The organism is Streptomyces sp. KL116D (assembly GCF_030766975.1).
Taxonomy (GTDB): Bacteria; Actinomycetota; Actinomycetes; order Streptomycetales; family Streptomycetaceae; genus Streptomyces; species Streptomyces longispororuber_A.
In genome coordinates this window covers 1-112656 of sequence record NZ_JASERH010000095.1, presented here as the reverse complement: position 1 = coordinate 112656, position 112656 = coordinate 1, and the positions used below count along the sequence as shown (strand labels likewise).

General features: G+C 73.5%; 103 protein-coding genes (1 of these 103 only partly in view). 59 read left to right on the top strand and 44 right to left on the bottom strand.

The features are described from left to right. The 4 genes from mdlC to RBJ77_RS38045 all read left to right on the top strand — a co-directional run. Positions 1–18 carry the final stretch of a benzoylformate decarboxylase gene (mdlC, locus tag RBJ77_RS38060; protein WP_372349124.1) on the top strand. The gene continues 1563 nt to the left of window position 1, outside the view, so only the last 18 of its 1581 coding nucleotides appear in the window; its start codon lies off the left edge, out of view; its stop codon occupies positions 16–18. Positions 19–20: 2 nt separating this feature from the next. Further along, the gene (locus tag RBJ77_RS38055) at positions 21–1478 is read left to right on the top strand and encodes an aldehyde dehydrogenase family protein (protein WP_372349123.1); all 1458 of its coding nucleotides are present in this window, start codon (positions 21–23) and stop codon (positions 1476–1478) included. 143 nt (positions 1479–1621) lie between these two features. Then, a complete protein-coding gene (locus tag RBJ77_RS38050) occupies positions 1622–2848 on the top strand; it encodes an MFS transporter (RefSeq protein WP_372349122.1) in 1227 nt (408 codons plus the stop codon). 112 nt (positions 2849–2960) lie between these two features. Continuing rightward, entirely contained in the window at positions 2961–4499 is a 1539-nt protein-coding gene (locus tag RBJ77_RS38045; protein WP_372349121.1) for an MFS transporter, read from the top strand. Here the strand turns inward: RBJ77_RS38045 and RBJ77_RS38040 are convergent. The 5 genes from RBJ77_RS38040 to RBJ77_RS38020 all read right to left on the bottom strand — a co-directional run bounded on the left by RBJ77_RS38040 (position 4483) and on the right by RBJ77_RS38020 (position 8251). Beyond that, entirely contained in the window at positions 4483–5394 is a 912-nt protein-coding gene (locus RBJ77_RS38040; RefSeq protein ID WP_372349120.1) for a 2Fe-2S iron-sulfur cluster-binding protein, read from the bottom strand. The genes RBJ77_RS38045 and RBJ77_RS38040 overlap by 17 nt on opposite strands. Beyond that, positions 5391–5558: a hypothetical protein gene (locus RBJ77_RS38035; RefSeq protein WP_372349119.1), complete on the bottom strand. Its 168-nt coding sequence runs from the start codon at positions 5556–5558 to the stop codon at positions 5391–5393. Before RBJ77_RS38035 ends, RBJ77_RS38040 begins: the two co-directional genes overlap by 4 nt. Further along, on the bottom strand, positions 5555–6568 hold the full coding sequence (locus RBJ77_RS38030; RefSeq protein ID WP_372349118.1) for a Rieske 2Fe-2S domain-containing protein: 1014 nt from the start codon (positions 6566–6568) through the stop codon (positions 5555–5557). The genes RBJ77_RS38035 and RBJ77_RS38030 overlap by 4 nt, the downstream gene beginning before the upstream one ends. Before the next feature lie 92 nt (positions 6569–6660). Continuing rightward, on the bottom strand, positions 6661–7428 hold the full coding sequence (locus RBJ77_RS38025) for an IclR family transcriptional regulator (RefSeq protein ID WP_372349117.1): 768 nt from the start codon (positions 7426–7428) through the stop codon (positions 6661–6663). Between the two features lie 10 nt (positions 7429–7438). After that, entirely contained in the window at positions 7439–8251 is an 813-nt protein-coding gene (locus RBJ77_RS38020) for an alpha/beta fold hydrolase (protein ID WP_372349116.1), read from the bottom strand. A 146-nt stretch (positions 8252–8397) separates the two neighbouring features. Between RBJ77_RS38020 and RBJ77_RS38015 the strand changes: the two genes are divergently transcribed. Continuing rightward, positions 8398–8793 (top strand): VOC family protein, encoded by a 396-nt coding sequence (locus tag RBJ77_RS38015; RefSeq protein WP_372349115.1) that lies wholly within the window; start codon positions 8398–8400, stop codon positions 8791–8793. A gap of 22 nt (positions 8794–8815) precedes the next feature. On the opposite strand, the gene RBJ77_RS38010 is transcribed toward RBJ77_RS38015, so the two are convergent. Further along, on the bottom strand, positions 8816–10111 hold the full coding sequence (locus RBJ77_RS38010; RefSeq protein ID WP_372349114.1) for a DUF1479 domain-containing protein: 1296 nt from the start codon (positions 10109–10111) through the stop codon (positions 8816–8818). Between the two features lie 89 nt (positions 10112–10200). Here RBJ77_RS38010 and RBJ77_RS38005 point away from each other — a divergent pair, with 89 nt between their 5' ends. Further along, a complete protein-coding gene (locus RBJ77_RS38005) occupies positions 10201–11337 on the top strand; it encodes an ROK family transcriptional regulator (protein ID WP_372349113.1) in 1137 nt (378 codons plus the stop codon). A gap of 26 nt (positions 11338–11363) precedes the next feature. Then, the gene (locus RBJ77_RS38000; protein ID WP_372349112.1) at positions 11364–12218 is read left to right on the top strand and encodes a Cof-type HAD-IIB family hydrolase; all 855 of its coding nucleotides are present in this window, start codon (positions 11364–11366) and stop codon (positions 12216–12218) included. Between the two features lie 19 nt (positions 12219–12237). Here the strand turns inward: RBJ77_RS38000 and RBJ77_RS37995 are convergent, their stop codons facing one another. Next, complete coding sequence (locus tag RBJ77_RS37995) at positions 12238–12759, bottom strand: hypothetical protein (RefSeq protein ID WP_372349111.1); 522 nt, start codon at positions 12757–12759, stop codon at positions 12238–12240. Positions 12760–12841: 82 nt separating this feature from the next. Here RBJ77_RS37995 and RBJ77_RS37990 point away from each other — a divergent pair, with 82 nt between their 5' ends. Then, entirely contained in the window at positions 12842–13318 is a 477-nt protein-coding gene (locus RBJ77_RS37990; protein WP_372349110.1) for an HIT family protein, read from the top strand. A gap of 2 nt (positions 13319–13320) precedes the next feature. On the opposite strand, the gene RBJ77_RS37985 is transcribed toward RBJ77_RS37990, so the two are convergent. Then, positions 13321–14340 (bottom strand): aldo/keto reductase, encoded by a 1020-nt coding sequence (locus RBJ77_RS37985; protein WP_372349109.1) that lies wholly within the window; start codon positions 14338–14340, stop codon positions 13321–13323. Between the two features lie 265 nt (positions 14341–14605). Here RBJ77_RS37985 and RBJ77_RS37980 point away from each other — a divergent pair, with 265 nt between their 5' ends. The 7 genes from RBJ77_RS37980 to RBJ77_RS37950 all read left to right on the top strand — a co-directional run bounded on the left by RBJ77_RS37980 (position 14606) and on the right by RBJ77_RS37950 (position 21474). Then, a complete protein-coding gene (locus RBJ77_RS37980) occupies positions 14606–15751 on the top strand; it encodes a S1 family peptidase (protein ID WP_372349108.1) in 1146 nt (381 codons plus the stop codon). A 214-nt stretch (positions 15752–15965) separates the two neighbouring features. Further along, entirely contained in the window at positions 15966–16397 is a 432-nt protein-coding gene (locus RBJ77_RS37975) for a hypothetical protein (protein ID WP_372349107.1), read from the top strand. 229 nt (positions 16398–16626) lie between these two features. After that, a complete protein-coding gene (locus tag RBJ77_RS37970; RefSeq protein ID WP_305128647.1) occupies positions 16627–17361 on the top strand; it encodes an NPP1 family protein in 735 nt (244 codons plus the stop codon). Between the two features lie 198 nt (positions 17362–17559). Then, a complete protein-coding gene (locus RBJ77_RS37965) occupies positions 17560–18921 on the top strand; it encodes a lipase family protein (protein WP_372349106.1) in 1362 nt (453 codons plus the stop codon). A 90-nt stretch (positions 18922–19011) separates the two neighbouring features. Next, complete coding sequence (locus tag RBJ77_RS37960) at positions 19012–19422, top strand: RidA family protein (RefSeq protein WP_372349105.1); 411 nt, start codon at positions 19012–19014, stop codon at positions 19420–19422. Between the two features lie 79 nt (positions 19423–19501). Then, entirely contained in the window at positions 19502–20578 is a 1077-nt protein-coding gene (locus RBJ77_RS37955) for an SPFH domain-containing protein (RefSeq protein ID WP_372349104.1), read from the top strand. Then, positions 20575–21474, top strand: a complete 900-nt coding sequence (locus RBJ77_RS37950; RefSeq protein WP_372349103.1) for a hypothetical protein — start codon at positions 20575–20577, stop codon at positions 21472–21474. Before RBJ77_RS37955 ends, RBJ77_RS37950 begins: the two co-directional genes overlap by 4 nt. A gap of 102 nt (positions 21475–21576) precedes the next feature. On the opposite strand, the gene RBJ77_RS37945 is transcribed toward RBJ77_RS37950, so the two are convergent. The 3 genes from RBJ77_RS37945 to RBJ77_RS37935 form a co-directional block, all read right to left on the bottom strand. Further along, positions 21577–23031: a SulP family inorganic anion transporter gene (locus RBJ77_RS37945; protein WP_372349102.1), complete on the bottom strand. Its 1455-nt coding sequence runs from the start codon at positions 23029–23031 to the stop codon at positions 21577–21579. An 8-nt stretch (positions 23032–23039) separates the two neighbouring features. Then, positions 23040–23621, bottom strand: a complete 582-nt coding sequence (locus RBJ77_RS37940; protein WP_372349101.1) for a carbonic anhydrase — start codon at positions 23619–23621, stop codon at positions 23040–23042. Between the two features lie 74 nt (positions 23622–23695). Beyond that, entirely contained in the window at positions 23696–24070 is a 375-nt protein-coding gene (locus tag RBJ77_RS37935; protein WP_372349100.1) for a hypothetical protein, read from the bottom strand. A gap of 247 nt (positions 24071–24317) precedes the next feature. On the opposite strand from RBJ77_RS37935, the gene RBJ77_RS37930 reads away from it, so the two are divergent. Further along, positions 24318–25064 (top strand): nitroreductase family protein, encoded by a 747-nt coding sequence (locus tag RBJ77_RS37930; RefSeq protein WP_372349099.1) that lies wholly within the window; start codon positions 24318–24320, stop codon positions 25062–25064. Positions 25065–25073: 9 nt separating this feature from the next. Here RBJ77_RS37930 and RBJ77_RS37925 read toward each other — a convergent pair whose 3' ends face one another. The 5 genes from RBJ77_RS37925 to RBJ77_RS37905 form a co-directional block, all read right to left on the bottom strand. Next, positions 25074–26717, bottom strand: coding sequence for an ABC-F family ATP-binding cassette domain-containing protein (locus RBJ77_RS37925; RefSeq protein WP_372349098.1), 1644 nt, complete (start codon positions 26715–26717; stop codon positions 25074–25076). Then, positions 26710–28344 (bottom strand): ABC-F family ATP-binding cassette domain-containing protein, encoded by a 1635-nt coding sequence (locus tag RBJ77_RS37920; protein WP_372349097.1) that lies wholly within the window; start codon positions 28342–28344, stop codon positions 26710–26712. Before RBJ77_RS37920 ends, RBJ77_RS37925 begins: the two co-directional genes overlap by 8 nt. Positions 28345–28582: 238 nt before the next feature. Next, positions 28583–29074, bottom strand: a complete 492-nt coding sequence (locus RBJ77_RS37915) for an HPP family protein (protein ID WP_372349096.1) — start codon at positions 29072–29074, stop codon at positions 28583–28585. Positions 29075–29227: 153 nt separating this feature from the next. Then, on the bottom strand, positions 29228–30949 hold the full coding sequence (locus tag RBJ77_RS37910; protein WP_372349095.1) for an MFS transporter: 1722 nt from the start codon (positions 30947–30949) through the stop codon (positions 29228–29230). Between the two features lie 141 nt (positions 30950–31090). Next, entirely contained in the window at positions 31091–31504 is a 414-nt protein-coding gene (locus RBJ77_RS37905; protein ID WP_372349094.1) for a hypothetical protein, read from the bottom strand. A 249-nt stretch (positions 31505–31753) separates the two neighbouring features. Here RBJ77_RS37905 and RBJ77_RS37900 point away from each other — a divergent pair, with 249 nt between their 5' ends. From RBJ77_RS37900 to RBJ77_RS37890, 3 genes are read left to right on the top strand one after another with little or no spacing between them, the layout of a single operon-like run. Then, positions 31754–32560, top strand: a complete 807-nt coding sequence (locus RBJ77_RS37900) for an ABC transporter ATP-binding protein (protein ID WP_372349276.1) — start codon at positions 31754–31756, stop codon at positions 32558–32560. Further along, positions 32557–33534: an ABC transporter substrate-binding protein gene (locus RBJ77_RS37895; protein ID WP_372349093.1), complete on the top strand. Its 978-nt coding sequence runs from the start codon at positions 32557–32559 to the stop codon at positions 33532–33534. Before RBJ77_RS37900 ends, RBJ77_RS37895 begins: the two co-directional genes overlap by 4 nt. A gap of 5 nt (positions 33535–33539) precedes the next feature. Then, a complete protein-coding gene (locus RBJ77_RS37890) occupies positions 33540–35606 on the top strand; it encodes an iron ABC transporter permease (protein WP_372349092.1) in 2067 nt (688 codons plus the stop codon). A gap of 27 nt (positions 35607–35633) precedes the next feature. On the opposite strand, the gene RBJ77_RS37885 is transcribed toward RBJ77_RS37890, so the two are convergent. Next, positions 35634–36107, bottom strand: coding sequence for a peroxiredoxin (locus RBJ77_RS37885; RefSeq protein ID WP_372349091.1), 474 nt, complete (start codon positions 36105–36107; stop codon positions 35634–35636). 288 nt (positions 36108–36395) lie between these two features. On the opposite strand from RBJ77_RS37885, the gene RBJ77_RS37880 reads away from it, so the two are divergent. The 4 genes from RBJ77_RS37880 to RBJ77_RS37865 all read left to right on the top strand — a co-directional run bounded on the left by RBJ77_RS37880 (position 36396) and on the right by RBJ77_RS37865 (position 40686). Continuing rightward, positions 36396–37223, top strand: coding sequence for an isocitrate lyase/phosphoenolpyruvate mutase family protein (locus RBJ77_RS37880; RefSeq protein ID WP_372349090.1), 828 nt, complete (start codon positions 36396–36398; stop codon positions 37221–37223). A 178-nt stretch (positions 37224–37401) separates the two neighbouring features. After that, positions 37402–37812: a hypothetical protein gene (locus tag RBJ77_RS37875; RefSeq protein ID WP_255976553.1), complete on the top strand. Its 411-nt coding sequence runs from the start codon at positions 37402–37404 to the stop codon at positions 37810–37812. A gap of 106 nt (positions 37813–37918) precedes the next feature. Then, the gene (locus tag RBJ77_RS37870; RefSeq protein ID WP_372349275.1) at positions 37919–38368 is read left to right on the top strand and encodes a MarR family winged helix-turn-helix transcriptional regulator; all 450 of its coding nucleotides are present in this window, start codon (positions 37919–37921) and stop codon (positions 38366–38368) included. A 233-nt stretch (positions 38369–38601) separates the two neighbouring features. Next, the gene (locus RBJ77_RS37865; RefSeq protein ID WP_372349089.1) at positions 38602–40686 is read left to right on the top strand and encodes an MMPL family transporter; all 2085 of its coding nucleotides are present in this window, start codon (positions 38602–38604) and stop codon (positions 40684–40686) included. On the opposite strand, the gene RBJ77_RS37860 is transcribed toward RBJ77_RS37865, so the two are convergent. The 5 genes from RBJ77_RS37860 to xylB all read right to left on the bottom strand — a co-directional run bounded on the left by RBJ77_RS37860 (position 40687) and on the right by xylB (position 47164). Beyond that, the gene (locus RBJ77_RS37860; protein WP_372349088.1) at positions 40687–41589 is read right to left on the bottom strand and encodes a hypothetical protein; all 903 of its coding nucleotides are present in this window, start codon (positions 41587–41589) and stop codon (positions 40687–40689) included. It abuts the gene before it with no gap. Positions 41590–41760: 171 nt separating this feature from the next. After that, positions 41761–42351, bottom strand: coding sequence for an isochorismatase family cysteine hydrolase (locus RBJ77_RS37855; RefSeq protein ID WP_372349087.1), 591 nt, complete (start codon positions 42349–42351; stop codon positions 41761–41763). Beyond that, entirely contained in the window at positions 42348–43319 is a 972-nt protein-coding gene (locus tag RBJ77_RS37850) for an LLM class F420-dependent oxidoreductase (protein ID WP_372349274.1), read from the bottom strand. Before RBJ77_RS37850 ends, RBJ77_RS37855 begins: the two co-directional genes overlap by 4 nt. A gap of 114 nt (positions 43320–43433) precedes the next feature. After that, on the bottom strand, positions 43434–45656 hold the full coding sequence (yicI, locus tag RBJ77_RS37845) for an alpha-xylosidase (RefSeq protein WP_372349086.1): 2223 nt from the start codon (positions 45654–45656) through the stop codon (positions 43434–43436). A gap of 26 nt (positions 45657–45682) precedes the next feature. Further along, positions 45683–47164: a xylulokinase gene (gene xylB / locus RBJ77_RS37840; protein WP_372349085.1), complete on the bottom strand. Its 1482-nt coding sequence runs from the start codon at positions 47162–47164 to the stop codon at positions 45683–45685. A gap of 273 nt (positions 47165–47437) precedes the next feature. Here xylB and xylA point away from each other — a divergent pair, with 273 nt between their 5' ends. The 5 genes from xylA to RBJ77_RS37815 all read left to right on the top strand — a co-directional run bounded on the left by xylA (position 47438) and on the right by RBJ77_RS37815 (position 53217). Further along, positions 47438–48607, top strand: coding sequence for a xylose isomerase (gene xylA, locus RBJ77_RS37835; RefSeq protein WP_372349084.1), 1170 nt, complete (start codon positions 47438–47440; stop codon positions 48605–48607). Positions 48608–48732: 125 nt separating this feature from the next. Beyond that, positions 48733–49998, top strand: a complete 1266-nt coding sequence (locus tag RBJ77_RS37830; RefSeq protein ID WP_372349083.1) for a sugar ABC transporter substrate-binding protein — start codon at positions 48733–48735, stop codon at positions 49996–49998. 14 nt (positions 49999–50012) lie between these two features. Then, the gene (locus tag RBJ77_RS37825; protein ID WP_372349082.1) at positions 50013–50960 is read left to right on the top strand and encodes a carbohydrate ABC transporter permease; all 948 of its coding nucleotides are present in this window, start codon (positions 50013–50015) and stop codon (positions 50958–50960) included. Positions 50961–50965: 5 nt separating this feature from the next. Continuing rightward, on the top strand, positions 50966–51805 hold the full coding sequence (locus tag RBJ77_RS37820) for a carbohydrate ABC transporter permease (protein WP_372349081.1): 840 nt from the start codon (positions 50966–50968) through the stop codon (positions 51803–51805). An 8-nt stretch (positions 51806–51813) separates the two neighbouring features. Continuing rightward, positions 51814–53217, top strand: a complete 1404-nt coding sequence (locus RBJ77_RS37815; protein ID WP_372349080.1) for a GH1 family beta-glucosidase — start codon at positions 51814–51816, stop codon at positions 53215–53217. 20 nt (positions 53218–53237) lie between these two features. On the opposite strand, the gene RBJ77_RS37810 is transcribed toward RBJ77_RS37815, so the two are convergent. Together RBJ77_RS37810 and RBJ77_RS37805 are read right to left on the bottom strand one after the other, a co-directional pair. Then, positions 53238–54488 carry an ROK family protein gene (locus RBJ77_RS37810; RefSeq protein ID WP_372349079.1) on the bottom strand — a complete coding sequence of 417 codons (1251 nt, stop codon included), beginning with the start codon at positions 54486–54488 and terminating at the stop codon, positions 53238–53240. Positions 54489–54551: 63 nt separating this feature from the next. Then, complete coding sequence (locus RBJ77_RS37805; RefSeq protein WP_372349078.1) at positions 54552–55298, bottom strand: IclR family transcriptional regulator; 747 nt, start codon at positions 55296–55298, stop codon at positions 54552–54554. Between the two features lie 176 nt (positions 55299–55474). On the opposite strand from RBJ77_RS37805, the gene RBJ77_RS37800 reads away from it, so the two are divergent. From RBJ77_RS37800 to RBJ77_RS37760, 9 genes are read left to right on the top strand one after another with little or no spacing between them, the layout of a single operon-like run. Next, positions 55475–56623, top strand: a complete 1149-nt coding sequence (locus RBJ77_RS37800) for an amidohydrolase/deacetylase family metallohydrolase (protein ID WP_372349077.1) — start codon at positions 55475–55477, stop codon at positions 56621–56623. A gap of 46 nt (positions 56624–56669) precedes the next feature. Further along, positions 56670–57065, top strand: coding sequence for a hypothetical protein (locus tag RBJ77_RS37795; RefSeq protein WP_372349076.1), 396 nt, complete (start codon positions 56670–56672; stop codon positions 57063–57065). 23 nt (positions 57066–57088) lie between these two features. Then, positions 57089–57457 carry a glycine-rich SFCGS family protein gene (locus RBJ77_RS37790; protein WP_255976525.1) on the top strand — a complete coding sequence of 123 codons (369 nt, stop codon included), beginning with the start codon at positions 57089–57091 and terminating at the stop codon, positions 57455–57457. Further along, a complete protein-coding gene (locus RBJ77_RS37785) occupies positions 57454–57789 on the top strand; it encodes a DUF4312 family protein (RefSeq protein WP_255976523.1) in 336 nt (111 codons plus the stop codon). Before RBJ77_RS37790 ends, RBJ77_RS37785 begins: the two co-directional genes overlap by 4 nt. Positions 57790–57793: 4 nt before the next feature. After that, positions 57794–58582, top strand: a complete 789-nt coding sequence (locus RBJ77_RS37780) for a DUF4311 domain-containing protein (protein ID WP_372349075.1) — start codon at positions 57794–57796, stop codon at positions 58580–58582. 13 nt (positions 58583–58595) lie between these two features. Then, a complete protein-coding gene (locus RBJ77_RS37775) occupies positions 58596–59339 on the top strand; it encodes a DUF4310 family protein (protein ID WP_372349074.1) in 744 nt (247 codons plus the stop codon). Positions 59340–59373: 34 nt separating this feature from the next. Further along, positions 59374–60474, top strand: a complete 1101-nt coding sequence (locus tag RBJ77_RS37770; protein WP_372349073.1) for a DgaE family pyridoxal phosphate-dependent ammonia lyase — start codon at positions 59374–59376, stop codon at positions 60472–60474. Then, a complete protein-coding gene (locus tag RBJ77_RS37765) occupies positions 60471–60734 on the top strand; it encodes an HPr family phosphocarrier protein (RefSeq protein ID WP_372349072.1) in 264 nt (87 codons plus the stop codon). The genes RBJ77_RS37770 and RBJ77_RS37765 overlap by 4 nt, the downstream gene beginning before the upstream one ends. Next, positions 60731–61342: a bifunctional 4-hydroxy-2-oxoglutarate aldolase/2-dehydro-3-deoxy-phosphogluconate aldolase gene (locus tag RBJ77_RS37760; RefSeq protein ID WP_372349071.1), complete on the top strand. Its 612-nt coding sequence runs from the start codon at positions 60731–60733 to the stop codon at positions 61340–61342. Before RBJ77_RS37765 ends, RBJ77_RS37760 begins: the two co-directional genes overlap by 4 nt. A gap of 80 nt (positions 61343–61422) precedes the next feature. On the opposite strand, the gene RBJ77_RS37755 is transcribed toward RBJ77_RS37760, so the two are convergent. Continuing rightward, a complete protein-coding gene (locus tag RBJ77_RS37755) occupies positions 61423–62787 on the bottom strand; it encodes an FAD-dependent oxidoreductase (protein ID WP_372349070.1) in 1365 nt (454 codons plus the stop codon). A gap of 239 nt (positions 62788–63026) precedes the next feature. Here RBJ77_RS37755 and RBJ77_RS37750 point away from each other — a divergent pair, with 239 nt between their 5' ends. Next, positions 63027–64793, top strand: coding sequence for an ABC transporter ATP-binding protein (locus RBJ77_RS37750; RefSeq protein WP_372349069.1), 1767 nt, complete (start codon positions 63027–63029; stop codon positions 64791–64793). A 16-nt stretch (positions 64794–64809) separates the two neighbouring features. Here RBJ77_RS37750 and RBJ77_RS37745 read toward each other — a convergent pair whose 3' ends face one another. Beyond that, positions 64810–65064, bottom strand: a complete 255-nt coding sequence (locus RBJ77_RS37745) for a DUF3040 domain-containing protein (RefSeq protein ID WP_372349068.1) — start codon at positions 65062–65064, stop codon at positions 64810–64812. Positions 65065–65324: 260 nt separating this feature from the next. Between RBJ77_RS37745 and RBJ77_RS37740 the strand changes: the two genes are divergently transcribed. Both RBJ77_RS37740 and RBJ77_RS37735 read left to right on the top strand, forming a co-directional pair. Next, a complete protein-coding gene (locus RBJ77_RS37740; protein WP_372349067.1) occupies positions 65325–66284 on the top strand; it encodes a sensor histidine kinase in 960 nt (319 codons plus the stop codon). Further along, a complete protein-coding gene (locus tag RBJ77_RS37735; protein WP_372349066.1) occupies positions 66281–66943 on the top strand; it encodes a response regulator in 663 nt (220 codons plus the stop codon). The genes RBJ77_RS37740 and RBJ77_RS37735 overlap by 4 nt, the downstream gene beginning before the upstream one ends. Here the strand turns inward: RBJ77_RS37735 and RBJ77_RS37730 are convergent. Both RBJ77_RS37730 and RBJ77_RS37725 read right to left on the bottom strand, forming a co-directional pair. Continuing rightward, positions 66910–68118 carry an amidohydrolase gene (locus RBJ77_RS37730; protein ID WP_372349065.1) on the bottom strand — a complete coding sequence of 403 codons (1209 nt, stop codon included), beginning with the start codon at positions 68116–68118 and terminating at the stop codon, positions 66910–66912. The genes RBJ77_RS37735 and RBJ77_RS37730 overlap by 34 nt on opposite strands. Continuing rightward, complete coding sequence (locus tag RBJ77_RS37725) at positions 68115–69539, bottom strand: MFS transporter (protein WP_372349064.1); 1425 nt, start codon at positions 69537–69539, stop codon at positions 68115–68117. The genes RBJ77_RS37730 and RBJ77_RS37725 overlap by 4 nt, the downstream gene beginning before the upstream one ends. Before the next feature lie 125 nt (positions 69540–69664). On the opposite strand from RBJ77_RS37725, the gene RBJ77_RS37720 reads away from it, so the two are divergent. Beyond that, a complete protein-coding gene (locus RBJ77_RS37720; RefSeq protein WP_372349063.1) occupies positions 69665–70684 on the top strand; it encodes an Lrp/AsnC family transcriptional regulator in 1020 nt (339 codons plus the stop codon). A 17-nt stretch (positions 70685–70701) separates the two neighbouring features. On the opposite strand, the gene RBJ77_RS37715 is transcribed toward RBJ77_RS37720, so the two are convergent. Further along, the gene (locus RBJ77_RS37715; protein WP_372349062.1) at positions 70702–71955 is read right to left on the bottom strand and encodes an amidohydrolase; all 1254 of its coding nucleotides are present in this window, start codon (positions 71953–71955) and stop codon (positions 70702–70704) included. Between the two features lie 324 nt (positions 71956–72279). Between RBJ77_RS37715 and RBJ77_RS37710 the strand changes: the two genes are divergently transcribed. The 3 genes from RBJ77_RS37710 to RBJ77_RS37700 all read left to right on the top strand — a co-directional run bounded on the left by RBJ77_RS37710 (position 72280) and on the right by RBJ77_RS37700 (position 75777). Next, positions 72280–72816: a heme-binding protein gene (locus RBJ77_RS37710; protein WP_372349061.1), complete on the top strand. Its 537-nt coding sequence runs from the start codon at positions 72280–72282 to the stop codon at positions 72814–72816. A gap of 187 nt (positions 72817–73003) precedes the next feature. After that, positions 73004–74329, top strand: coding sequence for a cytosine permease (locus tag RBJ77_RS37705; RefSeq protein WP_372349060.1), 1326 nt, complete (start codon positions 73004–73006; stop codon positions 74327–74329). Beyond that, on the top strand, positions 74326–75777 hold the full coding sequence (locus RBJ77_RS37700; protein WP_372349059.1) for an amidase: 1452 nt from the start codon (positions 74326–74328) through the stop codon (positions 75775–75777). The genes RBJ77_RS37705 and RBJ77_RS37700 overlap by 4 nt, the downstream gene beginning before the upstream one ends. Before the next feature lie 21 nt (positions 75778–75798). Here RBJ77_RS37700 and RBJ77_RS37695 read toward each other — a convergent pair whose 3' ends face one another. The 4 genes from RBJ77_RS37695 to RBJ77_RS37680 form a co-directional block, all read right to left on the bottom strand. Continuing rightward, entirely contained in the window at positions 75799–76359 is a 561-nt protein-coding gene (locus RBJ77_RS37695; protein WP_372349058.1) for a DUF1097 domain-containing protein, read from the bottom strand. 183 nt (positions 76360–76542) lie between these two features. Beyond that, a complete protein-coding gene (locus RBJ77_RS37690; protein ID WP_372349057.1) occupies positions 76543–77793 on the bottom strand; it encodes an amidohydrolase family protein in 1251 nt (416 codons plus the stop codon). 5 nt (positions 77794–77798) lie between these two features. Next, on the bottom strand, positions 77799–78863 hold the full coding sequence (locus tag RBJ77_RS37685) for an acetamidase/formamidase family protein (protein ID WP_372349056.1): 1065 nt from the start codon (positions 78861–78863) through the stop codon (positions 77799–77801). Positions 78864–78874: 11 nt separating this feature from the next. Then, positions 78875–79906 (bottom strand): carbamate kinase, encoded by a 1032-nt coding sequence (locus tag RBJ77_RS37680; RefSeq protein ID WP_372349055.1) that lies wholly within the window; start codon positions 79904–79906, stop codon positions 78875–78877. Between the two features lie 169 nt (positions 79907–80075). On the opposite strand from RBJ77_RS37680, the gene RBJ77_RS37675 reads away from it, so the two are divergent. The 4 genes from RBJ77_RS37675 (at position 80076) to RBJ77_RS37660 (ending at position 85520) form a co-directional block, all read left to right on the top strand. Continuing rightward, positions 80076–81665: a PucR family transcriptional regulator gene (locus RBJ77_RS37675; protein ID WP_372349054.1), complete on the top strand. Its 1590-nt coding sequence runs from the start codon at positions 80076–80078 to the stop codon at positions 81663–81665. 116 nt (positions 81666–81781) lie between these two features. Beyond that, entirely contained in the window at positions 81782–83308 is a 1527-nt protein-coding gene (gene fdrA / locus RBJ77_RS37670) for an acyl-CoA synthetase FdrA (RefSeq protein WP_372349053.1), read from the top strand. Then, entirely contained in the window at positions 83305–84714 is a 1410-nt protein-coding gene (locus tag RBJ77_RS37665; protein WP_372349052.1) for a DUF1116 domain-containing protein, read from the top strand. Before fdrA ends, RBJ77_RS37665 begins: the two co-directional genes overlap by 4 nt. Before the next feature lie 8 nt (positions 84715–84722). Then, complete coding sequence (locus RBJ77_RS37660) at positions 84723–85520, top strand: DUF2877 domain-containing protein (RefSeq protein WP_372349051.1); 798 nt, start codon at positions 84723–84725, stop codon at positions 85518–85520. A gap of 44 nt (positions 85521–85564) precedes the next feature. Here the strand turns inward: RBJ77_RS37660 and RBJ77_RS37655 are convergent, their stop codons facing one another. Then, on the bottom strand, positions 85565–86746 hold the full coding sequence (locus RBJ77_RS37655) for an alanine--tRNA ligase-related protein (protein WP_372349050.1): 1182 nt from the start codon (positions 86744–86746) through the stop codon (positions 85565–85567). Between the two features lie 325 nt (positions 86747–87071). On the opposite strand from RBJ77_RS37655, the gene RBJ77_RS37650 reads away from it, so the two are divergent. From RBJ77_RS37650 to RBJ77_RS37640, 3 genes are read left to right on the top strand one after another with little or no spacing between them, the layout of a single operon-like run. Then, the gene (locus tag RBJ77_RS37650; protein ID WP_372349049.1) at positions 87072–87824 is read left to right on the top strand and encodes a nuclear transport factor 2 family protein; all 753 of its coding nucleotides are present in this window, start codon (positions 87072–87074) and stop codon (positions 87822–87824) included. After that, a complete protein-coding gene (locus RBJ77_RS37645) occupies positions 87821–88108 on the top strand; it encodes a YciI family protein (protein WP_372349048.1) in 288 nt (95 codons plus the stop codon). The genes RBJ77_RS37650 and RBJ77_RS37645 overlap by 4 nt, the downstream gene beginning before the upstream one ends. Further along, positions 88105–89397 carry an RNA polymerase sigma factor gene (locus RBJ77_RS37640; protein WP_372349047.1) on the top strand — a complete coding sequence of 431 codons (1293 nt, stop codon included), beginning with the start codon at positions 88105–88107 and terminating at the stop codon, positions 89395–89397. The genes RBJ77_RS37645 and RBJ77_RS37640 overlap by 4 nt, the downstream gene beginning before the upstream one ends. Here RBJ77_RS37640 and RBJ77_RS37635 read toward each other — a convergent pair. Further along, the gene (locus tag RBJ77_RS37635) at positions 89385–90584 is read right to left on the bottom strand and encodes an FAD-dependent oxidoreductase (RefSeq protein ID WP_372349273.1); all 1200 of its coding nucleotides are present in this window, start codon (positions 90582–90584) and stop codon (positions 89385–89387) included. The genes RBJ77_RS37640 and RBJ77_RS37635 overlap by 13 nt on opposite strands. Before the next feature lie 87 nt (positions 90585–90671). Further along, entirely contained in the window at positions 90672–91352 is a 681-nt protein-coding gene (locus RBJ77_RS37630; protein WP_372349046.1) for a TetR/AcrR family transcriptional regulator, read from the bottom strand. A gap of 90 nt (positions 91353–91442) precedes the next feature. Between RBJ77_RS37630 and RBJ77_RS37625 the strand changes: the two genes are divergently transcribed. Further along, positions 91443–92078, top strand: a complete 636-nt coding sequence (locus RBJ77_RS37625) for a DUF1345 domain-containing protein (protein ID WP_372349045.1) — start codon at positions 91443–91445, stop codon at positions 92076–92078. Here RBJ77_RS37625 and RBJ77_RS37620 read toward each other — a convergent pair. Both RBJ77_RS37620 and RBJ77_RS37615 read right to left on the bottom strand, forming a co-directional pair. Beyond that, positions 92068–92898, bottom strand: coding sequence for a SigB/SigF/SigG family RNA polymerase sigma factor (locus RBJ77_RS37620; RefSeq protein ID WP_372349044.1), 831 nt, complete (start codon positions 92896–92898; stop codon positions 92068–92070). The two genes, RBJ77_RS37625 and RBJ77_RS37620, sit on opposite strands and share 11 nt — an antisense overlap. A 223-nt stretch (positions 92899–93121) precedes the next feature. Then, a complete protein-coding gene (locus RBJ77_RS37615) occupies positions 93122–94507 on the bottom strand; it encodes a DEAD/DEAH box helicase (RefSeq protein ID WP_372349043.1) in 1386 nt (461 codons plus the stop codon). A 433-nt stretch (positions 94508–94940) separates the two neighbouring features. On the opposite strand from RBJ77_RS37615, the gene RBJ77_RS37610 reads away from it, so the two are divergent. The 4 genes from RBJ77_RS37610 to RBJ77_RS37595 are packed head-to-tail and all read left to right on the top strand — an operon-like array spanning position 94941 to position 97812. Continuing rightward, positions 94941–95630, top strand: coding sequence for a HemK2/MTQ2 family protein methyltransferase (locus tag RBJ77_RS37610; protein ID WP_372349272.1), 690 nt, complete (start codon positions 94941–94943; stop codon positions 95628–95630). Then, positions 95614–95853, top strand: coding sequence for a CDGSH iron-sulfur domain-containing protein (locus tag RBJ77_RS37605; RefSeq protein WP_372349042.1), 240 nt, complete (start codon positions 95614–95616; stop codon positions 95851–95853). Before RBJ77_RS37610 ends, RBJ77_RS37605 begins: the two co-directional genes overlap by 17 nt. Next, a complete protein-coding gene (locus RBJ77_RS37600; protein ID WP_372349041.1) occupies positions 95850–96887 on the top strand; it encodes an iron-containing redox enzyme family protein in 1038 nt (345 codons plus the stop codon). The genes RBJ77_RS37605 and RBJ77_RS37600 overlap by 4 nt, the downstream gene beginning before the upstream one ends. Before the next feature lie 37 nt (positions 96888–96924). After that, positions 96925–97812, top strand: coding sequence for an SDR family oxidoreductase (locus tag RBJ77_RS37595; RefSeq protein WP_372349040.1), 888 nt, complete (start codon positions 96925–96927; stop codon positions 97810–97812). 108 nt (positions 97813–97920) lie between these two features. On the opposite strand, the gene nrfD is transcribed toward RBJ77_RS37595, so the two are convergent. The 3 genes from nrfD to fdh are packed head-to-tail and all read right to left on the bottom strand — an operon-like array spanning position 97921 to position 103054. After that, positions 97921–98859, bottom strand: a complete 939-nt coding sequence (gene nrfD, locus RBJ77_RS37590; RefSeq protein ID WP_372349039.1) for an NrfD/PsrC family molybdoenzyme membrane anchor subunit — start codon at positions 98857–98859, stop codon at positions 97921–97923. Beyond that, the gene (locus tag RBJ77_RS37585) at positions 98856–99785 is read right to left on the bottom strand and encodes a 4Fe-4S dicluster domain-containing protein (RefSeq protein ID WP_372349038.1); all 930 of its coding nucleotides are present in this window, start codon (positions 99783–99785) and stop codon (positions 98856–98858) included. Before RBJ77_RS37585 ends, nrfD begins: the two co-directional genes overlap by 4 nt. After that, on the bottom strand, positions 99782–103054 hold the full coding sequence (gene fdh, locus RBJ77_RS37580; RefSeq protein ID WP_372349037.1) for a formate dehydrogenase: 3273 nt from the start codon (positions 103052–103054) through the stop codon (positions 99782–99784). The genes RBJ77_RS37585 and fdh overlap by 4 nt, the downstream gene beginning before the upstream one ends. A gap of 193 nt (positions 103055–103247) precedes the next feature. Here fdh and RBJ77_RS37575 point away from each other — a divergent pair, with 193 nt between their 5' ends. Together RBJ77_RS37575 and RBJ77_RS37570 are read left to right on the top strand one after the other, a co-directional pair. Then, entirely contained in the window at positions 103248–104294 is a 1047-nt protein-coding gene (locus RBJ77_RS37575) for an enoyl-CoA hydratase/isomerase family protein (RefSeq protein ID WP_372349036.1), read from the top strand. Between the two features lie 44 nt (positions 104295–104338). Further along, a complete protein-coding gene (locus RBJ77_RS37570; protein WP_372349035.1) occupies positions 104339–105508 on the top strand; it encodes an epoxide hydrolase family protein in 1170 nt (389 codons plus the stop codon). Positions 105509–105559: 51 nt separating this feature from the next. Here the strand turns inward: RBJ77_RS37570 and RBJ77_RS37565 are convergent, their stop codons facing one another. Together RBJ77_RS37565 and RBJ77_RS37560 are read right to left on the bottom strand one after the other, a co-directional pair. Next, positions 105560–108568 carry a family 16 glycoside hydrolase gene (locus tag RBJ77_RS37565; RefSeq protein ID WP_372349034.1) on the bottom strand — a complete coding sequence of 1003 codons (3009 nt, stop codon included), beginning with the start codon at positions 108566–108568 and terminating at the stop codon, positions 105560–105562. 159 nt (positions 108569–108727) lie between these two features. Further along, a complete protein-coding gene (locus RBJ77_RS37560) occupies positions 108728–109306 on the bottom strand; it encodes an ankyrin repeat domain-containing protein (protein ID WP_372349271.1) in 579 nt (192 codons plus the stop codon). A 626-nt stretch (positions 109307–109932) separates the two neighbouring features. On the opposite strand from RBJ77_RS37560, the gene RBJ77_RS37555 reads away from it, so the two are divergent. Then, on the top strand, positions 109933–111609 hold the full coding sequence (locus RBJ77_RS37555; RefSeq protein ID WP_372349033.1) for a PP2C family protein-serine/threonine phosphatase: 1677 nt from the start codon (positions 109933–109935) through the stop codon (positions 111607–111609). Here RBJ77_RS37555 and RBJ77_RS37550 read toward each other — a convergent pair. Beyond that, entirely contained in the window at positions 111598–112608 is a 1011-nt protein-coding gene (locus RBJ77_RS37550) for an ArsR family transcriptional regulator (RefSeq protein ID WP_372349032.1), read from the bottom strand. The genes RBJ77_RS37555 and RBJ77_RS37550 overlap by 12 nt on opposite strands. Between the last annotated feature and the right edge of the window lie 48 nt (positions 112609–112656).

The following is a 112656-nucleotide window of genomic DNA, read 5'->3' as shown; positions in this document are numbered from 1 at the left end:
CTCACCACACCGGAGTGACCATGACCCTCCTCACGGACCCCCGCTGGCACGACCGCATCCACCTGGGCGGCTGGACGGCCGGCTCCGGCGGCACCTCCCCGGTCGTCGAACCCGCCACCGGCGACCGGCTCGCCTCGATCGGCAGCGCCACCGCCGACGACGTCGCCCGCGCCGCCGCACGGGCCGCCGAGGCCCAGCGGGACTGGGCCCGTACCGCCCCCGCCGAACGCGCCGCCGTGCTGCGCAGAGCCGGTGACCTGTTCGCGGAGCACGCCGCCGAACTCCAGGACTGGCTGATACGCGAGGCGGGGTCCACCCGCGCCAAGGCCGCCGTCGAGACCGGCTTCGCCGCCGCCGAGTGCCACGAGGACGCCGCGCTGCCCGCGCACCCCCTCGGCGAGGTCCTCAGCACCGAGGCGCCGCGCTGGTCGTTCGCCCGCCGGGTGCCCGCCGGGGTCGTCTCGGTCATCGCCCCCTTCAACTTCCCGCTGATCCTGGCGATCCGCTCCGTCGCCCCCGCGCTCGCCCTCGGCAACGCCGTCCTCCTCAAGCCCGACCCGCGCACCGCGGTCTGCGGCGGCGTGAGCATCGTCCGGATCTTCGAGGAGGCGGGGCTCCCCGAGGGGCTGCTGCACCTGCTGCCCGGCGACGCGAGCGTCGGCGCCGCGGTCGTCGAGGCGCCCGAGGTCTCCGTCGTCTCCTTCACCGGGTCGACCGCCGCCGGACGCAAGGTCGGTGAGGCCGCGGCCCGCCACCTCAAGAGCGTCCACCTCGAACTCGGCGGCAACAACGCGCTCGTCGTGCTGCCCGGCGCCGACCTGGCCGCCGCCGCGTCGGCCGGCGCGTTCGGCTCCTACCTCCACCAGGGCCAGATCTGCATGGCCACCGGCCGCCACCTCGTCCACGAGTCCCAGGCCGACGAGTACGTCGCCCTGCTCGCCGAGAAGGCCGCCCGCCTCCCCGTCGGCGACCCGGCCACCGCCGACGTCGCGCTCGGCCCGATCATCGACGGCCGCCAACTCGCCCACATCGACCGGGTGGTGACCGAGAGCGTCGCCGCCGGCGCCCGGATCGTCACGGGCGGCAAGCCCGCCGCCCCGTACTACCCGGCGACCGTCCTCACCGGCCTCGACGACACCACCCCCGCCTGGCGCGAGGAGATCTTCGGACCCGTCGCCCCCGTCCGCACCTACCGCGACCTCGACGAGGCCGCCCAAATCGTGGACGACTCCCCGTACGGGCTCTCGGTCTCGCTGCTCGGTGACGTCGGCACCGCGATGACCCTCGCCGACCGCATCAGCTCCGGCAAGATCCACATCAACGAGCAGACGGTCCTCGACGAGCCCGCCGCCCCCTTCGGCGGCACCGGCGACTCCGGCAACGGATCCCGGTTCGGCGGCGCCCGCGCCAACATCGACGCCTTCACCGAGACCCAGTGGGTCACGCTGCGCCCGCACATCGCGCCGTACCCCTTCTAATCCGCGCGCCGCCCCAGCCTGCTCCCCACTCCGCTCCCCACCCCGCTCCCCCCGCGCACCCCCGTCCCCGCATCTCCCCATCTCCCCATCTCCCGCATGTTTCCCGTATGTCCCCATCCGCTCGACCCGCAAGGAGTACGGCAATGACGACGTCTCCCACTCGGGGAGTCACCACAGCGGTGCTGTGCTGGCTGACCGTCCTGCTCGAGGGGTACGACCTGGTGGCGCTCGGCGCCACCATCCCCACCCTGCTCTCCACCCACCACCTCGGCTTCACCGCCGCCGACGCCACCGGCGTCGCCACCGTCTCCCTCGTCGGTGTCGCCGTCGGCGCCGCCGGACTCGGCCCGCTCACCGACCGGTTCGGCCGGCGCGGCATGCTCATCGGGTCCGTCCTGCTCTTCTCGGTGTTCACCCTGCTGACCCCGCTCGCACCGAACGTGACGGCCTTCGGCGCCCTGCGCTTCCTCGCCGGACTCGGACTCGGCGCGTGCATGCCCGTCGCGCTCACCGTGATGGCCGAGAACCTCCCCGAACGGCGCCGCGCCAGCGCCAGCACGTTCACCATGACCGGCTACCACGTAGGCGCCGTCCTCACCTCCGTCCTCGCACTGGCCGTCGGCAACGACTGGCACTGGCTGTTCTACGGCGGCGGCGTCGCGGGCCTGCTCGTCGTCCCGCTGATGTGGTGGCGGCTGCCCGAGTCCGCCGCCTACCTGGCCGCGAAGGCGGAGCCGGAGGGCGAACGCATCGGCATGCGCGACCTGCTGGGCCCGCGACTGCGCCGCACCACCCTCGCGATCTGGGGCGGCTCCTTCATGGGACTGCTCCTCGTGTACGGGCTGAACACCTGGCTGCCGCAGCTCATGCGCAGCGCGGGCTACCCCATCTCGCGCTCCATCGCCCTGCTGCTCGTCCTCAACATCGGCGCGGTCATCGGGCTCGTCGTCGCCGGGATCGTCGCCGACCGGTACGGGATCCGGCGCATCGCCCGCATCTGGTTCGCCACCGGCGCCGTCCTCCTCGCGGTGCTGAGCCTGCGCATCGACAACAGCGTCCTGCTCAACGCGCTCGTCCTGCTCACCGGCGTCTTCGTGTTCTCCGCGCAGGTCCTCATCTACGGCTACGTCGCCCAGGTCTTCCCGGCCCGCACCCGCGGCACCGCGCTCGGCCTGGCCTCCGCGGTGGGGCGGCTCGGCTCGATCACCGGACCGTTCGTCACGGGCGCCCTGGTGACGGCGGGCATCGCCCACCCCTGGGGCTTCTGGTTCTTCGCCGGCGTCGCGGCCCTCGGGCTCGGCGCGATGATGCTGCTCTCGAAACCCGTGGCCGAGCCCGTGGCGGTGCCCCGGGTGGCGCTCAACAACTGACGCCGCCGGACCCCGCGAAGGGGGCCCGTGGGCAGCACCGCCCCGCTGGGTTAGGGTTACCTAACCAGCGGGGCGGTGTCCGTCCTGCGCGCCTTCCCCCCAAGGAGTCCGCATGACGGCGACGCCCGCCGCCGAGCAGCCGACTGCCCCCGCGTCCGCCGGGCCGGCCCGGGATCCGCGCCGCTGGCTGATCCTCGGCGTGATCTGCCTCGCCCAGCTCGTCGTCATCCTCGACAACACGATCCTGAACGTCGCCGTCCCCACCCTCACCGCCGAGCTCGGCGCCACCACCGCCGACGTCCAGTGGATCATCAACGCGTACGTCCTGGTCCAGGCCGGCCTGCTGCTCACGGCCGGCGCGGCCGCCGACCGCTACGGCCGCAGGCGCCTCCTGCTGACCGGCCTCGCCCTGTTCGGCCTCGGCTCCCTCGCGGCCGGACTCGCCCAGGACACCGGGCAGTTGATCGCCGCGAGGGCCGGGATGGGCGTGGGCGGCGCGCTGCTGCTGACCACCACCCTCGCCGTCGCCGTGCAGGTCTTCGACGACGAGGAGCGGGTCCGCGCCATCGGCATCTGGGCCGCGGTGAACGCCCTCGGATTCGCGGCGGGGCCGCTGGCCGGAGGCGTCCTCCTCGATCACTTCTGGTGGGGGTCGCTCTTCCTGGTCAACCTGCCCGTCGTCGCCCTCGGTCTGGTCGCCGTCACCGTCCTCGTCCCGGAGAGCCGGGCCGAGCGCAGCCAACGCCCCGACCTGCTGGGCGCGTTGCTGTCCACGGTCGCCATGACGTCGCTGGTGTACGCGGTGGTCTCCGGACCCGACCACGGCTGGACCTCGCCGTACGTCCTCGCGGGCGCGGGCCTGGGCGCGTGCGCGCTCACCGGGTTCGTCCTGTGGGAGCGGCGCGTCACCGACCCCATGCTCGACATGGGCTTCTTCCGCGACCGGACCTTCACCGGCGCGGTGTTCGGCGCCGTCCTCATCACCTTCGGCAGCGGCGGCGCCCTGTACCTGCTGACCCAGCAGCTCCAGTTCGTCCTCGGGTACGGGCCGTTGGAGGCGGGCCTGCGCACCGCGCCGTTCGCGCTGACCGTCGTCCTGCTCAACTTCACCGGCCTGTCGGCCCGGTTGAGCACCCGCCTCGGCATCCCCGGCGCCGTCGCGCTCGGCATGACGCTGCTCGCCTGCGGGCTGGCGGCCGTCGCCCTCGCGGGGCGGGTCGTGGACGGATACGGCGGGCTGCTCGTCGGCCTCGTCCTGATGGGCGTGGGCTGCGCGTTCGCCAACCCGGCGATGGCCGTCGCGGTGCTGGGCGCGATACCGCGCGAGAAGGCGGGCGCGGGTGCGGGCATCGAGGGCACGGTCACCGAGTTCGGCAGCGGTCTGGGCGTCGCCGTGCTCGGCGCCGTCCTCAGTGCCCGGTTCTCCGCGCTCGTGCCGGCCACCGCCGCGTCGCTGCCCGCCGCCCTCGCCGCCGCCGACTCCGCGACCGAGCGCCACACGGTGACCCGGGCGTTCGGCTCGGCCCTGGAGACCGGTCAACTCGTGGGCGCGGCGGCCGTGCTGACGGGTGGTCTGGTCGCCTCGACGCTGCTGCGCCGGGCGGCCCGCACGGCCGCGCCCACGCCCGTTCCGGTCACAGATCCAGCGTGAGGCGTCCCCTCTTGGCCCGCGACACGCACACCATCATCGTGTCGTTGCGGTCCCGCTCCTGCGCGGTGAGCACGCTGTCGCGGTGGTCGACCTCGCCCGCGAGCACCTCCGTCTCACAGGTGCCGCAGGTGCCCTCGGTGCAGGAGTGGAGCACGTCGACCCCGGCGTCCTGCAGCGCGGCGAGGACCGACCGGTCGGCGGGCACCGTCAACGCCCGTCCTGACCGGGCCAGTTCGACCTCGAACGCCTCGTCCCCGCCCGGGTCGGCGGCCGTCGTCGGCGAGAAGCTTTCGGTGCGCAGCGCCGCCGCCGGCACCAGCTCCTCCACGGCGGTGAGCAGAGACTCGGGCCCGCAGGCGTAGACGAGTTCGCCCGGCCGCAGACCGGCGAGCTGCGCCGCCAGGTCCAGCGGCCCCTCGCACAGGTGGACACGGTCGGCCGGATGGCGGGCGGTCACCTCGTCGGTGAACGCCATCGACGAGCGGGACCGGCCCCCGTAGAACAGCGACCACTCCCCGGCGGCCGCCAGCATCGGCAGGATCGGCGTGATGCCGATGCCGCCCGCCACGAACCGGTAGGCGGGCGCCGGTTCGAGGCGGAAGTGGTTGCGCGGCCCGCGAGCCCGCACCCGGCTGCCGGGCGCCAACTCCCGGTGCACACGGGCCGATCCGCCCCTGCCGGCCGCCTCCCGCAGCACGGCGATCCGCCACGAGCGGTCGTCGCCGCCGCACAGCGAGTACTGCCGCTCAAGACCTTCGCCGACGATCAGGTCGATGTGGGCGCCCGGTTCCCACTCGGGCAGGGGCGCGCCGTCGGGGCGGCGCAGGATCAGGGAGACGACGTCGTCGGCCTCGGTGCGGCGTTCGGCGACGACGAGTTCGAGCGGCTCGCTCACGGGGTGTGCTCCTCCTCGGAGACGGTCGGGTGGTCGGGGTGGGCCAGCATCCACTCCCACATCGCGACGGGGTCCTCGGCCTCGTGCCGCGCCCCGCAGTGGCAGCGGCCGCTGAGCAGATCGGTGCCGGGCAGCCAGTCGACGCGGTAGACGACGCCGCTCATCCCGCGGCCAGCTTCGCGAGGATGCGGCGGGCCGCCAGTCCACCGGTGTCGATGTTGATGCTGAGCTCCTGGTAGCCGTCGGCCTCGGTGTCCAGGGAGCGCTGCAGCAGGTTCAGCGCGTCGACGTCCTGCATGACCACCGTGTGGTTGAAGTCCCGCAGGAACGTGGTCACTTCGGCGTCGTCGACGGCGAAGTTCCGGGACACCGCCCAGAAGTCGTAGACCTTGCCGGGTGCCGACGGCGTGATCGCGTACGTGATCTCGGTGAGGAACGCGGGGGAGTCCTGTCCTGTGGGGCTGATCCGGCTGTGCAGCAGGTACAGGCACGGCGCGTGGTACTCGATGTCCTGCAACCGCTGGATCCGGCCCTCGATCCCGGTGGAACGGGCGTAGAACGGCGGGCACTCGGCGTCCGTCATGTGCCGCGAGACCCGCACCACGCCCGCGCCCTCGTCGACCTCCGTGGTGATCGGCGTCTCGGCGACCTCGGGGGTGCCGATGTAGCCGCCGTGCAGATACGTCTCGTGGGACAGGTCGAGGAGGTTGTCGACGAGGAGGCCGTAGTCGGCGTCGATCGGCTCCATGCCCTGCACGGTCACCCAGCCGTCGGCCACGAGGTGCGGGGCGCGCGGGATCGTGTCGGGGTCGGCGAGCTCCGGGTCGCCGATCCACACCCACACCATGCCGTCGAGCTCGGCGACCGGGTACGAACTCACCCGCGCCGTCCGGGGAACGCGTTTCTGCCCCGGCACGAACACACAGGTGCCGGTCGTGTCGTAGGTGAACCCGTGGTAGCCGCAGACGACCCGGTCCCCGTCGAGGCCGCTCGCCGAGAGCGGGTAGCGGCGGTGCACGCAGCGGTCGGCGAGGACGACCGGGTCGCCGGCCTCGGTGCGGTAGAGGGCCAGAGGTTCGCCGAGGACGGTACGGCCGAGCAGTTCGCGGCCTACCTCGGCGGACCAGGCGGCGACGTACCACTGATCACGGGCGAAAGCCGAGTGTGCGGGCATGACGGGCGTCCCTCCGGTCAGCGCGCGGCGCCGTCGCCGCGCGTGGGGACCAGAGTGGTGAGCGGGGCCACGCGCTCACAACGGGCCTTCCGTCAGGCGGAAGCCGGCGGCCGGGACGAGACGGGTTGCCAGCCGAGGGCCCGGGAGATGCCACGTCCGGCCAGTTGGACCGCCGGAATCAGTGCGGGTGTCCGCGCGTCCGCCACCGGCACCACGACCGAGACGGCCGCGACGACGTCGCCGTGCGGTCCGCGCACCGGCGCCGCCACCGACAGCGCGTCGTCGGTGATCTGACGGTCGCTCACCGCGACGCCGCCGCGCCGCACCTCGGCCAGCATCCGGCGCAGCAGGTCGTGATCGGTCACGGTGTACGGCGTGAACGCGGCGAGCCCCTCGGCGCCGTACCGGTCCTGGACGCCGGGGCCCGCGTGGGCGAGCAGCACCAGGCCCACACCCGTGGCGTGCAGCGGCCAGCGCGCGCCCACCCGCGAGTGCACCCCCACCGCCGAACGCCCCGACAGGCGCTCGATGTAGACGACGTCGGACCCGTCGCGCACGGCGAGGTGGACGTTCTCGTGGGTCGCCTCGTAGAGGTCCTCCAGGAACGGCAGCGCCGCCTGCCGCAGTCCCAGGCCCCGCGGGGCGAGCGCGGCCAGCTCCCACAGCCGCAGGCCCACGTGGTAGCGGCCCGCGTCGTCCCGCTCCAGCGCGCCCCACCCGGTCAGCGCCGCGACGAGCCGGTGGGCGGTGGCCAGCGGGAGGTCGGCGCGGTGGGCGAGCTGGGTGAGGGTGAGGGCCGGGTGGTCCTGGTCGTAGGCGCCCAGGACGTCGAGGAGGCGGTCGGCGGCGGACCGGTGCACCGGGGCCGTCCTACGGGGTCGGGCAGTGGTCGCGGAGGAAGCCGAGGAGCGCGGCGTTGAACCGCTCGGGCTGCTCGGCGCCCGGCAGGTGACCGGCTCCGTCGACGACCACGAGCGTGGCGTCGGGGACGAGGGAGGCGATCGACTCGGCGGCGGCGACCGGGGTGTAGACGTCGTCCGCGCCGACCACGACGAGCGCGGGCACCCGGGCCGCGGCCAGGGACTCCCGGTAGTCGGGGCGCTCGGCCCGGCCGCGCAGCGCCGCCGCGGCGCCCCGCGGATCGGTCGCCCGCATCATGGCGAGCACCCGGTCGGCGACGTCGGGCAGCGCCGTCACGTTGTAGGCCGCGAGCATCTTGTCGATGACCTCGTCGGCGTACCCGCCCATGCCCTCGGCGAGCAGCCGGTCGGCGAGGGCGTTGCGCAGCGACTTGCCCTCGTCGGTCTCGGCGGGCGCCGAGGTGTCGCTGAGGACGAGCGCCCGCGTGCGGTCCGGGTGGCGCAGGTGGAACTCCATGGCGATCTGGCCGCCCATGGACACCCCGCCCACCACGGCCCGGCCGGCACCGACGTGGTCGAGGAGCGCGGCGACGTCGTCCGCGAACCGCGCCAGGAGCACGGAGCCTTCGGTGACCTCGCTCTCGCCGTACCCCCGCAGGTCGGGGGTGAGGACGCGGTGTCCGGCCGCGGCGAGCGCCTGCGCCTGCGGCCGCCACAGGGTCCGGTTGAAAGGGTGCCCGTGCACGAGCACCACCACGGCACCGTCCGCGGGACCGAGGTCGTCGTAGTGCAGGACGGCGCCGTCCACCGTGAATCGACCCATCGGACACTCCTGACCTGGACTGCGGAACCGGTGGCGGCACGGTACGGCCCGGCCGCGCCCGTGATCAAGAGGATTGCGGCGCCGCAGCCCGGCGGGGTGCGGCACATCCGGTACGGCGCAAGCCCGTCGGCGCCGATGATGAGGACATGGCGCGACTCCACGACATCGTCATCGACTGTGCCCGCCCCGCGGCGCTCGCCCGGTTCTGGGCCGCCGCGCTGGACGGATACGCCGTGGCCCCGTACGACGAGGCGGAACTGGCCCGCCTGCGCGCCCGTGGCATCGCGGGACCCGAGGACGATCCGACCGTGCTGGTCGAGCCCCGCGACGGCGGCCCCCGGGTGTGGTGTCAGCTCGTGCCCGAGACCGGGCGGGGCAAGAACCGGGTGCACCTCGACCTGACCTGTCCGGACACCGGATCCGCCGCCGAACTGGCCCGCCTCACCGGCCTCGGCGCGACCCGCCTGGCCGACCACGACGACCACTGGGTCCTCGCCGATCCCGAGGGGAACGAGTTCTGTCTGTTCCCCGTCGGGGCCTGAGGGCGTCCGGCGGCGTCGGCCGTCAGTCGAGGGCCAGACCGCTGCGCCCCGTCGCGTTCAGCCGGTCCGGCGTGAACCGGCCCTCCCAGGTGCGCTCGTAGTGCTCGGCGGGGAAGTCGCTCGGACTGGAGCCGGAGACGAAGGCGTCCCGGACCTCGGCGGCGTAGCGTTCGTTGCGGGCGCACCACGGGGCCGCCGGGATGTACATGACGTTCCCCCAGCCCTGCTGCCCGGTCACCGGGGCCACGCTGTGGATCATGTCGCAGTGCCACCAGACCGAGTCGCCCGCGCGGACGTCCGGGATCGGGGTGAGCGCCCGGTACAGCATCGGGTGCCAGCGCTTCGTCACCGGGAAGACCTGGTTGACGGTGACCCCGCACATCGAGTCCTCGGGGACGTCCGGCAGCAGCGGGCGCAGCAGCAGGTACGCCATGACCTCCGGGACCGGCACCGTGTGCAGCACGCCCTGGTCGGCGGCCATGTCGGACAGCGCCGTCCAGCCCTGGAAGGTGCGGAACGCGGAGCACATGGTGGAGCCCGGGTACTGCGGACCGGTCGTCCGGTGCGCCGGGTCCCACGGGTCGTACTCCTCGACGCTGCCGTCGAAGACGTGCCGGAACGCCTCCTGGTACTCCCGCGTCATCCACAGGTCGAGCGTGCCCGGATCGCAGTGGGTGCCGAGGCCGGCCGAGTCGGTGCCCGGCGGCCGGCGCCGGATGCGGTCCGGGTAGAGGGCGTCGCGGTCCGGGTCGAACCAGCGGGTGCCGTCGGCCGAGGTGTGCCGCCACTGGGAGTTGAGGAACGACTGGACCGTGGCCATGCGCTCCGACTGGCGCGCCTGCATCTGCGCCTGCGACCAGTAGACGGGGTAGATCTCGGGCTTCGACCCGACGCTGCCGAAGAAGTCGTCGCCCGGTCCCCGGTACGTCTCGAAGAACCGGTTGCGCTTCACGTAGTCGACGATGTCCGCGTCCCAGTCGAGGGCCTGCTCGCGCGGGAAGTGCCCGCGCACGACGAGACAGCCGCGGCGGCGCAGCTTGGCGACGTCGTCCGGGGCGACCGCGCCGGCCCGGATCGCGTCGTACTCCAGGACCGGCCACACCTGGTCGCCGCGCTCGCGGTCGGCCTCGATCTCGGCGATCCGTGCCTCGACGCGGCGCTCGGCCGCCGCGAAGACCTCCGCGACGGTGCGGCCCGACGCCTCGATCCGGGACCGGAGCGCGGCCTTGATCTCCCGGACGGCGGCGCCGAGGTCCTGCGGGGTCTCGTCCCAGTGGGGGAGGGCGGGGGACGGGTGGGCTGCTGCGGCGAGCGGCATCGCTCGGCTCCTTTGGTCAGGACTCCTTACTAGAAGCAAAGTAGGGGCGCCCCGCCGTTTAGGCAAGAGTCCTTACTAGACTGGTGCGCATGGCCCCACCGAAACCGTCCCTCGAACTGCTGCGCGCGCTCACCGACGAGAACGTGCTGCGTGCCCTCATGTCCGAGGCCCGGCTGACCCGCGCGGAGATCGCCGCCCGCACCGGCATCTCCAAGCCGACGATCTCCGACAGCGTCCAGCGCCTGAGCGAGGCGGGCCTCGTCGTCGACACCGGTGAGCGCACCACGGGCCGCGGCCGCGTCGGCTCCTATTACGCGCTCGGCCCGGACCTCGGCGCCGCGCTCGTCGCCGGTGTCACCCAGCACCGGGTCACGGCCGAGGCCGTCGACGCACTCGACCGCGTCCGCGCACGCGAGGAGCTCGCGCTCGGCCCCGGCGCCGGACCGCAGGCGGCGGCCGACGCCCTCGCCACCGTCGCGAGCCGCCTCGCCGGCCGCGTCCGCGGCGGTCTGCGCACGGCCGTGATCAGCGCCGCCGACCCGGTGGACCGCACGAGCGGACGCCTCGTACGGCTGCCCGACGCCCCCTTCCTCATCGGCGACCTCGACCCGCCGGCCGCACTCGCCGCGCACGTCGCCGGTCCCGTGCACGTCGACAACGACGTCAACTGGGCGGCCCGCGCCGAGCACACCGACGGCCGCGCCCGCGACGCCGACGACTTCGTCTACCTCCACCTCGGTGAGGGCCTCGGCGGCGCCGTCGTCAGCGACGGCGCCGTGCGCCGCGGCCACCACGGCTTCGTCGGCGAGATCGCCCATCTGTGGACCCCGGGCCCGGACGGGACGGCCATGCCGCTGACCGAGGTGTTCGAAGCGCTCGGCCTGCGCAGGCCCGGCTCCACCGCGATCGACGTCGACGCGCTGCGGACCCGGATCGCACCGGGCGCCGCGCACGCCGACGAGACCCGCACCGCGCTCGCCCGGGCCGTCGGCGCGGTGCTGGAGGCCGCCGTCTCCCTGGTCGACCCCCGGCTGATCGTCATCGGCGGCGAATGGGGCCCCGACCTGGTCGACACCGTCGCCGACCACTTCGCCCGCAGCCCCCGCCCCGTTCCCGTACTCCCCGCGACGCTGACCGAACCCGAGCTGACCGGCGCCCGCCTGCGGGCCGTCGAGGAACTCCGCGCGCTGATCCTGAGCCCCACGCGCCCCACTTCTTCCCCGTGACCCGACTACCGCACCCAGGAACCCCGTTGACCACGCAGCCCCACGAGAACCCGACCGCGCCCGACGTCCGTCTCGTCGTCACCGACATGGACGGCACCCTGCTGGACGCCGACGGCCGCGCCCACGCCTCCCTCTGGCCGCTCCTGGCGGAGCTGAACCGGCGCGGCATCGTCTTCTGCCCCGCCAGCGGCCGCCAGTACGCCACGCTCGCCGACCAGTTCGCCGCCGTCGACGACGGCGGCATGGTCTACATCGCGGAGAACGGCACCTACGTCGTGCGCGGCGGCGCCGAGATCAGCTCCGACCCGCTCGACCCGGCCGTCGCCGCCTGGATCGTCAAGGAGGTGCGGGCGCTCACCGGCGACGGGGTCGACGTCGGCGCCGTCGTCTGCGGCAAGAAGTCCGCGTACGTGGAGCGTTCCGACGAGGCGTTCATGACGGAGGTGCGCAAGTACTACCACCGCCACCAGATCGTCGACGACGCGACGGCCGTCGACGACGACATCCTCAAGGTCGCCCTCTTCGACTTCGGCCGGGCCGACCGCACCACCGCCCCCGCCCTCGAACCCCTGACCCGGACCCACAAGGTCGTCGTCTCCAGCGAGCACTGGGTCGACGTCATGAACCCGACGGCGAACAAGGGGGTCGCGGTCCGCGGACTCCAGCGCGCCCTGGGCGTCACCGCGGCCCAGACCATGGTCTTCGGCGACTACCTCAACGACCTGGAGATGCTGGACACCGCCGACCTGTCCTACGCGATGGCCAACGCCCACCCGGACGTCCTGAGCCGGGCCCGCCACCGCGCCCCGGCGAACACGGACAACGGCGTCGTCCGCACGATCCGCCAGGTCCTCGGCCTGCCGGAGCCCGACGCACACTGAGACGGCGGGCCATCCCGGTTCAGTGCCCGGCGAGGAGCTTCACGGAGACCACGCCCACACCGATCACAGCGTTCAGGGCGGCGGAGATCAGGGAGCCGAGCAGACCGGCTCCCACCCGCCGCCCGCCCGTGAACCCCCACGCCGCCAGCGCCGCGACCTCGCTGCCCACCGAGATCCACAGCGCCGTGGTGAGCTTCATGACGCCCAGCGCGGACAGCCCGGTCAGCAGCAGCGGTCCGATCGCGGAGGTCAGCAGGGGGCTGGTGGTGAACAGCGTGTGGCGGATCTCCGGCAGCCGCGGGAACCGGCCGTGCACCACCGGATGGGCCTGCAGATCCGCGACCAGCGTGGCCAGCCACAGACCGAGCGCCGTGACCGTGACCGAGGCCGCGGCCCCCACATGGCTGGGATGCCCGCCCTGTGCGAGCCCCACCAGGACGGCGAGCAGCGTCAACGACGCGTAGATGCGCTCCTTGAGCCGCTCGCGCAGCAGATCCGCCCGCTCCTGTGCCGCCACGTCCGGCGCCATGCCCTCACTCATGCGCGCACCCTAAGCGGACCGGCCCCCTCCATCCGCGCGACAGGCCCTGGGCGGACCGCGGTACGTGTCCGATCCTGAACCCATGACGCACCCCGACTGTCACGTCTGCGCGAACGAAGCCAGGTTCGAGGACCTTCCGCCCCGGGAGCGCATCGCCCACGACGCGTACTGGCGGGTGGCCCACGCGTTCGACTCCGCGCTGCCTGGCTGGCTGGTGCTGCTGCCCCGGCGGCACGTGACGGCCGTGCACGACCTCACCGACGCGGAAGCCGACGTCCTCGGCCGCTGGCAGGTGCGGCTCTCCCGGGCGCTGCGCGACGAGACCGGCTGCGTGAAGACGTACGTCATGCAGTTCGCGGAGGCCGCGGGCTTCGGGCACGTGCACTTCCACGTCGTGCCGCGCTCCGAGGACCTGCCCGACGACCAGCGGGGCCCCGCCGTCTTCGCGTTGCTCGGTGCCCGGGAGGGGGAGCGGGTGACGGAGGAGCGGGCGGACCGGCTGGCGCTCGTCCTGCGTGAGCGGCTCGGGCGGGCCGACGCCGCGGCGACGCCTGAGTAGGGTCAGCGGCGCCGCAGCGACGGGTCGAGCAGCGCGGGTGGCGTGTCGAACTTCTCGTCGGGCGCCAGATCGGTGCCGGGCGGCACGATCGTGTCGATCGCGTCGAGCACGTCGGGCGTCAACACGGTGTCCGCGGCGTCGAGTTGGGCGCGCAGGTGCTCCGGGGTGCGGGGGCCGACGAGGGCGGCGGTCACGCCGGGGTGCGCGGTCACGAATCCGAGGGCGAGCTGAATCAGCGTCAGGCCCGCCTCGTCGGCGACCTTCGCCAGCCGCTCCACCGCGTCGAGCCTGGCCCGGTTGGCGGGGACGGCCGGGTCGAAGCGCTGCGGCATCAGCGTCGCGCGGCTGTTGGTGAGGGCCCGGCCCTCGCGGACCGCGCCGGACAGCCAGCCCGACGCGAGCGGGCTCCACGCCAGCACGCCGAGCCCGTACTCCTGGGTCACCGGCAGCACGTGGGCCTCGATGCCGCGCTGCAGGACCGAGTAGCTGGGCTGCTCGGTGACGTAGCGGCTCAGCCGGTGCTCGCGGGCGGCCCACTGGGCCTGCACGATCCGGTGGGCCGGGAAGGTCGAGGAGCCGAAGTGGCGGATCTTTCCGGCACGTTGGAGATCGGTGAGCGCCGACAGCGTCTCCTCGTCGCCGGTGCTCGGGTCCCACCGGTGGATCTGGTACAGGTCGACGTGATCGACGCCGAGGCGGCGCAGGCTGTCGTCCAGCGCGGTGACCAGCCAGCGGCGCGAACCGCCGCGCCGGTTGCGCTCCTCGCCCATCGGCATGCCCGCCTTGGTGGCCAGCACGATGTCGTCGCGGCGCCCGGCGATGGCCCTGCCGACCATCTCCTCCGACTCGCCCTGCCCGTACATGTCGGCGGTGTCGATGAGATTGACGCCGCCGTCGAGCGCGGCGTCGACGAGGGCGGTCGCCTCGTCCTGGTCGGTGCGCCCGATGGCGCCGAAGTTCATCGCGCCCAGCGCCAGGGAGCTGACCTGCACGCCGGTGCGGCCCAAAGTGCGGTACTGCATGACCGTTCTCCTCCGTCGTTCTGCGGCCGTCAGTGAAGCGGAACCATGTTCCGTATTGATGACGATACGGAGCGGCGTTCCGTTTTGGCAAGGGAGGTGGCCGAGGAGTGAGGGTGGCCGGTGTCCGGGATTGGCATGGACCTGTCCATGATCACTCGCTAGGCTCCACCTCGGCATGTGCCGGGAGCGCTCCCAGAACCTTGCTGTTCCATCCCCACATCTCTGGAACAACGAAGGGCCGATCCACATGAGACGTACGAGACGTATGCGACGCACGAGCCGTTCGAGCACGCGATCCCTGCGTGCGGTCCTCACCGCCTTCCTTGTCGCCGGTGCCTGCGCGAGCGCCGGATTCGTCCCGGCGGCATCGGCCGACGCCCCGGCGTCGGACGGCGTACTCGCCGCGATGCAGCGGGACTTCGGGCTCACCCGGAGCCAGGCCGAATCGCGCCTCGCCGCGGAGCGGCAGGCCACGGGCATCGAGAAGAAGGCCAGGTCCGTGGCCGGATCGGGCTACGCGGGCTCCTGGCTCGACGCCGAAGGGCGGCGCCTGACCGTCGCCGTCAGCGACCGGGACAAGGCGGCCGCCGTCCGCTCCACGGGCGCGCGCGTCGAGGTCGTCGCCCACAGCGCCCGCGCGCTCGACGCGACGAAGAACCGCCTGGACGCGCTCAAGGCCCCGGCGGGCGTGAGCAGTTGGCGCGTCGACTGGCAGGTCAACCGGGTCGTCGTGGAGGTCCGCGCCGACCAGCAGCGCGACAACGATGTCAAGGCCTTCCTGGCGAAGGCGCGCACGGCAGGCCCCGTCACCGTCCGGACGACGGAGCACGCACCGTCGACGCTCGCCGCGGGCACCGTCGGCGGCGACCCGTACTACACCGGCAACGTCCGCTGCTCCATCGGCTTCTCGGTGCAGGGCGGCTTCGTCACCGCCGGCCACTGCGGCGGCGCGGGCCAGGGCGTCAACGGCTGGGACGGCAGCTACGTCGGCAACTTCCAGGGGTCGTCGTTCCCCGACAACGACTACGCCTGGGTCAACGTCGGCAGCGGCTGGTGGACCGTCCCCGTCGTCCTCGGCTGGGGCACGGTCTCCGACCAACTGGTCCGCGGCTCCGCCGAGGCGCCGGTCGGCGCCTCCATCTGCCGGTCGGGCTCCACCTCGCACTGGCACTGCGGCACCGTCCTCGCCAAGAACGAGACCGTCAACTACAGCCAGGGCGCCGTCCATCAGATGACCAAGACGAGCGTGTGCGCCGAACCCGGCGACTCGGGCGGCTCGTTCATCAGCGGCGACCAGGCCCAGGGCGTCACCTCCGGCGGCTGGGGCAACTGCTCCAGCGGCGGTGAGACCTGGTACCAGCCCATCAACGAGATCCTCAATCGCTACGGGCTGACCCTGCACACGGCCTGAGCGACCCGGGGCGTCCCGGGCACCGCCGAGCGGGCGGTGTCCGGGGCGGCCGGGTTCCGTGTGCGCCGCCCCGTGCCTCAACCTCCCTCCGGCGCGCCGCCCGCTCTCCCTCTGCGCGTGCGGTGCGCCCCCTCGACGGGGTTCGCGCCGGGTGAGAGCCGGTGATAACGCTGAAGGCACAGGCTCACCGGACGGGGTGATGAAAGGACTCGGCATGGCACACCAGGCGTACTTGGAGGCGGGGCGGCTCTCCGCCATAGCGAAGATCCTCGATCGGGCCCAGGGACATCTCGACGCCGCCGTGCACGACGGGGCGGTGGTCGAACGGCATGCGGACGACGGGGCCGTCCGCGGCATCCAGTCGCTCCTGGAGGTCTCCCGCAGCGCCTCCTACGACGTGACCTGCGCCGTGCGCCACGCGTGCAGCGGCGACCTGGGCCGGGCCCACGCCCACCTGGAGGCCGCGCGCGCGGCGGCCGACCAGCACGCCGTCCCCACGGCGTCCATGCCGCGGCCGCTGCCCGCCGGGGTGCGCACGGCGCTCCAACTCCTGCGCGGCATCTCGGGGTTCTTCAGCGCGGAGACGGAGGACGCCTTCGTGCGGGCGCTGAGCATCGAGGTCCGGCCGGGCCGCGCGACGGGCTGACCGCGGGGGCCCTCGCGGCCCCAACCACCGTGGTGGCGGCCGGAGTCGGTGACTGTGGCCGCCGCTTCACGGGCGCGTCACCCGACACGGGCCGACACGTCACATGCGTCTCCTATCACTGACGGGGGCATGACATTCATGCCGCACCCCCCACAGCGATCAGGAGAGCATCGTGAAGCCGAAGCCGACCCGCACGACGAAGCCGCTCCGCACGCTCCGCAGAGCGTCCCTGGCCACCGGCGGCGCCGTCGCCCTGGTCATCGCGTTCGCGGGCACCGCGCTCGCCGCCCCGCCGGCCGCGCTGCCCGCGAACGCCGACGGCACGGAGCAGACCTTCCAGCCGGCGTACGACTACGACACCGACGGCTGCTACCCGACGCCCGCCATCGGCCCGGACGGCACCGTCAACGGCGGTCTCGCGCCGAGCGGCGCCCTGAACGGGCAGTGCCGGGACGCCTCGGACCTCGCCAACACCAACGGCTACGCGCGCAGCAAGTGCAACAACGGCTGGTGCGCCGTCATCTACGGCCTCTACTTCGAGAAGGACCAGGCCGTGGCGGGCAGCGGCCTCGGCGGTCACCGCAACGACTGGGAGCACGTCGTGGTCTGGGTGAAGGACGGCCAGGCCCAGTACGTCTCCACCTCCGCCCACGGGGACTTCAACATCTACTCCCGGGACCAGATCCGCTGGGACGGCACCCACCCCAAGATCGTGTACCACAAGGACGGCATCAGCACCCACTGCTTCCGGCCGGCCAACGCCAACGACGAGCCGCCGGAGAACCACCGCGGCACCTGGCAGTTCCCCGCGCTCGTCGGCTGGAACGGCTATCCGGCGGGCCTGCGCGACAAGCTGAGCGCCTACGACTTCGGCAGTGCCACGTTCGGGCTCAAGGACTCGACGTTCGCGAGCCACCTCGCCGCCGCGCTGCCGTCCGGCGTGCCGTTCGACGTCAACGCCTGAACGGTCCGGCGGATCCCGTAAGTTACTGAACCGTAACCTCCTGAGTGCTACCCGCGGTAACGGCAAGGTCGGTAGCGTCCCCGCGACGCGTGGGGGCGGTGGGACGACCGTCCGCGCGCCTCGTCGGCCTGCCCGCTTCCTGGCCGTCTGCCGCCCGGCACGGACCCCGGTCCGCCGCCCGCACTCAGGAGGTCCGCCATGCCCGCCCCCACCCGTCTGCTGGCCGCCGCCGTCACCGTCGCGGCCTGTCTCGGCGCCCAGGCCCTGCCCGCCGCCGCGGCGACCGGCGCCGCGCACACCGATGCCGCGGACGCCACGGACGTCTCGGCGAACGAGGTCTCGCGCGGTGTCACGATCCCGGCGTTCTACGACCCGCCCGCCGAACTGCCCGCCACCGAGGGCGCCCTCATCCGCAGCGAACCGCTGCCGCTCGCGCTGAGCCTGCCCACCCTGCACGGCCCGCTGCCCGGCACCGCGACCCGCGTGATGTACCGGACGACGGACTCCACCGGCGCCCCGGCCGCCGCCACCGGCGCGTACATCGAACCGTCCGCGACGTGGCGCGGCACGGGTCCCCGGCCGCTCGTCGCGCTGGCCCCCGGCACCCAGGGCCAGGGCGACCAGTGCGCCGCCTCGCTCGGCCTGGAGCACCCGATCCGGCTCAACGGGCAGACGGTGTCCGTCGGTTACGAGGACCTGGCGATCTACCGGCTCCTCGCCAAGGGGGTCGCGGTCGTGGTCACCGACTACATCGGCCTCGGCGCCACCGACCGGCTGCACACCTACGTCAACCGCCTCGACGAGGCGCACGCGGTCCTCGACGCCGTGCGCGCGACCCGCTCCCTGCGCGGCGCGAGCGTGACCACGGAATCGCCGGTCGGCCTCTTCGGCTACAGCCAGGGCGGCGGCGCCACCGCCGCGGCCGCCGAACTCCAGCCGACGTACGCCCCCGACGTCCGGCTCTCCGGCACGTACGCGGGCGCGCCCCCGGCCGACCTCACGGCGACGACCAAGGCGATCGACGGCACGGACCTGGTGGGCGCGCTCGGCTGGTCCCTCAACGGGTTCCTCCAGTCCGACCCCGAACTGCGGCCGATCGCCGACGCCCACCTCAATGACAAGGGGCGGGCCGCGCTCAAGGACCTGTCCACCATGTGCGTCGGCGACGCGATCATCGCGTACACGTCGCGCAAGAGCTCGTCCTGGACCACGGACGGCAAGAGCCTGGAGCAGATCATCCAGGCCGAGCCGAAGCTCCAGGAGTTCCTGGCCCAGCAGCGGATCGGGAAGCTGAAGCCGGCCGGCCCGGTCCGGGTCGCCACCGGCGTCGCGGACAACCTGGTGCCGCACGGGCAGGCGCGTCAGTTGGCCGTCGACTGGTGCGGCCTCGGCGGCCAGGTCTCGTACAAGCCGGTGGTCCTGCCCGACGTGGGGCGCGCCCTGATCAACCACTTCGGGCCGCTCCTGACCGACCAGGGTGACGCGGTGAACTGGCTCACCGACCGGCTGGCCGGCAAACCGGCGACGAACAACTGCGCGTCCCTGCCCGTCCTGCGGTGAGCGGAAAATGAGCGGAGGCGGGCGCGGTCCCTGTGGCAGCATGACCGGGCTTCACGCCCCTGGTCAGCCGCCCGAAGGGAACCTCGAACAGTGGCCCGTGCCATCACCCTGATCCGCTCCGACGCCCTGTCCGACGTGGCCGAGTACGCGTACGCGGCCACGGCCCCCGCCGACGCCCGGCTCGTCTTCCTCGCGGGTTCCTGCCCGTTGGAGGAGGACGGGTCGACCGCCGCCGTCGGGGACTACGCGGGCCAGGCGGCCAAGTGCGTGGCCAACATGCGGGTGGCGCTCGCCGCGGCCGGCGCGACGCTCGAGGACGTCGTGAGCACCCGCGTCCTGGTCGCCTCGACCCGGCAGCAGGATCTCGTCACGGCCTGGCAGGTGGTCAGGGACGCCTTCGGCGACCACGACGTGCCGAGCACCCTGATGGGCGTCACGGTGCTCGGGTACCACGACCAGCTCGTTGAGGTGGAGGGCGTCGCGGCCGTCGTCGACGACTGACCCGACCTTTTATCGTCCGCTTGACGACAATCACCCCTCGGCTTTAGAGTCATGTTGACTCTAACGAGGGGATCTCGTCATGGCCGACATCACCCGGCGCCTCGGCTGGCGCCATCTGCGGGCCACGCCCACGGCGCACGTCCGGCACCACCGCTCCGGCCGGCTCGCGCACGACGGTCCGGGACTCAGCTTCTGGTTCCGGCCGCTCGTCGCCTCGCTCTCCGAAGTCCCGGTGGACGACCGGGAGTTGGCCATGACGTTCCACGCCCGCACCGCCGACTTCCAGGACGTGTCGGTGCAGGCGACCCTCACGTACCGGATCGGGGACCCCGCCGTCGCCGCCGAGCACCTCGACTTCTCCGTGGACCCCGACACCGGCGTCTGGCGCGGCTCCCCGCTGGAGCAACTGGCCACGCTCCTCACGGAATCCGCCCAGCAGCACGCCCTCGACGTGCTCGCGCGGACCACGCTCGCCGAGGCCCTCGTCGACGGCGTGCCCGCCGTGCGGGAGCGGGTCGCGGCGGGACTCGGCGCCGAACCCCGGCTGCCCGCCACCGGCATCGAGGTGGTGGCCGTCCGCGTGATGGCGCTGCGCCCGGAGCCCGAGGTGGAGCGGGCCCTGCGCACCCCGGCCCGGGAGCGCATCCAGCAGGAGGCGGACCGGGCGACCTACGAGCGCCGCGCGGTCGCCGTCGAACGCGAACGGACCATCGCCGAGAACGAGTTGGCCAGCCAGATCGAACTCGCCCGCCGGGAGGAGCAACTGGTCGAGCAGCGCGGCGCCAACAGCCGCCGCGAGGCCGAGGAGAAGGCGGCCGCCGACGCCGTGCGCGCCCGCGCCGAGGCCGACCGCACCGTCCGCATCGCCGACGCCGAGGCGCAGCGCACCGAACGTCTCGCCCAGGCCGAGGCCGACCGCGCCGTGCGGCTGGCCCGCGCCGAGGCCGAAGTCGCCCAGGAGCTCGGCCGGGCCCGCGCCGAGGCGCAGGCGGCCTGGCTGCGCGTGCACGACGACGTCGACGTGGCCACGCTGCGCGCCCTGACCGGAACCCGGCTCGCCGAGAACCTGCCGCGCATCGACAGCGTGACCGTCACGCCCGACGTGCTCACCGGCCTCCTCGCGAAGCTGGGCGGCACCGAAGGGCGCCCGGAGTGAGCCTGGCGCCGCGCGCCGTCCTGGTGCACCGGACCACGGAGTACGAGGAGTTGGTCGCCCGGCACGGCACGCACGGCCAGGCCGCGTTCTTCCTCGCCTCGCACGGCCGGGCGATCGACGAGGTCGCCGAGCGCCATCACCGGGCCCGCCAGGCCCTGGCCGAGGTGTCCGCGGCGGTCCCGCTGGCGTGGCGCCGGGCCCAGGTCGAGCGGGCCGACCTGGACCGGTTCCTCTTCGCGGAGCAGGACGTGGTCGTCGTGGTCGGGCAGGACGGGCTCGTCGCCAACGTGGCCCAGTACGTGGGCGAGCAGCCGGTGGTCGGCATCGACACCGACCCCGGGCGCAACCCGGGCGTCCTCGTCCGGCACCGCCCCGGCGACGCGGCCCGGCTGCTGCCCGCCACGCTCGCCCCGGGCGCCGGGGTGGACGAACTCACCATGGTCGAGGCCGTCACCGACGACGCGCAGTGCCTCGTCGCCCTGAACGAGATCTACCTCGGCGCCGCCGGTCACCGGACCGCCCGCTACCGCCTGGGCCTCGACGACGACGGGGGTGCCGTCGAGGCCCAGGCGTCCTCCGGCGTGCTCGTCGGCACAGGCACGGGCGCGACCGGCTGGATCCGGTCCGTGTGGCAGGAGCGTGGCGGGGCGGGACGGCTGCCCGGGCCGACCGACGACCGGCTGCTCTGGTTCGTCCGCGAGGCCTGGCCGTCACCGGTCACCGGGACCTCGCTCAGCGGAGGCGAACTCGCGGCGGGGGAGCGGCTGAGCCTGACCGTCGAGTCGGAGAGCCTGGTCGCCTTCGGGGACGGCATGGAGAGCGACGCCCTGGAGCTGACGTGGGGGCAGACCGTAAGGGTGGGCCGCTGCGCCAGGCACCTGCGCCTCGTGTCGTGAGTGTCGTGAGTGGGGTGAGTCGGGTGAGTGTGTGACCTGCGGGTCCGGACGTGCCGGAGCCCGACCGCCCTGGAGGCGCAGGGCGGTCGGGCCGGAACACGATCAGGCCGACGTGACCTTCACCGGTTCCGTCTCGGCGGAGCTGTGCCGCTGCGCCCAGCTCTCCAGCGCCGTACGGCACGCGTGATCGAGGTGGTGCAGACCCGACAGGTCCAGTTCGACCGGACGGTCGTGGGGCAGGGCCTCCAGGCTGTCGAGGATCTTCGGCAGTCGCAGGAACGTCGCGTTGCCCGACAGGTACGCCTGCACCGGTCCCGCGCCCTTGTCTATGACCTCCAGCTTCACGTGCGAGGCGTCCCACGCCGTCTTGGCGACGGACAGGGCCACGCCGATCAGCACGCCCTCGAACATGCTGACCGCGACGATCGACACCGCGGTCACCACGAGGACCAGCGCCTCGCCCCGGTGCTCGCGCCACAGCTGGACGAGTGCCCGTACCGGGATCAACTTGCCGCCGGCGTGCACCAGTACGCCCGCCAGCGCCGGTATCGGGATGAAGGCGAGCGCGCCGGGCAGCAGCGCCGCGAACAGCAGCAGCCAGACGCCGTGCAGCACCCGCGACGCCTTCGTGCGGGCGCCCGCCTGGACGTTGGCCGCGCTGCGCACGATCACCGCGGTCATCGGCAGCGCGCCGAGCACTCCGCACACCGCGTTGCCCGCGCCCTGCGCGACGAGCTCCTTGTCGTACGCGGTCCGCGGCCCGTCGTGCATCCGGTCCACGGCCGCCGCGCTGAACAGCGACTCGGCGGACGCGATCAGCGTGAACGCCACGATCGTGCCGATGAGGCCCACGCTGGCGAGTTCGCCGAAGGCGTCCAGGGACGGCGGCTGGACGGACCCGAGCAGACCGCTCACCTCGACGGTGGCGACCGGCGCGTCGCACACGACGGCGACGAGCGTGGCCAGGCCGACCGCGGCCAGCGGCCCCGGCACGACCCGGACCCGCCGCGGCAGGTGCTTCCACAGCACGAGGACGGCGACGGTGCCGGCCGCGAGCGCCAGCGAGACGAGCGAGCGCGTGCTGCCCAGCGAGTCGATCAGCGCCCCGGGCAGCCCGGCCAGCTTGCCGAGCCCCGACTCCGGGGCCCGCGCGCCGAGGGCCGCGTACAACTGGCCCGCGATGAGCACCAGGCCGATGCCGGCCAGCATGCCCTCGACGACCGAGACCGAGATGGCCCGGAAGTAGCGGCCCAGTTTCAGCGCGCCCATGCCGATCTGCAGCAGGCCGGTGGCGAGCACCACGACACCGAGCACCGGCAGACCGAACTCCTGGACCGCCTCGTAGACCAGGACGGTGAGACCGGCGGCCGGCCCCGAGACCTGGAGGCTGCTGCCGCGCATCAGGCCGGTGACGATGCCGCCCACGATGCCGGTGACGAGCCCGAGTTCGGCGGGCACGCCGGAGGCCACGGCGACGCCCACGCACAAGGGCAGCGCGACCAGGAAGACGACGAGTGAAGCGGTGAAGTCCTGCTTGAGATGAGGGTGTTTGGTCATGGCGGCGCTCACAGGGCCTCGAACGCGTCGGTGGCGACGCGGTGTTCACGCACGCCGCCGGTGTGCACCTCGTAGTACCAGCCGCGCAGCCTGACCCGGCCGTCGGCGAGCCGGCGCTCCACGCACGGGTAGGAGCGCAGCCGCAGGAGCTGGGCGAGCACGTGCTGCTGCACCGCTGCGGCGACCGTCGGATCGGTCGTGTCGTCGGCCGCGGTCTCGCCCGCGGCGTGGGCGAGCCAGTCCCGCACGGCGGGCACGGCGTCGAGGTCGTCGCCGCGCACCAGCGCGCCGATCGCCCCGCAGTGCGAGTGGCCGCACACGACGATGTCCTGGACTTCGAGCACCTCCACGGCGTATTCGATGGTGGCGGCCTCCCCGCTGGGGCGGCCGGTCGGGTAGGCGGGCACGATGTTGCCCGCGGTGCGGAGCTCGAAGAGCTCTCCGGGGCGGGCGCCCGTGATCAGGGCGGGCACGACGCGGGAGTCGGAGCAGGTGATGAAGAGAACCTGCGGGGACTGGCCGTCGGCGAGCCCGGCGAACTCCTCAGGGCGTTGTCCGAACGTACGGGCGTTGTCGATGAGGGGCTGCATGGCGTGGTGATTCCTCCTGGCGCGCAGTGGGGGCGCGTCGGGCGTGCAGGACAGGTGCGACTGCTCTGGCGCTGTCAGCAGCGGAAGACCTGGAGGGCCGCCGCTGTGAGACCGGGAAGCGATCTGGCAGGACGGGCGTGCTCAACTCCCGCGCTCACGGCGGGCGGGAGGGCGGCGGACTGCCGAACTCCCGGAGCGAGGGCGGGGATCGGGGCGTGCGCGGCACTGCCGGCGGTCCGCTGCCGGTCCCGGGTGCGGAGCGCGTCGACCGGCTCCGCGGGTGGCGTGCGCTCGCCGGGGCAGAGCCGCTCGGCACCGACCGCCGCGACACCGATGCGATCGGACGTGTGTGCGGGAGTGAACGAGTCCGCGGTGACGAAGAGGGGCAGGGCCAGAAGGAGGGTGACCATCAGGGCCACCGCCGCGCGACGCGTCTCACCTCGAAACATGCGCGCCCCTCCTCGTCGCCGATCTGCCAAGAGAATTCCAACGGTTGGTCAACCGAAGGTCAAGGAGCAGATTAACTGTGCAAAGGTGATCGGTGGGTTAACTCGGCGTTGCGGATCGAAGGATGCGTGAAAAGTGCGGTCGGTTGGCGCGAATCGGCACCGTCGGACACGCGGCGCGCCCACGGGCCAAGTGCCGTGGAACGGAAGGGACTTCCCCAAGGTCCACCCGCTTCCTACACTCGCGATCATGACTGAAGCGATCACCGACAGCGAGTCCGCCGAGCTCTCCGCCGAGCTCTCCGCCGAGCCGGCGCTCTTCTCGACGATGGCCACCATGCGGGCGATGCGCCGCCTGAGCCCCGAACCGCTGTCCGACGAGCTGATCGACCAGCTCGTCCAGGCGGCCGTGTGGGGCCCCAGCGGCGGCAACATGCAGTGTTACGAGTACGTCGTCGTCACCGACCCCGCCGTCATGGCCGAGCTCGCCCCGCTGTGGCGGCGCTGCGTCGACGCCTACCTCGCCACCACCGGCAAGTACGCGCCGGACGGCATGGACGAGGCGGCGTACGGCCGGATGGTCGCCACCATCGAGTACCAGCGCGACCACTTCGCGCAGACCCCGGCGCTGATCATCCCCTGCTACCGGTTCCCCGCGCCGCGCCTGGAGGAGGAGGGCCTGCGGGCGTCGGCCGAGGCGCTCGGCCCCGTCGCGACGGCCGCCCTGGCCGGCGGCCAGGAACGGTTCGCCGCGCTCGCCGAGGGGTCCTGCGTCTACCCCGGAGTGCAGAACCTCCTGCTCGCGGCACGCGGCCTCGGGCTGGCCGCCAACATCACCATCTGGCACCTGATGCTGGAGGACGAGTGGAAGGCCGCCCTCGGCATCCCCGACGACATGCGGACGTTCGCCGCGATCCCGGTCGGCCGGCCGCTCGGCCGGTTCGGCCCGGTGCGGCGCCGGCCCGTCGCCGAGGTCGTGCACCGCAACCGCTGGTAGCCCACGCCGTCACCGGACGGGCGCGCCGGCCGTGAGCCGCACCTCCCGGCCCTGCCAGCGCTCGCGCATCCGCCGGTCGTGCCCGGCCACCACGATCGCACCGGGACCCGCCCCCATCGCGTCCTCCAACTCGTCGCACAGCAGCGGCGACAGGTGGTTGGTCGGCTCGTCGAGCAGCAGCAGCTCCGGCGGGTCGGCCAGCAGCAGCGCGAGCGCGAGACGGCGCCGCTGACCCACCGACAACTGCCCGACCGGTCGGCCCAGTTCGGCGTCGGACAGCAGACCGAGGGAGGCCAGCGGCACCGCCTCGGCCCGCTCGAAGCCGAGCGCCCGCGTGTACGTGGACCGGACGGTGCGCTCCGGGTGCGGGAAATCGGAGTCCTGCGCGAGCAGCCCCACGGTGACGCCGGGCCGTCGCCGCACCTCGCCGGACGGCGCGATCCGCCCGGCGAGAACGGCCAACAGGGTCGACTTCCCACTGCCGTTGGGGCCCGTGACGAGCAGCCGGTCCGTGGCCGTCACGTCCAGCAGGTCGACCGTCAGGCGCCCCGGCACGCGCACCTCGCGCAGCGCCAGGAGGGGGCCGTCCCGGTCGGCGCCGGGCTCGGGCGCCGTCACGAGCCGGTCCCGGCGGAACCGCAGCGGCCGGGGCGGCGCGGCGACCTGGCCGCGCTCCAGCTCGTCGAGCCGCCGGTTGGCGTTGCGCACCCGGCGCGCGATCTGGCTCTGCACCCGGTTGGCGCGGACGCCGTAGCCCATCTTCTCGCTGTCGCGCGGCCCCCGGTCGGGCGCGACGAGCCGGGCGGTCACTCCCGCCGACTGCCGCAGCGCCGCCAGCTCCTCCTGCTCCTCGGCGTACCGCCGCTCCCACCGCTCCCGCGCCGCCCGCCGCTCGGCCTGGTAGGCGCTGTAGTTGCCGCCGTACCGTACGGGGCCGTCCACCGCGGGATCGAGGTCGAGGACGTCCGTGCACACCGCGTCGAGGAAGGCGCGGTCGTGACTGGCGACCACGACGGCGCCGGGCAGGGCCCGCATCTCCTCCTCCACGAACCGGGCCGCCTCGTCGTCGAGGTGGTTCGTGGGCTCGTCGAGGAGCATGGCCGAGGGGCGGCGGACCAGCAGCGCGGCCAGCGCCAGACGTCCGCGCTGTCCGCCGGACAGCGAACCCAGCGGCCGGTCGTGCGGCACCGCGCCCAGGCCGAGCCCGGCGAGCACGAGCGCGGCCCGCCGGTCGGCGTCCCACACCTCGTGCTCCTGCGCCCGGTCGAGGCGCTGCCCGTAGCTGTCGAGCAACTCGCCGTACCCGTCGGCCTCCTGCGGGGTGCGGGACAGGAGGTCGCCGAGCCGCTCCAGCTCGGCGAGCTCGGCGCGGGGCTCGCGCAGCGCGTCGGCCAGCACGTCCGCGACCGTCTGCGTGGCCTCGTACGGCATCTCCTGGTGCAGGAAACCGAGGTCCGCGGGGCGGACGACGCTGCCGGAGTCAGGGGCGTCCACGCCCGCGAGCAGGCGCAGCAGTGTCGACTTGCCGACACCGTTCTCGCCGATCAGGCCGATGCGGCGGCCCGGGGACGCGGTGAGCGACACCCCGTCGAGGACCCGCCGGTCGCCGAGGACGCGGACCAGGTCGTGGGCGAGCAGGGCGGGCTCAGGCATCGTGGTCCTCCTCCGGCGCGGCCGCGTCGGTGAGCCGGCCGTCGGCGAGCCGCAGCCACCGGTCGACGCCGATCCGCTGCAGGAAACGCTCATCGTGGCTGACGACCAGGAACGCGCCCATGTAGGAGGCGAGCGCGCTCTCCAGCTGGCCGACGCTGACCAGGTCCAGGTTGTTCGTCGGCTCGTCGAGGAGCAGCAGGTGCGGTGCTGGTTCGGCGCACAGCACGCAGGCGAGCGTGGCCCGCAGCAGCTCGCCGCCGGACAGCACCCCCACGGGCAGATGGGCCCGCGCGCCCCGGAACAGGAACCGGGCCAGCAGGTTCATCCGCTCCGACTCCGGCCGGTGCGGGGCGAACGCGGCGAAGTTCTCGGCGACGCTGAGCGCGGGGTCGAGGAGGTCGAGGCGCTGCGAGAGATAGGCGACGCGGCCGTCGGCCCGCCTGATCTCGCCGGCGTCGGCGGGCAGGTCACCGTGGACCAGGCGCAGCAGGGTCGTCTTCCCCGCGCCGTTGGGGCCGGTGAGCGCGATGCGCTCGGGGCCGCGTACGGACAGGTCGACGCCCTCGTCGGCGAACAGGCCGCGCACCCGCAGGTGTTCGCCGAGGAAGAGGGTGCGGCCCGCCGGGACCTTGGTGTCCGGCAGGTCGAGGGTGAGGCGCTGCTCGTCGCGAAGCGCCCGGCCGGCCTCGTCCAGGCGGGCCCTGGCGTCGTCGACGCGCGCCGCGTGCATCTGGCCGGACCGGCCGGCGGACTCCTGGGCGCCGCGCTTCATGTTGCCCGCGAAGATCCGGGGCAGACCGGCGCTCTTGAGGTTGCGGGCGGCGTTGCTCGCGCGGCGCTCGGCGCGCTCCCTGGCCTGCTGCAGCTCCCGCTTCTCGCGCTTGACCTCCTGCTCGGCGTTGCGCACGTTCTTCTCGGCGACCTCCTGCTCCGCCCGGACCGCTTCCTCGTAGGCCGTGAAGTCGCCTCCGAAGAACCGCAGTTCACCGGCGCCGAGCTCGGCGATGCGGTCCATGCGGTCGAGCAGGGCCCGGTCGTGGCTGACGAGCAGCAGACAGCCGTTCCAGTGCTCCAGCACGTCGTAGAGCTTGTGCCGGGCGTCCAGGTCGAGGTTGTTGGTCGGCTCGTCGAGCAGCAGCACGTCGGGTCGCTTGAGCAGCTGGGCGGCGAGGCCGAGCGAGACGATCTGGCCACCGCTGAGGGTGTCGAGACCGCGGTCGAGTTCGAGCCCGTCCAGGCCGAGTCCGTCGAGCTGGGCGCGGGTGCGCTCCTCGATGTCCCAGTCGTCGCCGATCACGGTGAAGTGCTCCTCGGCGACGTCTCCGGACTCGACGGCGTCGATGGCCCGGACGACGTCGGCGACGCCGAGCACTTCGGCCACGGTGAGGCCGCTGGTGAGGGGGAGGCTCTGCGGGAGGTGGGCGAGCGTGCCGAGCACGGTGACCGAGCCGCCGGTGGGCTGGAGCTCGCCCGCGATCAGCTTGAGCAGGGTGCTCTTGCCGGACCCGTTGGGTGCGACCAGCCCCGTGCGGCCGGCGGGCACGGTGAAGGAGAGGCCGTCGAAGACCGGGGTGTCGTCGGGCCAGGAGAAGGACAGGTTCGAGCAGATGACGGAAGCGTCGGACACGAGAAGAACCTCGGGTGAGAACCGGGCGGGCGCAGGCCACGGCCCGGACGGGACGAACAGGAAGAGGGGACGACGACGGGACCGCTCCGGCGATGCTCACAAGCATCGGCCGTCGGCCTGTCAGAACCGGGTCTCACCCGGAGATGTCGTCGTCACCCGCCATGTTCGGCTCCTCGATTCACGCGGAAGGTCCAAGAACGTTATCAACCCGACGGCGGTCGGCGCATCCGCAAGGGGGTCACCAGGACAGCGGGTAGCGGACCGGATGGCCGCCGATCCGGCCCGGCAGCAGTCCCATCGCGACCAGCAGCGTGGTCGCCAGCGCCAGCAGCGGCAGGAACGGGACCGGGTGCGGGGCCTGCAGCACCACGATCGCCGCCGTGGCCGCGGCGGGGGAGTGCGAGAGGTGGGTGAGCATCATCGCGCCCAGGGAGAGCCCGGCCGCGACGGCCGCGCCCCATCCGTTGCTCCCGGTGACCGCCAGCGTGCCGAAGCCGATGGCGGCGGACAGCAGCTGACCGCCGACCAGGTTGCGGGGCTGGGAGATCGGCAGCCCGGGCGCGCCGTGCACCAGGGCGGCGCTGGCGGCCAGCGGGGGGATCAGCAGGGGCTGGTGCAGCAGGACGCCGACCGCCACCAGCAGCGACAGGGCACCGATCGCGAAGACGGTGGCCCGCAGGGCGTGCAGGGGATGCGGTCGGGGGGTGGCGGCGGAAGGGGGCGTGGTCATGCGGGCTCCGGGCAGGACGTGGCAGGGCCCGACGATCATAAACAGAATGTTGAAGTCTCAGGTGAATGCGTTGCCTGAGAGGCAAAAGAGCAGGTGGCAGGGTGTGCGGGGTCACACCTGCTCAGGGTGCTGACCGCGCCCGCACCGGCGCCGTCACGCGGCCCCGGCGCGCAGCTCGGCGAGGGCCGCCTCGCTGAGTCGACGGGGCGCCCGCTCGGTGTCGACCAGGACGACCGTGCAGCCGGCGGCGCGGGTGAGGGCCGTGGTGAAGCTGCCGTCGGCGAACTGGGCGAGCGGGCCGCGCGGCGAGTGCCCGACGGCCACGGCCCGGGCCCGCACCTCCGCGGCGTGCCGGGCGAGGGCGCGGCCCGCGGCGGCGTGGTCGCCGACGCTGGTCAGGATCTGCCCCGTGGCGGCGATGCCCTGAGCGGCGAGCCGGTCCAGGTGGGCGACGACGGCCGCGCGGCCCCGGCCGAGCTCCGCCGTGTCGACGGCCTGCTCCTCGACCACCGCGGTCTGCTCGACGTGGACGACCTCCAAGGGGCTGTGGGTGTCCCGGGCGAGTTGTGCGGCGGCGTCGACGATGGCGGCCGCCCGGTCGTGCGCGCCGACCGCGACGACCACCGGGGCGGCGCTTCCCGCGGCCGGCCCGCCGACCGGGGTGAAGGAGGGCAGGACGGGTTCGCTCTCCGTGCTGCCCGACTCGGCCGCGCGCAGCAGGCGGTGTCCGCTGGCCAGGACCGGTATCGCGAGCAGGAAGGTGGCGGCGCCCAGGTAGAAGGGCACGCTGAGGTCGGTGGCGTCGGCCAGCCTGCCCGCGACGTACGGGGCGAGGCCGCCGCCGATGAACCGCAGGAAGCCGTACGCGGACGAGGCCACCGGCCGTTCCACCGGCGACACCAGCATCACGGCCTGCGTGGTGAGGGTGTTGTTGATGCCGATGAAGGCGCCGCTGACGACGACCGCCACGATCACCACGGTCGGGGTGGCGACGCCCGCCGCGATCACCGCCATCACGACGCCGAGGCCGAGGAGATTGGCGTACAGGACGGGCGCGGTGCCGTAGCGGGCCTGCAGGCGCGGGGCGAAGAAGACGCTGAACGCGGCGACGAGCAGGCCCCATCCGGTGAAGACCAGGCCGAGCCGGTGGGCGCTGAGCTCCATCGGGTACGGGGCGTAGCCCAGCATCGTGAAGAAGCCCCAGTTGTAGAGCAGCGCCATGACGCCCATGGTCAGCAGGCCGCGGTGGCGCAGCGCCCTGAGCGGCGCGAGCGGGGACGTGACGCGTTCGGGCCGGGGCAGGTCGGGGACGAACGCGAGGGTGGCGGCCAGGGCGATCGCCATCAGGGCGGCGACGCCGAAGAACGGTCCGCGCCAGCTGACCGCCCCCAACTCGCCGCCCAGCAGCGGCCCCACGGCGATGCCGAGGCCGAGCGCGGTCTCGTACAGGATGATCGCGCCGCCGAAGCCGCCGCTGGCCGAGGCGACGATGACGGCCAGGGACGTGGCGATGAACAGCGCGTTGCCCAGGCCCCAGCCCGCCCGGAACCCGACGATGCCGTCGATGGAGTCGGTGGTGCCGGCCAGGGCCGCGAAGACGACGATGACCGTCAGTCCGACGACCAAGGTGCGCTTCGCGCCGAAGCGGCTGGAGAACCAGCCCACGAACAGCATCGCCACCGCGGTGACGATGAGGTAGCTGCTGAACAGCAGGGACACCTGGCTGGGCGTGGCGTGCAGACTGTCGGCCAGCGCCGGCAGGATCGGGTCGACGAGGCCGATGCCCATGAAGGAGATGACGCAGGCGAACGCGACGGCCCAGACGGCCTTGGGCTGGCGGAACGGACTAGCGGTCCTGGCGTGAGGTGCACTCATGTGTGCTTCTTCCACGACGTCGGGTGCCCGCTCCCCACGGGTGCGCGGCTGACGAGCTGCATCATGCATCTAGATGTACGGTGAAACAAGATGTCGGGGCGGTCTCGTCGAAGGCCGCGCGGGCCGGCCGCCGGCCGCCGGTCAGTCGGTCGCCCTCCTGCGGTCCCACCACAGCGCCGCCCCGGTCGCCGCCGCCCCGAGTCCCTCCCAGGCCGCCACGCCGAAGAACCTCCCCGGCGCCTGCCCCGCCACCACGAGCGAGCTGAAGACCACGAACGTGACCAGGCGGAAGACGGTCGTGAACCGGTAGAACGCGCGCCACTCGTGGTGGACCGCGACCAGGTAGTAGACGCCCATGTTGAACGACGCCATCGACGACGCCGTGACGAACGTCGTCGTGTAGTCGCCGTCGGCCCGGCTCCCGGCGCCGAGCACCTCGAAGCCGAGGCTCTTCAGGAGGGTCTCCGGGGTGGTCAGTCCCACCACCCCCATGACGATCGCCAGCACACCGAAGATCGCCATGGTCCACCCGGCGGTGGAGCGGGGCAGTCTCATCTCATCCCTCCCAGGACGCGCACGCGTACGGAGTGGATCACCTTATGAGGGGCGGGGGAGGGGCTCAACCGGCATACGGGACGGGGGTGTTGGGGCGACCGGCGGACGGGTGCCCCCGGCTGTCCGGACGGCACGGGGACCCCCTGCTTCCCGATCCGGTTAGGTTAGGCTAACCTTCACGCCGTGAGAACTGGTGAACGCGCAGGCAGCGCCCCACGTCCGCGCGGTCACGAACTGTCGGCCGAGCACGTGACCGTGTCGTACGACGGAGTCGACGTCGTCCACGACGCGGCCCTCGTCCTCAAGCCCGGTGAAGTGACCGCCCTCGTCGGCCCGAACGGCAGCGGCAAGTCGACCTTGCTGCGCACCGTCGCGCGGCTTCAGGGGGCCCGCCGCGGCACCCTGACCCTCGACCCGGGAACGGCCGACGCCGCCGACGGCTTCGACCTCACCGCTCGTCAGTTCGCCCGCCGCGTCGCGCTCCTGACGCAGTCCCGGCCCACCCCGGCCGGACTCACCGTGCGCGACGTCGTCGAGTTCGGCCGCTACCCGTACCGAGGCCGCTGGGGACAGACGGACCCGGACGGCACCGCCGTCGTGAACCGCGTGCTCGCCCTGACCGGCGTGGACGCCCTCGCCGACCGCGGCGTCGACCAGCTCTCCGGCGGACAGTTGCAGCGCGTGTGGCTCGCGAGCTGCCTCGCCCAGCAGACGGGCGTGCTGCTCCTCGACGAACCGACCACCTACCTCGACCTGCGCTACCAGGTCGAACTCCTCGACCTGATGCGGGACCTGGCGGACGACGGCGGCATCGCCGTCGGCGTCGTCCTGCACGACCTCGACCAGGCGGCCGCCGTCGCCGACCGGATCGCCCTGCTGCGCTCCGGCCGCATCATCGCCGACGGCACCCCCGAGGACGTGCTGGAGCCCGAACGCCTCTCCGAGACGTACGGCATCCGCATCGACATCGACACCGACCCCCTCACCGGCCGGCTGCGCACGCGCGCGATAGGCCGCCACCACAGCAGAAGCGAAAGGCTCCACAGCACCTCATGAGAAGCGCCGCCCTCCTCACCGCCGCCGCAGGCACCGCCGCGGCCCTCCTCCTGTCCGGCTGCGGCTCCTCCGAGCCCGCGAAGCCGGCCGCCGACAGCAAGTCCCAGAAGATCACCCTCACCGACGCGAACGGCGCGAAGGTGCGCCTCGACCGCCCGGCCACCAAGGTCGTCGGCACCGAGTGGAACGTCGTGGAGTCCCTCGTCACCCTCGGCGTCGACCCCGTGGGCGTCGCCGACGTCAAGGGCTACACGACGTGGGACAAGGCCGCCCCGCTCACCAACTCGCCCAAGGACATCGGCACCCGCGGCGAGCCCAGCATGGACACCATCGCCGGACTCACCCCCGACCTGATCGTCGCGACCACCGACCTGTCGGCGTCCGCGGTCAAGCAGATGAAGAAGATCGCCCCGGTCCTCCAGGTCAGGTCCGCCGACGCCGCCGACCAGATCGGCCGGATGACGGACACGCTCGACCTCATCGCGAAGGCGACCGGCAAGGAGGACGCGGCGAAGGCCGCCGAGAAGTCCTACGAGGCCAAGGTCGCCGAGGGCAAGAAGGCCCTGAAGGACGCCGGGCTCGACGGCGCGTCGATCGCCTTCGCCGACGGCTACGCGGCCTCCAACCAGGTCTCCGTGCGCGCCTACACGAGCGGCTCCCAGGTGGGCGCCGTCAACGAGGACCTCGGCCTGAAGAACGCCTGGAAGATCAAGGGCGACAAGGACTACGGCCTCGCCACCACCGACGTCGAGGGCCTCACCGGGCTCGGCGACACGACGCAGTTCGCCTACATCGGCAACAAGTCGGAGGGCGACGTCTTCACCAAGGACCTCGCCGGCAACTCCGTCTGGAAGTCGCTGCCGTTCGTGAAGGCCGGGGACGTCCACCGGCTGCCCGACGGCATCTGGATGTTCGGCGGTCCGAAGTCGATGGAGCAGTACATCGACGCCCTCGTCGGCGCCCTGACGAAGTAGCAGCCATGGCCGTCACCGCAACCCCCACCGTCACGCCCGAGCGTACGGCCGCGACCTCGTCGGGCGCCGTCGCGGTGACGGCCGGGCTCGTCCTCCTCGTCGCCGTGCTCGCCGTCGTCGACATCACCCAGGGCACCGCATCCGTCGGCGCGAGCCAGGTGTGGAAGGCCCTCACCGGACAGGCCGAGGCGGGCGACTCCTCCGTCCTCGTCGCCTCCCGGCTGCCCCGCATGGTCGCCGGGATCCTGGTCGGCCTCGCGCTCGGCGCGGCCGGCGCGGCGCTCCAGGCGGTGAGCCGCAACGTGCTCGCCTCACCGGACACCCTCGCCGTCAACGCCGGTTCGTACCTCGCCCTCGGCATCCTCACCGTCACCGGCGCCACCCTGCCGCTGCTCGCGTCCTCCACGGTCGCGTTCGTCGGCGGGCTCGCCGCCGCGGCCGTCGTGCTCACCCTCGCCGGCCGCGGCGCCGGCGGCGTCCGGCTCGTGCTGGCGGGCAGCGCGCTCGCCCTCGGACTCAACGCCGTCACCGAGGCATTGCTCCTGCTGTTCCCCGAATCCACCGACGGGCTCTACCAGTGGGCCCAGGGCAGCATCAGCCAGAACGGCTTCGACGGCGTCGTGCGCATGGCGCCCGTCGTGCTCGCCGCCCTCGGCGGACTCGTGCTGCTCGCCCGCCGCGTCGACGCCCTCGGCCTCGGCGACGACGCGGCCCGCGGTCTCGGCGTCCCGGTCCGCGGCACCCGCGTCACCGCCGTCGTCCTCGCCTCGCTGCTGTCCGCCGCCGCGGTCACCCTCGCGGGTCCGATCGGCTTCGTCGGACTGTGCGCCCCGGCCCTCGTCCGGCCGCTCGCCCGCCGGGTGCGACCGCTCGTCCGGCACCGGACGCGCATCCCCGTCGCGGGCCTGGTCGGCGCCGCCCTCGTCCTCGGCTCCGACGTGCTGCTGCGCGCGGTCACCTCGGCCGAGACCGCGGTCACCGTGCCCACGGGCATCATCACCAGCGCGGTCGGCGCCGTCTTCCTCGTCGTCATGGCCGTGCGCATGCGCGACAGCGACGCCGCGGCCGCGCCGGACCGGCTGCGCATCCCGAGCCGTACGGCGTTCACGGTCACCGTCGTGGTCCTGGTGGCGGCGCTGATCGGCGCCACGATCGGCGCGGTCCTCATCGGCGACAGCACCCTGCTCCTGGGCGACGTCGTGAACTGGGCGCGCGGACAGGCGGGTCAGGCCGTCACGTTCGTCCTCGACACCCGGGTGCCCCGCGTGCTCGCCGCGCTCTGCGCGGGCGCGGCACTGGCCCTGTCCGGCACGCTCGTGCAGTCGGTGACCCGCAACCCGCTCGCCGAACCCGGCGTCCTCGGAGTCTCCGGCGGCGCCGCGCTCGGCGCGGTCCTGCTCGTCACCTCCGCGCCCGGCGCCGGGTCCTGGAGCATCGCGGCGGCGGCCTTCGCGGGCGCCGCCGTCAGCGCCGCCGTCGTCTTCGGGCTCGCCGCGAAGGGCGGCTTCCGGCAGAGCCGGCTCGTCCTCGTCGGTGTCGGCGTCGCCGCCGGCACGACGGCGCTGATCAGCCTGCTGATCGTGCTCACCGACCGGTTCAGTGCCACCAAGGCCCTGATCTGGCTGTCGGGTTCGACGTACGGGAGGACCGCCCCCGACCTGCTGCCGGTCGCCGTGGCGCTGGTCGTGGCGACCGTCGTGACCGTGGTCCGGCGCAGGGAACTCGACCTCGTCTCCCTCGACGAGGACACCCCGCGCCTGCTCGGTCTCGACCTCGGCCGCGGACGCCTCGGCTTCCTCGTCCTGAGCGTGCTGCTCAGCGCCACCGCGGTGGCCGCCGCGGGCACGATCGGCTTCGTCGGGCTGGTGGCGCCGCACGCGGCCCGCGCCCTGGTGGGCCGTCGGCACGTGCGGGTCGTGCCCGTCGCGATGCTGCTCGGCGCGACCCTCGTCTGCGTCTCCGACCTGCTGGGCCGCACCGTCATCGCCCCGGCCCAGCTCGGCGCGGGACTGATGACGGCGGTCGTCGGCACGCCGTACTTCGTGTACCTGCTGGTGCGCAGCAGGCGGTAGCGCGCAGGTCCGCGGTGCTCTTCGGCGCTACTCGGCCGCTGCCCGCAGCGCCGCCAGGGCGCGGTCCGCGTGCGCGCTCATCCGGAACTCGGAGCGCACCACTTCGAGGACGCGCCGGTCGGTCCCGATGACGAAGGTGGCCCGCTTGGTCGGCAGCGGACCGAACCCGCGGGCCACCCCGAACCGGCCGCGCACCTCGCCCTCCGGGTCGGACAGCAGCGGGAAGCCGAGCGTGTGCTGCCCGGCGAACTCGCGCTGCTTCTCGACGGCGTCCGAGCTGATCCCCACCGGTCGGGCGCCCACCGCGGCGAACTCGGCGGCCAGGTCCCGGAAGTGACAGGCCTCGGCGGTGCAGCCGGGCGTCATCGCCGCCGGATAGAAGAAGACGACGACCGGGCCTTCGGCGAGCAGCGACGACAGCGACCGGGGCGTACCCGTCTCGTCGGGCAGCGTGAAGTCGTCGACGACGGTACCGACTTGGATCCGGCTGGATGCGGGCACGGGGCACTCCACTGCTTCGGATGCGGGCGGGGACACGCGCACGGGAACGTGCGCCCGCGATCGTACTCGGCAGTAAGGAAGGCGGGGGCGGCCAGGGGCACCCCGCCGGGTCCGACCGGTGGGCCGGCCCCGCCTCGGTCGGCCGGAATCCGCAGGCGTCGAAGTAGAAGGCCGCAGCCGCGGTTCGAATTCCCCGTGCAGCCACGCGCATCCCGCGGCGCGGGCGGCCGGACGTGGATGTCGGATTCTCGCCAGCCGGGGGCGCCCGGGAGCTGTTTGACTTCGCCCATGACGACCACGCAGCAGGACTCCGTCCACGCCTTCCGCGCCCTGCACACCTCCGACCGGCCCCTCGCCCTCGCCAACGCCTGGGACGTCGCGAGCGCCCTGGTCGTCGAGTCGGCGGGGGCGCCCGCGATCGCCACGACCAGCGCCGGAGTGGCCTGGTCCCTCGGCCGCCCGGACGGCGACGCGCTCACCCGCGACGAGGCCGTGGCGGCGATCGCCCGGATCGCGGCGGCCGTCACGGTCCCGGTCACGGCCGACATCGAGACCGGCTACGGCGACGGACCGGACGACGTGGCCGAGACGGTCCGCCAGGTCGTCGCGGCGGGCGCGGCCGGGGTCAACATCGAGGACGGCACCCGGCCCCCGGCCGACCTCGCCGCCCGTCTCGCGGCGGCCCGCGACGCTGTCGGCGACGACCTGTTCCTCAACGCCCGGATCGACACGTACCTGTTCGGGCTCGGGGAGGACGGGACCCGCCTCAAGGAGACCCTGGAGCGGGCCCACCGGTACGTCGAGGCGGGCGCGGACGGCATCTTCGTCCCCGGCGTCACCGACCTCGACACCGTCGCCGCGCTGGCGGCCGGGATCCCCGTGCCCCTGAACGTCATGGTGGGACCCGGCGCTCCGTCGGTCGCCGAGTTCGGAGCCGTCGGTGTCGCCCGGGTCAGCCTCGGGTCGGGCGTCGCCCAGGCCGCGTACACGGCCGCCCGCCGGGCCGCGCAGGAACTGCTCGGCACCGGCGGCTACGCCCCGCTCGCGGACGCCGTCGACTTCGGCGAACTGAACGCGCTGCTGTCGGCGCCCGCCTCCCGTCACTCGTCGGAGTGACGCCGGGCCCCGGTGGCCCGCGCCCCGCCGGTGCTGATGACCGTGCGCGACCGCCGGCCCCCACCGTCAGGGGTGTCTCCGAGCCCTCCACCCCGGCGGGGTAGCGTTCTTCGCCGGGGCGGACGGACGCGGGGCGGGCCGACGCCCGGGGCGCGCGGTGCGCGGGAGGGAGTCGGAGATGGTGGAGTGGCGCTTGATCGGTCGTGGCGCCCGGCAGGTCCCTGAGCCGTGGGCGACGCCCCTGACCTGGACGGTCGCCTACGGGAGCGCGTTCGTGCTGGTCGCACTCCTCGACGTCCTGGGCGTGCTCGACCGCACGGGTCTCGCCCTCATGACGCTCTCGCTGCTCGCCGCGGCCCTCGGCCTGCGGGGCCGCTTCGTGGCCGCCCCGGGGACCGCCGCCCTGTGCTGGGTGTGCCTGAACGTCCTCGGCACCGAACCGACCGGCGAGCTCTCCTGGGCCGGGCACCGCGACCCCGGATGGATGGCCTGCCTGCTGCTCGCCACCGTCGCGGGCACCGCCATCGGGCGCCTGCTGCACGCCCGGTCCGCCTACCGCCGCGTCACTCCGTTCGACGAGTTCGGCTGAGCCCGCGGCGCCGGTGACCCGCCTATAGGGTGGTCCGGTGAACAGGGCCGAACCGGACGACGACAAGACCACGGAGCACACGGACAGGAGCGGCGGCGCCGCGCCCGTGCCCCATCCGGACCTGCGCGCGCTCGCCGTCCAACTGCGGCGCATGAACGGGGAGATGAACCGTCTCGTGCACGGTTTCGCCGCCGGGCAGGAACTGCACACCACCGACGTCCAGGCGCTCGCCGCCATCCTCGACGCGGAGGAACCCCTCACGCCGAGCCGGCTGCGCGACCACCTCGGCCTGACGTCCGGCGCGGTGAGCGCCTGCGTGGACCGGCTGGAGCGCGCGGGGCACATCAGCCGGGTGCGCGAGAGCAGTGACCGGCGCGTGGTCCACCTCCACTACGTGCCCGGCGCCCAGGCCGCGGCCCGGACCTACTTCCAGCCCCTGGCCGAGGCCACGGAGCACGTGCGCGGTGCCTTCAGCGAGGACGAACTGGCCGTGGTGCTGAGGTTCCTGGGCGCGCTCAACGGGGAACTCGCGACGATCCGCACCCCGCGCGTCTGAAATCCGGACCGGGCGCATCCGCGGGGCGGGGTCGGGCGGAAGCAGGGGTACGAGCGGCTCGGCACGGGAGATCCCCTTGTTCGCGGACCCTCTGTGCCCCGGTCGATCGCGCCGCGATATAACTCAATCATTGAGATACTTTCTCATTGAGTCTTCTGGGGCCGACTCCGATCTGCCCCGACCCCGACCCTTCCTGACTCCGTCCTGCCGTGACTCCTCACCTCTGGAGCCCCATGTCCCGCCCCGCACGAGGCACCCGCTGGCTGGTGCCTCTTCTCCTGCTCATCGTCTGGCTCGCCGTCGGCGGCACGCTCGGCCCGTACGCCGGACGGCTCGGCGAGGTGGCGACCAACGACCAGGCCGCCTTCCTGCCCCGCAGCGCGGAGTCGACCCGGGTGATCGAGGCGCAGCGCGCCTTCCAGCAGGACGAGACGCTCCCGGCGATCGTCGTCTGGACCGCCGACGACGCCGGCCCCCTCACCGCCGCCCAACAGGCCGAGGCCACCCGACTGCTGGCCACTTTGCGCGACACGCCGGGCGTCGTGGGCCAGGTGTCCCCGGCCATTCCCTCGGACGACAAGAAGGCGCTCCAAGGAGTGGTCCAACTCCGGCCCGACCTCGGTGACGAGCTCGCCCCGACACTCGACCGGGTGGAGAAGAAGGCCGCCGCGCTCGGCGGCGCCACGGCCGCCGTGGCGGGCCCCGCCGCCAGCCAGGCGGATCTCTCCGGCGCCTTCGCGGGCATCGACGGACTGCTGCTCGGCGTGGCCCTGATCACCGTTCTGGTGATCCTGCTGCTCGTCTACCGCAGCGTGCTGCTGCCCTTCGTGATCATCATCAGCGCCGTCTTCGCCCTCGGTGTCGCCTGCGCCGTCGTGTACGTCCTCGCCGACCACGACGTCGTCCGCGTCGACGGACAGGTGCAGGGCATCCTCTCGATCCTGGTGATCGGCGCGGCCACCGACTACGCACTCCTGCTCACCGCCCGGTTCCGCGAGGAACTCGCGGGCGGCGCGGACCGGTTCGCGGCGGCGAGGGCGGCCCTGCGGCGGTCCGCGGGAGCCGTCGTGGCCAGCGCCGCGACCGTCGCCCTCGGGCTCCTCGCGCTGCTGCTCAGCGACCTCACCAACAACCGGGCCCTCGGTCCCGTCGGCGCCATCGGCATCGTGTGCGCCGTGCTCAGCACCCTCACGTTCCTGCCCGCCGTCCTGGTGCTGCTCGGCAACGCCGCGTACTGGCCGGCCCGCCCCCGTCCCGCGGAAGCGGCGGGCGGCGGCCACGGCGTGTGGCGCCGCGTCGCCCGCGCCGTGGAGAAGGCGCCGCGCAAGATCTGGGCCGTCGCCCTGGTCGGCCTCCTGGCCTGCGCCGCGTTCGCCCCTGGCCTCAGCTCGAAGGGCGTCCCGCTCGACGAGATCTTCGTCAACGACGCGCCGTCCGTCGCCGCACAGGCCACCCTCGCCGAGCACTTCCCCGGCGGCTCCGGCAATCCGGCCGTCGTCATCGCCGACGCGGCCCACGAGAAGGCCGTGACCAGCCGGGCGGCACAGGTGAAGGGCGTGGCCGACGCGGTCCCCGTCACCGAGAGCGGCCGACCGGGCGACGGCCCGGCCCGCGTCGTGGACGGCAGGGTCAGGATCGACGTCACGCTGCGGGACACGGCGGACAGCGACGCGGCCAAGGAGACCGTCGCCCGGCTGCGCACGGCGCTGCACCCGATCGACGGCGCCGACACCCTCGTCGGCGGCTACACCGCGCAGCAGTACGACACCCAGCACACCGCCGAACGCGACCGCGCGCTCATCGTGCCCGTCGTCCTCGCCATCATCCTGCTGATCCTGATCGGGCTGCTGCGCTCCGTGCTGCTGCCCGTGCTCCTGGTCGCCACCGTGGCCCTCAACTTCCTCGCCACGCTGGGCATCTCCTCGCTCGTCTTCGAGCACGTCCTCGGCTTCACGGGCACCGACGCGTCCGTGCCGCTGTACGGGTTCGTCTTCCTCGTGGCCCTGGGCGTCGACTACAACATCTTCCTGATGTCCCGGGCCCGCGAGGAATCCCTGCAGCACGGTGTCAGGGACGGCATCCTGCGGGCACTCGTCGCCACGGGCGGCGTGATCACCTCCGCGGGCGTCGTGCTGGCGGCCACGTTCGCCGCCCTCGGCGTCATCCCGCTGGCGTTCCTCGTGCAGATCGCCTTCATCGTGGCGTTCGGCGTGCTGCTCGACACCCTGGTCGTCCGCTCCCTGCTCGTGCCCGCGCTCGTGTACGACATGGGGCGGGTGGCGTGGTGGCCGGGGCGGCTGAGCCGACGGGCGGACTGATCACGCGGTCGCGGCTGCCCGCATCGTGTCCTCCTCGTCCTCCTCGGCCCGCAGCTCCCTGTGGAGCCGGGCCGAGGAGGCGCACGTCAGCGGCATGACCAGCGGAGGCAGCAGCAGAAGGGCCACCGCGGTGGGCAGGATCAGCACCAGGACGCCGGTCATCCACACGTTGTCGTCGCTGAGCCACAGCATGCCGAGGCCGACCGGACGGGAGAGCGGCTCGGCCGCGTACCGTCCGAGCCAGACGACGAGCACGGCGGCCGCACCGGCCAGCGCGCCCGTGCCCACGGTGCGCCGTCGCGCCCGCCGCGTCAGCACCCACGAGCGGTACAGCGCCACGAACGGGGAGCGGTGCTCCAGGACCGCCTCGGCGGTGGCCAGCGACAGACGGGAGTGCAGCAGCGGCACCGCGCACCAGATGGCGATCGGCAGCACCCAGCCCAGCAGCGCGTACTGCGGGCTCGCGGTGCCGTGCAGCGGCGTGGGCTCCACACCGGGCACCAGGCCCCCGTCCACGCACGCGAACAGGATGAGGCCCGCCAGCACCACGGCGCCCATGACCAGTCCGGTCAGGGCGTTCGTCGCGACGGCGGCGGGCAGCCGCCGCCGGGTCCGCCGCCACAGCTCGCGCGTGCCCAGGTTCCCCTCGCCCCGCCGGGCGCGGGCGTCGGCCACGGCGTACGCGGCGTGCAGCACGGCGACGACCAGCAGTCCCAGCAGGAGCAGCGCCGACGCGACCACGGCACCGGCCTTCAGCAACGGCTCCATGCCGCCGTCCGCGTACGCCACGTAGGAGTCCTCGTCGGCGATGTTGCGGTCCGCGTAGTCCCGGACGTCGTCGAAGGCGCCCCAGGTGCCCGCGAATCCGGCGGCCACGATCCCGCAGCCGGCCACGGCGGTCACGGCGGAGACGAGGAGCGCGAACCGGTACGGAGCGCCCCGCAGCCCCAGGGCCTCGGCGACCGCGCCGCCTCAGGCCGTCCGGTGTCGGTCGTGCGCCATGCTCTGCCCGGCCTTCGTGCGGTGACGTGCGTACGGAGGCTGGGACGCCGTGCGCGGCGCACGGGGTTCCCGTCACGCCTGAGCCGCCGCGTCCCCGCCCTCGAACGTCACCCGCGCCGCCTCCACGACCCGCGCCCCCATGTTGCGCCGCATCATCTCCAGCGCGGGCCCGGCGAGTTCGGGGTGGATCGCGGCCGTCGCGTCGTGCGGCACCGTGACCCGGAGGTGGCGGATGTGCGCGTCCAGGGCCGAGTACAGGACGCACTGCTCGGTGACCTGGCCGCACAGCACCACGTGCCCGATGCCCAGTTGGGTGAGCAGGTACGACAGGGGCGTCTCGTAGAAGATCGAGTGGCGGGCCTTGACCACGAACAGGGACCGGTCGTCCGGGCGGATGGGTTCCACCAGGTCGGCGTGCGGGCCCGAGAGGGCCGTGTCGAGCAGTTCGCCGTGGTGCGAGCGCCACTGGCCGAAGTTGTCGTTGACGTAGATCACCGGCACGTCGGCCGCGCGGGCCCGGTCGATCAGGTCGACCACGACCGGGACGACGGCTCTGGACGCGGGCAGGAGCAGGTCCGCGTCGTCGTGGTCGTACGTGTTGATCATGTCGATGACGATCAACGCCGCCGCGGGGCCCGGCGGTTCGGGGGAGTCCGCGGTCATGCGAAGGCGCCCCGGAGCGCCGGCAGCAGCGTCTTCGCGGACCACTCCAGGAACGCGTCCTGGTGGTCGCCGCCGATCTGCACCAGCGCGAGCTCGGTGAATCCGGCGTCGACGAACGGGCGCACCGCTTCCAGGAAGGTGTCCACGTCGTCGCCGCAGGGGAGGGCGTCGGCGACGTCGTCCGGCCGCACGTACTGGGTGGCGCCCTCGAAGGAGTCGGGGTGGGGCAGCTCGGAGTTGACCTTCCAGCCGCCGCCGAACCAGCGGAACTGGTCGTGCGCCCGGGCCACCGCCGCCGTCCGGTCCGTGTCGAAGCAGACCGGGAGCTGCCCGACGCGCGGCTTGCCCGCACCGCCGTGCCGGTCGAAGGCGGCCGTCAGGTCCGGATCGGGTTCGGTGGCGATGAGCAGGTCGGCGAGCCGCCCGGCCAGCGCGCAGGACCGCTCGCCGGAGACGGCGACGCCGATCGGCGGCGGAGCGTCGGGCAGGTCCCACAGACGGGCCGAGTCGACGTCGTAGTGCTTGCCGTGGTGGGTGACGTGGCCGCCCTCGAACAGGGCGCGGATGATCGTGACCGCTTCCTCGAACATCTCGTGCCGTACGTCGACGGCGGGCCAGCCCCGGCCCACCACGTGCTCGTTGAGGTTCTCCCCCGAGCCGAGGCCGAGCCGGAACCGGCCTTCGGACAGGAGCTGCAGGGTGGCGGCCTTCTGGGCGACCACGGCCGGGTGGTACCGGAACGTCGGGCAGGTCACGTACGTCATCAGCGGCAGCCGCGACGTGGCCTGGGCGATCGCGCCGAGCACGCTCCAGGCATAGGGGGAGTGGCCCTGGGAGCGGAGCCAGGGGAAGTAGTGGTCGCTGGTCACCGAGAAGTCGAAGCCCACCTCCTCGGCGCCCACCGCGTGGCGGACGAGGTCCCGGGGGCCGGCCTGCTCGGTCATCACTGTGTATCCGAAGTGCACCATGACCACCGCGTCCCCGATCGTCACGGCGCATAACGGAATGGGGCCGTATGCGGCCCGGACCGTCCCCCGACCGAGGGGCGGACGGGCCCCTCCGCCGGGGAGGGGCCCGCCGCGTCACAGCTCGGTGATCGAGGGAGCCGCCCCTTCCGTGGACGCCGTCAGCGCGCCGGAGGCCGCGTCGCGGGTCACCCGGTAGGTGGCCGCGGGGCTGCCGTGGTGGTCGGGGACCGTGACGGTCACGTCCTGGGCGTCGGGCGTGACGAGCAGGGTGAGGCCCTCGGTCCAGTCGCCGTCCGGGCGCTGCTCGTCGGCGCCGAGCGGCAGCACCGCGCCGGGCCGCACGTACAGCGGCAGGCTGTCGAAGCCGTGCGTCTCGCGGCGCCAGGCCGGGCCCTGCACCTTCTCGCCGGTCAGCAGGTGCGTCCAGGTGCCTTCCGGCAGATAGAACTCGACGTCGCCGTCGGCGGAGAAGACCGGCGCCACCAGGACGTCGGGGCCGAGCATGTACTGGCGGTCAAGGGCGCGCGCCGTCGGGTCCGCGGGGAACTCCAGGAGCATCGGGCGCATCAGCGGCACACCGGCCCGGTGCGCCTCGGCCGCGGCGCCGTACAGGTACGGCATCAGCCGGTGCTTGAGCTTGGTGAACGTGCGGGCCACGTCGACGGCCTCGTCACCGAACTCCCACGGCACGCGGTACGAGCTCGACCCGTGCAGGCGGCTGTGCGAGGAGAGCAGGCCGAAGGCGAGCCACCGCTTGAAGACGGCCGGGTCGGGGGTGCCCTCGAAGCCGCCGATGTCGTGCGACCAGAAGCCGAACCCGGACAGCGAGAGGGACAGGCCGCCGCGCAGCGACTCCGCCATCGCGCCGAACGACGACCAGCAGTCGCCGCCCCAGTGCACCGGGAACTGCTGGCCGCCCGCCGTCGCGGACCGCGCGAACAGGACCGCCTCGCCGAGGCCCCGCTCCTTCTGGAGCAGCTCGAAGACGACCTGGTTGTACAGCTGCGTGTAGTAGTTGTGCATGCGCTCCGGGTCGGAGCCGTCGTGCCAGACCACGTCGGTGGGGATGCGCTCGCCGAAGTCGGTCTTGAAGCAGTCGACGCCCTGGTCGAGCAGGACCTTCAGCTTCGACTGGAACCAGGCGCTCGCGTCGGGGTTCGTGAAGTCGACGAGCCCCATGCCCGCCTGCCACAGGTCCCACTGCCAGATGTCGCCGTTCGGCCGGCGCACCAGGTAGCCCAGCTCGGCGGCCTCGTCGAACAGGGCGGACTTCTGCGCGATGTACGGGTTGATCCAGACGGAGATCCGCAGACCCCGCTCCTTGAGCCGGGCCAGCATGCCGACCGGGTCGGGGAAGACGTCCGGGTCCCAGGTGAAGTCCGACCACTGGTACTCGCGCATCCAGAAGCAGTCGAAGTGGAAGACGCTCAGCGGGATGTCCCGCTCGGCCATCCCGTCGACGAACGACGTCACCGTCTCCTCGTCGTACTGCGTGGTGAACGACGTCGTCAGCCACAGCCCGAACGACCAGGCGGGCGGCAGCGCCGGGCGGCCGGTGAGCGCGGTGTAGCGGCGCAGCACGTCCTTCGGGGTCGGGCCCGCGACGACGTAGTACTCCAGCGTCTGGTCCTCGACGCTGAACTGCATCTGGCCCACCGACTCGGAGCCGATCTCGTACGAGACCTTCCCCGGGTGTTTGACGAACACGCCGTACGCGCCGGAGGGGGAGACATGCAGGCTGAACGGGACGTTCTTGTAGGCCTGTTCGCTGCTCGTGCCGCCGTCGGCCTGCCACATGTCGACGACCTGGCCGTTCCTGACGAACGGGGTGAAGCGCTCGCCGAGGCCGTAGACCTGCTCGCCGACCCCGAGGGTCAGCTGTCCCGCCATGTGGTGGGCGCCGTCAGCGGTGGCGAAGAAGGCGGTGCCCTTGCGGCCCGCCGACGTGACCTCCTGTCCTTCCGCGTCGCGGAAGGAGAGCGTCCAGGGGGCGGCCGTGTCGAGGCGGACCGACAGGGCGCCGCTCGTCAGCTCGACGACGTCGCCGTCCCGGCGCACCCGGCCGGTCGATGCGTCGGAGCCGGGCAGCGCGAAGTCGGGTCCCACCGCGCGGCGGCCCGCCAGGTGCGTGGTGCGGACGCCGATGACGCCCTCGGCGGGGGAGAAGCATTCGGTGGTCAGGAGTGGGGAGTTGAGGGTGTCGCCGCGGCGCTCGACGCGCTTGACGGCGGCGTACGCGGTGAAGCGGTCGGCGTCCGTGCGGACGTCGCGGACCTCGGTGGCGTACGAGGCCTGGACCCCGTCACGCATCAGCCAGAAGCCGTCGGTGAACTTCATGATCTTCCCAGGGGAGCAGAGGTGGTTCAGGTCAGCAGGGCCGGCGTCGCCCGGTCCAGGACGTCGGACAGGCGGTGCCAGGTGGGCAGGTCGCGGGGGACGGCGGGCAACAGTGTGCCGCGGCCGGTGTCCCAGTCGGTGGCGACGGCCACGGGGTCGCGGCCGGTGACCGCGCCGGCGGCCAGTGCGGCGGCGCCGAGCGCCACCAGCTCGTCGGCCTCGGGCACCAGGACGGGACGGCCGGACAGCCGGCGCACGGTGTCCGCCCAGACCCGGCCCCTGGCGCCGCCGCCGATCAGCCGGACCGGCCGCGCCGCGACATCGGCGTCGTCCGGGTCCAGGCCGCAGGAGCGCAGCAGTTCGTCGAGGGCCCGCAGCAGCGTGAACACGGCCCCCTCGTAGGCGGCGCCGAGGAGCTGCCGGCCGGTCGTGGCGTGCCGCAGGCCGGTCAGCAGCCCGGCCGCGTGCGGCAGGTCGGGGGTGCGCTCGCCGTCGAGGTAGGGCAGCAGCACGGCGCCGCCGCCGGGCTCGGCGTCCTCGCGGTCCAGCCCGAGCAGCGTGGCGATCCGGTCGACGGCGAGGGTGCAGTTGAGCGTGCAGGCCAGCGGGAGGTACGTGCCGTCGGTCGCGGCGAACCCGGCGAGCGCGGCCGACGCGGGCCGGGTGCGGGTCGCGGCGAACGCGGTGCCGGAGGTGCCGAGGCTGAGCACCGGGTGGTCGAGGAGCCCGGCGCCGCCGAGTCCGAGGCCCACCGCGGCGGCCATGTTGTCGCCGGTGCCGACGGCCACGGCGATGCCCTCCGGGAGGCCGAGCCGCTCGGCGGCCCCGGCCGTGAGCGAGCCCGCGCGGGACCCGCCGCCCGGGGCGAGCGCGGGCAGCAGCTCGGGGGCGAGGCCGATGAGGTCGAGGATCTCCGGGTCGTACGTGCCGGTGGCCGTGGAGTACCAGCAGGTGCCGGAGGCGTCGCCGGGGTCGGTCACCGCGACGCCGCAGAGGCGCTCGGTGAGGAAGTCGTGGGGCAGGCGGACGGCGGCCACCGGGCGGGCCGGCTCGTGCTCGCGCAGCCACTGCCACTTCGCGGCGGTCATGGAGGCGACCGGGACGGAGCCGGTGCGCTCCAGCCAGGCGGCCGGACCGCCGAGCCGCTCGGTGAGGGCGGCGGCCTCAGGGGCGGCGCGGGTGTCGTTCCACAGCATCGCGGGCCGCAGCGGACGGCCCGCCGCGTCGAGCACGACGAGTCCGTGCTGCTGTCCGGCGACGGCGATGCCGGTGACGGCCGTGGGGGGGACGTCGGCCTCCTTGAGTCCGGCCGTGACCGCGTCGCACAGGGCCGACCACCACAGGCCGGGTTCCGTCTCGCGGGCTCCGTGCCGGCCGGTGACCAGGTGGGGGGCGCGGCCGACGGCGAGGAGGCGTCCGGTGGCGGCGTCCGTGACGGCCGCCTTCGTGGACTGCGTCGAACTGTCCACCCCGATCACGACGGAGGCCGACGGTGATGACGGTGGCATGGCGCCTCTCCACTTACTTGCGATCTTGAAGACAAATCATCTGCCGACGCCATTTGATCGTACAGAAAACAAAAGAGCAAGGGTTCCGAGGGGCGGATGAGGTGAAGCGCTTCGATTCGCTTAACCGCAGGTGATCGGGGGTGAGCCTGAGGTGATCTGGGTCGGGGGGTCTAGCGCTTCGACGTTTCTTGGCGTATTAGTCATGTCAGAAAACAAACCGCCCGGTGGACGCCGGGTCGGCGCGCAGAGCACGCAGCAGCAAAGGGTCGCACCATGTCCGAACGCTTCACTCCCACTCCCGACGACAAGTTCACCTTCGGTCTGTGGACCGTCGGCTGGCGGGGCAACGACCCGTTCGGCGACGCCACCCGCCCCGCCCTCGACCCCGTCGAGTCGGTGCGCCGCCTGGCCGAACTCGGTGCGCACGGCGTCACGTTCCACGACGACGACCTGATCCCCTTCGGTGCCTCCGACAGCGAGCGCGAGGCCATCGTCAAGCGGTTCCGTGCCGCTCTCGACGAGACCGGTCTCGTCGTGCCGATGGCGACCACGAACCTGTTCACGCACCCCGTCTTCAAGGACGGCGGCTTCACCGCCAACGATCGCGACGTGCGCCGCTACGCGCTGCGCAAGACGATCCGGAACATCGACCTGGCGGTCGAGCTGGGCGCCACCACGTACGTCGCCTGGGGCGGTCGCGAGGGTGCCGAGTCCGGTGGCGCGAAGGACGTCCGGGACGCGCTGGACCGCATGAAGGAGGCCTTCGACCTCCTCGGCGACTACGTGACGGAGCAGGGCTACGACCTGCGCTTCGCCATCGAGCCGAAGCCGAACGAGCCCCGCGGCGACATCCTCCTGCCGACCATCGGCCACGCCCTCGCGTTCATCGAGCGCCTGGAGCGCCCCGAACTCGTGGGCGTCAACCCCGAGGTGGGCCACGAGCAGATGGCGGGCCTCAACTTCCCGCACGGCATCGCCCAGGCCCTGTGGGCGGGCAAGCTCTTCCACATCGACCTCAACGGCCAGACCGGCATCAAGTACGACCAGGACTTCCGCTTCGGCGCCGGCGACGTGCGCCAGGCCTTCTGGCTCGTCGACCTGCTGGAGTCCGCGGGCTACGAGGGCCCCCGCCACTTCGACTTCAAGCCGGTGCGCACCGACGGCTTCGACGGCGTGTGGGAGTCCGCGAAGAACTGCATGCGCAACTACCTGATCCTCAAGGAGCGTGCGACCGCCTTCCGCGCCGACCCCGAGGTGCAGCAGGCCCTGCGCGACTCCCGGCTGGACGAGCTGGCGCAGCCCACCGCTGCCGACGGCGTGGCCGGACTCCTCGCGGACCGGTCCGCGTTCGAGGACTTCGACGTGACCGCCGCCGCCGAACGCTCGATGGCCTTCGAGCGCCTCGACCAGCTCGCCATGGACCACCTGCTCGGCGTCCGCTGACGACTCCTTCGCGAACCGGCCCGTACGGTGCAGACCGGAGCCGTACCGGGCCAGACGCGAACACCCCGACGGGACACGGGCGTCCCGTCGGGGCCGGTCCCCCCTCCCAGGCAAGGGCAACCACCGTGACAGCAGTTCCCCCTCCGGACGCGGCGCGCGCCAGGCGCCGGCGCTCCGGCCGACGGGCCGCGGCCCCGCTCACCGTTGTCTGCGCGATCGTCGCCGCCAGCGCCCTCGCGGGCTGCGGCCAGCAGCGCGACCCCGACGTCTTCACCGTCCTCAACTCCTCGACCGACGACTCGTACCACGGCTGGGACGCGGCCACCCTCAAGCGGTGCAGCGCGCAGCTGGACGTCACCATCGAGCAGCAGAGCGTCCCCGCAGCGCAGGTCATGACGAAGTCGCTGCGCATGGCGTCGTCGAAGTCGCTCCCCGACGTCATCCAGTTCGACGCCTCCGAGATGCCGACGTTCGCCGAGGCGGGCGGCCTCGTCGACCTGCGCACCCTCGGCCTGTCCACCCAGGACATCCCCGAGGGCATCGTCGACTTCGGCTCGTACAAGGGCACGTACTACGGCGCCGCGCGCACGGTGAACACCCTCGCCCTCTTCTACAACAAGGACGTCCTGAAGAAGGCCGGCCTCCCGGTCCCCACCACCTGGGCCGAGATGCAGGAGACCGCGAAGAAGCTCACCCGGGGCAAGCAGTACGGCATCGCGCTCAGCGCGGGCGGCGCCGAGGACGGCGTCTTCCAGTTCACGCCGTTCATGTGGTCCAACGGTGGCGACGAGACGAACCTGGCCACGAAGAACGTCGCCGAGGCGCTCGACTACTGGAAGGGCCTCCTCAAGGACGGCTCCCTGTCCAAGTCGACGGTGAACTGGACGCAGGCCGACGTCAACGACCAGTTCATGGCCGGGAACGCCGCTATGATGATCAACGGTCCGTGGCAGGTGGAGACCCTCAACACCAAGAAGAACCTGCACTGGGGCATCGCGCAGATCCCGGTCCCGAAGGCGGGGGACAAGTCGGTCGGCCCGCTCGGCGGCGCCATCCTCACCGTCCCCGACACCGGTGACACGACCCGCGAGAAGACCGCCGCCAAGATCGTGCAGTGCATGGCCAGCGAGAAGGAGCAGATTTCCTACGCCCGCAACAGCTGGATGGTGCCCGCCAACGAGAAGGCCGCCGCGATCTGGCGCAAGGAGGTCCCCGAACTCGACGCGCTCGCCGACCAGGTGGCCACCGCGCGCTCGCGGACCGCGAAGGTCGGAGCCGGCTGGTCGTCCGTGTCGCTGGCCCTGCAGAGCGCCTTCCAGTCCGCGCTCACCGGTCAGGACAGCGCCGCCGCGCTGAAGAAGGCGCAGGCCCGCGCCACGAGCGGGAACTGAGGGGACTCACGAACATGTCGACCACCACGGCCTCGGCCACCCCCACCCGCACGGCGCCCGCCGCCCCCGTGAAACAGCGCGACACCCGACGCCGCCGCAGGCTCTCGCAGTGGGGCTTCATCGCCCCCGCCGTCGTCTTCATGCTGCTGTTCTTCGGCTACCCGCTCGTCCGCAACGTCGTGATGAGCTTCCAGGACTTCTCGCCGTCGACCTTCTTCGACGGCAAGTCCCCCTTCAACGGCACCGACAACTGGAGCAAGGTCTTCCACGACGACCTCTTCGGCAAGGCGCTGTGGCACACCATCGTCTTCACGATCGGCTCGCTCGTCGGGCAGTTCGGGATCGGCCTGGCGCTCGCCGTCTTCTTCACGAAGAAGTTCCCGCTCAACGGGTTCCTGCGCTCGCTGATCCTGCTGCCCTGGCTCGTCCCGATGGTCGTCTCCGGCATCGTCTGGCGGCGCATCCTGGACCAGGACACCGGCGTCCTCAACTCCTTCGCCGACACGCTCGGCCTCGGCGGCCACACCCCCTGGCTGACCAGCCCTGGCATGGCCCTGTTCTCGGTGATCCTGGTGAACATCTGGATCGGCATCCCGTTCAACATGGTCATCCTCTACGGCGGGCTCCAGGAGATCCCCAAGGAGCTGTACGAGGCCGCGTCCCTGGACGGCGCCTCCGCCTGGCGGACCTTCCGCTCCATCACGCTGCCGCTGCTCAAGCCGGTGATCACCGTCGTGCTCGTGCTCGGCTTCATGTCGACGGTCAAGATCCTCGACCTGATCCTCGCCCTGACCGACGGCGGGCCCGCCGACTCCACGCAGACACTCGGCACGCTCACGTACCAGAACTCCTTCGTGCAGCTGGACTTCGGCGCGGGCGCCGTCGTCGGCAACGTCCTCATCCTCATATCCGCCGTCTTCGCGGTGTTCTACCTGCGGGCCAACCGCTCCGAGGGGAAGTGACCGGCATGGCAACCGTCTCCGGGACCACCGCGACCACCGCGCCGAAGCGCCGCTGGGGCGCCACCGCGGCGGGCGTCGTCATCCTGTGCGTGATGCTGTTCCCGCTGTACTGGATGATCAACACGGCGCTGCAGCCCGAGTCGGGACTCCTCGAAGTCTCGCCCGTACCGCACTCGCTGGACCTGTCCGGCTTCACCTCGGCCATCAGCGAGCAGGGCGGCCACCTCCTGACCTCGCTCGCCGTCGCGCTCGGCGCCGTCGTCATCTGTCTGGCGATCGCCGCACCCGCCGCGTACGGACTCGCGCAGTTCCGGCTCCCCGGCACCAAGTCCATCGTCTTCGGCACCCTCATCACGCAGATGGTCCCGGGCATCGTCATCGCCAACGCCCTCTACAGCGCGTACGTCGACCTCGGCCTGGTCAACTCCTACTTCGGCCTGATGCTCGCCGACGCCTCGCTCGGCATTCCCTTCGCCATCGTCCTGATGCGCTCGTTCATGGTGGCCATCCCCAAGGAGGTCATCGAGGCGGCGGAGGTCGACGGCGCGAGCAAGCTGCGCACCTTCGTCCAGGTCGTGCTGCCGATGAGCCGCAACTCGCTGATCACGGCCGGGCTGTTCTCGTTCCTGTACGCGTGGAGCGACTTCATGTTCGCGTTGACGCTGAACACCACCGACGACGTCAAGCCCGTCACACTCGGCATCTACCAGTACATCGGCGCCCACGTCGGCGACTGGGGCTCGGTCATGGCCGCGTCCGTCCTGTCGGCGATCCCGGCGGCCGTGCTGCTCGTCCTCGCCCAGAAGTACATCGCCGCCGGCATCACCGGCGGATCCGTCAAGTAAGGCTCTCCATGCGTGACTTGCCCGTATTCCCCGAAGGCTTCGTGTTCGGCGCGGCCACCGCTTCCTACCAGATCGAGGGGGCCGCGAACGAGGACGGCCGCGGCCCCTCCATCTGGGACACCTACAGCCACACGCCCGGCCGTACGGACGGCGGCGACACCGGCGACGTGGCCTGCGACCACTACCACCGCTACCCCGAGGACGTGGCGCTGCTGCGCGGCCTCGGCGTGGAGTCGTACCGGTTCTCGATCGCCTGGCCGCGCATCCAGCCGACGGGACAGGGGCCCGCGAACCAGAAGGGCCTCGACTTCTACTCACGGCTCGTCGACGAGCTCCTGGAGGCGGGCATCGAGCCCGCCGCCACCCTGTACCACTGGGACCTGCCCCAGGCCCTGGAGACTCCGGCCAACAGCGGCTCCGCCGCGGGCGCGGGCTGGCGGGTGCGCGAGACCGCCGAGCGGTTCGCCGAGTACACGGCGATCGTCGCCGAGCACCTCGGCGACCGCGTCCCGCGCTGGATCACCCTCAACGAGCCCTGGTGCAGCGCCTTCCTCGGCTACTCCGTGGGCCGGCACGCGCCCGGCGCGCAGGAGGGCACCGGCGCCCTGGCCGCCGCGCACCACCTGCTCGTCGGCCACGGCCTCGCCGTCAAGGCGCTGCGCGCCGCCGGGGTGCGCGAGGTGGGCATCACGCTCAACCCCGACTTCAACGTGCCGGCCACCGACTCGGCGGCCGACCGGGCCGCCGCCCTGCGCGCCGACACCCAGCACAACCTGGTGTGGACCGACCCGATCCTGGCCGGCCGCTACCCGGACTCGGAGGAGGACACCTGGGGCGAGCTGATCACCCGCCAGGACTTCCGCCGCGACGGCGACCTGGAACTGATCGCGCAGCCGCTGGACTTCCTCGGCGTCAACTACTACCGGCCCACCCTCGTCGCCGACGCCCCGCACCGCGAGGCCGACCCGGCGCTTCGCGTCGCCACCGACAACCGGTACGCGGAGCGACCCTGGGCCGACGTGCGGCGCAACTCCATGAACTGGCCGGTCGTCCCGGAGACGTTCACCCAGCTGCTCACCGGGCTCAAGGACCGCTACGGCGACGCCCTGCCGCCCGTCCACATCACCGAGAACGGCACCGCCGAGCACGACGAGGTCACCGCCGACGGCGCGATCCACGACACCGACCGCGTCACCTATCTGCACGACCACCTCACCGCGCTGCGTGCCGCCATGGACGCGGGTGTCGACGTGCGCGGCTATTACGTCTGGTCGCTCCTCGACAACTTCGAGTGGGCGCTGGGCTACGCGAAGCGGTTCGGCATCGTCCGCGTCGACTACGACACCCTTCGGCGCACCCCGAAGGACAGCTACCACTGGTACCGGAAGCTGATCGCGGCCCACCGCGGGTGACCGCCGCGGCGCGGGACGGCTCAGTCCGTCCCGCGCTCCGCGTACGCCGCCGGGTCCGCCAGGATCTCGCGGACCACCCGGGCGGCCGCGCCGCGCGCCGCGTCGCCCGACGACGACGAGGCGCGCAGCCTGCCGCTGCCCGGCGTCCACAGACCCGACACCACCCGCGCGGTCAGCTCCGCGTCCGCGGCGGGGGCGAGCCAGGGCATCAGCGGGCGGAACACGCCGCCGAGCATCACCGCGTCGGGATCGATCAGGTTCACGGCGCCGGACAGCACCCGGCCGAGCAGCCGCCCCGCGTCGTCCAGCGCGGCGACCGCCGCCGGTTCACCGGCTTGGGCCCGCGTCTCCAGCTCCGCCACCCCGGCGGCCCCCGACGCCTCGTCGAGTCCCGCGGCCCGCAGCAGGGCGGCCTGCCCCGCGTACTGCTCCAGACAGCCGCGCGCCCCGCACCGGCACTCGGGCCCGTCCGGCTCGACCACCATGTGCCCGATCTCGCCCGCGAACCCGTGGGCGCCGCGCAGCAGCCGGCCGCCCAGGACCAGTGCGCCACCGACGCCGATCTCGCCGGTCAGATAGATGAAGCTGTGCACCCGGCCGCCGTCGTGCGCGTCGCCGAACCAGAGCTCGGCCATCGCCGCCAGGTTCGCCTCGTTGTCGGCGCTGACCGGCAGCGCCCGCCGGTTCGGCCGCAGCGAGCTGAGCGCCTGCGCGAACAGCCCCTCGACCGCCACCCGGTTCCACCCGAGGTTCGGCGCCTGCCGCACCGCGCCGCCCGACACCAGACCGGGCAGCGCCAACTCGGCCGCCACCGGGCGCAGTTCCTGCTCCGCGGCCGACTCCATGGCACGGGCGGCGATCCGCGCGGCCTGCGAGAGCACGGCCGCCGGCGCCGCGCCCCGGTTGTCCATCCGCTCCACGAGCCGGACCCGGTCGGTGCCCGCGAGGTCGACCACGCACACGGTGACGTAGTCGATGTTGATCTCCACCCCGAGACCCGCGAGGCCGGTCCGTGCGACCTTCAGCGCGGTGCCCGGGCGGCCCGCCTGCCCGCTGAACGTCTTGCCCCACTCGGTGAGGAAGCCCTCGGTGAGCAGTTGGTCGACGAGCGAGGACACCGCGGCCCGGGTCAGTCCGACCCGCCCGGCGACACCCGCCCGGGTCGCCTCGCCCTCGTCGTGGACGGTGCGCAGCACCAGACTCAGGTTGTGCCGACGCACCGTCGCCTTGTCGGCCTTGGGCGGGGGCAGGGACGGATCGTTGCTGTTCATCGTGGGTACGAGCCTATGCGACGGGACACCGTCACGACGGCGCGGACCGGGCCGGTGCCGGGGTCACAGCCTGCGCGAGACGTCCTGCGCGGCCTGCTTCACGGCCGGAGCGAACGCCGACAGCTGCTCCTCCGTGACGAGGAACGTGAGGGACGAGACGGACACGGCGCCCACCGGGGTGCCGTCGGCGTCGAGCACGGGCGCGGCGAGCGAGCAGATCGCCTCGTCCCCCTCCTCGTAGTCGGTGGCGTAGCCCTGGGCGCGGATGGCCGCCAACTCCTCGACGAGCACCGTCCGGTCGGTGTGGGTGCGGGGCGTGCGCGCGGGCAGCCCGGTGCGGTCCAGGACGTCCGCGGCCTCGTCGGGCGGGAGGTGCGCGAGCAGCGCCTTGCCCGCCGCCGTCGCGTGCAGGGGGAGCGGCGTGCCGACGTCGGTGGCGATGCGGTACGCGTGCCCCGGATCGACCTTGTGCGTGTACGTGGCGTGGTCGCCGCTGAGCACCGCCAGGTGGACGGCCTGCCCGAGCCGCTGCTGGAGCGCGCGCAGCACGGCGTCGATCCCGACCGCGTCGTCGGCGAGCACCTGGGCCGCGAGGGAGCGCAGTTGCACACCGCTGCCGTACCGGCCCTCGCCGTCCGCGGCCACGTAGCCCTCCTCGACCAGCGTGGCGAGGACCCGGTGGGTGGTGGCCTTGGAGACGCCGGAGCGCTCCGCGATGTCGCCCAGCCGGTGCGGCCCGTCCACGCGGGCCACGGCATGCAGCACCCGGAGCGCCTTCGCGACGGAATTCGCGGGCTTGCTCTCTTCCATTGACCCTCCGACGAGTACCGGGCTATGTTGCCAATCGATCCGCTCAGCGGAACGCCATTCTACTCTACGGAACGCTCTGCGGAGCGTGATCACCTCATCCGGCCACGGGCGCCAGCCCTGCCCCGCGCGCCGGTCGCTCCATGCACCACTCTCACGCTCGGGAAAGGCGGCCGTCCATGGCTGTACAGGGATCCCCCTCCGCTCACCCGCAACGATTCGATCTCGTCGTCACGGGCGGGCTGCTGACCGATCCGCTGCGGGACGGCCCCGAGCCCGGCGACCTCGCCGTCCAGGACGGCCGGATCGCGGCGGTCGGCGCCCCCGGCACACTCGACGGCCACCGCCGCCTCGACGCCGCCGGACTCCTGGTCACCCCGGGCCTCATCGACCTCCACACCCACGTGTACGCGCCCCGCACCGACCTGGGCGTCCCGGCGGACGACATCGGCGTGCGCCAGGGCGTCACCACCGTCGTCGACGCGGGCAGTTGCGGCAGCGACCACTGGACGGACTTTTCGGACAACGTTGTCCGTCCGGCCGCCACGCGCGTGCTGAGCTGGCTCAACATCTCCCGGCACGGCCTCGTCCACGGCCGCCGGGAACTGTCGCGCGGCCCCGACGACATCGACGAGGCAGCCACCGAGAAGGTGCTCCGCGACCATCCCGGCCAGGTCCGCGGCATCAAGGTCCGGATGAGCTCGTCCGTGCTCGGCGACAGCGGCCTCGCCCCGCTGCGCGCCGCCAAGCGGGTCGCCGCCCGCGTCGGACGGCCCGTCATGGTGCACGTCGGCAACGAGCCGCCACGGCTCGGGGACGTCCTCGACCTGCTCGGCGCGGGCGACGTCGTCACGCACGCCTTCCACGGCAAGCCCGGCGGCCTCCTCGGCAGCGAGCCGGAGGCCCGCGCCGCCGTCGAGCGCGGCGTCCGGCTCGACATCGGGCACGGCAGCGCCAGCCTCTCCTTCACCGCCGCCGAACGGGCCCTCGCCGCGGGCTTCACCCCGTACACGATCAGCACCGACCTGCACGCCCGGAACACGGCAGGGCCCGTGCACTCCCTCGTCACCACCCTGAACAAGCTGCTCGCCCTCGGACTCACCCCGCAGCAGGTGATCCGGTGCGCCACCCTGCACGCCGCCCGGGTCCTCGGCCTCGACGGCGAGCTGGGGACGCTGCGACCGGGGTCCGCGGCCGATCTGACGCTGCTGCGGACGGCTGACACCGCGATGACGCTGACCGACTCCGAAGGCGTCACCCGCACCTGCGCCGCCCCGCTCGAAGCCGTCACGACCGTGCGCGCGGGCGCCCCGGTCGCACCCCGGTGAGCGGCGCCCCGCCCGAGACCCGCACCGAACCACCGAAAGGCCGCGCATGAACGACCCCCTGATCGAGCGACTCGCGGACGCCGTCCGGGACACCGGACACCCCGTCACCGACACGGACCGCGCGGAGCTCGCGGCCTTCCTGCCGCTCACCCGGGAGTACGCGGAGACCAGCGGCATCGTCTTCGACGACACCCGCGCCCTCGCCCTCGCGGTGCACGCGCTCGCCTTCGTCCGCAGGGTCCGCGCCGCCGAGCACCTCGACGCCCTCGACGACCAGCTCGCCGCCGAGACGGCCCCCGGCCGGATGGACGCCGTCCGCACCCTCGTCGACACCTACTGCGCGCCCCACGGATTCCACGCGCACCGCACCGAAGTCCTGCTGCTCGCCCTGCACTTCGAGACGGCGGCCCAGCTCGCCCAGCAGTCCACCCCGCAGGCATGACCGACACACCAGGGAGCACCGCCATGACAGTCAAGATCGTGATCGGACACCGGCTCGGCAAGGGCCAGGCCGTCGCCGACGGCGTGCGCGCCGCGGGCGGCGAGCCCGTCCTCATCCCCGGACCCGGCGCCGACATGAAGGTGGGCGACGTGATGGCCGCGGAGGGCGCCGTCCTCGGCATCTCGTTCTGCGGCAGCGGCGGCGCGGGAGCCGTCACCGCCAAGGCCAAGTACGGCCACGACATCGAGTTCGGCATGCGGTCCGCGCAGGCCGGCGTCACCGCCGTCGAACAGGGCCGCACCGTCCTCGGGTTCGGCTTCCTCGACAGCGAGGAACTGGGGTTCAAGGTCACCGAGGCGCTCCTGAAGAAGCTCGCCAAGGAGGCCTCGTGAAGCAGTCCCGGCACACCCTGCGCCTGACCGGCGCCGGGCCCACCCGCGAGAAGGCCTTCGCCACCGCCATCGGCCAGGTCCAGTCCGCGGTCGGCAAGCGCACCGACGGCGTCAGCTTCCGCGTGGAGCCGCTGGACCTGGAGGTCGTCTCGGCGGTCGAGCACCGCTGGACCGAACGGTTCCTCGGCCTGTTCTTCCCCCGCACCCGGCAGCGCTTCGAGATCACCCTGCGCATCGACGTGCAGGTGGCCTCCCTCGACCTGGACGCCCTCGACTTCGCGGTGCGTGAGGAACGGCTCTCGCCGCTCCAGCACGCCCTGCACATGAGGTGACCCGATGAACGACACCCTCACCGTCCTCCTGGAGTCGCTCGTCATCGGCGGCCTCATCGGGTTCGGCGCGAGCGCGGGCGTCGCCCGGATGTTCCACGCCCCGAAGGTCCAGGGCATGGGCGCCTTCCGGACCCTCGGCGAACTGAACGCCTGCCAGAACGACCCGGTCGCCCACTTCTCCTTCGGCCTCGGCTTCCTCTTCAACGCCTGGTCGAGCGCGGTCGGCACCGGCGCCCTGACCTCCGACGTCGACCACCGCATCGTGCCGCACTGGACGGCGTCGGTCGCGATGGTGAAGAACCGCAACCTCGCCGAGACCCTGCACAACCCCCGCCGGATGGCCCTGACCGGCACCGTCGTCGGCATGGTCCTGGTCACCCTGCTCAACACGACCGCAGCCTCGATCCCGCACTCGTTGCAGGAAGTCGCGGCCCGGGTGCTCGGACCGGCCTCGGAATGGCTGATCAACCCCGTCATGCCGATCATCTTCTGGATGGCGGCCGTGGACGCCGGCCGCCGCACCGGAGCCTGGGGCACCGTCCTGGGCGGCCTCGGTCACCTCGTGATGGGCAACGCGGTGCCCGGCATCGTGCTCGGCATCGTCATCGGCAAGGGCGTCGACGACCTGGGCTGGACCAAGGTCACCAAGTCCCTCGCGGGGGTGGTGATCGCGCTGTTCGCGGCCAGCACGATCCTGCGCGGCGCCGACCTCACCCTGCTCGACCAGATGAAGGTGCACATCCCGCACTGGCTCCAGCAGTTCCACGACGCGACCGGCACCAAGCCCCAGTGAGGCAGGCCCCGACATGACCGAACCATCGACGTCCGTGCCCGCCCCCGCGGGCGGCATACCGGCCCAGACCCCCGGCCCGCGGGCCAGTGGCGGCTTCCTCGGCAAGGTGCCCGGCGAGGGCAGCTTCTGGCTCGCCGAGTGGGCCTTCCCCGTGTTCGTGGCCTGCCTGGCCGCCGGCATCTTCACCGGCACGCACCTGTACTACGTCTACGACACCGGGGTGTTCAGCGACGTGGCCGTGGCCTCCATGCTGAAGGCCGGTATGGAGAACGGGAGTTACGGCGCCGCGGCCGCGTTCGGCGCGGGCTTCCTGTTCGCCCGCGTCATCGAGGGCCCCATGGTCGGCATCCTCGACATCGGCGGCTCCCTGCAGACCGGCGTCGGCATCGGCATCCCCGCGATGCTGCTCGGCGCCGGATTCACCGCCCCGCTCGAACACTTCTGGCTCGCCATCCCGGTGGGCGCGCTGCTCGGCGGACTGATCGGCATCGCCATCGTCGTCATCCGCCGCGCCACCGTGAACTCCACCGGCGGCACCTCCACCTTCGGCGCCGACGTGATGATGGGCGCGGGCAACTCGGCCGGACGCTATCTCGGCCCGCTCGTCATCATCTCCGCCGCCACCGCGTCCCTGCCCGTCGGGCTCGGCTCCACCATCGGCGCCGCCCTCTTCTACAAGTGGCAGAAGCCGCTGACCGGCGGCGCCATCATCGGCGCGATGCTCGCCGGGCTCTTCTTCCCCATCCCCGGCAAGTGACCTCCAGACAAACAGAGTTCAAGGAAGCAGCAGCGTGCACCCACTCCACACGGACCTCGGCGTGCCCCCGGCCGTCAACGCCAGCGGCAGGATGACCGCGCTCGGCGGCAGCGTCCTCAGCGACGCGGTCGTCGCCGCCATGGGCGAGGCCGCCCGCCACCACGTCGTCATGGACGACCTGATCACGGCGGTGGGCCGGGAGATCGCCCGGGCCACCGGCACCGAGGACGGCTGCCCCACCACCGGCGCCGCCGCCGGCATCGCCGTCGCGGTCGCCGCCGTCGTGGCGGGCACCGACCTCGCCCGGATCGAAGCCCTGCCCGATCCGGGCGACGCGCCCTGCGAGGTGATCCTGCCGCGCGGTCACTCCGTCCACTTCGGTGCGCCCGTGCGGCAGATGATCGCCCTGGGCGGCGGTCGCCCGGTCGAGGTCGGCTCCGCCAACAAGGTCTCCCGGGACCACCTGGCGGGGGCGATCGGCCCCCGCACGGCGGCCCTGCTGTACGTCCAGTCGCACCACGCCGTCCAGAAGGGCATGGTCTCCCTCGCCGAGACCGTCGAGGTCGGCCGGGCGCACGGCGTCCCGGTGATCGTCGACGCGGCGGCCGAGGAGGACCTGCGGCGCTGGCCCGACAGCGGCGCCGACCTGGTGATCTACAGCGGCGGCAAGGCCGTCGGCGGCCCCACCTCCGGAATGATCTGCGGCAGCGCCCGGTACATGGCGGCCTGCCGTGCCCAGTACGGCGGCATCGCCCGCCCGATGAAGGTCGGCAAGGAGACCCTGTTCGGCCTCGTCCAGGCCCTGCGCGACTACGGGACCGAGCCGGCCGCCGACCACCGTGCGCGCATGACGAAACTCGCGGACCGGCTGTCCGCCCTGCCCGGCCTCACGACCCGCGTGGTCGGCGACGAGGCGGGCCGCGCCATCCACCGCACCGAACTGACCGTCGACCCGGCCGGAGCGGGCCGCGACGCCACCCGGCTCGCCGCCGAACTCGCGGCGTGCGGCGTCCACCTGAGGGACCACCAGTCCGCCACGGGCCGACTGCTCATCGACCCGCGCCCCATGAAGCCGGACGAGGAGGAGCAGCTGGTGGCACGCCTGACCGCGCTCCTGGAGGAAGGAACCCGATGACCGTGATCGAACGCCGCCTGGTGGTCACCGAGGAGGCGGGACTGCACGCCCGCCCCGCCGCCGCGTTCGCCCAGACCGCGGCCCGCAGCACGGCCGACGTCACCGTCGCCCTGGAAGGCGGGCGGGAGGTCCCCGCGCGCAGCGTGCTGTCGCTGATGACGCTCAACATCCGCTGCGGCGACGCCATCGTGCTGCGCGCCCGCGGCGCCGACGCGGAGTCCACGCTCGACGCCCTCGCCCGCATCGCGGACCCCGCATGACCGGCCCCGCGCCCGCCGTCGCCCGGGTCGTCGAGCGGCTGCGGCAGGCCCGCGTCACCCCGACCGTCCGCGCGGCCGACGCCGACAGCGCCGACGCCCTGGCCCGCACCCTCGTCGACTGCGGCATCACGGCCTTCGAGTTCACCGCCACCACACCGGGCTGGGAGAAGCTGGTGGAGACCTGGTCGCGGGACGTCCCCGAGGTGACGCTCGGCCTGGGCACCGTCACCTCGCCGGACATCGCCGAGCGGGCCCTGACGGCCGGAGCGCACTTCCTCGTCAGTCCGTTCCAGGTGCCCGAGGTGCGTCCCGTGGCGGACGCGGCCGGCCGGCTCCTGGTCGAGGGCGGTCTGACGCCGAGCGAACTGCGGGTCGCCGCGGACCGCGGCGTGGCCAAGCTGTTCCCCGCCCACGTCGGCGGCATCGCGTACCTGACGTCCGTACTGGCCGTCCTCCCCGGCGCCCGCATCATGGCGACGGGCGGCGTCACGGTGGACAACGCCGCCGAGTGGCTGGCGGCGGGTGCCTTCACGGTGAGCATCGGCAGCGACCTCACCAAGGGCGACGTGCGGGCCAACGTTGCACGGCTGACCCGGGCGATCGCCTGACGGAGCCTGACGAAAGAGCGGCAGGGCCGGCCGGCTTCCGAGGAAGCCGGCCGGCCCTGCCGTCGCCACGGGGGTGGAGCTCAGGCGCCGCTGGCCCTGAGCATGTCCTCCCGCTCCACGATCTTGACGCGCTCGCGGCCCTGGGGCTCACCGAGCGCCTTCTCGGCGGCGTCGAGCCGGTACCAGCCGTCCCACGTCGTGTAGCGGACGCCGCGCTCGCCGAGGAACTCCTCGACGGCCTCGGGCGCGGGCGAGGCGGGGGCGTGCAGCCGGCCCTCGGCGTGGTCCGCCAGGAGGTTGGCCACCGTCTCGTTGGCGTCGCCCTTGGTGTGGCCGATGAGACCCACCGGGCCGCGCCGGATCCAGCCGGTGACGTACGTGGACCGCAGGTGCTCGCCGTTCTCCTGGATCACCCGGCCGCCCTCGTCCGGCACGGTCCCGGAGGCGATGTCCCAGGGGAGCTTGGGCAGCTCGTCCGAGAGGTAGCCGACCGCGCGGTAGACCGCGGTGACGTCCCAGTCCGTGTGCGCGCCGGTGCCCTTGACGTTGCCGGTGCCGTCCAGCTCGGTGCGCTCCGTGCGCAGGCCGACGACGCGGCCGTCCTCGCCGAGGATCTCGGTGGGCGACTCGAAGAAGTGCAGGAACAGCTTGTGCGGGCGGGTGCCCTCGTCGCGGATCGCCCAGTTCTCCAGCGTCTTGGCGACCATGTCGGCCTGCTTGTTGCTGCGCCGGGTCGCGATCGAGCCCTCGTCGTAGTCGATGTCCTCGGGGTTGACGATGACCTCGATGTTCGGCGAGTGGTCCAGCTCGCGCAGCTCCATCGGGCTGAACTTGGCCTGCGCGGGGCCGCGGCGGCCGAAGACGTGGACCTCCAGCGCCTTGTTGGCCTTGAGCCCGTCGTGGACGTTGGCCGGGATCTCGGTCGGCAGCAGTTCGTCCGCGGTCTTCGCGAGGATGCGGGCGACGTCGAGCGCGACGTTGCCGACGCCGAGCACGGCGACCTTCTCCGCTTCGAGGGGCCAGGTGCGGGGGACGTCGGGGTGGCCGTCGTACCAGGAGACGAAGTCCGCCGCGCCGTACGAGCCGTCCAGGTCGATGCCGGGGATGCCGAGCGCCCGGTCGGCGGTGGCGCCGGTGGAGAAGACGACCGCGTCGTAGAAGGCGCGCAGGTCGTCGAGGTCGATGTCGCGGGGGTAGTCGACGTTGCCGAAGAGCCGGATCTGCGGCTTGTCGAGGACCTGGTGCAGGGCGGTGACGATGCCCTTGATGCGCGGGTGGTCGGGCGCGACGCCGTAGCGGATCAGACCGAAGGGGGCCGGCATGCGCTCGAAGAGGTCGATGGACACACCGGGGTCGGTGGCCGCGTCGGACTTGAGCAGCGCGTCGGCGGCGTAGATGCCGGCGGGGCCGGCTCCGACGATGGCGACCCTCAGGGGGCGAGGCATGTACAGGTTCCCTTCGAGTGATCCAAGAAGTGCTCGAAGGGAATCTTAAAGTAAGGCAAGCCTTAGTTCGTAGCCGGGTTCGGTCTATGAGCTCATAAGGATGGTTTATGGGTTGTCACAGACTCGCTTTGGGGGTGCCCCGGCTCCCGCTGGTGCAACGTCCGGATGGCGGCGGCGGGTTCCCGCCGATGTGGGAGAAAGCGCTTTCTCCGCCTCGGTGGATGGGATGGGATCTAGGCATGCAGCCCTCGGTGCCCGACCATCTGGACCACCGCTACCGCGGTGAGCACCCCATCCGGACCCTCCTCCACCTCTTCCGCCCCGACCGCGGCAAACTCCTGCTCGCCGCGGCCGTCTTCGTCGTCAAGCACAGCCCGATCTGGCTCCTGCCCCTGATCACGGCGACCGTCCTCGACGTCGTCGTCCAGCACGGCTCCCAGACCCGGCTGTGGCAGGCCACCGGCGTCCTGCTCTTCATCCTCGTGATCAACTACCCGCTCCACCAGTGGTACGTACGCCTCCTCGGCGGCAGCATCCGCCGCATGGGCACGACCCTGCGCTCCGCCCTGTGCCGGCGCATGCAGCAGCTCTCCATCGGCTACCACGCCCGCGTCAGCTCCAGCGTGCTGCAGGCCAAGGTCGTCCGGGACGTGGAGTCCGTCGAACAGATGGTGCAGCAGAGCTCCGACATGGGCCTGGGCGCCGTCGTCACGCTCACCGGCGGCCTCGTCGTGATCGGCCTGCGCACCCCCGAGTTCCTGCCGGTGTTCCTCGTCGTGGTCCCCGCCGCGGGCTTCCTCGTGATGCGGCTACGGGGCCGGCTGCGCAGCCACAACGAACACTTCCGCCGCGAGGTGGAGCACCTCTCCTCCCGGGTCGGCGAGATGACCACCCTCATCCCCATCACCCGCGCCCACGGCCTGGAACGCACCGCGCTCGGCCGCGTCGACGGCTCCCTGCGCCAGGTCTTCGCCGCGGGCCTGCGCCTGGACACCATGAACGGCCGCTTCAACTCGGCGGCCTGGGTCATGCTCAACGTCCTCGGCGTGCTCTGCCTCACCGGCTCCGCCCTCGTCGCCTACCACGGCTGGCTGCCGGTGACGGCCGGTGACGTCGTCATGCTCAGCTCCTTCTTCACCGTCCTGACCAGCTCCGTGACGACGCTGCTCGGCCTGGCCCCGGTCATCAGCAAGGGCCTCGAATCGGTGCGCTCGGCGGGCGAGGTGCTCCAGGCCCCCGACCTGGAGAGCAACGCGGGCAAGGCCGACGTGGAGCAGGTGCGCGGCCGCATCGACTTCCGGCACGTCGGCTTCGCGTACGGCGACGAGGCCCCGGCCGTCGACGCGTTCACCCTCTCCGCGAGCCCCGGCGAGACGATCGCGCTCGTCGGCGCGTCCGGCGCGGGCAAGTCGACCGTCCTGAACCTGCTGATCGGCTTCATCCGCCCGACCACCGGCCGCATCCTCCTCGACGGCGTCGACATGGCCACCCTCGACCTGCGCAGCTACCGCCGGTTCCTGTCCGTGGTGCCGCAGGAGTCGATCCTGTTCGAGGGCAGCATCCGCGACAACGTGACGTACGGCCTGCGCGACACCGACGAGCGGACGCTCCAGCAGGCCCTGCGCGACGCCAACGCGCTGGAGTTCGTGGAGCGGCTGCCGGACGGCCTCGACACCGTCGTCGGCGAGCGCGGCGCCCGGCTGTCCGGCGGCCAGAAGCAGCGCCTGGCCATCGCCCGCGCCCTGATCCGCGACCCGCGCGTCCTCGTCCTCGACGAGGCGACGTCGGCCCTCGACAACCGCTCCGAGGCCCTCGTCCAGGAAGCCCTCGCGCGCCTGGTGCACGGCCGCACCGTGTTCGTCGTCGCGCACCGGCTCTCGACCATCCAGGGCGCCGACCGGATCGTGGTGATGGACGGCGGCCGGATCGTGGAGAGCGGCACGCACCGTGAACTCCTGTCCAGGGGCGGCGTCTACGCCGGACTGCAACCCGCCCGGCACGGGTAGCCGGGCCGCGGCCGGGTCAGCGGGGCCGGTCGAAGAGATGGCAGGCCGCGCCCGTCGCGACCAGCGCCGCGGCGATGACCATGCCCTGCGAGGTGACGACGCCGACGCCGAGGGCCACCAGGCCGAGCGTCACGGCGGTCCAGGCCCAGCGGTGGTCGTACTCGCGCGGCGGGCGCGGCCGGCCGTGCCGCAGGGCGGCGGCGAACCGCGGGTCCTCGGCCTCCAGCCGCTCCGCGAGGGCGGTGAGGCGGGTGTCGTCGCTCGTCGGCATGGTCGACCTCTCTCGGGGGCAGGGGGGCGGTGTGGTCGGGCCGGGGCACCGGAGGCGCGGTGCCCCCGCCCGCTCTCCCACCGTCGCGTCCGGCGCGGCCCGAAACCATGGGGTGCGCCACCCAGATCCCCGGGGGCCCGCCATGCACGGGCCGCGGACCGGCGGACATGGGTGTCGGCCCCGATGGACACACCCCCTGGTGAACGGAGAGCCTGGGCGGTGAGACCACCGCACCCACCCGGCGAGGAGGCCGCGCGTCCGTGTCCCTGTTCTGGCGGATCTTCCTGCTGAACGCCACCGTGCTGCTTGCCGCGGTGGCGCTCCTCCTGCTGGGTCCCGTGACCGTCTCCACACCCGTGGTGCTGACGGAGACGCTGATCCTGGCGGCCGGCCTCGTGGTGATGCTGACCGCCAACGCGGCGCTGCTGCGGGTCGGCCTCGCGCCGCTGCAGCGGCTGACCCGCGCCATGACCACCACGGACCTGCTGCGCCCCGGCGACCGCCCGGTCGCGTCCGGACAGGGGGACGTGGCCGCGCTGATCGAGACGTACAACGCGATGCTCGACCGGCTGGAGGCCGAGCGCGCCGCCAGCGCGGCGCGCGCCCTGTCCGCGCAGGAGGCGGAGCGGCGCAGGATCGCCCAGGAACTGCACGACGAGGTCGGCCAGACCCTGACCGCGGTGCTCCTGGAACTGAAGAGCGCGGCCGACCAGGCACCCGACGCCCTGCGCGACGAGCTGATCCGCACCCAGGAGACGACCCGCACCGGCCTGGACGAGGTCCGGCGCATCGCCCGCCGGCTGCGCCCCGGAGTCCTGGAGGAACTCGGCCTCGTCAGCGCCCTGCGCTCGCTGGCCAACGAGTACACGGACTGGGCCGACACCAAGGTCACCAGCACCGTCGCGGCGCCGCTGCCGGCACTGGACCGGGCGGCCGAACTGGTCGTCTACCGGGTCGCCCAGGAGGGCCTGACCAATGTGGTGCGGCACTCCGGCGCCGCGCACGCCGCCCTGGACATCCGCGCCACGGACGACCGGGTCGTGCTGCGGATCCGCGACGACGGATGCGGCACCGGCGGCGCGCCCGAGGGCGCCGGACTGCGCGGGATGCGGGAACGCGCCCTGCTGGTCGGCGCCGGACTCACCGTCCGCGACGGCCCGTCAGGGGGCACCGAGGTGCGCCTCGACGTGCCGGTCGCGCCGGCCGGGAGCGGACGATGAGCGGGACCGGCGACGAGGTGCGGATCCTGCTCGCCGACGACCACGCGCTGGTCCGGCGCGGGGTCCGGCTCATCCTCGACCGGGAGCCCGGGCTGACCGTGGTGGCGGAGGCCGGGGACGGGGCCGAGGCGATCGCGCTGGCCAGGTCGGAGCGGCCCGACCTGGCCGTCCTCGACATCGCGATGCCCCGCCTCACCGGCCTGCAAGCGGCCCGCGAACTGGCCCGCGTCCAGCCGGGACTGCGGATCCTGATCCTGACGATGTACGACAACGAGCAGTTCTTCTTCGAGGCCCTCAAGGCCGGTGCCTGCGGCTACGTCCTGAAGTCGGTGGCCGACCGGGACCTGGTCGAGGCGTGCCGGGCCGCCGCCCGCGACGAACCGTTCGTGTACCCGGGCGCGCTCAAGGCGCTGATCCGGGACCACCTCGAACGGATCCGCCGGGGCGACGACGTGCCCGCGCGGACCATCACGGAGCGCGAGGAGGAGATCCTCAAGCTGGTCGCCGAGGGGCACACCTCGCAGCAGATCGCCGACCTGCTGTTCATCAGCGTCAAGACCGTGGAACGGCACCGCGCCAACCTGCTGCAGAAGCTCGGCCTCAAGGACCGCCTCGAACTCACCCGCTACGCCATCCGCGTGGGGCTCATCGAGGCGTGACCGGCGCGGCGCGCGGCGACCGCCCGGAGCAGCCGCCGGCGCTGCCCGTCGTCGCACGCGGCCGTCACCGCCGTGAGCGCGAGCGCCGCCGCTCCGTCCAGGACCGCACGGTCGGCGCCCGGCGTCCTCCCGTACGCGGTGAACTCCGCCGTGTGCTGGCGGGCGCCCCCGGTGTCGTAGCCGATGGTGGGATGGATCGAGGGCAGCAGCCGCGACACGTTGCCCATGTCGGTCGACGCCATCGACTCGCCGTGCCGGGACACCGGCGTCCGGCCCAGGCCGCGCGCGGCGGCCGCGTACGCCTCCGTCAGGAACGCGTCCTGCCGCAGATCCGCGAAGTCCCGCCCGTGGGGCTCCAGTTCGAGCCGCGCCCCGGTCGCCAGGGCGCCCGCCTCGAAGCACGAGGCGACCCGGCCCTGGACGAGCGCGAGCTGTTCGGCGCTCGGCGCCCGCACCTCGTAGCGGGCGCGCGCGACGTCCGGGACGACGTTCGGCGCGCTGCCGCCCTCCGTGACGATGCCGTGCACCAGGGAGCCGGGCGGCAGGTGCTGGCGCAGCAGACCGATCGACGTCTGCGCGACGGTCAGCGCGTCGAGCGCGTTGACACCCTCCCAGGGGGCGAGCGCCGCGTGCGCCGGCCGGCCCCGGTAGACGACGTCCCAGGCGCCGATGGCGAGCGACGACGCCGCGACGCCGTCCTCGGCCGCCGCGTGCACCATCATGGCCGCCGCCACGTCGTCGAAGACCCCGGCCTCCAGCAGCAGCACCTTGCCGCCGATGTCCTCCTCCGCGGGGGTGCCGATCAGCCGTACGGTGACGCCGATCCGGTCGGCGACGGCCGCGAGACCGAGCGCGGCGCCGACGGCCGCCGCCCCGTTCACGTTGTGCCCGCAGGCGTGGCCGATGCCCGGCAGGGCGTCGTACTCGGCGCAGAAGGCGATCACCAGCTCGCCGTCGCCGAACGTGGCGTCGAGGGCCGTGGGCAGGTCCGCGACCGGGCGGCTCACCGCGAAGCCCGCCGTGTCGAGGAGTGCGGCGATCCGGGCCGCCGCACGGTGCTCGTTCAGGGCCGTCTCCGGATCGTCGTGCAGGGCGTGGCTGAGGTCGGTCAGCTGCTCCCGGCGGCGACGGATCGTCTCGTGGACCGTGTCCTGAACCGTGGTCGGCGTCGTCACGCGAGCCCCTCCTTCGTCGGTACGTGGCCCGGCCGCGGCGCGGCGAGCGGGTGCGAGGCCGTCCGCGACCCGGCGTAGGCGAGCGCGCACAGGGCGCCGAGCAGCGCGACCCCGCCGCACAGGCACCAGCTCCACACGAAGCCGGAGAGCGCGATCCGGCCGTCCCCGCCACCGGTCTGGTGGGCCGCGAACACGCCGCCGATCACGGCGGCGCCGATCGCCGCGCCGAGCGACAGCGCGAGCTCGTTGATGCCCACCGCGAGCGCGGTCTGCCGCTCGGGGACCACCTCGGCCGACAGGGTCCGCGTGATCGACTCGAACAGGCCCGTGGCCAGCCCGACGACCAGCGCCGACGCGACGTACTGGGGGAGCGTGGCGTGGAACAGGGCCAGGCCCAGGAAGCCGAGCGCGGTCAGCGCGCCACCCGTCGCGAGCACCGCACGGTCACCGATCAGCCGGGCCAGTCGCGGCGTGGCCGTCGACCCGGCGAACCCGGCGACGACCATGGCCAGCGAGACCGTCGCGATGGCCTGCGGCCCGAGGCCCATGCCGTAGCCGGAGCGGGCCGGATCGGCCCCGAGGAACAGGGCGTTGGCGCCCAGGAAGCCGATCGTGCCGAACGCCGCGCAGAAGGTGTGCGCGCTGATCACGGCGAGCCGTCGGTCGCGCAGCATCCGCACGCTCACCAGCGGATGCGTCGCACGCCGCTCCACCGCCACCCACGCCGTCAGCACGGCCACCGCGAGGGCCGCGACGCCCAGCGACCGCGCCGACGTCCAGCCCCAGGCGCCGCCCTGTGCGAGCACCAGGACGAGCGCGATCAGCCCGACCGTGAGCAGAGCGGCGGCGCCGTAGTGGAAGCGGCCCCCGCGCGGGGTGTCGCTGTCCGGGAGCAGGACGCCCGCGAGGACCGCGAGGACCGCCACCGGGACCGCCGTCCACAGCCCCGCCTCGGCGTGCCGCTCGCTGAGCGCGCCCGCCACCAGACCGCCCACGCCGATCGCGATGAGCAGCGCGCCGACCAGCACCGCCATTCCGCTGCGGCCCCGCTCGGGAGCCCGGGAGCGCAGGATCCCCGCCAGCAGCGGGAAGAAGCCGACCACCGCGCCCTGCAGCACCATGCCCACCGCGAGCGTCGCCACCGTCGGCCGCAGCGCCATCGCCAGCGATCCTGCCGCGACCATCGCGAGGGCCACCCGCAGCAGCCTGCGGTGTCCGAACAGGTCGCCGAGCCGCGACAGCAGCGGCGTCAGGACCGCGAACGCGCACTGCGCCAGCAGATAGAGATCGTTCTGCCCCACCGCCCCGATGCCCAGACGCTGCCCCAACTCCGGGAGCAGCGGCGTCAGATACCCCTGGACGACACCGCTGAACACCACGACCACCGCCATCGCGCCCACCATCGCGCGACCGGTGCCCAAGCCCGCACCTCTGTCCACCGTGCTCACTCCTTCTGGTGGCCCGAACCGAAAGTGGTGGCTACTGTGCGGGCTGCGGCCGAACCGAGCCGTCACATCGACGGAAACAGGCACGGAGAGGCTGCCGCATGCGAGAAACGGTCACCGTCAGCGAACTGGACCTGGCCCTCGTCAACGCGCTCCAACTGCGCCCGCGCGCCTCCTGGACCGAGTTGGCACCCCTCCTCGGCGTCACCGCGGGCACCCTCGCGCGCCGCTGGGAACGGCTGACCGGCGAGGGGCTCGCCTGGGTGTACGCGGCGCCGGGCCGGGAGTTCTCCCGCACCCGCTGCACCGCGTTCGTGCTGCTGCGCTGCGCCCCCGGCAGCCGGGCCGCGATCGCCGAGCGGCTCTGCGCGTTCGAGGAGGCCGTGACCATCGAACTGACCGGCCCCGGCAGCGCCGATCTCCTCCTGGACGTCCTCGCCCCCGACCTGCCGGCGCTCGCCCGCTTCCTGACGGAGCGGCTCGAGACGCTGCCGGGACTCGTCTCCGTCGACTGCCTCTTCGCGACGTCCCTGTCCGTCGAAGGGAGCCGCTGGCGGCTGCGCTCCCTCGCCCCCGACCAGCTCACCGCGCTGGGCGCGCCGGGACCCGGCGCCCGCGACGCATCGCCCACGGTGGAGCTCGACGCGGTGGACCGGGCGCTGCTCGACGCCCTCGTCCGCGACGGCAGGCTCGGCCTGGCCGCGCTCGCCGAGCACGCCGACAGCAGTCCCGCCACCGTCCGCCGCAGACTGCGCCGGCTCGACGACTCGGGCATCCTCACCCTGCGCTGCGACATGGCCGCGGCGCTGGCGGGCCGCCCGGTCCCCGTCTCCCTGCTCGGCCAGGCGCCCGCGCGGGACACGGCCGCCGTCCACCGCACGTTCGCCGCGCTGCCCGAGTGCCGGCTCGTCGCCGGCGTCACCGGGCGCGCCAACATCTTCGCCACGCTGTGGGTGCACGACCTCGGCGACATCCAGCGCTGGGAGACCGCGCTGTGCGCCCGGCTGCCCACGCTGACCGTGACGGACCGGATCGTGGGCCTGCACACGGTCAAGCGGATGGGCCACCTGCTGGACGAGGACGGGCGGCGCGTGGGGCTACGGGCGATCCGGCCCTGGTAGCGCACAGGCCCTAGTGGTCAGGGCGTGTCCAGCCACGTCAGCGCGGCCACCGTGAGCGCCTCCACGCCCGTGCTGAGGGTCGGCTCGATCAGCGGAGCGAAGTGCGGTGAGTGGTTCCCCGGCAGCTCGTCGAGACGGCCCTCCTGGAGCGCCGTCACCACCGTCTGCGCGTCGAGCCCGCCCCAGAACCAGAAGACGGTGGGCACCCCGAGCGACTCGCCGAACACCCCGACGTCCTCGCTCGCGTTGACCGGCGGCATCGGCATGATCCGCTCCGCCCCGAAGTGGTCGGTGAACGCGGCCAGCGTCGTCGCGGTGGCCGCGGGATCGCTGACCAGCGCCGGCACCGCCCCTGACCAGGCGAGGTCGGGCTCGCGCGGCGCGCCGCTCGCGGCTGCCTCGGCGCGGACGATGCGCTCCACCGCCGCCCGCACGAGCGCGCGCGTCGACTCCGTGGCCGAGCGGATGTTGACGCCGAGACCGGCGGTGTCGGGAATGATGTTGTCCTTGGTGCCGGCCTGCAGCCGGCCGACCGTGACGACCGCCGACTCGGCCGGCGGCACCTCCCGGGAGACGACCCCCTGGAGCCGGGTCACGACGTTCGCCGCCATCAGCACCGGGTCCACGGTGGACTCAGGACGCGAGCCGTGCCCCCCGCGCCCGTACAGCGTGATGTTCAGCGAGTCCGCGGCCGCCATCACCGGTCCGCTGCCGTGCCCGACGAACCCGGCGGGCAGTGGCCCCACGTGCTGGCCCAGCACGATCGACGGGGTGGGGAAGCGGGCGAACAGACCGTCGTCGACCATGTCGCGGGCGCCGCAGCCGAGCTCCTCCGCGGGCTGGAACACCAGGAGCACGGTGCCGCGCCACTGCTCGCGCGCCCCGGCCAGCAGGGTCGCCGCCCCGACCAGGCACGCCGCGTGCATGTCGTGCCCGCACGCGTGCATCACCGGCACGTCGGTGCCGTCGGCGTCCACGCCGCGCTGCTCGCTCGCGTAGGGCAGCCCGGTCTTCTCCTCCACCGGCAGCGCGTCGAAGTCGGCCCGCAGCATCACCACGGGCCCGTCGCCGCCGCGCAGCACCCCGACGACCCCGGTGCCGCCGACGCCCTCGGTGACCTCGTCCACGCCCGCGGCCCGCAGCCGCCCGGCGAGCAGGGCGGCCGACCGGTGCTCCTGCCGCGACAGCTCCGGATGTCGGTGCAGGTCCTGGTACAGCCCGGCCAGGTCCTCCCGGATCTTCGCCAGCCCCGCCGTCACCGTGTGCGCCATGGTCGAGCCTCTCCTTCGCCGATCGCCGAACGGTGCTCACCGTACGGGGAGCCGGCGCCGTCGCGGCTGGGCGCGCCGACCGTGGGGTCATCCGATCGGCCGACCCCGGCCTCGTCCGCTCGGCCCGCCGCCCCGAGCCGGAACGTCGACGGGGCGACCCCGGTCCCGGGCCCAGGATGGAGTGCAGAGCGGGACAGCGCGCCGGACCCACCGGAGCCTCCGCCCGCAGGGCCCGGACACAGGGTCCGCCCCACACGTTCGGAACCCCACGGGCGGACGTCGTACCCCCACGATGTCGCCGACGAATCCCAGGAGTTGACCCCCATGCAGAAGCTCTCCCGCCGCGCCCGCGTCGCCACCGGTGCCGCCGTCCTCGCCGCCGTCGCCGCCGGCACCTTCGGCACCGTCTCCGCGACCGCCGCGCCGCAGGCCGCCCCCGCCGCCGCGCAGGCCGCCGACACCATCACGTCCACGCACCTGACGATCGACGCCGCGTCGAAGGCCGCGCAGGCCGCGCTCGACGCCGCGAAGAAGGAGAACCAGAAGGTCTCCGTCGCCGTCGTCGACCGCAACGGCAACACCGTCCTGACGCTGCGCGGCGACGGCGCGGGCCCGCAGTCCTACGAGGCCGCGGAGAAGAAGGCGTACACCGCCGTCTCCTGGAACGCCCCGACGTCCGAGCTGGCCGAGCGCCTGGACAAGGCCCCGACGCTGAAGGACATCCCGGGCACGCTGTTCCTCGCGGGCGGCGCCCCCGTCACCGCGGACAAGGCCCCGATCGCGGGCATCGGCGTGGCCGGCGCCCCGTCGGGCGACCTGGACGAGAAGTTCGCCCAGGCCGGCGTCGACGCCCTCAAGTAGGACGGACCGCCGGGCGCGGCGCGAGGGCCGAAGGCTCCCGCGCCGCGCCCGCCGTGGTGCACGACTGCCAGGAAGTGGGCCCCCAAACCCGGCAGCGGGTGACAGTGACGCGACGACCGTGCCACGGCCACTCTGCTGTGGCACGTCCCTGAGCCGCTGACGGGACACCGCCTACCCGGGAGCGTCCGTGAGCACCGTCCGCACCAGCACGCCGCGCACCGCGCGGTCCACCGCCGATCCACACGCCGAGTACGAGCACGAGCCCGTCCCGCAGGCCGCCCGCAAGGGCCTGCTGTCGGTGTCCGCCGTCTGGTTCGGCTTCCCGATGAACCTCGGCAACGCCGTCTTCGGCGGCGTCATCGTGTACCACCTCGGTTTCCTCACCGGAGCCGTCGCGATCGTCCTCGGCAACCTCGTCCTGTTCGGCTACGTCGGCGCGCTCAGCTGGCTCGCCGGCCGCAGCGGCGAGAACTTCGCCCAGCAGACCGCCCGCACCTTCGGCACCCTCGGCGCCCGGATCCCCGCGGCGTTCCTGTCGACCGTCGTCATCGGCTGGTACTCCTTCCAGATCGGACTGTCCGGCACCAACCTCCAACAGGCCCTGGGCTGGGCCACGTTGTGGGGTGCGCTGGCCGGCGGCGCCTTCTTCGCCGCGCTCACCGTCGCCGGGATCCGCGCCCTGTCCCTGATCGGCCTGATCGCCACCCCGCTCTTCGTCGTGCTGGCCGCCGTGGCCCTCTGGTACGGCATCGGGGACGTGTCCCTCGGCTCCGCGCTCACCTATGCGGGGCCCGGTACCGCCCTGTCGTTCGGGGCGGCCGTCAGCATCGTCATCGCCGGGTTCGCCGACTCCGGCACCATGACCGCCGACTTCACCCGCTGGGCGAAGAGCGGGCGGTCCGCGGTCGTCGCCGCGGCGTGCGCCTTCCCCTTCGCGAACTCGGTGGCCTTCCTCGTCGGCGGGCTCGTCGTCGCGGTCGGCGGCGCCGCCGACCCGGCCGCCGACGGTGGCGGCTTCCTCGGCCTGCTGACCGGCCACGGCCCGTTCCTCACCACCCTCGCGGTGATCTTCGTCTTCGCCAACCTCGGCTCCGTGGCGGCCCATTGCCTCTACAACGGCGCCGTCGGCTGGTCCGCGCTCACCCCCGGCCGGATGCGCCCGCTGGCGCTGGTGCTCGGCGCGCTCGGCCTGCTCGCGGCCCTGACCGGGATCTGGGCGCACTTCGTCGACTGGCTGAACCTGCTCGGCATCTTCGTCCCGCCGATCGGCGCGATCCTCATCACCGACCAGGTGGTCCTGCGCCGCCGCACGGCCACCCGCTCCGCCACGGCCTACCGATGGCTCGCCCTCCTCGCGTGGGCGCTCGGCGCGGGAGCCGCCACCGCCGCCCACCACCTGCTGCCCGGCGCCGTCGACGCGCTCGTCGGGATCGCCGTCGCGGCCGCGGCCTACGCGGCACTGGAACGCCTGCCGCACCGTGCGGACCGCCGCGGTGAAGGAGCGGCCCGATGACCGCGGCGCCCGACACGAACCGCGCCCTGTGGGGCCTGTCCGCGACCGAACTCACGGCGGGCGTGCGAGGGTTGGAGATCTCGCCGGTCGAGGTCGTCGACGCCGTCCTCGACCGGATCGCCGACGTCGACGGCACCCTCGCCGCGTACTGCACCCTCGTCCCCGAGCAGGCCCGCGCCCGGGCCGGGGCCCTCGCCGACCGGCTCGCCCGCGGCGCGGACCCGGGCCCGCTCACCGGGCTCCCGCTCGGCGTGAAGGACCTGATCAGCACGGCGGGCATCCGCACCACCTCCGGGTCACCGGCCTACGCCGAGTTCGTCCCGGACGAGGACGACATCGTCGTCGAACGCTCGCTGGCCGCCGGTGCCGTGGTCGTCGGCAAGACCAACGCCTCCGAGTTCGGCTACAGCGCCACCGGCCACAACCCGCTGTTCCCGACCACCCGCAATCCGTGGAACACCGCCCTCACGCCCGGCGGCTCCAGCGCCGGATCGGCGGCGGCGGTCGCGGCCGGGCTCGCCCCGGTCGCGCTCGGGTCCGACGGCGGCGGCTCGGTCAGGGTGCCAGCCGCCCACTGCGGACTCGTCGGGTTCAAGGCGTCCATGGGCCGGGTGCCCGTGTGGCCGGGCTGCCGCGACGAGCGCCTTCCGGGCGTCTCCGGCTGGGAGTCCCTGGAGCACATCGGGCCGCTCACCCGCACCGTCGCCGACACCGCCCTGATGATGTCCGTGCTGGCCGGCCCCGACCCGCGCGACCGGCACTCCGTCCCGTGCGCCGACGTCGACTGGACCGCGGCCGCCCGGCCCGCCGACGTCACCGGACTCCGGGTCGCCTACAGCGCCGACCTCGGCTACCTCGCCGTCGACCCCGAGGTGCGCCGCGTCGTCGGCGACGCCGTGCGCGTCCTGGAACGCGACCTCGGCTGCCGGGTCGAGGCGGCCGATCCCGGCTGGCCCGACCCTGGCGAGGCGTTCGCCGCGCTGATCGCCGCCGACACGGACCTGACCGGCCTGCGCCGACTGATCGACGTGCACGGGGAGCACATGTCGCCGCACCTCGTCGCCATGATGCGACGGCCGTGGACGGCCGAGCAGTTCACCGACGCCAACCTGGTCCGCAAGGCCGTGGTGAACCGGATGGCACGCTTCATGTCCGGGTACGACGTGCTGGTGACGCCGACGACGGCCGTGCCCGCGTTCCCCGTCGACATCCAGGGGCCCACCGTCATCGACGGCCGGGCGGTGCCCGACACGGCCTGGACCGGCTTCACGTTCCCGCAGAACCTGACCGGCCAGCCGGCGATCAGCGTGCCCGCGGGGACGACCCGGGACGGGCTGCCCGTCGGGCTCCAGATCACCGGCCGGCACCTGGCCGACGCCGACGTCCTGCGGCTGGCTGCGGCGTTCGAGCGGGCGGCGCCGTGGGCGGACCGGTGGCCCGCCCCCTAGGGCCTGCCGTCACACTCCCGGTCAGGCCGGATCCGCCGCCGCGGGTGCCGGGGCCGGCGACCCGTCCGCGTTCTTCGCCTCCTTCACGGGGAAGGTGAGCTTCATCGAGAGGTAGGCGAAGACCGGGCCGAGGGCGTTCATCGCGATGACGCAGATCCACGCGGACCAGGGGTTGCCCGCGTCGTAGCCGAAGCCCCCGAAGAACGTCGCGAAGTAGCTCGCGAAGCCGAAGAACATGCCGGGGATCAGCGCCAGCGCCTTGATCCGGCCCGCGTACATCAGCGCGCTGTTGACCACGAGGATCACCAGCGCCTGGAAGCAGTTGCGGGCGAACTGGCCCTCGCCGAAGGCCGTTCCCGCGTGTTCCTCGACGAGCACGATGACGAGGGCGAAGGTGGAGCCCGCCGGCATGGCGAGCCACAGCCGCCGCGCGTTGGTGAGGGAGGGGCCGCCGAGCAGGAATGTGCCCGCCCAGGAGATGAAGATCGCCCACGGTGGCAGGTGCAGTGCGGTGCCGCCGATGAACGCCGTGAGGCCGGCGAGGACGGAGGCGACGATTTCGTGCGGGAGGCGTTCGCGCATGAGGGCTCCTTGGCGGGAGGGGTCGATGGAGGTGCGCAAAGCCGTGCGGGTGCGGGTGCGGGTGCGGGTGTGGGGGTGGTGCGGGGCGGTGCGAGTCGTGAGGGGTGTGAGGGGTGCGGGTCGTGACGGATACAGGTCGGAGGGATACAGGTCGTGGGGGGTGCCTCGTGCCCTGAAGTCGCCTCAGGGCACGAGGAGTTCGCGGGTGCGGGTCGAGCGGGCCACGACGCGGCCCGCCTTGACGACCCAGGCCCGTTCGGGCCGGTCGAGCACAATGTCGTCGTACGCGGTGGTGTCCAGGACCAGCAGATCGGCGCGGGCGCCGGGCCGGACCCCGTAGCCGTCGTGGACGCCGACGACCCGCGCCGCCTCGTACGTCACCATGCGCAGCACCCGGCGCAGATCGGCGGCGCCCGAGAGGTGCCCGGTCTGGGCGAGCAGCAGCGCGGTGTCGAGCGGGTCCGCGGAGCCGTACGGGGTGAACGCGTTGCGGACGTTGTTCGAGGAGCAGGCGGTGAGGACGCCCGCGTCCCACAGCTCGCGCACCGGCGCGACGCCCCGCCGGACGGCGGTCGTGTCACCGCGCCCGCCGAGGTACAGATCGGTCGCCGGCAGCGGCACGACGGCCACGCCCGCGGCCGCCAACGCGGCCATGGCGCGCGCCCGTTCAGCGGGTGGGCGCCCCGCCAGGGACGTCATGTGGCCGAGCGCCACCCGGCCGCCGAGACCACGACGCGCGGTCTGCTCCCCGATGAACTCGGCCAGGGCGTAGCGCGGATCGGAGGCGTCGTCGCCGAAGTCGGCGTGCAGATCGGCCGGTACGCCGTGCTCCACGGCGAGGTCGAGGACCAGCTCGACGTGGGCGCGGCAGTCCTCCAGCGTGGCCTCGTTGTAGGTGCAGCCGCCGACCACGTCCGCGCCGGCGGCGAGCGCCGCCCGCAGCAGCTTCTCCGTGCCAGGCGAGCGCAACACGCCCTCCTGCGGGAACGCCACGATCTGCAGGTCGAGCGCGTGGGCGTACGCGGCCCGCAGCTCGACGAGCACCTCGACGCCGATCAAACCCTCGATCGGGTCGACGTCGGGATGGGCGCGGATCACCGTGGTGCCGTTGAGGATCGCCGCCTCGACGACCCGGCGGGCGCGCGCCCGGACGTTGTCGTGGGTGAAGTCCGCCTTCAGGGCGCCGGTGACCGAGATCGCCCCGGCGAGGGTCCCGTCCGGATTGGCCCGCAGCCCGTCCAACAGCGCCTTGTCCAGGTGGAGATGGGGCTCGACGAAGGCGGGCACGACGACGCGGCCCGCACAGTCGATCTCCTCGCACGTCCCCGCGGGCGGCGCCGCGCCGACGGCGCTGATGCGGCCGTCGGTGACGGTGATGTCGCTCGGCGTCGCCGCGTCCTCGACCCGGGCGTCGCGCAGGATCAGATCGGCCATCGGGTTCACGCCTCCGTACCGAAGTCGGCCTTGCGGATGAGACAGTGCACGCCCTTGACCTGGTCGACGACCTGGGAGACCTCGAAGTCGGCGGCGGCGCTCAGATAGGCGTAGGCCGCGTGCCGTGCCATGCCGACGTGCCCGGTGAGGAAGTCGAGGGCCGCGCGCACGGCGTCCCGCATCGCCTCGTCGAGGTCCTCGTGCAGGCCGACGGGTATCCAGTGCGCGTCGGTCTCGGCGAACGGGCGGGCGAGCAGGTGCGCGGCCGCGCCCTTGACGACCGTGAGCCGGACGGTGGCCCGCAGCGGCGCCTCGAACGCGGTGAGCGCCACCTCGCCGTTGCCCTGCGCGAAGTGCGGGTCGCCGATGTGGAAGCCGGCGCCCTCGGTCTGCACGGGGAGGTAGAGGGCGCTGCCGGTGAGGAGGTGGCGGATGTCGAGGTTGCCGCCGTGCGCCCCCGGCGGGATGCTGTTCGGCCGCTCGACGGTGTCGGTGGCGACGCCCAGGATGCCCGGGAACGGGGCGAGCGGGAAGCGGACCCGACGCTCGCGCAGGGCGGCGGAGCCGCCGCCGTACGCGAGGGAGCCCGTGTCGCCGTCGGCCCGGCAGAACGTGAACTCCGGCCCGTCCAGGGCGAACTCGCCGGGGAGCGCACCGCGTGTGTGCCGGGTGGAGACGATGCCGTAGTCGGTGCGGCGGTGCAGCGTGAGGATCTCCACCTTGAGCACGTCGCCGGGGTGCGCCGAGCGGACGTGGACCGGGCCGAGGACCACGTGCGGTCCGTCGGCCGCGGGGTCGCGGGCGAGCAGCGTCGAGGCCAGCTCCCGCGCGTCGTCCAGCACCTCGCCCTTCGGGACGCCGAACGACCCGAAGAACGCCACCGGATCGCTGCCCTGGTCCTCCAGGATGCCCTCGTGCGAGACCGTGTCGAAGGTGACGGTCGCCCCGGAGTCCACGGTCAGGACCGCCTTCGTGTCCCGGCACGGCAGCCGCCCCCACAGCACGTTCGCGGGGTCGGCCGCCACGTAGTGGGCGCCGTCGATGGGCCCGTGGCCCGCCTGAAGCAGCATGCAGGGTCTCCCTAGGTCGGTGCGACGGTCGGTGCGGGCGTCGGTGCTGACGCCGGGGCTGCGGTCGGGGAAGCGGTGGCGGGGACGGCGGTGGCGGTGATCCGGGTGCCGCCCGCGCCGTCGAGTGCCGCCGCGAGCCCGTCCGGTGACGTGATGAGCACGACCCGGCCGGGGCCGCCGGCCAGGAACTCCAGGGCGGCCCGGATCTTGGGGCCCATGCTCCCCTCGGGGAACTGGCCCTGGGCGAGCAGGAGCCGGGCCTCCTCGGCGTCGACACGGTCCAGGAAGCGCTGCCCGGGCCTGCCGTAGTCGACGGCGACCCGGTCCACGCCCGTCGTGATGACGAGGAGCTCCGCGTCCAGGGCGGTGGCCAGGTGCGCCGAGGTGAGGTCCTTGTCGATGACCGCCTCCACGCCCCGGAAGCCCCCGCCGGGCGTCTCGCGCAGCGGGATGCCGCCGCCCCCGCCCGCGATGACCGTGAACCTGTCGGCGGCCAGACTGCGGACCGCCTCCGTCTCCAGGACACGCAGGGGCCGCGGCGACGGCACGACGCGGCGCCAGCCGCGGCCCGCGTCCTCGGCGACGCTCCAGCCGTGCTCGGCGGCCAGCGCCCGGGCCGCCGACTCGGTCAGGAACGACCCGATCGGCTTCGTCGGACGCGCGAAGGCCGGGTCGTCCGCCGCCACCACGGTGTGCGTGACGAGCGCCGCCACCCGGCCCGGCAGCAGCTCGCCGAGCGTGCTCGCCAGGATGTAGCCGATGCTGCCCTGCGAGTCCGCCACGCACATGTCCAGGTCGAGGGCGGGGAGTTCGGGGGCCAGCGGCGCCACCAGGTCGGAGCGGCGCTTGATGAAACCGACCTGCGGGCCGTTCCCGTGGGTGACGACCACCCGACGTCCGCCGGCCGCGAGCGCGGCGAGCGGAGCGGCCAACTGCCGTGCGGCGTCGAACTGTTCGGCGATGGTGGCGCGGGCGCCGCCCCGCAGCAGCGCGTTGCCGCCGATGGCCACCACTGCCGTACGGTGCGCTGTCGGGGGAGTCATGGCCGAACCGTAGGCCGGGGCGGAACGGCAGGTCATGGGCACGTGCTGCCAGCGCCGCCCCCGCCCGGCTGGCAGCACGTGACAGCGACGCGGCGGTGAGCACCGGGAAACACGGAAGTTACGCCGCGGGTATTACCCATCACACCGGCCCGACGCATAGTGACTGGGCATGACGGTATACGGCACCGGCTCGCAGCAGGACGCACCGCCCGCACCGGGAGCGGGGCTCACCGTGCGCGAAGCCCTGGAACTGCCCTGCCTCAGCGGGGCCAGACTCGTCGCCGGCGCGCGCGGCGACGGCCGGCGCATCCGCGTCGTCAACATCATGGAGGTCCCCGACATCGTCCGCTGGATGCGCGGCGGCGAACTCCTGCTCACCACCGCCTACGCGGTCCGCGACGACGTCGACGCCCTGTGCGCGCTCGTCCCCGTCCTCGCCGAACGCGGCCTCGCCGGACTCGGCGTCAAGGTCGGCCCCTACCTGTCCCGGCTGCCCCCGCGGATGCTGCGCCTCGCCGACGAACTCGGTTTCCCCGTCGTGGAGTTGCCCGGCGGCGTCATGTTCAACGACATCCTCTCGGAGGTCATCGGCACCGTCCTGAACCGGCAGGCGCTGGAGCTGGAGCACTCCCGGGCCATCCACGAACGTCTCACCCGCGTCGCCATCGGCGGCGGCTCCTACCAGGACCTCATGAACGTCCTGCTGGAACTCTCCGGCTGCGCGGCCGCCGTCCTCGACGAACACGGCGCGGTGCTCGCCTCGGCCGGCGCGCCGCCCACCGACGAACCGCCCGCCCACAGCCGCACCGTCCACGTCGACAGCCGTGCCGTGGGCAGCGTCGGCCTGTGGACCGCCGCGGACCCCGACGACGACACCGGACTGCAGGGTCACGCCCACCGCGTCGTCGCCCTGGAGCACGCCACGACCGTCGCCGCCACCATCGCCGCCCAGGAACGCGCCGTCACCAGCCGGGAGCAGCGCTACCGCGCCCTGATGCTGATGGAACTTGTCTCCCGGCCGCCCCGCGACCGCGCGGAGACGGTGCGCCGCGCCTCCGCGATGGGCTGGAACCCCTGGCTGCCGCGCGCGGCCGTCCTGCTGGAGGTGACCGACGCGCAGGGCGCCACACCGTGCAGCGAACTCGCCCTGGAGGAGCGTCTGTTGCCCCTCGCCCGACGGGCCGCGGGCGACGACGCCGTCATCTGGAGCTGCCAGGGCGGACTCGCCCTGCTGGTCGCCGCGGGCGACTCGCTGACCGACCGTTGCCACGCCGTCCACCGGGCCGTGACCGCCGCCCACCCCGACTGGGACGTCGTGGTCGCCGCCGGCACCGTCCGCGACGACTTCGCCGACTTCCACCACAGCTACGCGGAGGCCGTGGAGACCCTCACCCTCGGCCGTGAGGTGCACGGCCCCGACTTCGTCCGCGGCTACGCCGAACTCGGCGTCTACCGGCTGCTCGGCCACCTCCCCGACGAGGAGCTGCGCCGGCTGGTGGCCGACGCGCTGGGCCCGCTCCTCGACTACGACCGCGACCACGAGGGCAGCCTCGTCGACACCCTCGGTGCCTATCTGCTGCACGACCGCAACGGCGTCGCGGTCGCCGCCCGGCTGCACATCCACTACAACACCCTGCGCTACCGGCTGCGCCAGATCGAACGGCTCACCGGGGGCCTGGAACGCACCCCGATGAGCCGTCTGCAGACCGAACTCGCCGTGCACGCCCGCCGGATGCTCACCGCCCGCGACCGCGGCTGACCGGGCGCTCCGACCGGGCGCTGCGGTCACTGTCACCTGGTGCCGGTAAACCCCGGGCGAGCGCTGGCAGCCCGGGCCATGCCGCAGCGTGGTGCGTGCTGCCTACAGTCGGGGCCATGGTGCTGCGAAACGCCGTCCACACGAACCTGTACGCCGATTCGGTCACGCTGATGCGAGCGGCCGCGCGGATCGCCGAGCGGCCCGGCGTCCTGACTGCGAGCCTGGTCATGGGTACCGCCGCCAACCAGGACGTCCTCGACCGCGCCGGGCTGCTCGCCGACGAGGGCCGCACCGCCGGCCCCAACGACCTGGTGGTCGCCGTCCGGTGCGCCGACGACGAGGAGGCCACGGCCGCCCTCGCCGCCGCCCTGGCCGCGCTCGCCGAGACGCCCGGCCCGGCGGACCCGGAGGGCGAGGTGCCGCTGCGCGCCCTGGCCGCCGCCCCCGACGACACCGACCTCGCCCTGATCTCCACCCCCGGCCCGTACGCCGCCGCCGAAGCGCTGAAAGCCCTGCGCCGGGACATGAACGTCTTCCTCTTCAGCGACCACGTCTCCCTCGCCGACGAACTGACACTCAAACAAGAAGCCGCGCGGCGCGGCCTGTTGGTGATGGGGCCCGACTGCGGGACGTCCCTCGTCGCCGGGGCCCCCCTCGGGTTCGCCAACGCGGTGCGGCGCGGCGGCATCGGACTCGCCGGAGCCTCCGGCACCGGACTGCAGCAGGTGTCCTGTCTCGTGCACGCGATGGGCGCGGGCGTCAGCCACCTCATCGGTACCGGGAGCCGGGACCTGAGCGAGGAGATCGGCGGCCTCTCCACCCTCGCCGCCCTCGACCTGCTGGCCGCCGACCCGGCCACCGAGGTCGTCGTCCTCGTCTCCAAGCCGCCCGCGCCCCGCGTCGCCCGGCGGGTCCTGGAACGGGCCGCGGGCATCGGCAAACCGGTCGTCGCCTGCTTCCTCGGCGCCGCCTCCGGCACGGCGCCGCCCGGCGTGACCCAGGTCGCCACCCTGGACGAGGCGGCGCGCGCCGCGGCCTCCCTCGCCCTCGGCGTCCCCGTGCCCGTCACGGAGACCGTGACTCCGCCCGCCCCCCGGGAGCCACGGCGCTGGGTGCGCGGACTGTACGCGGGCGGCACCTTCGCGTACGAGGCGGAACTCCTGCTCCGCGCCCGCCTCGGCGCCGTCGTCCGCGAGACACCGCCGCCGCCACCGGGCGCACCGCCCGCCCTGCCCGCCGCCCACCTGGTGCTCGACCTCGGCGACGACGCCTACACCACCGGCCGCCCGCACCCCATGATCGACCCGACGGTACGGACCGCGTACCTGAGGGCCGCGCTCGACGATCCGTCGACGGCCGTCGTCCTCCTCGACGTGGTCATCGGCCACGGCGCCGCACCCGACCCCGCCGGAGAGATCGCCCGGCTCCTGGCCGGACGGCCGACGCCCGAAGAGGGGCCCCTCGTGCTCGCCTTCGTGGTCGGCACCGACCGCGACCCCCAGCAACTCGACGTACAGCGAAGCGTGTTGGCAGACGCCGGGGCTGTCGTCATGGGCAGCGGCACGCCCGCCGCACGGGCCGCCGCCGACGCGGTGGCCGGCATCGCACCGCACGTCGAGGTCAGGATCGGAGAGGGAGTATGACGACGTCAGGACTGCTGGCGGCGGCGCCGCGGATCGTCGCGGTCGGCGTGGAGGGCTTCGCCGCACCGGCGGCCGACGCGGGCGCCACCGTGCACCACGTCGACTGGCGCCCGCCCGCCGCCGGGGACGAGGACCTCGGCGCCAAACTCGCCCGGCTCACCTCCCATCCGGCGATCGAGCGGGCCAACACCCGTGCCCTGGACGCCGTCCTCGCGGTCCAGCCGCTCCTGGTCGACGTGGCCCCGGCCCAGGACCTCATCCCGCAACTCGGCGAGGAACGCCTTCTGTTGCACGCAGGTCCACCCCTCCCGTACGCGCGGATGTGCGGCCCCATGCGGGCGGCCGTCGTCGGCGCCGCGCTCCTGGAAGGCTGGGCGGAGACACCGGAACAGGCGGAGCGCCTCGCCGCCGACGGCGGCATCCGCTTCGAACCGTGCCACCACCACGACGCGGTCGGCCCGATGGCGGGCATCATCTCGCGCTCCATGCCGCTGCTCGTCGTCGAGGACCGGGACACCGGACGCCGCGCCTACTCCAACCTCAACGAGGGGCAGGGCCGCTGCCTGCGCTACGGAGCGCTCGGCGACGACGTGATGACCCGCCTGCGCTGGATGGGGGAGCGTCTCGGACCCAGCCTGCGCGCCGCGCTGCGCTCCCGCGACGAACCCGTCGACCTGCGCGGCCTCACGGCACAGGCCCTGCAGATGGGCGACGAGTGCCACAGCCGCAACACCGCCGCGAGCGCGCTGCTCACCCGCGAACTGGCCGCGGGACTCGCCAGGGCCGCCGATCTCGGCGGCGTCGAGGCCCTCGACTTCCTCGGCGGGAACAACTACTGGTTCCTCAACTTCTCGATGGCGGCGAGCAAACTGGCGATGGACGCGGGCCACGGCGTGGAGCACTCGACGCTCGTCACCGCCTTCGCCCGCAACGGAGTCGACGTCGGCATCCGGGTCAGCGGCCTCGGGGACGCCTGGTTCCGGGCGCCCGCCGCCGCCGTCGACGGCCTGTACTTCGCCGGGTTCGGCCCCGACGACGCCAACCCCGACATCGGCGACAGCGCCATCACCGAGACCCACGGCCTGGGCGGCTTCGCGATCGCCGCCGCGCCCGCCATCGTCGGCTTCGTCGGCGGCACCCCGGAACGGGCCCGCAGGATCAGCCGCGAGATGGCCGGCCTGACCCTCGGCCGGCACCGCGACTACCAGCTGCCGGGACTCGACTTCGTGGGCAGCCCCGTCGGCATCGACCTCCGCAAGGTCGTGGACACCGGCCTCGAACCGGTCGTCACCACCGGCATCTCGCACCGCGAGCCCGGCATCGGACAGATCGGCGCCGGTCTCACCCACGCGCCGCTGCGGTGCTTCACCGAGGCACTCGCCGCGTTCCACGAGCCGTGCGACTGACGGGAGTCGTGAGCGAGGCGGTCGCCGACCTGGTGCACGGTCCGCTGCGCCCGGGCCGGGTGGTCGCCGGCACCCGCCTCGCCCTGTACGTGACCACGGGCGACCCCGGCCGCCCGGCCGTGGCCCTGATCCACCCCGGCGCCGTCCGCGTCCCCAACGGAGTGCTCCTCCCGCACGCCGCGCCACCACAGCCCCGGCCGGGGACGCCCGCCGTGATCGGCGCCGGCCGCATCACCGTCGGCCCCTGGTGCGTCCGGGCCGAGGGGTCCTGGGCGCCGCCCCGCGCCCAGGGCCTCCTCACCGGCCCCGTCCGCGCGGACCGGTACGCGGAGCTGGCCCACGCCGCCGGACCGGGCGGCCCCGAACTGGCCGGACTTCGCGCGGCCCTGCGCGCCGACGACCCGGAGCGGATCGTCGGCGCGGGCCGTGCCCTGGTCGGCCGGGGCCCGGGCCTCACCCCGTCCGGCGACGACGTCCTGTGCGGCGCGCTCCTCGCCCGGCACGCCACGGGCCGCCCCACCGGAGCACTCGCCGCCGCGGTGCGGGACGCCGAGGCGCGCACCCCGCTGGTGTCGGCTGCGCTGCTGCGGCACGCGGTGCGCGGTGAGTGCATCCCCCAACTGGCTGGTGTACTGGCCGGCTTGACGTCACCGTCATCGCTCGACGTACGCCCGCTGCTGGCGGTCGGGCATCACTCGGGGTCGGATCTGGCGCGAGGCGTCGTGATGGGGCTCGCAGCGCGGAACACGGCCAGGGCCTTGTGCTGCACGGCGATCGCGACGGGCAGCAGGGCGGGGACCTCGTGACTGCCGTGGAAGGCGAACGGGCGGCCCCGGCCGGGCGGGGACCGTCACCGCGACCGCAGGTCCCGTACGAGATCGCGCGGCAGGCCGTGGGTGTCGTGCAGGTAGTGGAAGTCCTCCTCGTCCAGCGGGCCCTGGAAGCGCGGCCGGGACAGGACGCGCCGGCCCCGCTCCAGGAGCCCGCGGAACCGCCGCTCCTCGTCGCACAGCACCCGCACGACCTCCTCCGGATCCGTGTCCTGGCGGAAGTGGTCCAGCGTGTGCCGCACCAACTCGCCCGGCAGGTCGCCGAGTTCACGCGACGGATCGTCGCGCCACAGGACGGTGAGGACGCGCCGCACCAGGCGCCGCAACACGTAGCCGCGGCCGGTGTTGCCCGGACGCACGCCGTCGCCGATCACCACGACGGCCGAGCGGAGATGGTCGTGGACCAGCCGCAGCGAGGACTCGTCCAGCGGCCACAGCGGCGGCAGGAGCCGGCGCCACGGGTCGAAGACGTCGCACTCGAAGACCGACGGCCTGCCCTGCAGCAGCGAGGCGAGCCGCTCCAGGCCGAGGCCGGTGTCGACATTGCGCTGGGGGAGCGGGACCAGCGACCCGTCGTCGAGCCGACGGTGCCGCATCATCACGTGGTTCCAGACCTCCACCCAGCGGTCGTCGCGGGTCGGTGTCGACTCCGGCGGGGTGTCGCCGGTCCACAGGAAGATCTCGGAGTCGGGGCCGCACGGACCGGTGGGCCCGTTCGACCACCAGTTGTCGTCGAGCGTCAACTCGACCGGCACGCCGAGCCGTTCCCACACCTCCAGGGAGCCGGTGTCCAGGCCGGTCCGTTCGTCGCCGCCGAAGACGGTGGCGTGCAGCAGCCCCGGATCGACGCCGAGGCCCTCGGTGAGCAGGCCGTATCCCCAGCCGAGGCTCTGCGGCCCCTCGTAGTCGCCCAGCGACCAGGTGCCGAGCATCTCGAAGACGGTCAGGTGCGTGGTGTCGCCGACCTCGTCCAGGTCCGTGGTGCGCAGGCAGCGCTGCACGTTGACCAGACGTCTGCCGAGCGGATGAGGACGGCCCTCCAGGTACGGGGTGAGGGGGTGCATCCCGGACGTGGTGAACAGCACCGGGTCGCCGGGCGGTGGCAGCAGCGACGAGCCGGTGACGCGGTGGTGGCCGCGGTCCTCGTAGTACTCGACGAACGTGCGCACGATGTGCTCGGTCGTGATCGGTTCCGTGTTCATGGTCTGTGGCTCCTTCGCGGGGGCGAGCGGGAGGCACCGGACGACGGTCCGCGGGAAGGGCTGGGTGAACGTCCGAGAACGCGAAACCCCGGCGGGCCGTTTCCGGTCGCCGGGGGAAAGTGGTACGTCAGGCGGCGGCAACCGGCGAGCTGGTCGCTCGCGCGGCTGCGGTGGTGGTTCGGCCGGTGACGTTCATACCGTCGACGATAACGCCCCGCTCCACGCGGGGCGAAAGATTTTTTCGCCGAGGTGTCGATTCCGGGCGGGGCCGTGCGTCGGTGGGTGTAGGAAGCTCACGGACACCGGCACCACACCCGGAGGAACGATGAAGTACATGCTGCTCGTCTGCGCCGACGACACCGTCGAGACCGGTGACACGTCAGGATCACCCGTCGTTCCCATCGAGCAATGGGTCGAGGAACTGGGCGTCGAACGCCGTGTCCGGCTGCACGGCCACCGGCTGCGGGCCCCGGCCGACGCGGTCACCGTCCGCGTGCGGGACGGTGAAGTGCTGCGCACCGACGGCCCGTTCGCCGAGACCAAGGAGTACATCGCCGGGTTCGACGTCCTGGAGTGCGGGAGTCTGGACGAGGCCGTCGCGGCGGCCGCCCGGCACCCGATGGCCGCCGGCGGCGCCATGGAGGTGCGGGCGTTCTGGGACGACGAGGACGCGGAGGCCGAGATCCGGCGGCTCGACGCGGAGCTCACCGCCGCCGGCCAGGACCGCGACGTCGCCCGGGCCATGGCCTGCTACGCGCCGGACGTCGAGGTGTTCCACCCGGTGAGCGGACTGCCGCAGAGCGGAGTCGACGCCCTGCGCAAGGCGGAGGAGCTGTGGATCGCGACGCTGGACGGGCCCGTCGAGCGCGAGGTCCTCGACTTCCACGTCCGCGTCGACGAGAGCGTCGCCTTCAGCCACGCCCTGGTCCGGATGCGCGCCCGGCTCGCCGACGGCGGGACGCTGGACAGCACCGCCCGGGTCACCACCGGCTACCGCGCGGCGGGCGACCGGTGGCAGATCGTCCACCAGCACACGTCCGTCCCGCTCGACGTGCCCCTGCCGCCGGACGCGTCGTGAGGTACGTGTTCCTCCTCTGCGCCCCGGGCGACGGCGCGGAACTCGCCCCCGGGACGCCCGCCGGCGTGCGGCTGCGCCCGGCTGACTGCGCCACCACGGTGCGGACCCGCGGCGGCGAAGTCCTCGTCAGCGACGGCCCGTTCACCGAGGGACCTGAGTACGTGGCGGGGTTCGACCTCGTCGAGGCGGCCGATCTCGACGAGGCCCTGGACCTCGCCGCACGGCATCCGGTCGCCGCCGCCGGAGCGGTGGAAGTGCGCCCGGTCCTGGAGCACGGCGAGTGAACGGCACGGACGACGTCGAGGAGGCGGTCACGGCCGCCTTCCACGAGGAGTGGGGCCAGGTCGTCGCCACCGTCATCGGGGCGACCGGCGACTGGGACCTCGCCGAGGAGTGCGCCCAGCACGCGTTCACCCGGGCGCTCGACCGGTGGCGGCGCGACGGAGTGCCGCGCCGCCCCGGCGCCTGGCTCACCACGACGGCCCGCAACCGCGCCCTCGACGTGCGCCGCAGGGCGGCCGTCGAGGCGGCGAAGGTGCGCGACGCCGCCGTCCTCGCCCGGCACGAGGACGCACACGAGGACCCGCACGAACCGGCCGGTGAGGACGGGAGCGGAGTGCCGGACGACCGGCTGCGGCTGCTGTTCACCTGCTGCCATCCCGCCCTGTCCCTGGACGCGCGCGTCGCGCTGACCCTGCGCACGCTCGCCGGGCTGACCACGCCGGAGATCGCCCGCGCCTTCCTCGTGTCCGAGGCGACCATGGCGCAGCGCCTCGTCCGGGCCAAGCGGAAGATCCGCGACGCCGGCATCCCCTACCGCGTCCCGCCGGCGCACCTGCTGCCGGAACGGACGACGGGGGTGCTCGCCGTCGTGTACCTGCTCTTCAACGAGGGCTACGCCGCCGCTTCCGGCACGGACCTGGTGCGCACGGACCTGTGCGCCGAGGCCGTCCGGCTCGCCCGCGTCCTCGCCCGGCTCATGCCCGACGAGCCCGAAGTGCTGGGCCTGGTCGCCCTGTTGCTGCTGCACGACGCGCGGCGCGGCACCCGGGTGGACGCCGCCGGTGACCTGGTGACGCTGGAGGACCAGGACCGTACGGCGTGGGACCGGGCCGCGATCGACGAGGGCGCCGCACTCCTGGAGGGCGCGCTGCGCCGGGGCCGTCCCGGGCCGTACCAGATCCAGGCGGCGATCGCCGCCTGCCACACGACGGCGGCCACCGCCGACGCCACGGACTGGGCCGACATCGCGGGCCTGTACGGGGAGTTGGAGCGCCGGGTGCCGTCCGCGACGGTCCGGCTCAACCGCGCGGTGGCGGTCGGCATGGCCGAGGGGCCGGACGCGGGCCTCGCCCTGGTCGGGGAACTGGAACGGGAGGGCGCGCTGCCGGACAGCCATCTGCTCCCGGCCACCCACGCCGACCTGCTGCGCCGGGCGGGACGTCCGGCGGAGGCCGCCGCGTGGTACGGGCGGGCCCTGGAGCTGGTCGGCAACGAGGCGGAGCGGCGGTTCCTCACCCGGCGGGCCGAGGAGTGCCGGTCCGCGCACCGGACGACCGGTCAGCCCTGCTGAGCGTCGAACCCGGCGAACATGTCGAGCAGCGGCTGCGGCGCCCGGTCGTTGAAGATGACCTCCAGGCCGTCGGCGGAGTCCTGCGCCGTCGCCTCGCTGCGGGGGAACAGCACCTCTTCGTAGGCTGCCAGCGCGGCCTCGGTGTCACCGGGGTGCGCGGCCAGGCAGCGGCCCAGGTCCGCGCCGTCGATCATGGCGAGGTTGGCGCCCTCGCCCGCGAACGGTGACATGAGGTGGGCGGCGTCGCCCAGCAGCGTCACGCCGGGCACGCGGTCCCAGCGGTGGCCGACGGGCAGCGCGTGGATGAGCCGGGGGACGAGGGGGCCGTCCGCGTCGGTGACGAGGCGCCGCAGCTCGGGCGCCCAGTCCGTGAAGTGCTGGAGGAGCGCGGTCTTCGCGGCGGCGGTGTCGGTGAAGTCGAAGCCGTCGAGGTGGTCCTCGGGGACCCGCAGCGCCGTGTACAGGTGCAGGCTGCCGTCGCTCTCCCGGTGCCCGAGGAAGCCCTTGTCGTCGCCGAGCGCGAAGAACATGCCGCCGCCCAGCAGACGGGCGCTCTCGGGGTGGCGGGCGTCGGCGTCGAGCAGGTCGAGCTCGACGAACGAGATGCCGGTGTACGCGGGCACGGCGTCGGACAGCAGCGGCCTGACCCGCGACCAGGCGCCGTCGGCACCGATCAGCAGGTCCGTGGTGAAGGCGCTGCCGTCGGCGAGCGTGACCTCGTGCCGGCCCGCACCGATCGGCCGGACCGCCGTCGTCTTCGCGTTCCAGCGGATCGTCCCGTCGGGCAGCGAGCCGATCAGCAGGTCCCGCAGCTCGCCGCGGTCGATCTCCGGCCGGTCGCCGGTGCCGTCGTCGCCCTCGTCGCGCAGCACCCGGGCCTGCCGGTCGAGGACCCGCAGGGCCTGGCCGCCGCGGTGGACCTTGGCGAGGAACGCGTCGTGCAGGCCCGCCGCGCGCAGCGCGGCCTGGCCGGTGTCGCCGTGGATGTCGAGCATGCCGCCCTGGGCGCGGGCGCCGGCGGAGGCGTCGAGGTCGAGGACGGCGGCGTCGATGCCGTTCACGTGCAGGACGCGGGCGAGCGTCAGCCCGCCGAGACCGGCACCGATGACGGCGATGGGGTGGTGGGGGAGAGGGCTCACGGGAGAGGCCGCGGGAGAGGCCGCGGGAGCGGTCTCGGGTGAGTTCATGGACGTGTTCTCAGGCGTGTTCATGGACGTGTTCATGGGAGTGCTCTTTCGCTGGGGGCGGCCGGCCGGCGGGCCGGCGCCGTCGGTTCAGGTACGAGGGGTGCCGCCGGTCCCGTTGATCACCGCGCGGAAGGCCCAGGCGAGGCGCTGTTCGGGGGCGCCCGAGTACAGGTCGTCACCGAGGGCGGCGATCCGCGGGTGGCGGTCGGCGGAGGCGCCGCGCAGCGCGGCGATCGCGTCGTCGTGCGCGCGCACGCTGGTGCCGTCGGCGGCGCGGGTGGCGTGCTCGGCGGCGGTGGCCGTCGCCACCTGGAGCAGTACGTCGACGCCCCAGGCGGCCTGCCCGTCGGGCACGCCGCCCTCGTGCAGCAGGGCGAGGATCGTCTCCACCAGGGCCAGGTAGTGCGGCCCGTTCGGACGGACCGCCACCGCGGCGCGGGCGAGCCCGGGGTGCGCGAACAGGACGTGCGTGTACGAGGCGAGGACCTGGACGAGCCGCTCGCGCCAGTCCTCGGCGGGCGGCGTGAGCTCGACGGCGCCGAGCAGCCGCTCCAGCATCGCCGCGTGCAGGTCGTCCGTGTTGGCCACGTACACGTACAGCGAGGCGGGGCCGGTGTCGAGCTCCTGGGCGAGCCGTCGCATGGTGACGCGCTGCAGTCCGTCGCTCTCCATCAGGCGGACCGCCGTGTCGACGATGCCTTCGTGGGAGAGGGCGGGCTTGGCGGGCCGCTCGCGGCGGCTGCGGGGGCGGGAGGCGTTCGAGGTCACCCGTCCACGGTAACGAACATGTTCGTAACGAACAAGTTCGTAGCGGGACCGCCGGGCCGACCGCGGTCGGCCCGGCTACCGTGAGGCGGCATGAACACTCGGGTCCCGTCCGCCGCCGTCCCCCGGCTCGTCGGAGCCGTGGTCGCCGGCGCGGCGGCCGGCGTCGCCGTCGGGATCCCGGTCGACGCGACCCTCGGCGTGCTGGTCGGGATCGCCGTGACGGAGCTCGTCTTCGTGGTGTCGGGCTGGGCGGTGCTGTGGCCGCTGGACGCCGAGGCGACCCGGCGCAACGCGGGCCGCGAGGGCTTCCGGCCCGTCGCCGAGGAACTGGTGGTCGTGGGAGCGGCCCTGTGCGGCCTCGTCGCCATCGTCCTGCTGCTCCTGCGCGGCGGCTCCGACGACACGGGACAGATCGCGGCCGCCACCGCGCTGTGCGGCGTCTTCATGGCGTGGGCCGCGCTGCACCTGATGTACGCGACCCGCTACGCGTTCGTGTACTACGCGTCGGGCGGCGGGATCGACTTCAACTCCGCGCGGCCGCCCGCGTACCGGGACTTCCTCTACTTCAGCTACAACCTCGGCATGACCTACCAGGTCTCCGACACCAGCGTCGCCAGCTCGACGATCCGGGCGATCGTGCTCCGCCACTGCCTGCTGTCCTACGTGTTCGGCACCAGCATCCTGGCGACGGCCATCAATCTGGTGACCGGTCTGGTCACCGGCTGATCCGTACCCCGTCGGCGCCGCGCAGCGCGTGCGCGCGCACCGTGGCGCAGCTCTTCGTGATGAGGCGGGACACCTGCATCTGGGAGATGCCGAACCGCTCCGCGATCCGGCTCTGGGTCAGGCCCTCGAAGAAGCTCAGGTACAGGATCGTCCGCTCCCGGCTGGGCAGGTGCTGCAGCCCTTCCCGGGCCGCCTCCCGGTCGGTGACCAGGTCGAAGCCGGGGTCGGTGACGCCGAGCGTGTCGGCGAGACTGAACCCGTCCGGGCCGCCGGACGTGAGCTGCGCGTCCAGCGACGTGGCGCTGTAGCTGTCCAGGGCCGTGATGCCGTCCCGGACCTCGTCCTCCGTCAGGTCCGCCTGGCGGGCCAGGGCCGGGATGCTCGGTTGCGGACTGCTGCCCGGCTGGTCGAGGAGTTCGAAGCGGGCCCGGCGGACCCTGGTGCGCAGTTCCTGGATGCGGCGCGGCACCCGCACGTCCCACATGCGGTCGCGGAAGTGCCGGCGCAGTTCGCCCGTGATGGTCGGCACCGCGTAGCTCTCGAAGGCGCCGCGCGCCGGCTCGTAGTGGTTGACGGCCTTGACCAGGCCCATGGCCGCGACCTGCTGGAGGTCCTCGGTGCTCTCGCCCTTGTCGCGGAACCGGCGGGCGATCCGGTGCGCCATGGGCAGCCACGCCTCGACGATCTCCTCGGCCAGCAGCTCCCGCTCCGGCCCGTCGTCCACGTGCGCGAGGCGCTCGAAGGCGGCGGCGGTGTCGGGGGCGTCGTGCGGACGTCGATGTGTGCGGGTCGCGACGGGTGCGGACGTGTGGGTCGGCATCGGAATCGCTCCTCACCGTGTGGGGTGACAAGGAATCGCGAGAGCCGATGGCCGCACTGCCGGACAGCCGCCGGGAGCGCTGGGCTCCCGCGAGCGCGCCTCCGGTCCGAAGCACGACATGCTTACGTTCCAGTGTGCGCCGGAATCAGCCACGCGGCGACCCGAGTCCTGCCGCGCGGCGATCTCGGCACCGGGCGGCCAGGACGTACAGGGCCTACAGGCCCTAGCGGCCCCGGCGCACCTGGGCCGCCTTGCGGGCCTCGGCGAGCTTGCGGGCCTCGCTCGACTTGCGGGAGGACCGGCTGCCGCCGCCCCCGCCGCTGCCGCCGGAGCTGTCCTTCGAGGTGCCCAGACCACGGAAGGGGGCGTTCGTGTTCTTGGGCCGGGACGCGCCGGGCGCGCTGTCCAGCGGGGTGCCCGAGGGGGCCTTCGCCCCGGTGATCCGGCTCAGCACGGCCTCGCCCGAACGCACCTTGGTGGTCGTCGGCTCGATCCCGGCCTCCGTCGTCACCCGGCTCAGCTCGCGGCGCTGTCCCGACAGCACGAGCGAGACGACCCGGCCGGAACCGCCCGCCCGGGCGGTGCGCCCCGCGCGGTGGAGATAGTCCTTGGGGTCGGTGGGCGGGTCGACGTTGACCACCAGGTCGAGGTCGTCGACGTGCAGGCCGCGGGCCGCGACGTTCGTCGCCACCAGGGCGGTGATCTGCCCGTTCTTGAACTGCGCGAGCGTCTTGGTGCGCTGCGGCTGCGACTTGCCGCTGTGCAGCGCCGCCGCGTGGATCCCGTGGGCCCGCAGGTGCCGGGTCAGCTGGTCGACCCCGTGCTTGGTGTCCAGGAACAGCAGCACGCGGCCGTCGCGGGCGGCGATCTCGGTGACGACGGCGTACCGGTCGGGGCCGTGCACGACCAGGACGTGGTGCTCCATGGTCGTGACCGCGCCCGCCGACGGGTCGACCTCGTGGACGGCCGGGTCGTGGAGGTAGGTGCTCACCAGCTGGTCGACGTCGCGGTCCAGGGTGGCCGAGAACAGCATCCGCTGGCCGTCCGTGCGCACCTGGTCGAGCGCTTCGGTGACCTGCGGCAGGAAGCCCATGTCGCACATCTGGTCGGCCTCGTCGAGCACGGTGATCCGGACGCGGCCGAGGCGGCAGGCCCCGCGGGCGATGAGGTCGTGCAGCCGGCCGGGGGTGGCGACGACGACCTCGGCGCCGTCCCGCAGCGCGGCGGCCTGGCGGCCGATCGAGATGCCGCCGACGACCGTGGCCATCCGCAGGCGGAGCGCTTCGGCGTACGGGGTGAGCGCCTCGGTGACCTGCTGGGCCAGCTCGCGCGTGGGCACGAGGACCAGGGCCAGGGGATGCTTCGGCTCCGCCCGCCGCCCGGCCGTCCGGCTCAGCAGCGCCAGCCCGAAGGCGAGCGTCTTGCCGGAACCGGTCCGCCCGCGCCCCAGGACGTCGCGCCCCGCGAGGGCGCCCGGCAGGGTGGCCGCCTGGATCGGGAAGGGCTCCCGGACACCGAGCTCACCGAGCGTGCGCAGCACCGCCGTGGGCAGGCCCAGGTCGGCGAAGGAGACGGCAGGGGCGTCGTCGGGGCGGTCCGGGTGGTTCATGCAGAGCCTTCCGCAGAGGGACGTACCGAGGAAGGCCCGGCAGAGGAGTGTCCGGCCGACGCGTCGCCGACCGGTGGGCCGGCCGGGGTCGTAGCGCGCGGACGTGTACCGCCAACCCTACGTGACGGGCCGGGCCCGGCGGTGCGGAAGGCCGGGCCCGGCGGGCGGGCCCGTGCCGCGTTTCAGGGGCCGGGCTCGCGAAACAGGTGGGGGCGGGGGAGAAGGCGTGGCGGCCGCGCAGATTGATCCGGGCGCGCGGGGGCACCCCGTTCCGGAAGAAAGCGAGAGAAAGCGAGAGAAAGCGTCTGATAGCGGCTGACTGTGGCCGGTCGGACGGCCGACGCACCAACGGACCCCGCACTGCGAGACGCACATGACGACCCAGACACGGCCCCAGATGCAGGCCCGGGCGCAAGAACAGATGCAGGCACCGATGCAGGCACAGGCGCCGGCAGGACCCCGGGCGAGCAGCCCTCGCCTGCTGTCGCCCCGCGGCGTGTACGCGCCGCAGGAGGACACCGCGCTGTTGCTGAGAGCGCTGTACGACGAGCACGTCGACCACGGGGCCGACGTCCTCGACCTGGGCACCGGCTCGGGCGCGCTGGCGGTCGCCGCGGCCCGGCTCGGGGCGCGGGTGACGGCCGTCGACATCTCCTGGCGGGCCGTCCTGACGGCGCGGGTCAACGCCCATCGCAACGGTGTGGCCGTCACCGTCCGCCACGGCGATCTCGGCTCCGCGTACCGGCCGGACGGCTTCGACCTGGTCGTCAGCAATCCGCCGTACGTGCCGTCACCCACCCGTCTGCTGCCCCGCCGGGGTGCGGCCCAGGCGTGGGAGGGCGGGACCGGCGGCCGGGCCGTCGTCGACCGGGTCTGCGACGCGGCCCGGCGGGCGCTGCGCCCCGGCGGCACCCTGCTGATGGTCCATTCCGGGCTGTGCGGCGAGAGCGCGACCCTGGACCGGCTGAGCGGCCTCGGCATGACGGCGGCGGTCGTCGAGCGGGCAGACATCCCGTTCGGGCCCGTCCTCAGGGGACGCCACGACTGGCTGTGCGAGCAGGGACTGCTCGACACCGCGGCGACGAGCGAGGAACTGGTGGTCGTCCGTGCCGAACTCCCGTGACACCCCCCGCCGCGTCACGATCGACCCCGAGGGCCCGCTGCTCGTCGAGGGACCGGTCGAGGTGACGGACGGCGACGGCGAGGTACACGTGTCGGACCGGTTCACCGTCGCGATCTGCACCTGCCGGCGCAGCCGCACCTACCCCTGGTGCGACACGAGCCACCGGCGCCGGCGCAGGCCGCCGCGCCCGACTCCTGAGCAAGGTGAGGAGGACACGTCGTGACCGACGTCCGCCCTGAGTCCCGCCCCGAATCCCGCCTCGGACAGCCCGAACTCCCCGCTCCGCGCGGCGAGGTGTCCGAGCGCGTCGTCGCCGCACTGCGCCACCCCGCCGTCGGCGTCCCCGACGACTGCGGCCCGTGCGACCCGTACGGAGAGGACCTGCAGCTCGCCCTGTACGTGCTCTACGAGCTGCACTACCAGGGATTCGACGGCGTGGCCGACGAGCGGGAGTGGGACCCGCGGCTCATCGCCCTGCGCGGCGCGCTGGAACGCCGCTTCCTCTATGCGCTGCGCGTCGACGCCGCACCCACGGCGGACGCCGCACAGACCCTCGACGCCCTGCTCGTCGAACCCGCGGGACACGACGACGCGAGCGTGACCCACCACCTTCAACGCGACGGCGAACTCTGGCAGTTCAGGGAGTACGCCGCACTGCGCTCGCTCTACCACCTCAAGGAGGCCGACCCGCACCTGTGGGTCGTCCCCCGGCTGCACGGGAGGGCGAAGGCCGCGATGGCGGCCGTCGAGTACGACGAGTTCGGGGCGGGCCGCCAGGACCGGATCCACGCCCGGCTCTTCGCCGAGCTGATGCGCGACCTCGGCCTGGAGACGTCGTACGGCCACTACCTCGACACGGCGCCCGCGCCGGCCCTCGCCACGGTCAACGTCATGTCCCTGTTCGGCCTGCACCGCGCTCTGCGCGGCGCCCTGGTGGGCCACTTCGCGAGCGTCGAGGTCACCTCGTCGCCCGGCTCGCGCCGACTGGCCGCCGCACTGCGCAGGCTCGGCGCGGGCCCGGCCGCCCAGCACTTCTACGACGAGCACGTCGAGGCGGACGCGGTGCACGAACAGGTCGTGCGGCGCGACGTGATCGGTGGGCTGCTCGACGCCGAACCGGACCTCGACGCCGACGTCGCCTTCGGTGTCCGCGCGACCGGGTTCCTCGAGGACCGGCTCGCCGAGCGGCTGTTGACGCCGTGGCGGCAGGGCCGCAGCGCCCTGCGCGTGCCGCTGCCCGCCGAGAGCGCCGCCTGAACGCCCCGTCCACCCCACCCCGTTGGAGGAGATCCGCATGGCGCACGACCACGGACCGCAGGACCCGACCACCGCCCACCCGCGCCCCGACTTCCCGGCGCAGGACCAGGAACCCCCGGGCTGGACCGGCCCGATGGACCCGCCGCCCGACCACGGCGAGACGTCGTACGAGGGCGCCGGCCGGCTCGTGGACCGCAGGACCGTGGTGTCCGGCGGCGACTCCGGCATCGGCCGTGCGGTCGCCCTCGCCTTCGCCCGCGAGGGCGCCGACGTCCTCTTCACGCACCTGCCGGAGGAGGCGGAGGAGGCCCGCGAGACCGTTCGGCTCGTCGAGGACGCGGGCCGCACCGCCCACGCCGTCCCCTGCGACCTGCGCGAGGAGGAGCAGTGCACGGCGGTCGTCGACCGTGCGGTGCGGGAGTTCGGCAGGATCGACGTCCTGGTCAACAACGCCGCCTACCAGATGTCCCAGCCGGACGGCATCACCGCCATCACCACGGAGCAGTTCGACCGCGTCGTGCGCACGAACCTGTACGCGATGTTCTGGCTCAGCAGGGCCGCCGTGCCGCACGTCCCGGCCGGCGGGTCGATCATCAACACCACGTCGGTCCAGGCGTACAAGCCGAGCCCGCACCTGCTCGACTACGCGATGACCAAGGGCGCCATCGTCACCTTCACCCAGGGCCTGGCCCAGATGCTGGTGGAGGACGGGATCCGGGTCAACGCGGTGGCGCCGGGTCCGGTGTGGACACCGCTGATCCCCGCGACGCTCCCGGACACCACCGAGTTCGGCAAGCAGGCACCCCTGGGCCGCCCCGCCCAGCCCGCCGAGATGGCCCCGGCCTACGTCTACCTGGCATCGGACCAGGCGAGCTTCATCACCGCCGAGATCCTGAACGCGACCGGCGGCACCCCGCTGCCCTGAGCCGCCCAGAGCCGCCCCGACCGGAACGGCGCCCGGAGACCGACGTCCTGCTGCGGGCCACCCCGATCCGGTGGGGTCACCTCTCCGGCGTCTGCCGAAGGAACGCCGCTACCCGGCTTCTTCCTGACGGGCGCGCTGCGGGCCGACCGTGTACCGCGGATCCTGCGCCGACGCGATGCCCGCCGCGAAGATCCCGAACCGGGTGCAGGCGGAACCGGCGAGCAGGGCGAGCCCCGACGCCACGGACAGCGCGCGGCAGCGGCGGCCCGCGACGACGGCGCCCGCCGCTCCCGCGAGCGTGAGGACCTTCGCCGAGCGCAGCAGCACTCCCGCGCGGCCCAACCGGTATGTTTCCGCCACCATGCCCAGATCGCGTTCGGCGGCCCGGGTGACCGCCTGCTCGGCGACCGCGGCGAGGCCCGCCGCGCACACCGCGGGGGCGCGCTCGTCGGACGGGCCGACCACCAGGGCCATTCCGGAGGCCGCCGCGGTCGCCGACGCCGCGAACAGGTAGGGGAGTTGGCGGTGCGCGCCGTGCCACGCGGGCACCGCCGTGTCCGCCGCCAGGACGCCGGTGTACGTGGCGAGGGCGGGGCCCAGGAGCGCGGCGCCCGCCGTCGCGGCGGCACCGACCCGCGGCAGCCGGCCGGTGACCGCGCACAGGGCGGCGGCCCCGGCGGCGGGCCCGTACGCGCTCAGGAGCCAGGAGCCGACGCTCATCGGCGACGTGGGCTTGACGACGCGCAGCATGTTCGGGAACCGGCTCGGCACCCCGAGGTCGTGCACGAGCGCCGCCGCCGACAGCGTGACCGACGCGAGCGACGACACCTTCAGGGCCGTGGCGGTCCCCGGACGGCCGGTCGCCTGGGCGCCGGCGGCGAGGACCGAGCCCGCCCCGGCGAGCCCGCCGAGGAAGAAGTATCCGGCGATGTCCCGCGCCGCCCACGACGGTGCCTTGATGACGGGCCTGCCGTAGTACGAGCCGAACTCGGCGCGCTCCACCATGAGTTCCTCGCCGCGCCGCCTGCGTGCCGTGTCCCGGGTCATCGCCGACCTCCGCTCCGGCCGCCCCGGCCCAGCGCCGACAGTCCGAAGGAGAGGGCGACGCCCCCGGCCAGCGACAGCGCCGCCGCGCCCGCGTGCTTCCACATGGCGGGCAGATCGCGCGTGGTGACGACCGGGTCGGGCGGCAGCCCGTACACCTCCGGCTCGTCGAGCAGCAGGAAGAACGCCCCGTCGCCGCCGACCCCGTCGTCCGGGTCGTGGCCGTAGAGGCGCGCGTCGGCCACCCCCGCCTCGTGCAGCTGGTCGACACGCAGCGCCGCCCGTTCGCGCAGTTCGTCGAGTGGCCCGAACTGGATGGACTCGGTCGGGCACGCCTTGGCGCACGCCGGTTCCTGGCCGGCGCCGAGCCGGTCGTAGCAGAGGGTGCACTTGAACGCCCGCCCGTCCTCCGGGCGTTGCTCGATGACGCCGTACGGGCAGGCGGGCACGCAGTACCCGCAGCCGTTGCAGATGTCGTCCTGGACGACGACCGTGCCGAACTCGGTGCGGAACAGCGAACCCGTCGGGCACACGTCGAGGCAGGCCGCGTGCGTGCAGTGCTTGCACACGTCGGACGACATCAGCCAGCGCACGTCCGACGGTGCGCCGTCCGCCAGGGGCAGTTCGGTCCGGCCGTCGGGTGCGGGGACGGGTGCGGGGTCGGGCGCGGGGACGGTCTGCTCGATGAACGCCACGTGCCGCCACGTCGAGGCGCCGAGCCCCTGCGTGTTGTCGTAGCTCATGCCGCTGAGCGCCATCTCGCGCCCGTCCTCGGGGATCGCGTTCCACTCCTTGCACGCGACCTCGCAGGCCTTGCAGCCGATGCAGACCGACGTGTCGGTGAAGAACCCCACGCGGGGCGGAGCCTGTTCGTGGCCCGCGTCGCGGGCCGGGTCCGGCTCGGGACCGCTGAGCAGATGGCCGTTCACTGCTTCGCCTCCGTTCCGGTCGCGTCGGTGATGCCCGCCCTGCGCCGGTACGCCGCGACCAGCGCGGGCAGGTCAGGGCCGCGTGGGCGGCGGCCCGGGAGGATGTCGGCCGTGAGCGCCTTGTCCTCCTGGATGTGGGAGTTGGGGTCGAGCGCGATGGCGACCAGTTCGTTCGCCGCGTCGCCGGTGGCCAGGCCGTTCGGACCCCAGTGGAACGGCAGTCCGATCTGGTGGACCGTCCGGCCGTGCACGGTCAGGGGTTTGAGCCGTTCCGTCACCAGGACCCGCGCCTCGACGGCGCCCCGCGCGGTGACGATCGTCGCCCAGCCGCCGTGCTCCAGGCCCCGCTCGGCGGCGAGCGCCGGCGACAGCTCGCAGAAGAACTCCGGCTGCAGCTCCGACAGGTACGACGACCAGCGGCTCATCCCGCCCGCCGTGAAGTGCTCGGTCAGCCGGTGCGTCGTCACGACGTACGGGTAGACGCCGGCCCCCGGTTCGTCGCCGCTCGGGTGGTAGCGGTTGCCCTCGCGCTGGTGCAGCCGCCGGGCGGGGGACCGGGACCTGGACGGGTACAGGGCGTTGGGGAACGGCGAGTCCTGCGGCTCGTAGTGGGTGGGCAGCGGCCCGTCCTCCAGTCCCGCGGGCGCGTACAGCCAGCCCTTCCCGTCGGCCTGCATGATGAACGGGTCGTCGCCGCGCAGCGCGTCGGGTCCCGTGGCGTCGTCCGGGGGCACGTAGCCGGGCGGCCGGTCGGGCACGAAGTCCGCGACGTCGTGCCCCGTCCACCGTCCGGCGGCCTCGTCCCACCACACGTACGCCTTGCGCTCGCTCCACGGAGCGCCGTCGGGCGCGGCCGACGCCCGGTTGTAGAGGATGCGCCGGTTGGCGGGCCACGCCCACGCCCATTCCGCCGCCACCCAGTCCTGCTCGGTGTGCGGCTTGCGGCGGGCGGCCTGGTTCACCCCGTCGGCGAACACCCCGCAGTAGATCCAGCAGCCGCAGCGCGTCGACCCGTCGTCCTTCAGCTCCGTGTACGCGGACAGCGGACCGCCGTCCGGGCCGTGCCCGTTGATCTCGGCGAGGACCGCCGCGGCGACCGGCTCCCGCAGCGGGCCCTCCACCGGATAGTCCCAGGTCAGATCCTGTACGGGCCGGTCCATGGGAGCGTCGGACGCGGCCAGCCGGTCCTTGATGCGCCGCCCCAGGTGGTACATGAACCACAGATCGCTGCGCGCGTCGCCCTCGGGCTCGACGGCCGCGTGGTGCCACTGCAGCCAGCGGTTGGTGTTGGTGAACGACCCGGACTTCTCCGTGTGGGCGGCCGCCGGGAAGAAGAACACCTCCGTGCCGATGTCCTCCGTGCGCATCTCGCCCGTCTCGATCTCGGGCCCGTCCTGCCACCACGTCGCCGACTCGATCAGCGAGAAGTCACGGACCACGAGCCACTCCAGCTCGGCCATGCCCAGCCGCTGGAGGCGGGTGTTGGCGGAGCCGACGGCCGGGTTCTCCCCCATCAGGAAGTAGCCCTTGCACGTGCCGTCGAGCTGCGCGAGGACCGTCTCGTACGTGCTGTGCGACCCGGTGAGACGCGGCAGGTGGTCGAAGCAGTAGTCGTTCTCCGCGGTGGCCGCGTCCCCGTAGTACGCCTTGAGCAGGCTCACGAAGTAGGCGCGCATGTCGCCCCAGAAGCCCTTGTCCGTGCGGCTCGCCGCGATGAACGCGTCCAGGTCCTCGTGGGCGTGCGCGTGCGGCATCGGCAGATAGCCGGGCAGCAGGTTGAACAGCGTCGGGATGTCGCTGGAACCCTGGATCGAGGCGTGCCCGCGCAGCGCCTGGATCCCGCCGCCCGGCCGCCCGATGTTGCCGAGCAGCAACTGCAGCACGCTCGCCGCGCGGATGTACTGCGAGCCCACCGAGTGCTGCGTCCAGCCCACCGCGTACGCGAAGGCACTGGTGCGCTCACGGCCCGAGTTGGCCGTGAGCGCCTCGCACACCTGGAGGAACGTCTCGCGCGGCACCCCGCAGATCCGCTCGACGAGTTCGGGGGTGTAGCGGGCGTAGTGCCGCTTGAGGATCTGGTAGACGCAGCGAGGGTGCTGGAGCGTCTCGTCGCGGGCCGGTGCGGCGTGTGCCTGCGCGCCGCCGGAGCCCTGCGTCTCGGCCCCGCCGGCGGCGCTCGTGCGCACCTGGGGGTCGTCGTGCCCGACGCGGCGCTCGTACAGCTCGTCGACCTCACCGGTCGGCTGCTGGACCTCGCCGCCGTCGTACTGCCAGCTCACCGGGTCGTAGTGGCCCTGCTCCTCGTCGAGGCCGGAGAAGACGCCGTCGAGGTCCTCGGTGTCCCGGAAGTCCTCGCCGACCAGCGTCGCGGCGTTCGTGTACGCGAGGACGTACTCGCGGAAGTCCTTCTCCTCGGCCAGGACGTGGTGGATGATCCCGCCGAGGAAGGCGATGTCGCTGCCCGCACGGATCGGGACGTGCAGATCGGCGAGCGCGCTGGTGCGCGTGAAGCGCGGGTCGACGTGGATGATCCGGGCGCCGCGCGCCTTCGCCTCCATCACCCACTGGAAGCCGACGGGGTGGGCCTCGGCGAAGTTGGAGCCCTGGATCACGATGCAGTCGGCGTGCTGCAGGTCCTGCATGAAGGTCGTGGCGCCGCCACGGCCGAAGGAGGAGCCGAGCCCGGCGACCGTGGAGCTGTGGCAGACCCGGGCCTGGTTCTCCACCTGGATCACGCCGAGCCCGGTCAGCAGCTTCTTGATCAGGTAGTTCTCCTCGTTGTCGAGGGTGGCGCCGCCCAGGCTCGCGATCCCGAGCGTGCGGGCCGTGCGCAGCCCGTCGTGCTCCTGCTGCCAGGTCCTGCGCCGGGTCTCGACGACCCGGTCGGCGACCATGTCCATCGCCGTCTCCAGGTCGAGCGGCTGCCAGTCGCGCGCGTACGGCGGCCGGTACAGCACCTGGTGCCGCCGCGCGGAACCCGTGGTGAGCTGCAGCGTCGCCGACCCCTTGGGGCACAGCCGCCCCCGGCTCACCGGCGAGTCGGGATCGCCCTCGATCTGGACGACCCGGTCGTCCTTGACGTACACCTGCTGCCCGCAGCCGACCGCGCAGTAGGGGCAGACGGACTTCACCACCCGGTCGGCGCTGTCCGTGCGCGGCCGCAGATGCTCCGTGCGCGGTGACATCGCCGCCCGGCCCCGCCCCAACGGGTCCGAACCGGCGAACTGGCGGTAGGCGGGCCAGTCGCGGAGCCGTTTGCGGGTCCCCATCGCTCCTCCAACACGTGTGCCGTACACGAAACAGCCGACCGGTGATCCGCCGGGCTCGGCCGGGGTACCCGCTGGTCGCACGACCACACCTGTGGGTTCCCCGACGGGGTCCGTGACGGGCTCGCGGAGGACGGTGACCGGTGGATGAGATCATGCCGGGGATCGGCACGTGCGGCATGACGGAGGCATTCGGATGACCGGCAGCGAGACCCCAGTCCTCAGGCGCGTCGAGGGCCGGGCCGCCCACCTCGTGCTCAACCGGCCCCGCGCCCTGAACGCGATCGACCACGAGATGGTGCGCCTCGTCGACGCGGCGCTGACCGACTGGGAGCACGACGACTCCGTGGCGAGCGTCGTCATCACCGGCGCGGGGGAGCGCGGCCTGTGCGCGGGCGGCGACATCCGGGCCGTGCACGACGACGCCCGGGACGGCGACGGCAGCGCGTCGGCCGCGTTCTGGCGCGACGAGTACCACCTCAACGCCCGGATCGCCCGCTACCCCAAGCCGTACGTCGCGATCATGGACGGCATCGTGATGGGCGGCGGCGTCGGGATCTCCGCGCACGGCTCCGTGCGGGTCGTCACCGAGCGGTCGCGGATCGCCATGCCCGAGACGGCCATCGGGTTCGTCCCGGACGTCGGCGGCACCTGGCTGCTCGCCCACGCGCCCGGCGAGCTGGGCACGTACCTGGCGCTCACCGGTGCCGCGATCGGCGCGGGCGACGCCCTGCTGTGCGGTCTGGCCGACCACTACCTGCCCACGTCGGACGTCCCGGGTTTCCTCGCCGCGCTGGCCACGAGCCCGGTCCGGGACGCGCTGAGCACCCGTGAACAGGCGGCGCCGGACGGGGAGTTGGCGGCCATGCGCCCGTGGATCGACGCGTGCTTCGCCGCCGACACCGTGGAGGAGATCGTCGCCCGGCTGCTCGACCACGGCGACACCGAGGCGAAGGAGGCGGCCGAACTGCTCCTGAGCCGCTCGCCCCTCGCCCTGAAGGTCACCCTCGCCGCGATGCGTTCGGCCCGTGGACTGGGGTCGCTGGAGGAGGCGCTCGACCAGGAGTACCGGGTGTCCTGCGTGGCCATGGGCAACCCGGACCTGGTGGAAGGGGTGCGGGCGCAGATCATCGACAAGGACCGCAGGCCCCGCTGGCAGCCCGCCCACCTCGATGAGGTCACGGACGCCGACGTGCGCCGCCACTTCGTGTCCCTCGGCGAGCGGGAACTCGGCCTCGCCTGAAGCAGGTCTCGCCCGAACCCGTGGGCGCGGGGATCATGGAGGGCATGCCGGACGCCGCGCTGACCATCGAGCCGTTCTCCCCGTCGGCGGACCCCGCCGCCCTGGCCGACCTGCGGGCGCGGCTGCGCGCGACGCGCTGGCCCGACGCGCCCGAGGACGCCGGTTGGTCCCTCGGCACCGACCTGAACGAGCTCCGTGAGCTCGTCGACCATTGGGCGGACGGGTTCGACTGGCCGGCGCGGGAGGCGGAGCTGGCCCGGCTGCCCCGGTTCCGCGCCCGGCTCGGCGGACTCGGCATCCACTTCGTGCACGCCCGGGCCGCCGCGTCGGCGGGACCCGCGCTGCCACTGGTGCTGTGCCACGGCTGGCCTGACTCCTTCTGGCGGTACCAGAAGGTGGTCCCGCTGCTCACGGATCCGGCCGCGCACGGCGCCGACCCGGCCGACGCGTTCGATGTGGTCGTCCCCGACATGCCGGGCTACGGCTACTCGGACCGGCCCGCCGGCGCCCCGCTCGCCTCGCCCGCCGTGGCCGGACTCTGGGCGGAGCTGATGGCCGGGCTCGGGTATCCGCTGTTCGGCGCGGCGGGCGGCGACATCGGCAGCCACGTCAGCCGCTATCTCGCCCTCGACCACCCGGACCGGGTCGTGGCCGTGCACCGGACGGACGGCGGTCTGCCCGTGTTCACCGGCGACCGGGCCGAGCTGACGGACGAGGAGCGGGCCTGGTTCGACGAGGTCGGCGCGTGGGGTGCCGCCGAAGGCGCGTACGGCGCGATCCACCGGACGAAACCGCAGACCGCCGCGTTCGGGCTCACCGACTCGCCGGCCGGGCTCGCCGCGTGGATCGTCGAGAAGATGCGCGCGTGGAGCGACTGCGACGGCGACATCGGGCGCAGCTTCACGAAGGACGAGATTCTCACGAACGTCACCCTGTACTGGCTGACCGGCACGATCGGCTCGTCGATGCGCATGTACCACGCGAACGGCGCGCTCCCGGTGGAGCAGCTCACCCGTCGCGTCGACGTCCCGTCCGGTTTCTCGCTGTTCCACGGTGACATCCTCCGTCCGCCGCGGGCCTGGCTGGAGCGCATGACGAACGTCGTCCGCGTCACGGAGCCCCCGCGGGGCGGCCACTTCGCCCCGTTCGAGGAACCCGAGCTGTACGCGCAGGAGGTGCGGGACTTCTTCCGCCCCTACCGGAAGGCCGGGTGAGGCGGAGGGGGCGCGCCCACGCCGTCGTGGGCGCGCCCTGAGCTCCGGGGCTCAACTCAGCGGTTCCACCCGGATGTTGCGGAACCGCACCTTGTTGCCGTGGTCCTGGAGGCGGATCGCTCCGGCCGCCGGGCTCTCCGGCGCGCCCGCGCCGGTCGGCCCGTCGATCGCGACGTCGTCGTGGACCTTCGTGCCGTTCCACACCACGGTCACCCGCGCGTCGGCGGTCTTCTTGCCGTCGGCGTCGAACCGTGCCGCCCGGAACGTGATGTCGTACGTCTGCCAACTCTCCGGCGCCGTCGCCGCGTTGACGTCCGGCGCCTTCTTCAGATAGATCGCCCCCGCCTCGTTGTTGTCGAGCGTGGTGTCGCCGAACGAGTCGAGGATCTGGATCTCGTACCGCTCCTGGAGGTAGATGCCGCTGTTGCCCCGGTTCTGTCCGGTCACGTCGTCGGGCAGCTGCGGCACCCGGAACTCGACGTGCAGCTTGAAGTCCCCGTAGGCGTCCTTGGTGCGGATGTCGCCGCAGCACACCTCCATCGACTTCTCGTCGGTCAGCGGCCATTCGACCTTCCGGCCGTCGGTGTGCTGCCACTGCGCCTGGGAGGCGGCCGTGCCGTCGAAGAGGCCGACCGGGGCGCCGTGCGGGCGCACGGTGATCAGGTCGAGGTTGACGTGGCCGGTGTCGCCCGGGTCGAAGCGGTAGGCGACGGTGTTGCGGCCCGCCTTGAGGGTGACGCGTTCGGTCCGGGTCGACCAGGCGTCCCAGGTGCCCGTCGAGGCGAGGGTCGTCTGCCGGAGCTTGGCGCCGTTGGCGTACAGGGAGAGGGACTTGGTGCCCTGGAAGGGGTTCGGGCCGTTCGAGTAGCGCAGGTTCACGTCGTACTCGCCCGCCTTGGGAACCGTCACGTCGAAGGTCGTGGCGACCTTGCCCTCGGTGTTGTAGCTGTCGACGAAGCCGCTGCCGGAGTAGCCGGGATGATCGGTGTTGATGCCGGCCGTTCCGGTCAGGCGGGCCTCCTCCGCCTCGTACAGGGTGGCGGGCGGCGGCTGTTCGCCGGGCAGCGCGTTGAGCGTGTACCAGGCCTCGGTGCTGAACAGCGATTCACCGGACTGGGACGCGAAGGGGCGCGGGGAGCGGACGTGCACGACCCGGCCGGGCTTGAGGCCGTCCAGGCGCAGCCGGACCGTGCGGCCGTCACCGGCGAGCGTGGCCGAGCGGACCGCGAGCCGCTCCTCGGCGATCTTCGGGCCGCCGTAGTCGGACGTCGGGGTGTAGCGCCACTGCTCGGCCTGGTAGCGCTTGGCCAGTTCCTCGGCCGTGGCCTGCGACAGCGGCTGGGTGTACTCCAGGTCGAAGCCGCCGGGGACGGCCCGCATCTCCTTGACGTCGAAGGTGTTGCCGCCGTTCGGTGCCAGTTTCTGCAGGCCGAACTTGAGCTTCCCTTCCTGGCCCCAGTTTCCGTCGGCGCCGAGCCCGCCCGCGTAGATCGCGCCGTCGGGACCCATCGTGATCCGGTTGACCCCGGCCTCCAGGCCCTGCGTGTACCGGAACACGGCGCCCTGGTACTGGCCCTTCACCTTCTCCAGGTAGCCGCGCTGCAGTCCGCCGTAGGTGACGTCGCCGAAGAGCATCTGCCCGGCGAACCGGCCCTTGGTCAAGTACAGCGGTGTGCTGGGGGAGTTGGCGATCTCGTTCTGCGGCAACCACAGCACCGGCTGGGTGACGGGCTGGTCGTCGAACGGGCCCGACGGTTCGGTGTAGTGGTTGAAGAAGCGGTCCTGTTTGATCTGGACGAGCTTCGACGCGGGCAGCCAGCCGCCCTGGTTGTCGGTGGTGAAGATGTCGCCGCCGGGGCCCCAGCCGATCCCGTTCGGGGTGCGCAGACCGCCCGCGACCGCGTGGATCTTCCCGGTCTTGCGGTTGACCTTGTACGTGGTGCCGCGGCCCGGCGCGGGCTGCGGAGTGGTGGTGGCGCCGCCGTAGTTGATGGCGACGGACAGGTTCACGTAGAAGAAGCCGTCGCGGTAGAGCAGCCCGAAGGCGAACTCGTGGAAGTTCTTGCCGTACGGCCAGGTGGCGACGGTGCGGTACTCGTCGGTGACGGAGTCCTTGTCCGTGTCGACGAGCTGGGTGAGCTCGTGCTTCTGCGACACGTACAGCGAACCGTCGACGTACTTGATGCCCATCGGCTCGCGCAGCCCGCTCGCGACCTTCTGCACCGTGACCTTGTCCCGGCTGGTCGTGCCGGTGACGTGGTCGAGGAGGTACACCTCGCCCTTGGTGGTCTCGGAGCCGCCCCACGTGCTGATGGCGAGCCGTCCGTCGGGCAGCCAGTCCATGCCGGTGACCTGCGGGTCGAAGCCGTCCGGGCGCAGATCGGTGAGGTCGAGGTCCGGTCGGACATCGGTCAGCGGCAGCCCGTCGCCGGGGCTGTCCGCGCCCGACTCGCACTCCTTGCGTCCGGGCGCGGTCACCCGGACGACGCCGGCGTCGGTGCTCAGCGCCTCGCGCGGGACGACGGTGAAGGCGTCGGCGCCCGGCGGCTGCCAGGCCAGGGTGAGCTGCTGTCCGCCACCCCGCTCGAAGTAGTCGATGCGGAACGGGTGCGATCCGGCGGTGAGTTGGACCGCTCCGTCCTTGGGCTCGGCGCCGTGCAGGCCGTCGTGGTCGATGACCTGCTTGTCGTCGATGGTGAGCCGGGAGCCGTCGTCGCTGGTGAGGCGGAAGGCGTACGTCCCGTCGCTCGGGATCACCAGGTAACCGGACGCCTCGGCCGAGAAGTTGTCGGCGAAGCCACCGAAGTCGTCGGTCGTGGACCAGTCGACGGTCGGCATCAGCTTGTCGTGGTTGGGCGTCTGCCCGGGCTTGAGCGTGCACAGCTTGCTGAGCGGGGTCTGCGTGTCGAAGACGCGCAGGGTGACCCCGGGCTCCTGGGGCGGGATGTCGGCCTCGGCGGCGGCGGCCGGTGGCGCGATCCAGACGCCTCCGGCGAGAAATCCTCCGACGAGCAGGGTGGCGAGCCGTCTTCGGGCGCGCGGGAACAGCCGTGGATGCATCGGTCCTCCAGGACGGGACCGGAGGCCGCCGGATCGCACCCCGGTCGAGCGGAACTCCTACGGTTGCGCCGTCACGCTAGGGGACTTCTGCTCAGCACGTCCATACTTTGTCATCAATGAGTTCAAAGTCCGCTGGCGGACCGGAAGTTGATGGTCGTGTCACGCGCCCGCGGCGCGCAGCAGTGCGGCGATCTCGTCGTGGCCGCGGTCGCGCGCATGGGCGAGCGGGGTGACGCCCTCGCCGTCCGCCAGCGAGGGGTCCGCGCCGCCGTCCAGGAGCAGTTCGACGACCCGCTGGTGGTCCGGGCCGCCGTCGCCGAGGATGATCGCCTCCAACAGGGCGGTCCAGCCGAGGTCGTTGACGTGGTCGACGTCCATGTCGGTGCCGCGCAGCACCGCGCGCACGTAGTCGGCGTGGCCGTGCTCGCCCGCCGGGATCAGCGACGTACCGCCGAAGCGGTTCTCCAGCGTGTAGTCCGGGTCGGCGGGGATCAGGGCGCGCGCCATCGCGGCGCTGCCGGTCACCCCGGTCACCAGCCAGGCGCTGTCCTCCCTGTCGTCCTGCGCGTCCGGGTCGGCGCCCGCCTCGACCAGGACCTTCGCGGCCCCCACGTGGTCGCCCAGGGAGGCGAGCAGCAGCGGGGTGCGGCCGGTGTCGTCACGGGCCTCCAGGTCCGCGCCCGCCTCGACGGCCGCGCGGACCCCCTGGGTGTCTCCGCTCCCGGCGGCGCGCAGCAGATCGGCGGAGGCGCCCCGGGCGGCGGTCGACGACGTGCCCGTTCCCCGGCCGTCGTCCGTCGCGGGTGCGCCGCAGGCGGCGACGCACCCGACGAACGCCAGGCCCGTCGCGAGGGCCGCCAGCGGGCCCAGGCGCCGACGCCCTCTTCCGTGCGTGCCGTGCGTGCCGTGCGTGCTGCCGTGCGGCGTCGTCACGTCGTCCTCCTCGTGGCGGGATCTGCGGATACCCCGATCCTGGCCGCGGCGGCAGCGGCCAGGCACCACCCGTCGGAGCGCGTTCCCCGCATGATCGGCCGACCTCCGGGTCGGCCGATCGGTCGATGCGGGTGGTGCGGCGGACCGGCAGGGGCGGCGCCCGCCCACGCCCGCCCGCCCACGCCCGCCCGCCCACGCCCGCCCGCCCACGCCCGCCTGCCCGCCCACGCCCGTCCAGGGAACCCGGGAGGGCCGGTACGGCGGTCGGGAGCCCGAGGCACCCGCTGGAGCATCGGCTCAGGGACCGGCGCCAGGCCCCTGGCCGCCCCGGGCCCGGGGTGCGGACCGGCGGACGGCACGGTCCACTGGATCGAGGGACCGTGGCGCGCGGCGCCCCGGCACACGGCGGAACCGGAGAGGGAATCCCAGCCATGGAGGACTCTGCGACGCCCGCCGGGCCCGGGCAGGACGGTGTCGCCGCCGTCCGGGCACTGCTCGGCGCGCAGGCGGAGACCGCACGGCGCGCCGCCGTGGTCAGGATCGGCGAGGACGCGGCCCGCGCGGCCGCGGAGGCCGTGCCGTGCGACCGCGTGGAGACACCCGACTGGGCCGGTCCGCTGGCGGACGCGCACCCGATGCCCGCGGTCGTCTTCGCCCCGGTGCGCGACGACGCGGGCCGGATCGTCGACTTCGTGGACGTCGCGGCGAACCCGCCCGCCCGGCGCTACGCACCCCGGCAGGGCAGCCCCGTCGGGCACCTGCTCACCGTCACGCAGCCCACGTCCAGGACGTCGGGCGTCTTCGACACGCTGTGCCGGGCCGTCGAGACCGGGGAGGCGATCGCGCCCCAGGACTGGGCGGACACCCTCCTGATCGACGGACACCCGCGCCACGTCGCCGGCCGGCTGACCGCCGCGCCGCACCGCGGCCACGTCCTCGTGATCATCGACATGGACGCCGAGCGCTACCGGCGCATCAGCCGCCGGGCCGAGGAGGACGGCCTCGGCGGCTGGGCCGAATGGGACCTCCCGGCGGCCGCCACGGAGTGGTCGCCCGGCCTCCACCGCATGTTCGGCCTGCCCGAAGGGGCGCCGCCGCTCGGCCTCGACGCCCTGGCCGCGTTCGTCGTGCCCGAGGACCTGCCGGGCCTGCACACCGCCCTGGAGCTGCTGCTGCGCGAGGGGGCACCGTGCGACGTCGACGTGCGGGCCGAACTCCCCTCGGGGGAACGGGTCCTGAGGTTCGTCATGGAGGCGGTGCGGGACGAGGACGAGTCCGGCGCGGTGTGGGGCGTGCAGGGCTACATCCGCGACGTCACCCAGGTCCACCAGGTCCGCACCCGCCTCGACGCGGCCCTGCGGGACGCCGACCGCCGCCGCGAACAGGCCCGCGCCGAGGCCCGCGTGACGGCCCGGCTGCGCGAGGCCCTGCTGCCCGCGCACCCGCCCGAGCAGGCCTACAACGGCGTCGTCTCCGCACTCGCCCACCGCCCCGCCGAACTCGGGGTGCTCGGCGGCGACTGGTACAACGTGCGCCCGCTGCCCGACGGCCGCGTCCTGTACGCGCTCGGCGACGCCGCGGGCCACGGCCTCGACGCGGTCGCCCACATGACGTCGCTGCGCAGCGGACTCGAAGGGCTCGCCTTCACCGAGCATCCGGTGGAGACGCTCGCGGCCTGGCTCAACCGCCTCACCACCGAGACCCACCCCGACCGCACCGCCACCGCCGTGATCTGCCGCTACCACCCCGACCGCCGGCTGCTGCGCTGGGTCAGCGCGGGACACCCGCCACCCATCCTGATCCGGGACGGCCGGGCCCGTCTTCTCGACGTCCCCGAAGGGCTGTTGCTCGGTGTCCTGCCCGACGCGGTCTACCGGGCCGCGGAACTCGCCCTGCTGCCCGGCGACACCGTGCTGCTGTACAGCGACGGCCTCGTCGAGCGGCGCGGGTGCGACCTGTCCGACGGCTTCGACGCCCTGCTGAGCGCCGCCGAGGAGTACGCGGAACTGCCGTTGCACCTCCTGACGGAGAAGCTCGCCGACCGGCTGCTGCCGAGCGCGCCGGAGGACGACGCCAGCCTGCTGGCCCTGCGCAGGTCAGGCCCCTGACACCGCGCCGCCCGGCGTCGTGCCGGCCCGCAGCAGCGCGGCACCGAGCGGGGTCAGCGAGTGCAGCACGGACGAGGCGTGCCGGCGGCTGGTGATCAGGCCCGCGTCCCGCAGCGCCGTGGCGTGCTGACTGGCGGACGACGCGGACACCCCCGCGGCGCGGGCCAGTTCACTGGTGGTGGCACCGAGCGCGACGGCGCGCAGCACGATCGAGCGCGTCCGGCCGAGGAGCGCGGCCAGCGCCGCACCGGAGCCGAGGTCGCCGGGGAGCGTGGTCGGGTGCGGCTCGTGGTTGAGGGAGTAGATCAGCACCGGTTCCAGCGTGGTGTCGCCGAAGGTCACCGGGTTCCCCCAGCAGAAGTACGAGGGCACCAGCAGGATGCCGCGGCCGTTCAGATGCAGGTCCCGGTCCTCCGGGTACACGGTGTGCAGGACCGGCGGGCGCCACCGCAGGGTGGGCCCGAGGCCGTCGAGGACCGCGCCGGCGCCGCCGTCGAGCACGGTGCGGGCGCGGGTGGTCCGCTCGGCCTCGATCCGGGCCTGGATCCGCTCGGTGTGCGGGGCGATGACCGTGTCGTGGTAGCTGCGCAGGGCGGCCACCAACTCCTTGCGCAGCTGCGGCTCCACGAGCCGCGGCGCCCAGTCGGGGGCGCCGCTGCCGCGGTCCAGCAGGCGCACCTCGTCGAGGATGCGGCGGCGCGGGGTCGCGAGGATCGCCTCGAGTCCGGCGTCGAGCCCCTCGGACGCCTCCGGCGGGGTGAGGAAGTCGGGGAAGTAGGCCGCCCGCGGCATCAGCGGGAGCAGCATCGTGCGCACGATGCGGCCGAAGTCGTCGGAGTTCAGCCGGGACCGGGTGGCACGGAACCAGTCGGCGTACGCCCACCGGCCGTGCCGGCTCTGCAGACGGTGCAGGCTCGCGGAGATCTCCCACAACGGGTCCGGTGCCGCGGCGACGCGCGTGCGCACCAGATCGGCGTCGGTGAAGTGGATCCGGAGCATGCAATTCCCCCTGGTGGCCTGGGCATTTCAAGTATGTCCAAAAGCCCT

Coding starts and splice junctions, on each gene's coding strand:
- RBJ77_RS37980 (WP_372349108.1), top strand. CDS start 14,606: ATGCGACGCACGAGCCGTTCGAGCACGCGATCCCTGCGTGCGGTCCTC.
- RBJ77_RS37800 (WP_372349077.1), top strand. CDS start 55,475: ATGGCTGTACAGGGATCCCCCTCCGCTCACCCGCAACGATTCGATCTC.
- RBJ77_RS38020 (WP_372349116.1), bottom strand. CDS start 8,251: ATGGGTCGATTCACGGTGGACGGCGCCGTCCTGCACTACGACGACCTC.
- RBJ77_RS37690 (WP_372349057.1), bottom strand. CDS start 77,793: ATGGCCGATCTGATCCTGCGCGACGCCCGGGTCGAGGACGCGGCGACG.
- RBJ77_RS37930 (WP_372349099.1), top strand. CDS start 24,318: ATGACTGAAGCGATCACCGACAGCGAGTCCGCCGAGCTCTCCGCCGAG.
- RBJ77_RS37910 (WP_372349095.1), bottom strand. CDS start 30,949: ATGAGTGCACCTCACGCCAGGACCGCTAGTCCGTTCCGCCAGCCCAAG.
- RBJ77_RS37680 (WP_372349055.1), bottom strand. CDS start 79,906: ATGACTCCCCCGACAGCGCACCGTACGGCAGTGGTGGCCATCGGCGGC.
- RBJ77_RS37655 (WP_372349050.1), bottom strand. CDS start 86,746: ATGAACACGGAACCGATCACGACCGAGCACATCGTGCGCACGTTCGTC.
- RBJ77_RS37815 (WP_372349080.1), top strand. CDS start 51,814: ATGCGTGACTTGCCCGTATTCCCCGAAGGCTTCGTGTTCGGCGCGGCC.
- RBJ77_RS38035 (WP_372349119.1), bottom strand. CDS start 5,558: ATGAGCGGCGTCGTCTACCGCGTCGACTGGCTGCCCGGCACCGATCTG.
- RBJ77_RS37635 (WP_372349273.1), bottom strand. CDS start 90,584: ATGAACTCACCCGAGACCGCTCCCGCGGCCTCTCCCGCGGCCTCTCCC.
- RBJ77_RS37620 (WP_372349044.1), bottom strand. CDS start 92,898: ATGCCGACCCACACGTCCGCACCCGTCGCGACCCGCACACATCGACGT.
- RBJ77_RS37720 (WP_372349063.1), top strand. CDS start 69,665: ATGCGAGAAACGGTCACCGTCAGCGAACTGGACCTGGCCCTCGTCAAC.
- RBJ77_RS37760 (WP_372349071.1), top strand. CDS start 60,731: ATGACCGGCCCCGCGCCCGCCGTCGCCCGGGTCGTCGAGCGGCTGCGG.
- RBJ77_RS37775 (WP_372349074.1), top strand. CDS start 58,596: ATGACCGAACCATCGACGTCCGTGCCCGCCCCCGCGGGCGGCATACCG.
- RBJ77_RS37890 (WP_372349092.1), top strand. CDS start 33,540: ATGGCCGTCACCGCAACCCCCACCGTCACGCCCGAGCGTACGGCCGCG.
- RBJ77_RS37710 (WP_372349061.1), top strand. CDS start 72,280: ATGCAGAAGCTCTCCCGCCGCGCCCGCGTCGCCACCGGTGCCGCCGTC.
- RBJ77_RS37940 (WP_372349101.1), bottom strand. CDS start 23,621: ATGCAGCCCCTCATCGACAACGCCCGTACGTTCGGACAACGCCCTGAG.
- RBJ77_RS38030 (WP_372349118.1), bottom strand. CDS start 6,568: ATGCCCGCACACTCGGCTTTCGCCCGTGATCAGTGGTACGTCGCCGCC.
- RBJ77_RS37565 (WP_372349034.1), bottom strand. CDS start 108,568: ATGCATCCACGGCTGTTCCCGCGCGCCCGAAGACGGCTCGCCACCCTG.
- RBJ77_RS37955 (WP_372349104.1), top strand. CDS start 19,502: ATGGCCGACATCACCCGGCGCCTCGGCTGGCGCCATCTGCGGGCCACG.
- RBJ77_RS38055 (WP_372349123.1), top strand. CDS start 21: ATGACCCTCCTCACGGACCCCCGCTGGCACGACCGCATCCACCTGGGC.
- RBJ77_RS37750 (WP_372349069.1), top strand. CDS start 63,027: ATGCAGCCCTCGGTGCCCGACCATCTGGACCACCGCTACCGCGGTGAG.
- RBJ77_RS37985 (WP_372349109.1), bottom strand. CDS start 14,340: ATGCAGTACCGCACTTTGGGCCGCACCGGCGTGCAGGTCAGCTCCCTG.
- RBJ77_RS37935 (WP_372349100.1), bottom strand. CDS start 24,070: ATGTTTCGAGGTGAGACGCGTCGCGCGGCGGTGGCCCTGATGGTCACC.
- RBJ77_RS37990 (WP_372349110.1), top strand. CDS start 12,842: ATGACGCACCCCGACTGTCACGTCTGCGCGAACGAAGCCAGGTTCGAG.
- RBJ77_RS37975 (WP_372349107.1), top strand. CDS start 15,966: ATGGCACACCAGGCGTACTTGGAGGCGGGGCGGCTCTCCGCCATAGCG.
- RBJ77_RS37795 (WP_372349076.1), top strand. CDS start 56,670: ATGAACGACCCCCTGATCGAGCGACTCGCGGACGCCGTCCGGGACACC.
- xylA (WP_372349084.1), top strand. CDS start 47,438: ATGTCCGAACGCTTCACTCCCACTCCCGACGACAAGTTCACCTTCGGT.
- RBJ77_RS37850 (WP_372349274.1), bottom strand. CDS start 43,319: ATGGTGCACTTCGGATACACAGTGATGACCGAGCAGGCCGGCCCCCGG.
- RBJ77_RS37945 (WP_372349102.1), bottom strand. CDS start 23,031: ATGACCAAACACCCTCATCTCAAGCAGGACTTCACCGCTTCACTCGTC.
- RBJ77_RS37765 (WP_372349072.1), top strand. CDS start 60,471: ATGACCGTGATCGAACGCCGCCTGGTGGTCACCGAGGAGGCGGGACTG.
- yicI (WP_372349086.1), bottom strand. CDS start 45,656: ATGAAGTTCACCGACGGCTTCTGGCTGATGCGTGACGGGGTCCAGGCC.
- RBJ77_RS37550 (WP_372349032.1), bottom strand. CDS start 112,608: ATGCTCCGGATCCACTTCACCGACGCCGATCTGGTGCGCACGCGCGTC.
- RBJ77_RS37875 (WP_255976553.1), top strand. CDS start 37,402: ATGGTGGAGTGGCGCTTGATCGGTCGTGGCGCCCGGCAGGTCCCTGAG.
- RBJ77_RS37685 (WP_372349056.1), bottom strand. CDS start 78,863: ATGCTGCTTCAGGCGGGCCACGGGCCCATCGACGGCGCCCACTACGTG.
- RBJ77_RS38050 (WP_372349122.1), top strand. CDS start 1,622: ATGACGACGTCTCCCACTCGGGGAGTCACCACAGCGGTGCTGTGCTGG.
- RBJ77_RS37595 (WP_372349040.1), top strand. CDS start 96,925: ATGGCGCACGACCACGGACCGCAGGACCCGACCACCGCCCACCCGCGC.
- RBJ77_RS37755 (WP_372349070.1), bottom strand. CDS start 62,787: ATGCCTCGCCCCCTGAGGGTCGCCATCGTCGGAGCCGGCCCCGCCGGC.
- RBJ77_RS37810 (WP_372349079.1), bottom strand. CDS start 54,488: ATGAACAGCAACGATCCGTCCCTGCCCCCGCCCAAGGCCGACAAGGCG.
- RBJ77_RS37915 (WP_372349096.1), bottom strand. CDS start 29,074: ATGACCACGCCCCCTTCCGCCGCCACCCCCCGACCGCATCCCCTGCAC.
- RBJ77_RS38045 (WP_372349121.1), top strand. CDS start 2,961: ATGACGGCGACGCCCGCCGCCGAGCAGCCGACTGCCCCCGCGTCCGCC.
- RBJ77_RS37905 (WP_372349094.1), bottom strand. CDS start 31,504: ATGAGACTGCCCCGCTCCACCGCCGGGTGGACCATGGCGATCTTCGGT.
- RBJ77_RS37610 (WP_372349272.1), top strand. CDS start 94,941: ATGCAGGCACAGGCGCCGGCAGGACCCCGGGCGAGCAGCCCTCGCCTG.
- RBJ77_RS37575 (WP_372349036.1), top strand. CDS start 103,248: ATGACCGGCAGCGAGACCCCAGTCCTCAGGCGCGTCGAGGGCCGGGCC.
- nrfD (WP_372349039.1), bottom strand. CDS start 98,859: ATGACCCGGGACACGGCACGCAGGCGGCGCGGCGAGGAACTCATGGTG.
- RBJ77_RS37665 (WP_372349052.1), top strand. CDS start 83,305: ATGACGACGTCAGGACTGCTGGCGGCGGCGCCGCGGATCGTCGCGGTC.
- RBJ77_RS37625 (WP_372349045.1), top strand. CDS start 91,443: ATGAACACTCGGGTCCCGTCCGCCGCCGTCCCCCGGCTCGTCGGAGCC.
- RBJ77_RS37895 (WP_372349093.1), top strand. CDS start 32,557: ATGAGAAGCGCCGCCCTCCTCACCGCCGCCGCAGGCACCGCCGCGGCC.
- RBJ77_RS37865 (WP_372349089.1), top strand. CDS start 38,602: ATGTCCCGCCCCGCACGAGGCACCCGCTGGCTGGTGCCTCTTCTCCTG.
- RBJ77_RS38005 (WP_372349113.1), top strand. CDS start 10,201: ATGGCCCCACCGAAACCGTCCCTCGAACTGCTGCGCGCGCTCACCGAC.
- RBJ77_RS37780 (WP_372349075.1), top strand. CDS start 57,794: ATGAACGACACCCTCACCGTCCTCCTGGAGTCGCTCGTCATCGGCGGC.
- RBJ77_RS37745 (WP_372349068.1), bottom strand. CDS start 65,064: ATGCCGACGAGCGACGACACCCGCCTCACCGCCCTCGCGGAGCGGCTG.
- RBJ77_RS37695 (WP_372349058.1), bottom strand. CDS start 76,359: ATGCGCGAACGCCTCCCGCACGAAATCGTCGCCTCCGTCCTCGCCGGC.
- RBJ77_RS37555 (WP_372349033.1), top strand. CDS start 109,933: ATGGAGGACTCTGCGACGCCCGCCGGGCCCGGGCAGGACGGTGTCGCC.
- fdrA (WP_372349053.1), top strand. CDS start 81,782: ATGGTGCTGCGAAACGCCGTCCACACGAACCTGTACGCCGATTCGGTC.
- RBJ77_RS37700 (WP_372349059.1), top strand. CDS start 74,326: ATGACCGCGGCGCCCGACACGAACCGCGCCCTGTGGGGCCTGTCCGCG.
- RBJ77_RS37995 (WP_372349111.1), bottom strand. CDS start 12,759: ATGAGTGAGGGCATGGCGCCGGACGTGGCGGCACAGGAGCGGGCGGAT.
- RBJ77_RS37825 (WP_372349082.1), top strand. CDS start 50,013: ATGTCGACCACCACGGCCTCGGCCACCCCCACCCGCACGGCGCCCGCC.
- RBJ77_RS37925 (WP_372349098.1), bottom strand. CDS start 26,717: ATGCCTGAGCCCGCCCTGCTCGCCCACGACCTGGTCCGCGTCCTCGGC.
- xylB (WP_372349085.1), bottom strand. CDS start 47,164: ATGCCACCGTCATCACCGTCGGCCTCCGTCGTGATCGGGGTGGACAGT.
- RBJ77_RS37965 (WP_372349106.1), top strand. CDS start 17,560: ATGCCCGCCCCCACCCGTCTGCTGGCCGCCGCCGTCACCGTCGCGGCC.
- RBJ77_RS38015 (WP_372349115.1), top strand. CDS start 8,398: ATGGCGCGACTCCACGACATCGTCATCGACTGTGCCCGCCCCGCGGCG.
- RBJ77_RS37735 (WP_372349066.1), top strand. CDS start 66,281: ATGAGCGGGACCGGCGACGAGGTGCGGATCCTGCTCGCCGACGACCAC.
- RBJ77_RS37570 (WP_372349035.1), top strand. CDS start 104,339: ATGCCGGACGCCGCGCTGACCATCGAGCCGTTCTCCCCGTCGGCGGAC.
- RBJ77_RS38010 (WP_372349114.1), bottom strand. CDS start 10,111: ATGCCGCTCGCCGCAGCAGCCCACCCGTCCCCCGCCCTCCCCCACTGG.
- RBJ77_RS37855 (WP_372349087.1), bottom strand. CDS start 42,351: ATGACCGCGGACTCCCCCGAACCGCCGGGCCCCGCGGCGGCGTTGATC.
- RBJ77_RS37880 (WP_372349090.1), top strand. CDS start 36,396: ATGACGACCACGCAGCAGGACTCCGTCCACGCCTTCCGCGCCCTGCAC.
- RBJ77_RS37715 (WP_372349062.1), bottom strand. CDS start 71,955: ATGGCGCACACGGTGACGGCGGGGCTGGCGAAGATCCGGGAGGACCTG.
- RBJ77_RS37615 (WP_372349043.1), bottom strand. CDS start 94,507: ATGAACCACCCGGACCGCCCCGACGACGCCCCTGCCGTCTCCTTCGCC.
- RBJ77_RS37650 (WP_372349049.1), top strand. CDS start 87,072: ATGAAGTACATGCTGCTCGTCTGCGCCGACGACACCGTCGAGACCGGT.
- RBJ77_RS37820 (WP_372349081.1), top strand. CDS start 50,966: ATGGCAACCGTCTCCGGGACCACCGCGACCACCGCGCCGAAGCGCCGC.
- fdh (WP_372349037.1), bottom strand. CDS start 103,054: ATGGGGACCCGCAAACGGCTCCGCGACTGGCCCGCCTACCGCCAGTTC.
- RBJ77_RS37675 (WP_372349054.1), top strand. CDS start 80,076: ATGACGGTATACGGCACCGGCTCGCAGCAGGACGCACCGCCCGCACCG.
- RBJ77_RS37790 (WP_255976525.1), top strand. CDS start 57,089: ATGACAGTCAAGATCGTGATCGGACACCGGCTCGGCAAGGGCCAGGCC.
- RBJ77_RS37805 (WP_372349078.1), bottom strand. CDS start 55,298: ATGGAAGAGAGCAAGCCCGCGAATTCCGTCGCGAAGGCGCTCCGGGTG.